Annotated in this window: 103 protein-coding genes, 2 tRNA genes and 3 pseudogenes (1 of these 108 cut by a window edge); 50 read left to right on the top strand and 58 right to left on the bottom strand. The window is 60.1% G+C overall.

Annotation, left to right across the window (positions count from 1 at the left end):
- Positions 1–922, bottom strand: partial view of an NtaA/DmoA family FMN-dependent monooxygenase gene (locus tag SPHS8_RS11255; protein ID WP_201515612.1) — the 5' portion only. Its footprint begins 383 nt before the window's first position; only the first 922 of its 1,305 coding nucleotides appear in the window; the start codon lies at positions 920–922; its stop codon lies beyond the left edge, outside the window.
- A 307-nt stretch (positions 923–1,229) separates the two neighbouring features.
- Here SPHS8_RS11255 and SPHS8_RS11250 point away from each other — a divergent pair, with 307 nt between their 5' ends.
- Positions 1,230–2,081 (top strand): SDR family NAD(P)-dependent oxidoreductase, encoded by an 852-nt coding sequence (locus tag SPHS8_RS11250; protein WP_201515611.1) that lies wholly within the window; start codon positions 1,230–1,232, stop codon positions 2,079–2,081.
- 69 nt (positions 2,082–2,150) lie between these two features.
- Here SPHS8_RS11250 and SPHS8_RS11245 read toward each other — a convergent pair whose 3' ends face one another.
- The 4 genes and pseudogenes from SPHS8_RS11245 to SPHS8_RS11230 all read right to left on the bottom strand — a co-directional run bounded on the left by SPHS8_RS11245 (position 2,151) and on the right by SPHS8_RS11230 (position 7,437).
- The gene (locus SPHS8_RS11245; protein WP_201515610.1) at positions 2,151–3,491 is read right to left on the bottom strand and encodes an HlyD family type I secretion periplasmic adaptor subunit; all 1,341 of its coding nucleotides are present in this window, start codon (positions 3,489–3,491) and stop codon (positions 2,151–2,153) included.
- 1 nt (position 3,492) lies between these two features.
- Positions 3,493–5,250: a type I secretion system permease/ATPase gene (locus SPHS8_RS11240; protein WP_236575103.1), complete on the bottom strand. Its 1,758-nt coding sequence runs from the start codon at positions 5,248–5,250 to the stop codon at positions 3,493–3,495.
- 397 nt (positions 5,251–5,647) lie between these two features.
- Positions 5,648–6,371 (bottom strand): annotated as a pseudogene (locus SPHS8_RS20665) (IS6 family transposase).
- A 124-nt stretch (positions 6,372–6,495) separates the two neighbouring features.
- Entirely contained in the window at positions 6,496–7,437 is a 942-nt protein-coding gene (locus tag SPHS8_RS11230; RefSeq protein WP_201515608.1) for a Coq4 family protein, read from the bottom strand.
- Between the two features lie 275 nt (positions 7,438–7,712).
- Here SPHS8_RS11230 and SPHS8_RS11225 point away from each other — a divergent pair, with 275 nt between their 5' ends.
- On the top strand, positions 7,713–8,636 hold the full coding sequence (locus tag SPHS8_RS11225; protein ID WP_201515607.1) for a LysR family transcriptional regulator: 924 nt from the start codon (positions 7,713–7,715) through the stop codon (positions 8,634–8,636).
- Positions 8,637–8,947: 311 nt separating this feature from the next.
- Here the strand turns inward: SPHS8_RS11225 and SPHS8_RS11220 are convergent, their stop codons facing one another.
- Positions 8,948–9,418, bottom strand: a complete 471-nt coding sequence (locus SPHS8_RS11220) for a VOC family protein (RefSeq protein ID WP_201515606.1) — start codon at positions 9,416–9,418, stop codon at positions 8,948–8,950.
- Positions 9,419–9,482: 64 nt separating this feature from the next.
- Positions 9,483–11,825: a TonB-dependent receptor gene (locus SPHS8_RS11215; protein WP_201515605.1), complete on the bottom strand. Its 2,343-nt coding sequence runs from the start codon at positions 11,823–11,825 to the stop codon at positions 9,483–9,485.
- A 437-nt stretch (positions 11,826–12,262) separates the two neighbouring features.
- On the opposite strand from SPHS8_RS11215, the gene SPHS8_RS11210 reads away from it, so the two are divergent.
- The 3 genes from SPHS8_RS11210 (at position 12,263) to SPHS8_RS11200 (ending at position 16,125) form a co-directional block, all read left to right on the top strand.
- Positions 12,263–14,416, top strand: a complete 2,154-nt coding sequence (locus SPHS8_RS11210) for an acetate--CoA ligase family protein (RefSeq protein ID WP_201515604.1) — start codon at positions 12,263–12,265, stop codon at positions 14,414–14,416.
- Positions 14,417–14,602: 186 nt separating this feature from the next.
- Positions 14,603–14,968, top strand: a complete 366-nt coding sequence (locus tag SPHS8_RS11205; RefSeq protein WP_201515603.1) for a Zn-ribbon domain-containing OB-fold protein — start codon at positions 14,603–14,605, stop codon at positions 14,966–14,968.
- Positions 14,968–16,125: an acetyl-CoA acetyltransferase gene (locus SPHS8_RS11200; protein ID WP_201515602.1), complete on the top strand. Its 1,158-nt coding sequence runs from the start codon at positions 14,968–14,970 to the stop codon at positions 16,123–16,125. Before SPHS8_RS11205 ends, SPHS8_RS11200 begins: the two co-directional genes overlap by 1 nt.
- 29 nt (positions 16,126–16,154) lie before the next feature.
- Here SPHS8_RS11200 and SPHS8_RS11195 read toward each other — a convergent pair whose 3' ends face one another.
- From SPHS8_RS11195 to SPHS8_RS11165, 7 genes are all read right to left on the bottom strand, one after another.
- Positions 16,155–16,892 (bottom strand): TetR/AcrR family transcriptional regulator, encoded by a 738-nt coding sequence (locus SPHS8_RS11195; protein ID WP_201515601.1) that lies wholly within the window; start codon positions 16,890–16,892, stop codon positions 16,155–16,157.
- A gap of 99 nt (positions 16,893–16,991) precedes the next feature.
- Positions 16,992–17,279: a 4a-hydroxytetrahydrobiopterin dehydratase gene (locus tag SPHS8_RS11190; protein ID WP_236575100.1), complete on the bottom strand. Its 288-nt coding sequence runs from the start codon at positions 17,277–17,279 to the stop codon at positions 16,992–16,994.
- A gap of 18 nt (positions 17,280–17,297) precedes the next feature.
- The gene (folE, locus tag SPHS8_RS11185) at positions 17,298–17,891 is read right to left on the bottom strand and encodes a GTP cyclohydrolase I FolE (RefSeq protein ID WP_201515599.1); all 594 of its coding nucleotides are present in this window, start codon (positions 17,889–17,891) and stop codon (positions 17,298–17,300) included.
- Between the two features lie 5 nt (positions 17,892–17,896).
- Positions 17,897–18,889 carry an HpcH/HpaI aldolase/citrate lyase family protein gene (locus SPHS8_RS11180; protein ID WP_201515598.1) on the bottom strand — a complete coding sequence of 331 codons (993 nt, stop codon included), beginning with the start codon at positions 18,887–18,889 and terminating at the stop codon, positions 17,897–17,899.
- 30 nt (positions 18,890–18,919) lie between these two features.
- Entirely contained in the window at positions 18,920–19,969 is a 1,050-nt protein-coding gene (locus SPHS8_RS11175; protein ID WP_201515597.1) for a MaoC family dehydratase, read from the bottom strand.
- A 6-nt stretch (positions 19,970–19,975) separates the two neighbouring features.
- Entirely contained in the window at positions 19,976–21,139 is a 1,164-nt protein-coding gene (locus tag SPHS8_RS11170) for a CoA transferase (RefSeq protein WP_201515596.1), read from the bottom strand.
- Positions 21,140–21,152: 13 nt separating this feature from the next.
- Positions 21,153–22,382, bottom strand: a complete 1,230-nt coding sequence (locus SPHS8_RS11165) for an amidohydrolase family protein (RefSeq protein ID WP_201515595.1) — start codon at positions 22,380–22,382, stop codon at positions 21,153–21,155.
- 387 nt (positions 22,383–22,769) lie between these two features.
- Between SPHS8_RS11165 and SPHS8_RS11160 the strand changes: the two genes are divergently transcribed.
- From SPHS8_RS11160 to SPHS8_RS11140, 5 genes are read left to right on the top strand one after another with little or no spacing between them, the layout of a single operon-like run.
- On the top strand, positions 22,770–24,395 hold the full coding sequence (locus SPHS8_RS11160; RefSeq protein ID WP_236575099.1) for an acyl-CoA dehydrogenase family protein: 1,626 nt from the start codon (positions 22,770–22,772) through the stop codon (positions 24,393–24,395).
- Position 24,396: 1 nt separating this feature from the next.
- Complete coding sequence (locus tag SPHS8_RS11155) at positions 24,397–26,487, top strand: 3-hydroxyacyl-CoA dehydrogenase NAD-binding domain-containing protein (protein ID WP_201515593.1); 2,091 nt, start codon at positions 24,397–24,399, stop codon at positions 26,485–26,487.
- 2 nt (positions 26,488–26,489) lie between these two features.
- Positions 26,490–27,686 (top strand): acetyl-CoA C-acetyltransferase, encoded by a 1,197-nt coding sequence (locus SPHS8_RS11150; RefSeq protein WP_201515592.1) that lies wholly within the window; start codon positions 26,490–26,492, stop codon positions 27,684–27,686.
- Positions 27,687–27,719: 33 nt separating this feature from the next.
- On the top strand, positions 27,720–28,394 hold the full coding sequence (locus tag SPHS8_RS11145; protein ID WP_201515591.1) for an SDR family oxidoreductase: 675 nt from the start codon (positions 27,720–27,722) through the stop codon (positions 28,392–28,394).
- Positions 28,395–28,420: 26 nt separating this feature from the next.
- Complete coding sequence (locus tag SPHS8_RS11140) at positions 28,421–29,650, top strand: serine hydrolase domain-containing protein (RefSeq protein WP_201515590.1); 1,230 nt, start codon at positions 28,421–28,423, stop codon at positions 29,648–29,650.
- Between the two features lie 21 nt (positions 29,651–29,671).
- Here the strand turns inward: SPHS8_RS11140 and SPHS8_RS11135 are convergent, their stop codons facing one another.
- The 4 genes from SPHS8_RS11135 to SPHS8_RS11120 are packed head-to-tail and all read right to left on the bottom strand — an operon-like array spanning position 29,672 to position 34,277.
- Positions 29,672–30,448 (bottom strand): SDR family NAD(P)-dependent oxidoreductase, encoded by a 777-nt coding sequence (locus SPHS8_RS11135; protein ID WP_201515589.1) that lies wholly within the window; start codon positions 30,446–30,448, stop codon positions 29,672–29,674.
- The gene (locus SPHS8_RS11130) at positions 30,445–31,914 is read right to left on the bottom strand and encodes an alpha/beta hydrolase domain-containing protein (RefSeq protein WP_201515588.1); all 1,470 of its coding nucleotides are present in this window, start codon (positions 31,912–31,914) and stop codon (positions 30,445–30,447) included. The genes SPHS8_RS11135 and SPHS8_RS11130 overlap by 4 nt, the downstream gene beginning before the upstream one ends.
- Positions 31,874–33,046: an MFS transporter gene (locus SPHS8_RS11125; RefSeq protein WP_201515587.1), complete on the bottom strand. Its 1,173-nt coding sequence runs from the start codon at positions 33,044–33,046 to the stop codon at positions 31,874–31,876. The genes SPHS8_RS11130 and SPHS8_RS11125 overlap by 41 nt, the downstream gene beginning before the upstream one ends.
- A 10-nt stretch (positions 33,047–33,056) precedes the next feature.
- Positions 33,057–34,277: an MFS transporter gene (locus tag SPHS8_RS11120; RefSeq protein WP_236575098.1), complete on the bottom strand. Its 1,221-nt coding sequence runs from the start codon at positions 34,275–34,277 to the stop codon at positions 33,057–33,059.
- Positions 34,278–34,858: 581 nt separating this feature from the next.
- Between SPHS8_RS11120 and SPHS8_RS11115 the strand changes: the two genes are divergently transcribed.
- From SPHS8_RS11115 to SPHS8_RS20660, 11 genes are all read left to right on the top strand, one after another.
- Positions 34,859–36,049, top strand: coding sequence for a CaiB/BaiF CoA transferase family protein (locus SPHS8_RS11115; RefSeq protein WP_201515585.1), 1,191 nt, complete (start codon positions 34,859–34,861; stop codon positions 36,047–36,049).
- Positions 36,049–37,209, top strand: a complete 1,161-nt coding sequence (locus tag SPHS8_RS11110) for an acyl-CoA dehydrogenase family protein (RefSeq protein ID WP_201515584.1) — start codon at positions 36,049–36,051, stop codon at positions 37,207–37,209. The genes SPHS8_RS11115 and SPHS8_RS11110 overlap by 1 nt, the downstream gene beginning before the upstream one ends.
- A 2-nt stretch (positions 37,210–37,211) precedes the next feature.
- Entirely contained in the window at positions 37,212–38,006 is a 795-nt protein-coding gene (locus SPHS8_RS11105) for an enoyl-CoA hydratase/isomerase family protein (protein WP_201515583.1), read from the top strand.
- Positions 37,994–38,779: an enoyl-CoA hydratase/isomerase family protein gene (locus SPHS8_RS11100; protein WP_201515582.1), complete on the top strand. Its 786-nt coding sequence runs from the start codon at positions 37,994–37,996 to the stop codon at positions 38,777–38,779. Before SPHS8_RS11105 ends, SPHS8_RS11100 begins: the two co-directional genes overlap by 13 nt.
- 5 nt (positions 38,780–38,784) lie before the next feature.
- Positions 38,785–39,666, top strand: a complete 882-nt coding sequence (locus SPHS8_RS11095; protein WP_201515581.1) for a fumarylacetoacetate hydrolase family protein — start codon at positions 38,785–38,787, stop codon at positions 39,664–39,666.
- 155 nt (positions 39,667–39,821) lie between these two features.
- The gene (locus SPHS8_RS11090; RefSeq protein ID WP_201515580.1) at positions 39,822–40,298 is read left to right on the top strand and encodes a VOC family protein; all 477 of its coding nucleotides are present in this window, start codon (positions 39,822–39,824) and stop codon (positions 40,296–40,298) included.
- Complete coding sequence (locus SPHS8_RS11085) at positions 40,295–40,660, top strand: DUF2924 domain-containing protein (RefSeq protein ID WP_236575097.1); 366 nt, start codon at positions 40,295–40,297, stop codon at positions 40,658–40,660. The genes SPHS8_RS11090 and SPHS8_RS11085 overlap by 4 nt, the downstream gene beginning before the upstream one ends.
- Positions 40,661–40,670: 10 nt before the next feature.
- Positions 40,671–42,164 (top strand): amidase, encoded by a 1,494-nt coding sequence (locus tag SPHS8_RS11080; protein ID WP_201515579.1) that lies wholly within the window; start codon positions 40,671–40,673, stop codon positions 42,162–42,164.
- A gap of 704 nt (positions 42,165–42,868) precedes the next feature.
- Positions 42,869–43,141, top strand: a complete 273-nt coding sequence (locus SPHS8_RS11070; protein ID WP_201515577.1) for a hypothetical protein — start codon at positions 42,869–42,871, stop codon at positions 43,139–43,141.
- Positions 43,086–43,928: a DNA-methyltransferase gene (locus SPHS8_RS11065; protein ID WP_236575096.1), complete on the top strand. Its 843-nt coding sequence runs from the start codon at positions 43,086–43,088 to the stop codon at positions 43,926–43,928. The genes SPHS8_RS11070 and SPHS8_RS11065 overlap by 56 nt, the downstream gene beginning before the upstream one ends.
- A complete protein-coding gene (locus SPHS8_RS20660; protein ID WP_443020032.1) occupies positions 43,925–44,092 on the top strand; it encodes a DUF5681 domain-containing protein in 168 nt (55 codons plus the stop codon). The genes SPHS8_RS11065 and SPHS8_RS20660 overlap by 4 nt, the downstream gene beginning before the upstream one ends.
- 531 nt (positions 44,093–44,623) lie before the next feature.
- On the opposite strand, the gene SPHS8_RS11060 is transcribed toward SPHS8_RS20660, so the two are convergent.
- A tRNA-Ser gene (locus SPHS8_RS11060) sits at positions 44,624–44,714 on the bottom strand.
- A gap of 228 nt (positions 44,715–44,942) precedes the next feature.
- Here SPHS8_RS11060 and ald point away from each other — a divergent pair.
- Entirely contained in the window at positions 44,943–46,058 is a 1,116-nt protein-coding gene (gene ald, locus SPHS8_RS11055; RefSeq protein ID WP_201515912.1) for an alanine dehydrogenase, read from the top strand.
- A 202-nt stretch (positions 46,059–46,260) separates the two neighbouring features.
- The gene (locus SPHS8_RS11050; protein ID WP_201515575.1) at positions 46,261–47,091 is read left to right on the top strand and encodes a sulfite exporter TauE/SafE family protein; all 831 of its coding nucleotides are present in this window, start codon (positions 46,261–46,263) and stop codon (positions 47,089–47,091) included.
- 31 nt (positions 47,092–47,122) lie between these two features.
- On the opposite strand, the gene SPHS8_RS11045 is transcribed toward SPHS8_RS11050, so the two are convergent.
- Positions 47,123–48,361: a phospholipase D-like domain-containing protein gene (locus tag SPHS8_RS11045; protein ID WP_201515574.1), complete on the bottom strand. Its 1,239-nt coding sequence runs from the start codon at positions 48,359–48,361 to the stop codon at positions 47,123–47,125.
- Positions 48,362–48,448: 87 nt separating this feature from the next.
- Between SPHS8_RS11045 and rpoZ the strand changes: the two genes are divergently transcribed.
- Entirely contained in the window at positions 48,449–48,793 is a 345-nt protein-coding gene (gene rpoZ / locus SPHS8_RS11040) for a DNA-directed RNA polymerase subunit omega (RefSeq protein ID WP_066526813.1), read from the top strand.
- Positions 48,794–49,155: 362 nt separating this feature from the next.
- Here rpoZ and SPHS8_RS11035 read toward each other — a convergent pair whose 3' ends face one another.
- Positions 49,156–49,602, bottom strand: coding sequence for a hypothetical protein (locus tag SPHS8_RS11035; RefSeq protein WP_201515911.1), 447 nt, complete (start codon positions 49,600–49,602; stop codon positions 49,156–49,158).
- Positions 49,603–49,742: 140 nt separating this feature from the next.
- Here SPHS8_RS11035 and SPHS8_RS11030 point away from each other — a divergent pair, with 140 nt between their 5' ends.
- A complete protein-coding gene (locus SPHS8_RS11030) occupies positions 49,743–50,414 on the top strand; it encodes a spermidine synthase (RefSeq protein WP_201515573.1) in 672 nt (223 codons plus the stop codon).
- 270 nt (positions 50,415–50,684) lie between these two features.
- Here SPHS8_RS11030 and ung read toward each other — a convergent pair whose 3' ends face one another.
- On the bottom strand, positions 50,685–51,377 hold the full coding sequence (gene ung, locus SPHS8_RS11025) for a uracil-DNA glycosylase (RefSeq protein ID WP_097092303.1): 693 nt from the start codon (positions 51,375–51,377) through the stop codon (positions 50,685–50,687).
- Positions 51,378–51,461: 84 nt separating this feature from the next.
- Here ung and SPHS8_RS11020 point away from each other — a divergent pair, with 84 nt between their 5' ends.
- From SPHS8_RS11020 to SPHS8_RS11010, 3 genes are all read left to right on the top strand, one after another.
- Positions 51,462–52,433, top strand: coding sequence for a serine hydrolase (locus SPHS8_RS11020; RefSeq protein WP_201515572.1), 972 nt, complete (start codon positions 51,462–51,464; stop codon positions 52,431–52,433).
- A 62-nt stretch (positions 52,434–52,495) separates the two neighbouring features.
- Positions 52,496–52,882 carry a DUF962 domain-containing protein gene (locus tag SPHS8_RS11015; RefSeq protein WP_201515571.1) on the top strand — a complete coding sequence of 129 codons (387 nt, stop codon included), beginning with the start codon at positions 52,496–52,498 and terminating at the stop codon, positions 52,880–52,882.
- A 36-nt stretch (positions 52,883–52,918) separates the two neighbouring features.
- The gene (locus SPHS8_RS11010) at positions 52,919–53,986 is read left to right on the top strand and encodes a GNAT family N-acetyltransferase (RefSeq protein WP_201515570.1); all 1,068 of its coding nucleotides are present in this window, start codon (positions 52,919–52,921) and stop codon (positions 53,984–53,986) included.
- Here SPHS8_RS11010 and SPHS8_RS11005 read toward each other — a convergent pair.
- On the bottom strand, positions 53,964–54,824 hold the full coding sequence (locus SPHS8_RS11005) for a cupin-like domain-containing protein (protein ID WP_201515569.1): 861 nt from the start codon (positions 54,822–54,824) through the stop codon (positions 53,964–53,966). The genes SPHS8_RS11010 and SPHS8_RS11005 overlap by 23 nt on opposite strands.
- Entirely contained in the window at positions 54,821–55,951 is a 1,131-nt protein-coding gene (locus SPHS8_RS11000; protein ID WP_201515568.1) for a GNAT family N-acetyltransferase, read from the bottom strand. Before SPHS8_RS11000 ends, SPHS8_RS11005 begins: the two co-directional genes overlap by 4 nt.
- A 191-nt stretch (positions 55,952–56,142) precedes the next feature.
- Between SPHS8_RS11000 and SPHS8_RS10995 the strand changes: the two genes are divergently transcribed.
- From SPHS8_RS10995 to SPHS8_RS10980, 4 genes are all read left to right on the top strand, one after another.
- Positions 56,143–57,141 (top strand): NAD-dependent epimerase/dehydratase family protein, encoded by a 999-nt coding sequence (locus SPHS8_RS10995; RefSeq protein ID WP_201515567.1) that lies wholly within the window; start codon positions 56,143–56,145, stop codon positions 57,139–57,141.
- 289 nt (positions 57,142–57,430) lie between these two features.
- Positions 57,431–58,438 (top strand): KpsF/GutQ family sugar-phosphate isomerase, encoded by a 1,008-nt coding sequence (locus tag SPHS8_RS10990; RefSeq protein ID WP_097092889.1) that lies wholly within the window; start codon positions 57,431–57,433, stop codon positions 58,436–58,438.
- An 8-nt stretch (positions 58,439–58,446) separates the two neighbouring features.
- The gene (gene kdsB, locus SPHS8_RS10985; protein ID WP_443018580.1) at positions 58,447–59,241 is read left to right on the top strand and encodes a 3-deoxy-manno-octulosonate cytidylyltransferase; all 795 of its coding nucleotides are present in this window, start codon (positions 58,447–58,449) and stop codon (positions 59,239–59,241) included.
- A 4-nt stretch (positions 59,242–59,245) separates the two neighbouring features.
- On the top strand, positions 59,246–59,836 hold the full coding sequence (locus tag SPHS8_RS10980) for a histidine phosphatase family protein (RefSeq protein WP_201515566.1): 591 nt from the start codon (positions 59,246–59,248) through the stop codon (positions 59,834–59,836).
- Between the two features lie 154 nt (positions 59,837–59,990).
- Here SPHS8_RS10980 and SPHS8_RS10975 read toward each other — a convergent pair whose 3' ends face one another.
- The 4 genes from SPHS8_RS10975 to SPHS8_RS10960 all read right to left on the bottom strand — a co-directional run bounded on the left by SPHS8_RS10975 (position 59,991) and on the right by SPHS8_RS10960 (position 62,776).
- Positions 59,991–60,665 carry a hypothetical protein gene (locus tag SPHS8_RS10975; RefSeq protein WP_236575138.1) on the bottom strand — a complete coding sequence of 225 codons (675 nt, stop codon included), beginning with the start codon at positions 60,663–60,665 and terminating at the stop codon, positions 59,991–59,993.
- Between the two features lie 285 nt (positions 60,666–60,950).
- Complete coding sequence (locus SPHS8_RS10970) at positions 60,951–61,493, bottom strand: LptA/OstA family protein (RefSeq protein ID WP_097092294.1); 543 nt, start codon at positions 61,491–61,493, stop codon at positions 60,951–60,953.
- A gap of 2 nt (positions 61,494–61,495) precedes the next feature.
- A complete protein-coding gene (locus SPHS8_RS10965) occupies positions 61,496–62,140 on the bottom strand; it encodes an LPS export ABC transporter periplasmic protein LptC (RefSeq protein WP_201515564.1) in 645 nt (214 codons plus the stop codon).
- Positions 62,141–62,158: 18 nt separating this feature from the next.
- The gene (locus tag SPHS8_RS10960) at positions 62,159–62,776 is read right to left on the bottom strand and encodes a ribonuclease D (protein ID WP_201515563.1); all 618 of its coding nucleotides are present in this window, start codon (positions 62,774–62,776) and stop codon (positions 62,159–62,161) included.
- Between the two features lie 238 nt (positions 62,777–63,014).
- Between SPHS8_RS10960 and SPHS8_RS20630 the strand changes: the two genes are divergently transcribed.
- Both SPHS8_RS20630 and SPHS8_RS10950 read left to right on the top strand, forming a co-directional pair.
- On the top strand, positions 63,015–63,830 hold the full coding sequence (locus SPHS8_RS20630; RefSeq protein ID WP_201515562.1) for a cold-shock protein: 816 nt from the start codon (positions 63,015–63,017) through the stop codon (positions 63,828–63,830).
- Positions 63,831–64,113: 283 nt separating this feature from the next.
- The gene (locus tag SPHS8_RS10950) at positions 64,114–65,700 is read left to right on the top strand and encodes a DUF262 domain-containing protein (RefSeq protein ID WP_201515561.1); all 1,587 of its coding nucleotides are present in this window, start codon (positions 64,114–64,116) and stop codon (positions 65,698–65,700) included.
- 129 nt (positions 65,701–65,829) lie between these two features.
- Here the strand turns inward: SPHS8_RS10950 and SPHS8_RS10945 are convergent, their stop codons facing one another.
- The 12 genes from SPHS8_RS10945 to hflK all read right to left on the bottom strand — a co-directional run bounded on the left by SPHS8_RS10945 (position 65,830) and on the right by hflK (position 77,213).
- The gene (locus tag SPHS8_RS10945) at positions 65,830–65,985 is read right to left on the bottom strand and encodes a hypothetical protein (RefSeq protein ID WP_201515560.1); all 156 of its coding nucleotides are present in this window, start codon (positions 65,983–65,985) and stop codon (positions 65,830–65,832) included.
- Complete coding sequence (locus tag SPHS8_RS10940) at positions 65,982–66,224, bottom strand: hypothetical protein (RefSeq protein WP_097092289.1); 243 nt, start codon at positions 66,222–66,224, stop codon at positions 65,982–65,984. Before SPHS8_RS10940 ends, SPHS8_RS10945 begins: the two co-directional genes overlap by 4 nt.
- Positions 66,221–66,436: a hypothetical protein gene (locus tag SPHS8_RS10935; RefSeq protein ID WP_201515559.1), complete on the bottom strand. Its 216-nt coding sequence runs from the start codon at positions 66,434–66,436 to the stop codon at positions 66,221–66,223. Before SPHS8_RS10935 ends, SPHS8_RS10940 begins: the two co-directional genes overlap by 4 nt.
- Positions 66,437–66,609: 173 nt before the next feature.
- On the bottom strand, positions 66,610–67,533 hold the full coding sequence (locus SPHS8_RS10930) for a class I SAM-dependent methyltransferase (protein WP_201515558.1): 924 nt from the start codon (positions 67,531–67,533) through the stop codon (positions 66,610–66,612).
- A 190-nt stretch (positions 67,534–67,723) separates the two neighbouring features.
- Positions 67,724–69,043, bottom strand: a complete 1,320-nt coding sequence (locus tag SPHS8_RS10925; RefSeq protein ID WP_201515557.1) for a cell wall hydrolase — start codon at positions 69,041–69,043, stop codon at positions 67,724–67,726.
- 18 nt (positions 69,044–69,061) lie between these two features.
- A complete protein-coding gene (gene cysK, locus SPHS8_RS10920) occupies positions 69,062–69,991 on the bottom strand; it encodes a cysteine synthase A (RefSeq protein WP_201515556.1) in 930 nt (309 codons plus the stop codon).
- A complete protein-coding gene (locus SPHS8_RS10915) occupies positions 69,988–71,292 on the bottom strand; it encodes an MFS transporter (protein ID WP_201515555.1) in 1,305 nt (434 codons plus the stop codon). Before SPHS8_RS10915 ends, cysK begins: the two co-directional genes overlap by 4 nt.
- Positions 71,293–71,395: 103 nt before the next feature.
- Positions 71,396–71,800: a hypothetical protein gene (locus SPHS8_RS10910; RefSeq protein ID WP_236575095.1), complete on the bottom strand. Its 405-nt coding sequence runs from the start codon at positions 71,798–71,800 to the stop codon at positions 71,396–71,398.
- A 26-nt stretch (positions 71,801–71,826) separates the two neighbouring features.
- A complete protein-coding gene (locus SPHS8_RS10905; RefSeq protein WP_201515554.1) occupies positions 71,827–73,458 on the bottom strand; it encodes a helicase HerA-like domain-containing protein in 1,632 nt (543 codons plus the stop codon).
- A gap of 122 nt (positions 73,459–73,580) precedes the next feature.
- Positions 73,581–75,095 carry a Do family serine endopeptidase gene (locus SPHS8_RS10900; protein ID WP_097092282.1) on the bottom strand — a complete coding sequence of 505 codons (1,515 nt, stop codon included), beginning with the start codon at positions 75,093–75,095 and terminating at the stop codon, positions 73,581–73,583.
- 136 nt (positions 75,096–75,231) lie between these two features.
- Positions 75,232–76,083 (bottom strand): protease modulator HflC, encoded by an 852-nt coding sequence (gene hflC / locus SPHS8_RS10895; RefSeq protein ID WP_097092281.1) that lies wholly within the window; start codon positions 76,081–76,083, stop codon positions 75,232–75,234.
- On the bottom strand, positions 76,083–77,213 hold the full coding sequence (hflK, locus tag SPHS8_RS10890) for an FtsH protease activity modulator HflK (RefSeq protein WP_176502227.1): 1,131 nt from the start codon (positions 77,211–77,213) through the stop codon (positions 76,083–76,085). Before hflK ends, hflC begins: the two co-directional genes overlap by 1 nt.
- A 73-nt stretch (positions 77,214–77,286) precedes the next feature.
- Here hflK and SPHS8_RS10885 point away from each other — a divergent pair, with 73 nt between their 5' ends.
- The 9 genes from SPHS8_RS10885 (at position 77,287) to SPHS8_RS10845 (ending at position 87,254) form a co-directional block, all read left to right on the top strand.
- Positions 77,287–78,246, top strand: a complete 960-nt coding sequence (locus tag SPHS8_RS10885; protein WP_201515553.1) for an Mrp/NBP35 family ATP-binding protein — start codon at positions 77,287–77,289, stop codon at positions 78,244–78,246.
- 69 nt (positions 78,247–78,315) lie between these two features.
- A complete protein-coding gene (locus SPHS8_RS10880; protein WP_201515552.1) occupies positions 78,316–78,750 on the top strand; it encodes a CoA-binding protein in 435 nt (144 codons plus the stop codon).
- A gap of 39 nt (positions 78,751–78,789) precedes the next feature.
- On the top strand, positions 78,790–81,066 hold the full coding sequence (locus SPHS8_RS10875) for a xanthine dehydrogenase family protein molybdopterin-binding subunit (RefSeq protein ID WP_201515551.1): 2,277 nt from the start codon (positions 78,790–78,792) through the stop codon (positions 81,064–81,066).
- Positions 81,067–81,074: 8 nt separating this feature from the next.
- Positions 81,075–82,073 carry a ferrochelatase gene (gene hemH, locus SPHS8_RS10870; protein ID WP_201515550.1) on the top strand — a complete coding sequence of 333 codons (999 nt, stop codon included), beginning with the start codon at positions 81,075–81,077 and terminating at the stop codon, positions 82,071–82,073.
- A 1-nt stretch (position 82,074) separates the two neighbouring features.
- Positions 82,075–82,797 carry an acetoacetyl-CoA reductase gene (phbB, locus tag SPHS8_RS10865; RefSeq protein ID WP_201515549.1) on the top strand — a complete coding sequence of 241 codons (723 nt, stop codon included), beginning with the start codon at positions 82,075–82,077 and terminating at the stop codon, positions 82,795–82,797.
- Positions 82,797–83,084 (top strand): ribbon-helix-helix domain-containing protein, encoded by a 288-nt coding sequence (locus tag SPHS8_RS10860; protein WP_201515548.1) that lies wholly within the window; start codon positions 82,797–82,799, stop codon positions 83,082–83,084. The genes phbB and SPHS8_RS10860 overlap by 1 nt, the downstream gene beginning before the upstream one ends.
- A 69-nt stretch (positions 83,085–83,153) precedes the next feature.
- On the top strand, positions 83,154–85,595 hold the full coding sequence (locus tag SPHS8_RS10855; RefSeq protein ID WP_201515547.1) for a TonB-dependent receptor: 2,442 nt from the start codon (positions 83,154–83,156) through the stop codon (positions 85,593–85,595).
- A gap of 178 nt (positions 85,596–85,773) precedes the next feature.
- Positions 85,774–86,541 carry an energy transducer TonB gene (locus tag SPHS8_RS10850; protein WP_201515546.1) on the top strand — a complete coding sequence of 256 codons (768 nt, stop codon included), beginning with the start codon at positions 85,774–85,776 and terminating at the stop codon, positions 86,539–86,541.
- 29 nt (positions 86,542–86,570) lie between these two features.
- The gene (locus tag SPHS8_RS10845; RefSeq protein WP_201515545.1) at positions 86,571–87,254 is read left to right on the top strand and encodes a Fe2+-dependent dioxygenase; all 684 of its coding nucleotides are present in this window, start codon (positions 86,571–86,573) and stop codon (positions 87,252–87,254) included.
- 10 nt (positions 87,255–87,264) lie between these two features.
- Here the strand turns inward: SPHS8_RS10845 and SPHS8_RS10840 are convergent, their stop codons facing one another.
- The 6 genes from SPHS8_RS10840 to SPHS8_RS10815 all read right to left on the bottom strand — a co-directional run bounded on the left by SPHS8_RS10840 (position 87,265) and on the right by SPHS8_RS10815 (position 96,609).
- A complete protein-coding gene (locus SPHS8_RS10840) occupies positions 87,265–88,137 on the bottom strand; it encodes an FAD:protein FMN transferase (protein ID WP_201515544.1) in 873 nt (290 codons plus the stop codon).
- Positions 88,138–88,235: 98 nt separating this feature from the next.
- Positions 88,236–89,072, bottom strand: a complete 837-nt coding sequence (locus SPHS8_RS10835) for a DUF4198 domain-containing protein (RefSeq protein WP_201515543.1) — start codon at positions 89,070–89,072, stop codon at positions 88,236–88,238.
- Between the two features lie 10 nt (positions 89,073–89,082).
- Positions 89,083–89,607 carry a DUF2271 domain-containing protein gene (locus tag SPHS8_RS10830; RefSeq protein ID WP_097092270.1) on the bottom strand — a complete coding sequence of 175 codons (525 nt, stop codon included), beginning with the start codon at positions 89,605–89,607 and terminating at the stop codon, positions 89,083–89,085.
- Between the two features lie 19 nt (positions 89,608–89,626).
- Positions 89,627–90,268, bottom strand: a complete 642-nt coding sequence (locus SPHS8_RS10825) for a PepSY-associated TM helix domain-containing protein (protein WP_201515542.1) — start codon at positions 90,266–90,268, stop codon at positions 89,627–89,629.
- 211 nt (positions 90,269–90,479) lie between these two features.
- Positions 90,480–95,165: an NAD-glutamate dehydrogenase gene (locus SPHS8_RS10820; protein WP_201515541.1), complete on the bottom strand. Its 4,686-nt coding sequence runs from the start codon at positions 95,163–95,165 to the stop codon at positions 90,480–90,482.
- 169 nt (positions 95,166–95,334) lie between these two features.
- On the bottom strand, positions 95,335–96,609 hold the full coding sequence (locus SPHS8_RS10815; protein ID WP_201515540.1) for a PAS domain-containing protein: 1,275 nt from the start codon (positions 96,607–96,609) through the stop codon (positions 95,335–95,337).
- A 187-nt stretch (positions 96,610–96,796) separates the two neighbouring features.
- On the opposite strand from SPHS8_RS10815, the gene SPHS8_RS10810 reads away from it, so the two are divergent.
- Positions 96,797–96,872: transfer RNA gene (locus SPHS8_RS10810), tRNA-Thr, on the top strand.
- A gap of 422 nt (positions 96,873–97,294) precedes the next feature.
- Positions 97,295–97,684: a tyrosine-type recombinase/integrase gene (locus SPHS8_RS10805; protein WP_201515539.1), complete on the top strand. Its 390-nt coding sequence runs from the start codon at positions 97,295–97,297 to the stop codon at positions 97,682–97,684.
- Positions 97,685–98,604: 920 nt separating this feature from the next.
- Here SPHS8_RS10805 and SPHS8_RS10800 read toward each other — a convergent pair.
- From SPHS8_RS10800 to SPHS8_RS10790, 3 genes are read right to left on the bottom strand one after another with little or no spacing between them, the layout of a single operon-like run.
- Positions 98,605–98,913, bottom strand: a complete 309-nt coding sequence (locus SPHS8_RS10800; RefSeq protein WP_201515538.1) for a zinc ribbon domain-containing protein YjdM — start codon at positions 98,911–98,913, stop codon at positions 98,605–98,607.
- Positions 98,914–98,935: 22 nt separating this feature from the next.
- Positions 98,936–100,642 (bottom strand): SulP family inorganic anion transporter, encoded by a 1,707-nt coding sequence (locus SPHS8_RS10795; protein WP_201515537.1) that lies wholly within the window; start codon positions 100,640–100,642, stop codon positions 98,936–98,938.
- Entirely contained in the window at positions 100,632–100,949 is a 318-nt protein-coding gene (locus tag SPHS8_RS10790; RefSeq protein WP_022682345.1) for a helix-turn-helix domain-containing protein, read from the bottom strand. Before SPHS8_RS10790 ends, SPHS8_RS10795 begins: the two co-directional genes overlap by 11 nt.
- Before the next feature lie 213 nt (positions 100,950–101,162).
- Here SPHS8_RS10790 and SPHS8_RS10785 point away from each other — a divergent pair, with 213 nt between their 5' ends.
- Positions 101,163–101,333, top strand: coding sequence for a hypothetical protein (locus SPHS8_RS10785; protein ID WP_201515536.1), 171 nt, complete (start codon positions 101,163–101,165; stop codon positions 101,331–101,333).
- A gap of 222 nt (positions 101,334–101,555) precedes the next feature.
- On the opposite strand, the gene SPHS8_RS10780 is transcribed toward SPHS8_RS10785, so the two are convergent.
- Positions 101,556–101,888 carry an Rrf2 family transcriptional regulator gene (locus tag SPHS8_RS10780; protein WP_443020028.1) on the bottom strand — a complete coding sequence of 111 codons (333 nt, stop codon included), beginning with the start codon at positions 101,886–101,888 and terminating at the stop codon, positions 101,556–101,558.
- Positions 101,889–102,098: 210 nt separating this feature from the next.
- Between SPHS8_RS10780 and SPHS8_RS20655 the strand changes: the two are divergent.
- Both SPHS8_RS20655 and SPHS8_RS20420 read left to right on the top strand, forming a co-directional pair.
- A pseudogene (locus tag SPHS8_RS20655) lies at positions 102,099–102,368 on the top strand (helix-turn-helix domain-containing protein); the annotation flags it as partial.
- A gap of 41 nt (positions 102,369–102,409) precedes the next feature.
- Positions 102,410–102,607 (top strand): annotated as a pseudogene (locus tag SPHS8_RS20420) (tyrosine-type recombinase/integrase); the annotation flags it as partial.
- Between the two features lie 472 nt (positions 102,608–103,079).
- Here SPHS8_RS20420 and SPHS8_RS10770 read toward each other — a convergent pair.
- The 7 genes from SPHS8_RS10770 to SPHS8_RS10740 form a co-directional block, all read right to left on the bottom strand.
- Positions 103,080–104,384 (bottom strand): NtaA/DmoA family FMN-dependent monooxygenase, encoded by a 1,305-nt coding sequence (locus SPHS8_RS10770; RefSeq protein WP_201515534.1) that lies wholly within the window; start codon positions 104,382–104,384, stop codon positions 103,080–103,082.
- Between the two features lie 134 nt (positions 104,385–104,518).
- The gene (locus tag SPHS8_RS10765) at positions 104,519–105,277 is read right to left on the bottom strand and encodes a hypothetical protein (RefSeq protein WP_201515533.1); all 759 of its coding nucleotides are present in this window, start codon (positions 105,275–105,277) and stop codon (positions 104,519–104,521) included.
- Between the two features lie 131 nt (positions 105,278–105,408).
- Positions 105,409–106,338, bottom strand: a complete 930-nt coding sequence (locus SPHS8_RS10760) for a phytanoyl-CoA dioxygenase family protein (protein WP_201515532.1) — start codon at positions 106,336–106,338, stop codon at positions 105,409–105,411.
- A 188-nt stretch (positions 106,339–106,526) separates the two neighbouring features.
- Positions 106,527–107,456, bottom strand: a complete 930-nt coding sequence (locus SPHS8_RS10755) for a phytanoyl-CoA dioxygenase family protein (RefSeq protein WP_201515531.1) — start codon at positions 107,454–107,456, stop codon at positions 106,527–106,529.
- Positions 107,457–107,520: 64 nt separating this feature from the next.
- Complete coding sequence (locus tag SPHS8_RS10750) at positions 107,521–108,381, bottom strand: NAD(P)H-binding protein (RefSeq protein ID WP_201515530.1); 861 nt, start codon at positions 108,379–108,381, stop codon at positions 107,521–107,523.
- Between the two features lie 167 nt (positions 108,382–108,548).
- Positions 108,549–111,047: a TonB-dependent receptor gene (locus tag SPHS8_RS10745; protein ID WP_201515529.1), complete on the bottom strand. Its 2,499-nt coding sequence runs from the start codon at positions 111,045–111,047 to the stop codon at positions 108,549–108,551.
- 267 nt (positions 111,048–111,314) lie between these two features.
- The gene (locus tag SPHS8_RS10740) at positions 111,315–112,109 is read right to left on the bottom strand and encodes a phytanoyl-CoA dioxygenase family protein (protein WP_201515528.1); all 795 of its coding nucleotides are present in this window, start codon (positions 112,107–112,109) and stop codon (positions 111,315–111,317) included.
- Between the two features lie 166 nt (positions 112,110–112,275).
- Here SPHS8_RS10740 and SPHS8_RS10735 point away from each other — a divergent pair, with 166 nt between their 5' ends.
- A complete protein-coding gene (locus tag SPHS8_RS10735) occupies positions 112,276–112,509 on the top strand; it encodes a hypothetical protein (RefSeq protein WP_201515527.1) in 234 nt (77 codons plus the stop codon).
- Positions 112,510–112,630: 121 nt separating this feature from the next.
- On the opposite strand, the gene SPHS8_RS10730 is transcribed toward SPHS8_RS10735, so the two are convergent.
- Entirely contained in the window at positions 112,631–113,332 is a 702-nt protein-coding gene (locus SPHS8_RS10730; RefSeq protein ID WP_236575094.1) for a TetR/AcrR family transcriptional regulator, read from the bottom strand.
- A gap of 230 nt (positions 113,333–113,562) precedes the next feature.
- On the opposite strand from SPHS8_RS10730, the gene SPHS8_RS10725 reads away from it, so the two are divergent.
- On the top strand, positions 113,563–114,534 hold the full coding sequence (locus SPHS8_RS10725; RefSeq protein WP_201515526.1) for an LLM class flavin-dependent oxidoreductase: 972 nt from the start codon (positions 113,563–113,565) through the stop codon (positions 114,532–114,534).
- Positions 114,535–114,880 lie beyond the last annotated feature (346 nt).

The following is a 114,880-nucleotide window of genomic DNA, read 5'->3' as shown; positions in this document are numbered from 1 at the left end:
CCATTACGATATTATGCTCGAACGCCGACTGCTTTTCGGCCTCGGTCATTTCCGGCCGCTCTCCACCTTCGGGGAAAATTTCCACCGGCGTCAGGAAGAAGACCTTGATGTCGTCAGGATTGCGCCCCTGCTTTTCAGCGCGGTCACGGATTTCCTGGCGATATGCCTTCATACCCGGAACGCCGCCTGTCATCATGCCCAGCACGACTTCGGCGTTCTTCGATGAAAACTGCTTTCCGCGTTCGGAAGCGCCCGCTTGCGCGAGAACGGGATAGCCCTGCGGCGATCGCAGCGTGTTCAGCGGACCGCGCGAACGGAAATGCTTGCCCTCGAAATTGACGGTGTGAACCTTTTTGTGGTCGACATAGACGCCTGTCTCAGTATCCGCGACCAGCGCGCCTTCTTCCCAGCTATCCCACAGTTTCTTGCACAATTCGACGAACTCATCGGCAATGTCATAGCGCTCGTTGGGCGGCAGAAGCTTGTCCATGCCAAAGTTCATGGCGGCATTCCGCTCGCTGGACGTGACCATGTTCCACCCGGCGCGTCCTTTGGTCAGGGAGTCGATCGTAGAAAGCAGCCGGGCGAGCAGGTAGGGCGGGTAGAAAGTGGTTGAAGCCGTCGCGATCAGGCCGATGTGCGACGTATCCTGCGCCATCAGAGGCAGCAGCGGCAGCGGATCGAGCTTGGGTGAAAGCGTCGCGTTCTTGAGGTCGAGTTCCATGGAGTTGGCGTAACGATCGCCGACGATCAGGCTGTCCTCGAAGAAGACGAAGTCGAACTTCGCTGCCTCCAGCATCTTGGCCAGCTCTTTATGGTAGGACCCGTCCGCCCATTGCGAGCCGAATTCCTTGCCGTCACCCGGCCATGAGGTGGCGCCGAACTTGGTGAAATAGCCAAGGTGGAATTTCGTGTGGGCCATAGCCTGATACTCTCTCTAAAGGTTTCTCTCATTGCGTCTCAATGGTGCGATGTAGCCGCGACTCCGGCAGCTTCTCCTTCAAAGCCGCGTCCGGGAAGCGCGCGACTGCCGACCCACCGGTCCCTAATAGTTGACAATGATCAACCTTTGTCAAGTGGCAGAAGCGTTTCGGTTCGACAGCGTTACAAAAAGGATCGGGTGAATTGCTCGTGCGTCGGCTGGCCTTGCTTTGGCTTGCCAGGGCACCGATTTGCAGGAACAACGACGGGCAAAATCTGCCCCCCTACGATCATCAGGAGCTTTGGCCATGCGTAAGGTTGCAATGGTGACCGGTGCCACTCGCGGCATTGGCAAGGCGGCCGCACTGGAACTAGCAAGGAGCGGCTTTGCCGTCGCGGTGACCGGCCGCACCCTGCGCGAGGGGGAGGGGCGGCTGGCGAGCCCCGGCGGTTCGGAGGCTATCAAAGTGCCCGGCAGCATCGAAGCAACCGTGCGCGAAATAGAGGCCGCGAGCGGCGAAGCGCTGGGAATACAGATGGATATATTGGACCGAGTATCCATCGATGCTGCGGTAGATGCCGTCCTCGCCAAATGGGGCAGGATCGACGGGCTTTTCAATAACGCGCTCTTTCAATCTCCCGCCATCACGTCGCCCATTTCCGCGATCGATGCGGACATTGCGGAGACGGCCATGCGCGGGCTGATGGTCAATCAAATGCACATCACGCAGCGGGTGCTGGACCCCATGCTGAAACAAGGCGGCGGCCGGATCGTCTTCATCACCAGCGGCGCGGGCAGCATGCTGTGCGAACGAAAACTCAGCGAGGGCGGTTGGGGCATGTTGTACGCCGCGGGAAAAGCGGCATTCAGCAAACTCGCGGAGTTTGTCGATCTGGAATATCGGGACCAGGGCATTGCGAGCTTCCACATACAGCCCGGCCTCACCATCACCGAAGCCATGACTGCGCAATATGGCGAAGCCGCCAAGGGTTTTGGCGGCGGACTGCCGTCTTACACCCCCGCCGACACCGGACGCACGGTCGCCTGGATGATCGCTTCGCCCGACGCGCCAGCCTATGCCGGACCCACGCTGTACCAATCCTCTACCTTCTTTGAAGATAATGGCATCGTTCCGCGCTTCCCGGCCACCGGCATCTGATCTGGTAGCCGCCTCAAACCGTCAGCCTCTGCCATCTATGATGCGCCGCCGAGACCTTCTGGCTTCTGCTCACTCGTCCCGGAATGCCCTTGCGAACTGATCCCGTAGCGGTTTCGTGAGGTAAGAGATCATCGTCCGGTTTCCGGTTTCGATGAACAGCTCCGCAGGCATGCCGGGCTTCAGCTTCAGCTCGGGATATTTCTTCAATTGCGCCTCGTCTATCTCGACCCGCACGGGGTAGAAGCTCACCTGTCCTTGCGGGTCGGTGGCCCGGTCGGCCGCTACGAAGGTCACCTTGCCCCGAATTTCCGGCGACGCTGCATTGTTGAAGGCGGTGAAGCGGATGCGCGCGGCTTGGCCGACATGGACATGATCGATGTCAGCAGGGGAGACCGCTCCTTCGACCAGAGGCTGATCGCTGTCCGGCACGATTTCCATGATGACTTCGGCTGGTTTCACAACCCCGCCGATCGTGTTGAAGGCGAGCTTGTCGACCACGCCGCCATAGGGCGCGCGCACCACGCTGCGGTCCTGCGCGTCCAAGGCCGACACGCTGCGCATTTGCTGCTGGTTCAGCGCGGCGTTCAATTGCGCCAGGTCCGTCCCTGCCTGCGAGCGCCGGGTTGCGCCAAGCTGGATCATCTGCTCTTGCGCTTCGGTGATGCGCGCCTCGGTCTGGGCGATGCTGGCGCGCAAGGCGCCCACGCTACCCTGCAGGTCGACGGCGGTGCGTTCCAGCTGGTTCAATCTGCTGATCGTGACGAGGCCCTTGTCCCACAGCTGCCTTACGCCCTTGCGTTCCGGTTCGATCAGCACGGCCTGCTGCTCCAGCGCGCGGATTTGTGCCTGGTAACCACTTATCTGCTGCCGATGCTGGCGGATGCGCGCCTGTAGCTGGGCCGCTGTGCCAGCTTGCTCAGCCTGTCTGATCTGGAACAGCTTGGTCTCGTCAGCCATGGCTTGCCGCGCAGCAGCGTCACCGGGCGCCAACTCCTTGGGGAAGGTGATGGTGCTTGCGCCCAGCCGTTCTGCTTCCAGCCGGGCGCGCTGCGCCAGCATTTGATCGACGCTGAGGCTCGAATATTGCGCATCCGCTCCTGTCACGCGGTCGTCGAATCGCATCAGCACCTGTCCTTTTTGGACATGGGTGCCGTTGTCGACCAAGATGTCCTCGATCACGCCGCCTGCCGGATGCGCGATCTTCTTGATGTGCGACGCGAGCCCGATATGCCCTGACGCTATGACCGCGCCGCCGATGGGGATCAGCATGGCCGCCATGCCGAAGCCCAGGACGAGCACTGCAATGGCGATCAGGACGGCCTTCACCTTCTTCTGAACATGTTCAGCCGGATCATATGGGATCGCGGGTTGATCCAGGACCATGAGCCCGGCGGGGAGATTGGTTGTCATCCTATGGCTTTCCCACACTGGCGCCCTGCATCGCCACGACATTTTCCTGGCGCAGCTTAGGCTTCTGCCGCAAGCGCGCCATGATTTCGGCGGCCGGGCCAAATGTTTCCATTCGGCCGTTACGCATCAACAGGATGTGGCTGACCCGGCCTAATATATCGGCTCTGTGGGAAACCACGACCAGGATGCCCCCGCGCTCGCGCACCGATGCAATGGCGGCGGCCAGTGCGGCTTCGCCTTCGCTATCGAGGTTGGAATTGGGCTCGTCCAACAGCACGAAGAATGGATCGCCATAGAGCGCGCGCGCAAGGCCGATGCGCTGGCGCTGTCCGCCCGAGAGCGCTTCGCCATCCACCCCAACGCGGGTTTCATATCCCTGCGGAAGACGCGTGATCAGGTCGTGGACAGCCGCCGCTTTGGCCGCCGCCAAGATCGCCTCCGACGTTGCGGCCGGATCGAAGCGCGCGATATTTTCCGCGATGGTGCCATCCAGAAGCTCGACCGATTGCGGCAGGTAGCCCACCCATTCGCCGAAATGCTCGGCATCCCATTGGCCGATCGACGCGCCATCGAAGCGGATGGTCCCCTTGGCGGGGCGCCAGGCGCCGATCAGCGTGCGGCCGAGCGAAGACTTGCCCGCGCCGCTCGGGCCAACCACCGCGCAGGCATCGCCCGCGTTCAGCTGGAATGAGACGCCACTGACGGTCAACTGGCGACTGCCCGGCGGGAAAACGACCAGCTTTTCCACCTCCAGCTTCCGGTCGGGCCTGGGCAGACGCAGCGACACTGGCTGCGGCGCAGGTACACGCTTCAGCATCGCTGTCAGCGTAAGCCACCCAACGCGGGCGCTGATGAACCCCTTCCAATTTGCGATCGCCTGATCGACCGGCGCCAATGCGCGCGCGGACAGGATCGAGGAGGCGAAGATCACCCCGCCGCTTGCCTTGTCATCCAGCACCAGTAATGCGCCTACAGTCAGGATGAGCGACTGGAGCGCAAGCCGCAGCATCTTGGCTAACCCGCCCAATGCCGCGCTGGAACGCGCCAGCTTATTCTGCGCGGCTCCATAGGCGCTGTTCAACTGGGCCCAGCGCTGCTGCATGCGATCCCGCATGCCAAGTGCGGTCAGAAGTTCGACATGACGCAGATTCGTTTCGGCTGCCCCATTGCGGTAAGCCGACAGCTGCGAAAGCTGCTCGGCGGGCTGCTTCATGACGCGGTTGGTGATCAGCGTCAGCGAAAACAGCACGGCCGCTCCGATCAGCGTCGTTACGCCCAGCCACATATGGAGCGCGAACAACACGCCCAGGAAGAAGAGTATCCAGGGCAAATCGATCATCGCGACAGCGCCGCTCGACAAAAAGGCGCGCACATTTTCAAGGTCGCGCATCGGCCCCAGCCCGTCGCCCGGCAACTTCTGACCGGCAAGCGCCATTTGCGAAATCGCGCTCTGCACCCTGCCGGACAGCTGCTGCTCAACGGCATTGGCGACATCGGCCAGCATCCCGGCGCGCATATTCTCGAAGAAGCCCTGGAAGGCGTAGACGATCATCACCAGGATCGCGAGACCGGCTAATGTCGGGACGGATCGGCTCGGCAGAACCGAATCATACACCATCATCATGTACAAGGAGCCGCCAAGCAGCAGCACGTTCAGTATGGCACTGACGCACAGGACAATGATGAACACTTTCTTATAGTTACGGACGGCGTCCCACAACTCACCGTCACGTCCCCCGCCCGACATGAACACTTTCACACCCTCTCAGCGTGTTTCCGAATAGAAGAACTAGGCCATTTAGACATGACCGGGCAGATCCCGCCGTACCCCCCCGCCATGCCCAGCTCACCGCCGCCGCACTCGCCCCCGCGAGCTCAGCCTTACCCTAGTACCAAATGCCTTACGGCTGCTTACTGCATTTACGCAGATATGCCGCGCGGAAAGCGCGCAAGAACCGCCCCATGAATGGCCGATATGCAGGCCATCCCGGGCGCAGCACAATGCCGCTGAGGTGAAGCGTGACAAAATATGGATCAGGCCGCACGTGCGGCCCAGGCCTATCTGCTTTAGCGAAATCTTCCGGGGGCTGGCGGTGCTGTCAGACAAAGGCGAACCGCTCTCCACACGATGCACTTCGATCAGGGAGGGCAGGGGATCAGTTCATGGGAGACTGCCACTGGGCCAGTGCCGCCGAGCGTCTCTCCTTGTGAGTCTGTCGGTCGATGATGTGGCGTTCCAGTGACAAGTGGTTGTGGACGTTGGCGTGAACGGATGCGAACTCCTGTAGCCCTCTGATTTGTCTGAACTGCAGCAGCGCCGCCTCTTGTCGTCGAAAGGAGAGGTGACCGTTCTCGACTCGGCTGCTCGCCCCGACCGACCTCCTGCTTTGCCCAGATGTCCAACTCTCGCATTGCGGCGCAATAAGAGCGGAGGCGCTGAGCGGTGATCGCTTCAGGCGCTCCTTCCCGATTCAGCGCCTTCTTCATGAAGGTCAAGGCGGCGGCCTTATCGCGGGTCTTCGTGACATAGCTCTCCAAGATCTCGCCCATTTTTATTGACGGCGCGCCAGATGTAGACCATCGCGCCAGTCGCCTTCACGTACATTCCATTACGATGCCAGCGCCAGTGGCGAAACGCTCGCATGCGGTTGATCAGCCACCGGCGGATGTCGTCTGCAAACAGTGGGCCGACCTGTTCCGCCAGTAGCGCACCGTCTCGTGGCTGATGTCGATACCGCGCTCGAAGAGCAGATCTTGAAGTTGCGCAGCTGAGCGACAACGGACGTACATCATCACCGCAAGCCGAATCACCTCCGGCGAAGGGTTGAAGTAGCGGAACGGTTTGCCAACTCGGAGCGGCTCATGACACGAGTGTAGCAGCTGCTTCAGTCGCGTACTTTATTCTCACAGCGGCACCGAAGGTCTACGGAGCGCGTATTCGTGTAAAGGCGATAGTCAGGAAAAATGAAAATCGCCCTTACGAATCGATATATGACTTATATTATCATGTTGGACTAGATGACTTTTCCATTTCTCGTGCTCTTGCGCGTCGGTCGAGGGCCATCTGCTCTGTCTTAGTCTGACCTCCCTCCATAACTATGTCAGACCGGCGCTTGTATTCATCGAAATCAAGGTCCTTTGCACCCCGAATTTCTAGAATTTCACGCACTTCTTCAACAGGAAGGTGAAGGTAATCCTCGACTTTTTTGAGAAAATAGGGTCCGGACTGCCGACCCATTTCAACACCTTGCGTCATCAAATCCCAGAGCCAGGGGAACGCCGGTCCATAATGTAACGAGCTCCGCATAAAATAAGGGAACCACATGAACATGTTAGTTGTGCAGAGTTCGCGCGCGAGTTCGGGCTCAAAATACTTATAAAAGCTGCCAAAGTGAATCATATTTGGAATCGCTTCGCCGAGGTAGTCGAAACCCGCTCCTGTTAAAACGTGCATAAAATCATGGATTTCAACCTTGCGACGACGGAAATATTCAAAGTGATTTCTGATTGGAAAGGCGACACTCGCCATGGTATTGTCATACCCATACTTGTCGTAATGCTGGAAAACAACATTTCCAAAGGATCCTTCTGGGCATCCTTTGAGATCTGATGTTGTCCAATATGACATATAACGCTCATCCAAGAACCTCGCGAGTTCCGGCCAGTCGGCTGCCGCCTTTTCTAACTCGTTGCTAAGGAGGTTGGCGTCCTGAAGTTCCTCAGCCGCGCGGTTCAGCTCTGGAATGCCATTTGTGGAAGGCATGTCCAGCCCATTGCGACGGAGAGACTCGCGGACGGTCCATTCTCGAATTCTACTGTCATTCAACCATTTCGATGAACTGGTGAGATCGCTTGTTTGCGATATCGGCGTCTTGTAGCCATCTCTCATATATTCTTCGTAGAGAGCCTTGTTCTTTTCTACATTGATCGTTCGAGACTCAATCACAACCAGTCCTCCATCATGGTGTCGCAGTTACGCTGCGCGGGCTAACACATAGATGGTTGATTCTGGCGCCGGTGTCGAATGCCGTTTTGGCGAACCGATATGCCGCTGCGGCATCAACTTTCGCGTTTTCATACGCAGTTTCCTATTTGAGGCTGAAAGGAGATCCGTCCGATAGAGCTTTACCTACGCATGCTGGAGGCGATATCCTCCATCCTTGTTCGTCTTTCGGCAGGCGATCCTGCGTTGAAAGCCGATATTTGATTGAGGGGAAAAGGTTGGATCTCCGTCGTCTTCGCTATTTTGTCGCAGTGGCTGAACTTGGAAGCTTCCGGATGGCGGCCGAGCGGCTCCATGTTTCCCAGTCTGCGGTTTCGCGCCGGGTGCAAGAATTGGAACAAGAGGTCGGTCATGCTCTCCTCGATCGCAGTGGGCCACGTCCTCGGCTGCTCTTGGCAGGTGAGGTGCTTATGGGGCACGCCTTGGCTATATTCAGGGCCGTTGACGATGCCAGCCAGCATTTGGCCCGGTTTAGCAGTGGCCAAATAGGCCTTCTTCGTTTGGGAATGACACCGCTGACTGGCCAAATTGACTATGTCGTCGATGCAATCGGCCGCTTTCAGCGCGAACGGCCGGACGTACGACTGCAGCTGCAGCTGTTGGAGAGTTCGGACCTCTTGCGCGAAGCGGTCAGAAAGGGAGCGCTCGAGGCCGCAATAATTTATCGTGATGGTGTGGCGCTATCCGGTATGTGCGTCTTGCGGTCCTATGGTGCACTGCTTGCCGTAGGCGCATCTCACCGGCTAGCAAGTCGGTCAGAGGTGTCCCTGGCCGACTTGAAAGATGAAAATATCATCTCCTTTTCTCGTACGCTTGATCCGGCCACCTATGATCAACAAATAGCTGCCTTCCACCGCCATGGAGTGACACCCAATCTCGTGCATGAGCTAGCTTCGGAAGACGTGCGGCTATCGCTGGTTGCGGCGGGCCTTGGTGTTAGCATTGTAGGAGGCGCTGTTGTTGATCGCCCCACGCGCTCCGACGTCGTGTTTATTGGGGTAAACGGATTGGACCTTCGCCGTAAGTTGGCCTTGCTGTCTCAGCCGTCTATGCCTCTTCCTGCAGTCGAGGCATTCGCGAAGATTATTTCAGCGTGTGCAAGCAATGCTCAGCCTGAGCGACGCCGCGTGCGAGAAGCATAGGTGGCGGGCCTGCGTGTATGCCAATCCGTCACTTCCTGAAGTGCGCCGCTAGCGTTAACAGCCGCTCCTCGATCGTCACTCAATGACCATGGAAAATGCCGCGCACATCAGCGAACAGAAGTGGCCAACGCTCTTGCGCGGCGGCGCGTGGTTCAAGGTTCAATTGATATGCGGTGGCGGAAATGAACGGTCCTGCTCCTATTACTCTGCGGATGCTACTTGTGTAAATTCCGGTGTTCCGTGCCTCGGAGATATGGATGTTTTCATGTGCGCGAGGGGGTGATCCGTCCCTCACGCACATTTCAACGCAACTATGCCCCTATGCGAAACGTTCCATCCTCCGTCACTTGTGTTTTTACAGTCCTCGCCAGCTCCCATACATGGCCGTCGGGATCGGCGAAGAATGCCTTAGCCGAACCGTCCGCAAATTCTTCCAGATCGCTGAGTATGGTGGCGCCGTTAGCAACCGCCCGATCGAGCATAGCCCGCAAATCATCTTCGGGGCGCACTACGTATACGAGTATGCTGGATGAAATGGGGGAGGTGACCGGTGACCTGTTCGTCCGGTTCAGATCCTCTCGCTGCAATATTCTGGACGCAAGAGCCTTTCGCTCCGAGAAAGAAATAACCATGCCATGAGCGTTGAACAACGCTACTTGGTCTCGGCTCGCAGAAGCGCGCTCCCATCCAAGTGCCTCGTAGAAAAGAGCTGCTCGTTCGACCTCAGCCACTCCCAATGCGAGGTGACTAAGGCGTTGCTCCCAGCTGCCGACTTTTGACATCGAAACACTCCAAATTTGATCATGAATATACTGATTGGCAAGGTCGGTTGACCTGTTGATCGCACTAGCCTTCTTCCCCAAAACGGAAACGAAGCTGGAAACCGTACATCCGAGGCTCGCTGTAAAGGTAGCGAGCCACACCTTGGCCGTAGCTCGCGCCATTCCGACCGAATGTACTCTGTATCTGCGTCGGGAACGTATTGTTCGTCACATTCGTCATTATGAACGCCAGATCGATCGGGCGTCCCGAAAGATTGTTCCAGTCTACACGTAAGTTCAACAGGTTGCTGGCGGGCAAATAGCCGTAAGGCTCTGTGCCACCAGGTTGGCCGATGGGGATTGTGATTTGCGTGTAATGCCGATCTATATGAGCGAAGCTTGCAGATGCGATCACATTGCCCATCTCCCCGAGACTGAACGCATAACTTGCAGCTATATTATACTGATTCTTGGGCGCAAATGCGAAGGGCACCCCGCTGCGGTCGTCCGTAGTCACTTGACCGTTCAAGAGATACTGAAAGGCAAATTGATCGTACTTCGCGTGCATGCGAGAGTATCCGGCGGAAAGGTTCAAGCCCTTGAAGGGCGATATCGAACCTTCGAGTTCTATGCCCTTGATAGTCGCGCTGCCGGCATTCACTGTGGCGGACCCCGCCGACAAGTTGCCATCTGGCGTAACAGTTGTTGTCGATCCAACGCGCTGAATGTCTTTGTAATCGGTATAATATGCCGCGGAATTCAGCCGGACTGGCATGGTTCCAAGATAAAATTGGGTTTTTAATCCAGCTTCGTATGTTGTGACAACCTCCGGATCAAATGTCAATGCAAATGCATTTGTTCCATTAAAGTTAAAACCCCCAGACTTGAAGCCTCGGCTGATCTTGGCGAATGCCAGCGATCGTTCAGATATCATATAATCTAACCCAGCTGTCCACGTCAGTGCACTGTCACGGATCTGTTCTGATACTCGGCATTCTGGAGGAGTTGCTATTGATAGCAGGCAGTTCCCGTTCACTATAAAACGATAGAAGCTGTTTCGCCTATCCCAGGTGTATCTTGCGCCCCCCGTCAGGCGCAATTTATCAAGAGACGATGAAAGCAGGCCCAAGTCGATCGACCCTTGCGAATATACCCCGGTTGACTTGCGTTCATCACCAGAAAATATATTGGTAATCGAGCCGAGAACCGGAACGAAGGTTCCACGAAACTCGATTCCAAGTGGTTTAACATCCTCGTAATATATGCCAGCTGTATAGTTGAGCATATTATCGAACCCTGTCCCCTGCAGCTGAATTTCCTCAGTAAGCTGGCGCGCATCAGTGCTATTCCAAGGTCCGGATTCAGAGGTTGATATATGCAGGTAAGATCCATCCAGATCGAACACCGTGCTCGTCTTATAGCGCGCATAGCTAGTGATGTTCCGCAGCTTCAATGCGTCGGAAAGATCGATAGAGAGGATGTTGGTTAACATCCACATGCTCCGCTTGTCATAAGGGTTGCCATCAAGTTGGACCCTCCGGGGCCCGCGTCTTCTTTGCTCGTCAACTATTCCGCGTAAAAGGTCCTCTCCGTAGTATCGGGCAACCGGGCTGAGAAATCTTCCAGTGCCATCGCGGGCAGTGTTGAAATCCTGTATAACTGATCCAGTGCCGTTAGTCGAAGATCTAAATGCAGTGGCGAGAAAATAGTTATCGACTCCTTCGGCCGGTCTCCAAGTAACGCCTAGCCGAAAAGCCCAATATTTCCGATCGTCATAATCGCGCCTTGTTATAATATCGCGTGTATACCCTTCCCTGTTAACTGTTCTACCAGCTAAGCGGACAAGCAATTTATCTTCAATGACGGGAACATTCAGCGCGCCTTCCAGCTGCCGATCTAAATAGTTTCCAATCTGCCCCTGCAAATATCCGGAAAATTTGTTTTTTGGTTTCTGCGGCTCGAGAAGCACTGCGCCGCCGGTCGTGTTTCTTCCGAATAGTGTGCCCTGGGGCCCCTTCAAGACCTGAACATTCTGAAGGTCGTAGAACAGCGTATCAGTTCCCAGTTGAGCAACGGTGTCGCTGGCCGATGGAATAGGAACTTCTGCGAAATACGCGGCAACACCGGGACCGCCACCATAGGTCGATCCTTGCCCCCGCAATGTGAAGCTCTGAGTATTTCGCGATCCTGAATTTTGACCAACTACTAGAGATGGAACTTTTCCGGCAAGATCTTGATTGGAAACGATATTGTCTCGGCGGAGCGCTTCGCTGTTCAGTACAGATACTGTAACGGGAACGTTCTGAAGCGACTCTTCTCGGCGATTGGCGGTGACGACGATTTCGTCAAGCGAGTTAACGTCTGAGCCGGGTAACGTATCAGATGGACTTTCCGGTGAACCCTGTCCGGAGGCCGGACTGGTCATCATCGCTACGAGAGCAACTGCTCCCGTTATACCTGCAGCTCTACCCTTCGTTCGGATCATCTACTCGCTCCCTCTAACTTGCTCGTGATACGAGATCGCATTGATAAGTAACGCTGAGCTATGCCGCGGCCGCCCGACAAGCGAGCAGCGCTACCGGCAGCCTTGCCATCCACTCTGCAAGCAAACGGTCGGTTGGTCAATGGGGTTGTATGGTTTTCCGTTGGATCGGTGGGGCGTGCAGGGAAGTTTTCGGCTCTGGCATCTGGTTGGCGGGTCGGCTTCTCACTGGCCTCCGCCGTTACGTTTGCTCGGCACGTTCCACTCCGGGTAGTCAACAATGGCTTTACGGAGAATGAAACATAAGCTACCAATCGTTTGGAAGGCGACTTGTCTATTTAGATGGGTTGCGGTGAGTGCTATCGTCAATCGAAAGGTATTTGATGTACAGGCCTGTCTATGCCCGACAACATCTGGCCCGAGTTCTCTCGCCGCGGAGTATTGCTGTCGTCGGAGTCTCGAACAATCTGTCGTCATTTGGCGCGAGGACCATGGCGAGGCTGGAGCATTTTCAAGGCCAGTTGTTCCAGGTTAACCCTCGCTATGAAAATATTGGGGCGCGCACCTGCTATCCCTCGGTCAGCGTTTTGCCGGAAGTGCCCGATTGTGCCGTCGTGGCGACCGGAAGGGATCAGGTCGTAGAAATAGTTCGGGAATGCGCGGACGCGGGTGTAGGCGGCTGCATCATTTACGCATCGGGCTTCGCTGAAGTGGGCACCGAACGTGGCGTGCAGGAGCAGGATGAACTAACACGGATCGCTCAGGACAGTGGCATGCGGATCATAGGGCCCAACTGTATCGGCCTTGCTAATTTCACGATTGGCGCGAACATCACTTTCTATAGCGAAACGCAACTGGTAACGCCCGCCGCTCAATCTGTGGGCATCGTCAGCCAATCGGGCGCGCTTGGCAATGCGCTCATCCAGTCTATCGAGCGCGGTACGCAAGTCAGCCACATGCTAGCGTCGGGCAATAGCTGCGACGTCGATGTGGCCGACTTCGTATCCTATCTTGTGGATGATTCGGCATGCCGGGCCATCGCATGCCTTTTCGAAGGAATGAACGATCCGAGCCGGATGGTCGAGGCCGCAAGACGGGCGTGGGCAGCGGATAAGCCTCTGATCCTGTACAAGATCGCTGAAAGCGAACAGGGCGCCAGTGCCGCGATGTCGCACACCGGATCGCTTGCCGGATCCCACGCAGCCTACCGAGCCTCGCTCGAACGATATGGTGTGGTCTTCGTGGATCAACTCGAAGCGTTGATGGAAACTGCAGCCTTCTTCGCGAAGACGCGACGGGCAACGGCAAAGGCCGCGGCGGTTATCGCCACGTCCGGCGGAGCAACCGTCATCGCTGCGGACAAGGCGGAGGCGCATGGCATAGCGCTTCTTCAGCCCCAAGCAGCGGCGCAAGCAGTGCTGGATGCAAATGTCCCCGACTTCGGATCGGCGCGTAATCCCTGCGACGTGACGGCTCAGGTGGTGAACAATCCCACCTCGCTCACTGCATGTCTAAATGCGCTGTTCGCCGATCCTACCTACGGCGCCATCGTGCTGGCTAATCCTTACGCGTCCAGCGGGACGGTCGAGCGGATCGACACGTTAGGGCGGGAAGCGGCGCAGGCAGGGAAGGCAGCCTGTTGGGTATCCTTTACCGACTGGCTCGAAGGCCCAGGCCTGATCCATGCCGAGCGGCATCCGCATGTGGGTCTGTTCCGGTCCTTCGACCGTTGTTTCCGTACCTTGTCCGCTTGGCAATGGCGCAGCGCGCTGCGCGATGCGCCGGTGCAGGAGGAGGCTCCCGCCCTGCCCGCATCAAATCGGGATCAAGCCGCAATGCTGCTTGATCAGGCTGGCAGTAACACATTGACCGAGCGGGAGGCGAAAGCGATAATGGCCCTCTATGACGTGCCGGTAGTTCAGGAACGGCTCGTTCAAAGCGCCGACGAAGCAGTGCAGGCCGCGTCAGGAAAGTATCCCGTCGTCATCAAGGTTGAATCTCCCTCCATCCCGCACAAGACAGAGGCGGGCGTGATACGCCTGAACCTTGGCGACGAAGCTGCCCTACGCGATGCCTACAGCGCCATCATGGCAAATGCCCTGCGAGAAACATCGCCTAACGATATCCGGGGCGTATTGGTACAGCCCATGGTCCCGTCAGGCGTGGAACTGATGATTGGGGTACGAAATGATCCGCAGTTCGGGCCGCTGCTTGTCGTCGGGATGGGTGGCATAATGGTCGAATTGTTGCGTGACACCGCTTTGCTGCCAGCTCCCGTGACGGTCGCCGAGGCCGAAAATATGCTGCGAAAACTCAAAGGTTTCGCGCTGCTAAACGGCTTTCGCGGCGCCGATCCGGTAGATTTCGAACAACTCGTCCGCGTTGTTTGCAATGTAGGCTGCTTCGCCGCAGATCACGCAGATCGCATCCTTGAGGTCGACATCAATCCGCTGATTTGCGCTGGCGGAAGGATCACGGCCGTCGATGCCCTTATAGTACGGAAAGATAAACAGGGAGGGCCGCCGCGGTTCGCGTAAGAGAATGCGCATGACGTCTGGTCTCCATGGTTCGACTCTCTTCTTGAAGAACCTGTGAGAGTTTCAGCCTGTTTAATTGGATGGGTACTGACGGACTTCTTCCCGCAGCATGGATCGGGAAGAAGTCTATCGGCGGGTGGATGCGGGCCGCAGTGGCGGTCTCAGGCAACGAGGATATCAGTTTAAATGAGCCCGCAGGAAAGATTTGATGCCTACCTAAGAGAGGGTCGACTCATGATCCAGCGCGCGTTGAGGAGTGGGGCTTGCATATTCTATCCGCGGATTGCTGAACCGGGCTCAGGCGATCCGGACCTGACATGGGTCGAAGCGAGCGGTCGTGCTACAGTTTATGCTACGACCGTTGTCAGACCCCGTCCACCCGAAGAACCATATAATATTGTCTTGGTCACATTAGTAGAAGGACCGCGGATGATGTCGCGGGTAATTGGCATTGATCCGGAAGATGTCTGCATTGACATGGCTGTGCGTGCCGAAATCATTATGGAAGCCGACAAGGCGCTGCTGGTCTTTCGGCCCGAGGAACAAGGCTGATGACCGATGCATCGCTTCGAGGCAAAGCCGCGATCGTAGGCGCAGCGACATTCGGTCTTGGCATTGCGCGAGGCTATGGCGCGATCGACCTGGCCGCGAAGGCAGCGCTAATGGCTCTGACTGACGCCGGGCTTGGTCCGAGAGACGTCGACGCGTTGTTCGTCTGTCTGCCCCAGGATTTCCTCTCCGGACTTTCGATGGCCGAATATCTGGGGATCGATGCCGTCATCAGTGATAACAACCGCACTGGCGGCTCGGCATTTCTCACCCATGTTGAGATGGCCGCCATGGCTTTGAGCGCCGGCCTATGTGACGTCGCGCTCATCGCTTACGGCAGCAATCAGCGCAGCGCATCGGGCAAATTGGTTGGCGCAACGGGAACGACCAACGATCTGGAGACGCGCTACCGCCCGCTCGTACCAGTCAGCGCCTATGCGCTGGCGGCATCGCGGCACATGCATGTCTATGGCACGACCCGCGCGCAGCTTGCGGAGGTTGCCGTTGCGGCACGACGCTGGGCGACGCTCAACCCCGACGCTTTCATGCGCGAACCGCTAACCATAGATGATTGTCTCTCGTCGCGCATGATTTCCGATCCATTGACAGTCCGAGACTGCTGCTTGGTGACAGACGGGGCAGGGGCCCTCGTAATGACGCGCGCGGAACAGGCGAAGTCGATGCCGCGGCTGCCCGTTTACGTGCTAGGGACTGGTTCCGCGACAACCCATCGGGAAATATCCTCCATGCCCGACCTGACTGTCACGGGAGCGGTGGATTCCGGTAAACGCGCCTATATGCAGGCTCGTCTAGGACCTGGCGATGTGGACATGGTGCAACTATATGATGCTTTCACCATCAACCCGATCCTGTTTCTGGAAGACCTGGGATTCTGCCCAAAAGGCGAAGGCGGCCGATTTGTCGAAAAGGGAACTTTGGCCCCCGGCGGCGCCTTGCCTGTAAACACCAACGGAGGCGGACTGTCCTGCGTTCACCCTGGCATGTACGGCATATTCACCTTGATCGAGGCTACGCAGCAAATCCGGCGCGAATGCGGCGCGCGTCAGCTCCACAAAGCCGATGTGGCGCTCTGCCACGGCAATGGCGGGTCATTGTCGCATCAGGCTACCGTAATCCTGGGATCTGAGGCGGCTCTGTAGCCTGTTGCAATCCGGAAACGGGACTGGGCTCAGGAAGCCGCGCCTGCTTTTTCCTGTAATGCCTGAATCTGCGCGATGACCCGATCGGCCAACGCGAAACGGTCCTGACCAGGCGATTGGGGCTGCAGCGACGCGATCACGAAAGCGGCACTGTCCCGCGCAAGATCATGCGGAGTAATCGGGCCACCAGGCTTGTACCAGCGGATATAGGAGGTGATCACGCCCAATATGGTGAAGCTGGAGATCCGCTGATCAATTCCTGCATCGAAAATGTTTGCCGCCATGCCCCGGCTGATGATTGATCGCAGATAGGCTTGATAAGCATCGCGTTCAGCAAATATCTGCTCGCGCTTATCGGGCGCCAGATGCTTGGCATCCTGGATAATGACGATGCCGCGGTGAATGCGATCTGGAACGGCGTTGAGCACGATGTGGCCATAGCAGAACGCGATCAATTGCTCAGCAGGACTGGATGCGAAATGATCGCAGAGGCGCATATTCTCGGCCAGCCCTTCGCTGCCGACCTTGATAACTTCGTAGAGCAAGTCCTCCTTCGAGGAGATATAGTGATAGAGGCTGCCCTTCAACACACCGACCGCGTCGGCGATGTCGTTAAGGCTTGTCCCGTTGAACCCGCGTTCGGAAAACAGTTCGCCCGCAATCAGGACAATGTCTTCGAAACGGCGCTCACCATTGCCGGTCTTGGGCGCTCTGCCTCTGCGCTGCAAAGGCCGTGCCGCCGCCGTCTCGTTCGTCTTGTTCTTCATCCCGCCCATAGTCCCAGAATGCCGTATCGCGGCTTTGCTACACGAGAGCGCCGCCACACGCCAGCACCTGCCATGATTGCGCAGTCAGTCCGAGGAAGCTCAGCTGACTTCATCCATGAAGCGGGCAAGGCTCAGGTCCAGCGTTGTCACTGTCCCCGCGTCATGGGTGGTCAACTCCACCTCTACCCTGTTGTAGACATTGCGCCATTCGGGATGGTGATCCAGCTTTTCCGCCTGCACGCCCACGCAGGTCATGAAACCAAGGGCACGGGCGAAATCGGCAAAGACAAAGTTCTTTCCAATCGCCTTGCCGTCCCGAGTTGCGGTCCAACCCGACAGCTGCGTCACAGCCTGCGAAGCGTCCAGTTTTTCAAATCGCGCCATCATATCCCCTTCAATCGCATATTATAGCCCGATCAGGGCCATGATTTCCCGCCGTGCCTTTTCGTCATCGCGGAAAACGCCCATCATGCGGCTGGTCGTCATCTGGACGCCCGGCGTGTGGACACCGCGCGCCGTCATGCAGGCATGACTTGCCTGAACGACCACCGCGACGCCCAGAGGCTTCAGGTTTTCCCAGATACAATCCGCAATTTCCGCCGTCAGCCGTTCCTGCACCTGAAGCCGTTTGGCGAAACCGTGCAGCACGCGTGCGAGCTTTGAGATGCCGACTACCCGATTGCGGGGCAGGTAAGCGATGTGAGCGGTGCCGATGATTGGTGCCAGGTGATGTTCGCAATGGGACTGAAAGGGGATATCGCGCAACAGCACGATTTCGTCATAGCCTCCCACTTCGTCGAAGGTGCGCAGCAGATGTTGCGAGGGATCTTCATGGTAGCCGCGAAAATATTCGCGCCACGCCTTGGCGACCCGTTCGGGCGTGTCGACGAGCCCCTCCCGTTCCGGATCATCGCCTGCCCACCCGATCAGGGTGCGAACGGCTTGCTTTACTTCCGAAGGAATGACGGGTGCTTCGATGGGTGATTGCGTTACCATCATCGCTCTCAGTTGAAGAATGCTGACAGGGCGGGTGCGGGGATCTCGGCTCCCGTAACCCTGGCGCGCTGAAGGGCGCTCCAGAAATAGCGATAGGTTGCACGATCGTGCAGTTCGCCCTTGTACTGGATTGGCCCCCAGTCGGCCTGCTGCGCAGCGATCAGGATCGCGGCTGCGTCCTCGATTTCGGAATGATCGGGACGCATCGCTTCGACGATGGGCAGGATCTGGGCGGGGTAGATGCTCCACATGCGCAGAAACCCAAAATCGTCGCGGGCGCGGCGCGCGTCAGCATGGATGCGATCGGAATCCTTCAAATCCAGGCAGACATTATGGGCGGGTATCAGGCCCGCTCCCAGCGCTGCGGCAGCCACTTCGGCCTTGGCACGGGCCAGCAGGCGATGTTCGAACTGCCCGGGCGAACGCATGGCCGAGGCGGGGATCGCGCCATTATGCGAACTGACGAAGTCCATGAGGCCAAAGTCCAGCACCTGCATCCAGGGGAGCGCCGCGATCGCCTTGACGTCAGCAAGCGCGCCATGCGTTTCGATCAGCGCATGGATCGGGATCGTCCGCTTGATACCCCTGCTGGCGCAGCCCTGGCGAATATAGTCGATGACCTTGGTCAATTGGGATGCGGACGTAGCTTTGGGGACGGTAATATAGGCGACATCGTTGCCCGCGCCGGACAGGATGATATCGACATCGGCGCGCCAGTGGTCGTGCGAGGGATCGTGAATGCGAATGCCTGCCTGACGATACCGGTTTTGCGGCGATGCGATCATGGCGGCGACCATTTTTGCGTGCTCGGTCTCGGTGCCAGTGGCGGCTCCGTCTTCGCAATCGCAGGTTATGTCAAAGATCGGGCCATGCTGTTCCTGAAGCTGGAAAGCCTTCGCTACCAGCTTCTCGCTGCCGGCAAAATGCTCGCAGCTCGCAATCGTCGGGAATGACTTTTCGCCGTTAAACAGGGCTTGGTCGGGATGAATGGCTTTGGACATGAACTGGCCTTTGTCGTTGAATAGTTTGGATCATCTGCGTGGCAGAAGGACGCTGTAATCGAGATCGAGGACGACATTGGGATGGCCGCGCAATGTCGCCGCATCACCATCCCAATCGAAATCGGAGGGAGGCAGGTCACGCAATCCGATCAAACGGAGCCGCAATACACCGACGTCATGCCGATCTGGCACAGTCATTGTGTCGATCACCTGGGTCACGCTGTAGAGGGTGTCGTCGGCAAAGGTTGGGGCAACATGTGTTCCGCCATTGATCGCTAGAATGGCCAGGATGTTCTCCAACCCGTCAGACGCCAGCGCCCGGCAAAGCGAGATGACATGGCCGCCATAGACCAGCCGTCGGCCATGCCGCGTACCGCGCATCATCAGGCCGTCGAAATGGACCTTGGCGTCATTCTGATAAAGGCGAGTGGCGGACATATGGTCGGCCTCCTCCACCGTCATCCCCGCAGAATGATCCAGCCGCTGGCTCGGGATATAGTCCTCCCAGCAGGACGTCGAACCGGTTGCTCGACTGAGAAGTTCGAGATCGACAGCGCCTGTTGGGACGGCCAGGCGGTCGGCCGGAACGAAGGACGGCAGGTCGGGACGGACATCGGTGCCATCGCCAGACACGGCTGTTCGTTTCCGCACCAGCACCCACCGAACCCATGTCAGAACGGGTTGTCCATTCTGGTTCACTGCTTCGGACCGAACGTAAACGACGCCGCTGTCGCCTCCGCTCGTTTCGCGCAAGCCGATGACGATGGAACTGGCGGCGAGCGTGTCCCCGTCATAGACTGGCGCGAGGAACCGCACATCCGCGTAGCCCAGATTGGCTACGGCATTGAGGGAGATGTCCGTCACCGTCTTGCCAAAGACCATGTTGAAGACGAGCAGGTCGTCGAGAGGCCGCGCCCGATACCCGAGACTTTTCGCGAGCGGGGCGGAGGATGTAACCGGATTGCGGGTGCCGGTGAGGGCGACATAAAGGGTAGCATCAGCATCGGTCACTGTGCGGGGCAGCGGATGCTGGAACCGCTGGCCGATATGAAAATCCTCATAAAAATTGCCGCGTGGCATGGGTGATTACTCCGGTGCCGCCAAGGATGAATCGGCTGGTTGGCGAGAGCGACCTTCCCCGAGCCGGGGGGCGCGCATGACGGGGCGACGCCGCCTGTCGATGGTGAAGGGGCTGGGCACCATCTGCACAACGGCTTCGCCATCGACGATGGGATTGAGCATGCCGTTGGCATGGATTTGTGAGTCCGCTAACACTTCCTCGGGCGATGCGATCTTTTGCCATAGTACGCCCGCCCGGACGAAACGATCTTGCCAGTAGCTCAGGGGTTCTGACGCAAACAACTGGTCGAGCAAAGGGATCAACGCCGAGCGGTTTTGGCGGATGAGGCGTGCCGTCGCGAAGTGGCGATCGCTGACAAGTTCCGGCCGGTCGATGGCCTCACATAGCCGGACGAAGCCGCGCCGGGCGTCGATTTCGGTCAGGAAGAACCAGCGCCCGTCCCCCGCGCGGTAGCTGTTGACAAGAGGTGTGCGACAGTCAGTTCGAGGTTGCTGCGCGCCCATGCCGCCGTGGACCGCCTGCACTGCGAGGTCGCCGCTCATGATATAAGCGCCGGTCTGAAGCAGGGAGGTTTCCACGATGCCGCCCTTGCCGGTCCATTCCCGCCGGAGCAGCGCCGAAACAATCCCGGCATAGGCGGCGAGAGCCATCGCCATATCGCCATAGCCGCCGGTCGGGACCGGTGGTGTCGCTCCAGGGACCAGCAGCTGGTGCATGAGGCCGCTGCGTGCCCAGAAGCCGCCGACGTCAAAAACGCCGGTGTCCTTCTGGGAACCGCGCAGCCCAAGACCCGTGATGGACGCGTAGATGAGCCGCGGGAAGCGTTCTACCACCGCATCGGGGTCTAAGGACAATCTCTGAAGAGAGCCCGGCCGCAAGTTGGTGATGAAGACGTCGGCGTCGGCCAGCAGCCCATCCAAGGCATCTTTTCCATCTGCTGTGCCAAGATCCAGAATGATGCTGTCCTTGCCCCGATTGAGCAGTGAGAAGGTGGGACTGCTCTTGTCGCTGCCCATCGCACCGAGAAAATCACGGCCAGGGTCTCCGGCCACCGGTTCAACCTTGGTGACCTCAGCGGATAAGTCAGCGAGCAGGGCCGCGGCCCCTGGGGCGGCGAGCCAGCTGCCCAGCTCCACCACCTTGAGACGCCGCCCTGTTCCTGGTGCCATAAGTCGCGTTCCTTCAGGCAACCGCTGCCGGTGCGGGCGCGACCAGGCCGAGCGCGCGGCCAGTATTGTCCCGCATGATGAGGCGCAGTTCTTCGTCCGTCAGTTCAGGCAGATGGTCGACCAGATCCGAAGGCATGTGTACGCCTTCGGGGTGAGGCCAGTCCGATCCGCCAAGCACGCAGGGCGCGCCGAGCGTCTGCACCAGCCCCGCGATGTCGTCTTCCGGAAAGGGCGATACCTTGATGTGGCGCTTGAACACCTCGCGCGGCCGTTCGCCGATATTTCCGAAGGCCCAATCCTCCTTGCCGGACATTCGTGCCGCCCGATCCATCTTGCGGATCATCGGCAGCACCCATTCCGAACCATATTCCAGCACAAACACGTTGATGTTGGGGAATCGGCCGAACAGATTATGAGTGATGAGGGCCATCAGCGTGTCGCCGATCGCACGATCCCCAAAACAGGTAGCGCGCATGAAAGGTGTCCAGCGATGCAGCGGGCGTGTGTAACTCTCTCCCCAAAGCGCCCCGTAATACTCGGCTTCACCTGTGTTCGATAGGTGATAGCAAACGGTCACCCCGGCCTCGTTGACGCGCGCCCAGAAAGGATCGAAGCGCGGATCGGCGGGAGACAGATTGCCGCGCACCGGGCCTGCGCGAAGATGAATAAGTTTTGCGCCGCGTTCCAATACGCGGTCGAGCTCGCGACAGGCCCATTCCGGGTTTTCGAGCGCCAGGCAGGGCGCGGCGAACAGACGGCCATCTGCGCCAAAGCCCCAATCTTCCTCCAGCCACATATTATAGGAAGTGAGGTTGACCCCCAGCGCTTCGGGATCGCTGGAGAGCAGCCATTCGGCGCCGATTTCCAGCGAGGGGAGCATGATCGCCGCCTCGATATTGTCATTGTCGAGATATCTGAGGCGCACATCGCGGCTGCGGGATTCGGGTAGATCGTCGGCAGTGATCATGCCTTGGGCGAACCAGCCTTTGCTACCGTGGCCGCCTGACTTATAATATTCCAGCATCGCGCCCGGCTGCCCCGTAGAATGGGTGGGAGCCGCGCCATAATAGGTTACTTTGCGGTCACCGAACATGACCCGACCGGTCGCTTCGCCTTCGCGCCGGACAACTTGGATCGCCCGGCCCTCATCTATCCACTTACGTGGCAGGTGGCGTGTGAAGCAGTCATCGGTTTCATAAAAATGCTGGTCGGCATCAATCATCTTAAAGGGCAGCTTGCTCATCACCCGGGCCTTTTCTCGCATTAAATACCAAACGACCGGTAGATTACATTCATGAGCGACAATGTGCAAGACCCAATTCTCCCAGCTCCTTGCTCAGGATGTTCGACGCGAATTTTCAAAATAATCATGAAACAAGTTACGTTTATTATGTTTCGAACGCTCGGTCTCGGGAGATGGCTGATGCAAATGTAGCTGCATGGTAATCACCAACCAAACGACCGGTTTACAATTTGTCCTGTTGCAGCTAGTTGGGATGCGAAAGCTGATTCAGAGAACAAGATGACCGTGATATCGCCGAACCCGCGCCATTCGCATCAAGCTTCGATCCCCGGAATGCGTCGATCCGATGACCTTGTGGATAGTCTCGTTGGTAATTTTGAGAGGCTGTTGAACACTATAGTCAAGGGGCTGGCCGACCGATGCGCAGCTGCGGGAAGGGTTCAGGCAGATGCGCTCAATCGTGAGCAGTCAGCTTGTTATGAACTGGCCTTCGCCAGCGCCGAAATACTCGCGGCGCGGCAATTTTTCGCGGCTAGCGTGGAAATTAAGACTGGCAGGCATGACGCCGGGTTGGTCGCAATATATGTCGCCGATGTTCTCCTTGGTACGCTCGACCGGCTCGAAAGGATTGCTCGCCATCTTGGTGTAGCCCTCGATGATGTGGCGGATCTGCGCAATGCTGGCGAGTGGCGGGCGATCCTCGAGCATGGAGGTTTTGCGGCCCAGGAACGACTGGGCGCCGCGATCATCGCGGGGGATGGTTTCGGCGACGTTGCCATGTCGGTCGACGCGCATATGAGCTTTGACAGCTTTGCCCGTTTCGCCACCGACGTCGTTCGTCCGCTTGCTGAAGACATTCATCGCCATGACCTGATCGTTCCAGAAGCTCTGCTTGGGCCGATGCGGGAAATGGGCATTTTCGGGTTGGGCGTGTCGGCCCGCTTCGGCGGAACGGCGCCCGATGATGGCGACGATAATCACGTCATGATCGCCATCACGGAAGCGCTGTCGGAAGCATCGCTCGGCGCTGCGGGCAGCCTTATCACGCGGGCGGAGATATTGGCGCGGGCCATGGCGGCTGGTGGGACGGAGGCGCAAAAGGCCCGCTTTCTGCCCGGCATCGCGGCGGGTGCGCCCTTATGCGCGATTTCCATCACTGAGCCTGATTATGGGTCCGATGTCGCGAGCATTTCGCTGCGGGCTACGCGCACGGATGGCGGGTGGCTGCTGAATGGCGCCAAGACCTGGTGCACCTTCGCCGGCAAGGCGGGGCTGCTGATGGTCGTTGCTCGCACCGGCGAGAAAGATGCAGGACATAAGGGCCTTAGCATCATGCTGGTCGAAAAGCCTTCCTTCGAAGGACATGAATTTTCCTACGAACAACCCGGTGGCGGACTACTGATGGGTCGTGCAATCCCGACCATCGGTTATCGCGGGATGCACAGTTTCGATCTGGCGTTCGAGAATGTCTTCGTGCCGGACGATCATCTGCTCGGTGGCGAAGCGGGGCTCGGCAAGGGTTTCTATTACACCATGGCAGGAATGACCGGCGGGCGGATGCAGACCGCCGCCCGAGCCTGCGGCGTGATGCGCGCCGCAATCGGGGCAGCGCGTAGCTATGCGGCGGAGCGCAAGGTCTTCGGCCGCACTCTGGGCGACTATCCGCTGACGCAGGCCAAGATCGCCCGAATGGCGGCGCGCTTCGTTGCATGCCGCCACCTCACCTATGCTGTCGGAACCTGGCTGGACGAGGGGCGGGGGCAGATGGAGGCTAGCCTGGTCAAGCTGCTGGCCTGCCGTTCGGCGGAACTGGTGACGCGGGAGGCGCAGCAGATCCACGGCGGCATGGGCTATGCCGAAGAGATGGCGGTCAGCCGCTATTTTGTCGACGCGCGCGTGCTGTCGATTTTCGAAGGGGCCGAGGAAACGCTGGCGCTCAAGGTGATCGCGAAGGGATTGCTGGAGCGCGCACTCGGTGACCGGCAATCCCAATCATCTGGCGATGCGAGCTGACATGACTGTAGATATGATCACGGACTATATGATCGAGGATGGCGTTGCCGTCATCACGACTGACTATCCCCCGGTCAACGCCTTGTCCCATGCGGTGATGAGCGGAATGGTGTCGGCGCTGGAGCGGGTCTATGCCGATGATGATGTGCGTGCGATCGTTATCGCTTGCGCCGGACGGACTTTCCATGCGGGCGCCGACATCACAGCGATGGGAAAGCCGCGAGAGTGGCCGGAATTGCGCGATCTGCAAGGGGTGGTGGAGCGCTCCCCCAAGCCCGTGGTTGCCGCTATTCATGGCACGACGCTCGGCGGCGGCCTGGAACTGGCACTGGTCGCGCATGCCCGTGTCGCTGCGGAAACCACGCGTGTGGGATTGCCGGAGGTGAAGCTGGGCATTGTGCCGGGCGCTGGGGGGACGCAGCGATTGACCCATATCGCTGGACCAGAACTCGCGCTCGACCTGGTGACAAGCGGGCGGCAAATTGGCGCGGATGAAGCGTTGAAGGCCGGTCTGGTGGATGCCGTAGTGGCGGATAGCGAATTGCGCGCGCAGGCTGTGTCGCTGGCGAAGGACCTAGCGGCACGTGACGGCATGCCAAGATCGGACGGCAAAGCCAGGGATTTTCCGGCGGAAGAGGCCGCAGGGCTGTTCGAGCGCTATCGCCAGATCAACGCCCGCAAATATCGTGGCTTCAAGGCGCCCGAATATGCCGTGCGCTGTGTCGAGGCGGCGATGAGCCTCCCTCTGCGGGAAGGATTGAAGGCAGAGCGCGCCCTTTACGAAGATCTGCGCGACGGGGACCAGGCGCTGGCGCAACGGCATATATTCCTGGCTGAACGGCAGGCGACGAAGCTGCGCCCCGACCTTGCGGGCAGCCGCACGAGGCCGATTGAAACCGTGGCCGTCATTGGCGCGGGCACAATGGGTGGCGGTATCGCCATGAACTTTCTGAGCGCGGGGATTCCGGTCGTTCTGATCGAGCGGGAAAGCGAAGCGCTTGAACGAGGTGTTGCTACGATCCGGCGCAATTATGAAAGAGGCATCTCGAGCGGGCGCGTCACGGCGGAAGGCATCGATGCGGCTATGGCATTGTTACGGGCGACCACGCGGATCGAAGATGTGGCCGTATGCGACCTGATCATCGAAGCAGTTTTTGAAAATATCGCGGTTAAGCGTGAGGTCTTCGAAACACTCGACCGGGTCGCGCGGAACGATGCGATATTGGCGACGAACACATCCTATCTCAACCTCGACGAGATAGCGGGTTTTACTGCCCGGCCGGAAAATGTCGTAGGCATGCACTTCTTTTCGCCCGCCAACATCATGAGGCTGTTGGAAATAGTACGGGGCGCCCGGACTGCGCCTGATGTGCTGGCCACGGTTGTTGGCCTGTCTCGCCGGATTGGCAAGGTCGGGGTAATCGTCGGCAATTGCTTTGGCTTTGTCGGCAACCGCATGCTGGCGCAACGGCAGAAGGAAGCGGAAAAGCTGCTTTTGGAAGGAGCGATGCCATGGGATGTGGATCGCGTCCTCTACGACTTCGGCTTTCCCATGGGGCCGTTCCAGATGCGTGATCTGGCGGGAAATGACGTGGGCTGGAACCGGGAGACAAGCAGTTCCTCCACCGTGCGGGAAATATTGAACGAGCGCGGGCGGCTCGGCCAGAAAGCGGGCAAGGGCTATTACGACTATGACGCGGGAGGAAAGCCCGTCCCATCGGGCGAGGTGAAGGACATCATCCTGAAACTGGCAGAGCGTAAGGGCATCACGCGGCGCGAAATAGGAGAGCGCGAGATATTCGAACGGTGCCTTTATCCAATGGTGAATGAGGGCGCCCGCATTCTCGAAGAAGGGAAGGCGCTAAGAGCCTCCGATGTCGATGTGGTCTGGGTGACGGGCTATGGCTGGCCGGCCTATCGCGGAGGGCCCCTATACTGGGCAGGTCAGGAGGGCATCGGACGGATCGTCGAGCGGCTTCGGGCGCTCGCACCCCTGCTCGGCGATGAATTTATGTTGTCCCCGCTACTGGCCCAGCTTGGTTCTGAGGGTAGCAATTTCTACAGTTTCGACAGCGGGAAGGGGCAGGCATGAGAATGCGGCGGGCAGCTATCGTCGATCCAATCCGGACGCCGGTCGGCAAATATCTGGGTGCGCTGGCTGACATCGGTGCGGGCGACTTGGCGGCCACGGTGCTGCGGGCGCTGGTGGACCGCACTGGCATCGACCCGGAACGTGTGGACGATGTCGTCTTTGCGCAAGGCTATGGCAACGGCGAGGCGCCTGCCATAGGACGATGGGCGGCCCTTGCAGCGGGATTTCCGATATCAGTGCCGGGATATCAGCTCGATCGGCGCTGCGGTTCCGGACTTCAGGCGGTAATCGACGCGGCCATGATGGTGCAGACCGGCGCTGCGGATGTCGTGATAGCCGGTGGCGCCGAAAGCATGAGCCAGGTCGAACATTATACGACGATGATGCGACGAGGTGTGCGCGGCGGTTCCACGGAACTGCACGACCGACTGTCGCGCGGGCGCATCATGTCGCAGCCGATCGCGCGGTTCGGCGTCATCAGCGGTATGATCGAAACGGCTGAAAACGTCGCGCGTGATTTCGGCATCACGCGGGAAGAATGCGACGCGTACGCGGCCATGAGTCACCAGCGGGCGACGGCCGCTTGGGCGGAAGGCCGGTTCGATGACGAACTGGTGCCTGTCGCGGTGCCGCAGCGTCGCGGTGATCCCGTTGTTTTCAACCGGGATGAAGGATTCCGCGCGGATGCGACAGTGGATTCCCTTGGCCTGCTGCGTCCTATCGAAAAGGGGGGGGTCGTTACGGCTGGCAATGCCAGCCAGCAAAATGACGCAGCCGCCGCCTGCATGGTCGTGGCGGAGGATAGGCTCGAGGAATTAGGGCTGGAGCCAATGGCGTGGCTGCATAGCTGGGCAGCGGCGGGGTGCGAACCCTCCCGCATGGGGCTTGGCCCGGTTCCGGCGGTTGACCGGCTGTTCCGGCGGACGGGCCTCGGCTGGGATGACATCGGGCTGGTCGAACTGAACGAGGCCTTCGCGCCGCAGGTGTTGGGTGTGCTCAAAGGCTGGGGCTGGGATGATCGGGACCGGTTGAACGTGAACGGCTCTGGCATCTCGCTCGGCCATCCGATCGGAGCGACTGGCGGACGGATATTGGCCACCCTGTTGCGGGAAATGCAGCGTCGGGACGTGCGCTACGGGCTTGAAACGATGTGCATCGGCGGCGGCCAGGGACTGGCCGCGGTTTTCGAACGTGCCTAGCGTGCGGTCAATCGCAGACATGGAGAGGCTGTCATGGGAGTCATCGTAGTAACAGGAGCGTTCGGGGCGCTGGGCAGGAGCGTGGCGCAAATGCTTGCCGACCGTGGTCATGCAATCGCCGCCATCGATCTGGGCGCGGCGCCGGAGGGCTATCCTTATGGCACGGCTCTGGGGGGCGTCGATCTGACCCAGCCGGATGCCGTCGCCAGAGCCTTCGAACAGATTGCGGAACTGCGTGGGCGGATCGACGGACTGGTCAATATCGCAGGCGGCTTCATGTGGCGGATGGTGGCCGATACCGATCCGGCGGATTGGGACCGGATGTATCGAATGAACCTGCTTTCGTCTGCGCTCTGCTGCCAAGCGGCGATGCGGCATCTGGCGGAAAAGGGTAGCAGCATCGTGAATATCGGCGCGGCGGCGGCTCGTGCACCAGCGGCAGGCATGGCGCCTTATGCCGCGTCCAAGGCGGCCGTGATGGCGCTGACGGAAAGCCTCGCCAATGAGTTAAAGCCGCATACTCGCGTTAACGCCATCTTGCCGACAATCATCGACACGCCTGCAAACCGCGCGGACATGCCGGACGCAGACATAAGCGAATGGGTGGCTCCGGCCGATCTGGCGAAGGTGGTTGCCTTTCTGCTGTCGCCGGAAGCTGCAGCAATCACGGGCGAAGGGATCAAGGTGTCGCTAGGCGCACAGTCGTAAACTAAAGAGATAAGCAGGAGATGCAAATGGAGAGGATCAGCACCCCAGACATGGACGCGGCGATTGCCCGCGCCTTGCAGCTAGGGGAAGTCGGTTTGCAGGTTGCCGCCTATCATCGAGGACGGCTGCTGATCGACACATGGGCGGGCAAGGCCGATGCGGCCACTGGCAGCGCGGTGACGAGGGAGACGCTCTTCCCCATCTTCTCGGTCACCAAGTCGTTCACGGCGATTGCCTGTCATATCCAGGTTGAACGCGGTTTGATCGACTATGATGCGCCTATCGCACGCTACTGGCCTGAGTTCGCGGCGAACGGGAAGGAAGGGATTACGGTTCGCCATGTCCTGTCGCACCGGTCGGGCGTGCCTCAGATGCCGCCGGGGGTCACGGTGGAGACGATGTGCGATTGGGGCTGGATGATCCGCCATATAGAGCAGATGGAACCGCTGTTCCCCGCCGATTCCCAGAGCAGCTATCAAGCTTTCGTCTTTGGCTGGTATATCGGAGAGATCGTGCGGCGCACCGACCCAGCGCGCAGACCGATCAACCAGTTCATCGCCGAGGAAATCTGCGCGCCGCTCGGCATCGCGAATTTCCATCTTGGCCTCGATCCTGCGCTGGAACCGCGCGTTGCAACGCTTACCAATGTTGCCCATGGCGGGCAGGCTCCGGCAGGAGATAGTGGCGCGGTGTCGCTGACGACAGCAGTGGCACCTAGCCATGCGCGGGCAGGGGAGGACGTTGCGCCCTATCTCAGCCTGGCGGTGCCGCCAGCGGTCGCGACCGGCCCCGCCAATTTCAATCGCGCCGACGTTCATGCAGCGGTGCTGCCTGGGGCGGGCGGGATTGCAGATGCGCGGTCGGTTGCGCGGCTCTATGCGATGCTGGCCTGCGGGGGCGAACTGGATGGCGTCCGCATCCTTTCGGAAGCTACTGTGCAGAGCCTTACGAAGCTACGCACAGATCCTTTCCAAACCGACCGCGTCGTCGGGCGAGTCGCAATATTGGGACAGGGCGGCTTCTGGCTTGGTAGCGATCATCCCGGTGTCGAAGCAGCAATCGGAACCGCGCCGTCCATCCTGTGCCATCCGGGCGCGGGAGGATCGATCGGTTGGGCGGACACGGCCACCGGCCTTGCCGTCGCGATTTGCCACAATCGAATGTTCAGCCGGATCGAAGATCCGTCACAGCAGCCCTGGATCGCCATCGGCGATGCCGCGCGGACGCTGGCCGCGCGGCAGGATGCACTCGCCTGATACAAGAAAATGGGCGGCCCCTCACTGGGCCGTCCGTCCTCCATCCACGGCTAAAGATGTGCCATGGATATTGGAGGCTGCGTCCGAACAAAGGAACAATATCGCGCCCGCCACTTCATCGGCCGTTCCATCGCGTCCCGTCGCCGGGTGATAGGATTTGCTGCGCGCTGCCCATTCTTCCGCCGTGTAATTTGACCGCTGATGCGCCCGGATCGGGCTGTCGATCGCGCCGGGACAGACGGCGTTGATCCGCACGCCTCTCATTCCGTATTCCAGCGCTGCCGCCTTCGTCAGGCCAAGTACGGCATGCTTGGTCGCCGCATAGATGCTGACGCCTGCCTGACCTACAAGCCCCGCGGAGGAGGACATGTTGACCACGCAACCGCCGCCGCTGCGTTCGATCGCGGGTATCGAATATTTCATGGCCAGCCACATGCCCTTCAGATTGACGGCGATCAGACGGTCAAACTGCTCTTCTTCCACATCGCATAGATGCTTCATTCCGGTCTGGGTGATGCCGGCATTGTTGATGAGTGCATAAAGTCCCCCGAAATGTAGGCTCGCCTGCTCGACCATGCGTGCGACACCATTGGCATTGGAGATGTCGACCCTGTGCACGATCACTTCCGCGCCCGTCGCGACGAGCGCATCTTTGGCAGCGGCTAGGCCGCGGTCGTCAACGTCGGCGAGCAGCAACCTAGCTCCCTGCTGGGCAAAAGCATGCGCGCTCGCAAGGCCGATGCCTGACGCGCCACCAGTGATGATCACTGTCTTGTCACGCAGTTCCGGCAATATCATGCATTTTGCTCCCTGTGGGTGTGGTTCAGCGGACTTTCTTCTCTCGCGCGCTGAATCGATGTCCGCGCTCCTTCTGGCAGCAAGACGCCGGCTTCAACAGCGGCTTCGGCAGCTTCGCTGAAGCGGCGGAGATAATCTTCAGGGCCGTCATAGAGCGCCGCCAATTGTTCCCATGTCAGCGGTTGGCTTGATCCGCGAAGGAACGCCCAATCGGGTGTATTGAATCCCGTATGCACGGCCGTCGGCACTGCGACCTCCGGAAGGCGAACACCGCCCCGGGCGATCCCGAGTTTGTCGCGGACAATCCGAGGTGGGATGCCGCCGCTTGCCGGTTCGACCTCAATGCGCGGTTGGACAGGGGGCGGAACGCCTTCTTCGATCCAGCGCCGCATCCAATGAAGAGCGGCGTCGCGAAATGGTTGGATGTCAATGTTGTTGGGCGGCAGATCCGTGGCGGTGAAGGCTGCGCTGACTTTGATACCTCCGGCATGGGCGATGCCCGCCGCTTCCCACAACCGAAACCGCTCATTGTCTGGTTGGCGGACGGCGGCAAGGCTGCGGGTTTCGGTTTCGCTGTTGATGATGAAGACCGGCACGTCGATATCCCGGAGGCGGCTGGTGCCGGCTGGGCAGCAGCCATCTATCAGCTCCGACAGGTCGTTCAGGTTGCCGGGACGCTCATCGCTGTTCGTGTCGATCGCCGACGGAGTGCCAAAGTAGACGTCAAGCATGAAGCCGGAAAATGGATGACCCAAGGGAGCGATGGCATTGATATAGGCCGCTAGCCGAGCTGCAGACTGCGACGCCCCACGAGCGATTACTTGTCGTACGGGAAGGTCGCCCAGAGGGTGCAGGAAGCCGGTCCGATGCGGGCCTATCGCTTCGCCGATCTGAGAGAAGATATCGAAAGAGATGTCGTCGGTGGGAATTGAAAGGTCTCGATATCGCTCAGGATCAAAAGCTAACAATCCCTTAGGATTTGGACCGGAAAATCCTTCTATCCCGACGCGCTGAACAGACGCTGCGACGATGACATAGCCGTCCTCGTACATCAGGGGGTGCGTCCGGATATTGTCGAACCCTGCCGACACATTGCTCCACAAAAGGATAACGATCCCATTGAAGTGGGAATCATCTTTAGGACGCCGGACAACAATTCTGGTCCGATACGGAAGGACTTCACCTTTTCTGATCTGCCACTCGCCATCAGGGGAAGGGCCGGTTCCGTGCACGAAATGGAAGCGTGCGGCATCACCGGAGAGGAGATATTCCTCCTGTTTGTAGCCGACGCTGGTGCAATCAAATGGCGGTTGGACGAAGGGATGACCAAGTCCACCAGTGAGGGGCGCGATCATCGTCCGATTTTGCATTGGTAATCCTTTTCTGGGCAGTTTCTGACTGTGGGCTGCCGGTGTTCTTTGCTCGTCACAGATGGCGACGCAGCTGGCGCGCAGTAAATGGGACAAGCAAAACCGCGCCGATCGCCAGCAGGCCGACAAACTGGGTGTTGCCAAGGCGGGGTCCGGGCAGATCGGTCAGGAGACCGCTCGAGACAGCTGCGCCGGCCCCGCTCGCCAGATACTGAAGCGCTCCGAGTAATGCGCCAAAACCTGCCCGCTCGGCTGGATCAGGTGCTTGAAGCGTGAGCGTTGTCATGGATACGCTCAACGTCGATATGCTTATGATTGTGACGCACATCGCCGCCGCGCCCACCGCTAGGCCGACCGGCAGCACATAGCTCAGCAGCACTCCTCCGCTGAAGCTGACAGCCGCAGGCAGTATAAAAGTGAGGGGACCTAGGCGGTCCATCATCCTTCCGACCAGACGGAGCAGCGCGAACGTCACGCTGCCACAGCTCATGTAGAACATCGCCAGCCAGTCCCGCGGCAGATGGAGGTTCAGCATTAGAAGAGACGCATTATTCGCTGTCAGAAGGCCAAAGGCAAAAGTCATGGTGAATATGCCCGCGATCGCCGCTCGGAACACCGGGCGATGGATCGCGTAATTCAACTGGAAACCCGCTGGACGCGAAGGGCTATCTAAATGGGCAGTTATCGGCGGCAGCGCAAAATGCGCTAATGTCATAAGCACCAGGGCTGTTAACCCAAGAAGCAGTAATGGCAAACGCCAGCTCGCTATAGCAGCTAGCTGGATTGCTATCGGCACGCCAATGATTGATACCAGCGGCCCTGTTCCCAGCACCATCGCGAAAGCTCTACCCCGCCTTGAGGGTGAAACGGTATCAGCGACGATTGCGGTCAACAGTGCCGTCCCTATCCCGCTACATCCCCCCGCGATGAAACGCATGAGCATCAACATAGGCAGGTGGTGGGCGTAGCTAGCTCCTATGTTGGCAAGGCCGATCAGGACGAGAGCAAGGGTCAACGGCGAACGGCGATCATAGCGGTCAAGAAGCCCCGCCGAGCAGAGACCCGTCACAAACCCTGCGAGTGCATATGACGAGGTCAACAATCCCAGGCCGGCTATTGGTAGTCCAAGGTCTGTCGCGATGTCTGGGCCGATCGGCAGGATCACTGTGAAGCCTAGCATCAGCAGGAACTGCGTCGCAGTGGCCATCGCGATCGTCCGGGTTTCCATCTGAACATCCTCAGACGGGAGCGGCCACCGCCGGGTCTGGGCGAAAGTGGCCCCGCAACCCAATACACAGTAGCCCCGCCCCCACGAGAGTGGCGGCCGCCAGCAGCGTGAATGAGGTGGAGAAGCCGTATATTCTGTTGACGGGCCCAAAGGCGATTGGGATCAGAAACGGCCCGACGTGGAATGTACTGAATATCGCTCCCATTGCGAAAGCTCGACGACTTGGGTGGATTCTGTCCAGCAGGAAACTGCTCAGCGCAGGTTCAAACAGAATGGTTGCGCTGCCAGTAACGGCTGACGCAATGAGGAATACCATCACATTGCCAGCATGGACGAACAATATCGTGCCGAGGCTGAAAAATGCGAGGGAGAGAGCAATGATGGCCAAGGGATGCATCCAGCGCCTCAGGCGGACGAAACAGAGGCTGATACCAATGGACGCCAGCGGTGCAGGCAGCATTACCGCAGCATAGGTGCGGGGATCCAGAAATCCTTTTTCCCGGAGAAGGAACGGCAACTGTGTATAAAGATTATACTGGGCCAAAGCGAGGAAGACGTTGCCAATCATAGCAAGAATGAAGATCGTATTGATCGTCTCGCGCAACGGTTGCTGCACTACCAACCGTGGTTCCGGAGCTTCTTCCTTTCTACTAGCGACGGGTTTCACGCGCAGCAATGCAAAGATAAACAATGGAACTCCGACGAGATATAACAGCATCGGCGCTGACCATCCATGGCTGTTCGCCAAAAACCCGCCCGCCTGTACGGCAAGCATGGAGAAGAACGTCATGGCACCCCAACGATAGCCCAGCATCTTCGTGCGCGCTTCGCCTGAATAATAGTCCCCAATCATGGAAAGGCTGACTGTCATCAACGCCCCCACGCCCAAGCCCAGAATGAAGCGAAGAATGATCAGCACGGTGAAGTCGGTCGTGAACATACACCCCAGGCCCGCGGCCGTATCTGTAAATAGCGCCGCTAGCAGCACTGGACGTTTACCCCAGCGGTCGGCAAGCCATCCGAGTAAAGGCGACGCGACCATCGCGATGCCAGGAATTGTCATCAGCATCTGAGCATAGGCGATGCCGCGCGACCCACCTCCCAGCTCGGCTGCTAGGATCGGTAGGCCTGGCGAAAGCAGAGTCGTAGTGAAGGTATTGGGCAGTGTCGCAAGAAGCAGAAAGAGGAATATCGGCCATCCAGGCGAAAGAACGGAGCTTGACGTTTTCATCACCGGAACCTCACTCCCATCATCTTTGCTGTCGCATCTGATTTGATGTAAAATATGTTGTCTTATAGACACGGAAACGCGAAGCGATCCCTACTCTAAGTGTGTGCGTTTGCCACTGAATAAAATATTGGATGTTTTTGCGAAAGGCGAAAGAATTGTTGCGTATTCGTCCAGCATTGAAGCGGTCTTAAACAGCCCCATTCCTATACCAATGATTCGGATCGTTGCTACCAGAACTTCAGAGCGAAGATGAGGGACGGGGGAGTTCAGGAAGCGTCCGACCCGCACGGGCGGCCATATCACGGTGATCGGGGATGGCGTTGCCGAACAACTCAGGCTGCTCGCCCTTCCAAGCGGAAGGGCCAGCCGAAAAAGGTCCTGCTTCATGCTCATCTCACAGATATTCCAACCTAAGTTCCTATAGTATACCAACCGAACGGTCAATAGACTTATTGATCGGCGACGGAATTTGCCGTTTTCAATTCGGCATTAAACAGGAATTTGCACGCAGCCTTGACAGAATGAGTCTAAATAAGTTACCAACCGGTTGGTCAAGATCGTGTCCCTAAAGAATGGATTGTATGCAGTCACCAAACAAGGGCAGCCTCAGCGCTTTTCAGGGGCTGCGTGTCATTGAAATCGGTTCCTGGCTCGCGGTACCTAGCGCTACAGCGATGCTAGCAGATTTCGGCGCTGAAGTTGTGAAAATCGAGAGTTCTGACGGCGACCCCGTCCGGCGCTTCCCCCAGTCTATGCGTGGCAACGACGTTCCTTCCGCAGCTTTTGCCATGCTCAATCGCAACAAGAAAAGCGTGGTGCTCAATCTTGATGAGGCAGGCGATCGCGCCCGCTTTGATAAGCTACTTGGTACAGCCGACGTGCTCGTGAACAATCTTCGGCCAGCGCAGATCTGCCGGCTTGGTTTGGATGCCGACGCTCTAGCCTCACGCCATCCTCGCCTGATCATAGCCAGCCTGACGGGTCTTGGTTTGCGCGGGCCAGACGCAGACAATGGCGGCTTCGACGTCGGCGCCTTCTGGGCGCGATCGGGTTTCCTCGCGCAAGTCACGCAGGATGGCAGCGAACCCGCTGCATTAACCGGCGGCTATGGTGACCTTATGACTTCGCTCGCCCTGTACGCAGCCATCGTTTCCGGGTTGCTGGAGCGCGCCAGCACGGGGCGCGGTGGGCTCGTCGAGACCTCACTGCTGCAGACCGCTGCCTTCGCCATCACCGGAGATTTGGTATCGCACCAGGCTTATGGCCGAGTGCCACGTGCCCGGCCTAGGCTAAAATCACGGACACCTTTGAACAATAGTTATCGAACGGCTGACGGACGGTGGTTCTTCCTGACCTGCGTTGATGCCATGCGGCATGTGCGGGGAGTTGCGCGTGCCTTGGGTATGCCAGAACTTTCCGAAGATCCCCGCTTTGCTTCACCGCGCATGATTAGCGAGAATGCAGCTGCGATAATTGCTCTATTGGATGAAGAGTTTGGTTCGCACCCACTATCTCATTGGGCCGAGCGTTTTGCGGCCGAAGGTGTGACTTGGGAACGGGTCGCCTACCCCGATGAGTTGCTGAACGATCCGCAGGTCGCCGCTAATGAAATGACTTGTGACTGGAATTGGGATCCCGTTTCCCTGCGCGGCGTGCCTTCGCCATTCTCGATCTTCCGCAAGAAACAACCCGCCGCGTCTGCTGCGCCAGCATTGGGGGCGGACAATGCCCTGCTGCAGGATGCGCCCCTTGAAACCGCAAAGGCTAGCTAATGTCGCTGATCACAGGAATTCTGGACTTCCCCGACGACGTCGCTGATCTGAAAAGTGCGACCGCGGATTTCGTGAACCGGCGCATCCTCCCGCATGAGGTGGAGATCAGTTCAAGCGGCGAAGTGCCTGATGCGCTCCAGCAGGATTTGCGGGAAGGCGGATATTTCGGGCTCACTATCCCAGAGGAATATGGCGGGGCAGGACTCTCGCACCTGGCCTTCTATGCGATCCATGAGGAACTGACGCGTGCGCCCAAGCCGGTGTGGGTGCAGCTGAACAACACCAACGGCATCGCCGCCCGTTTCCTGGAATTCGGCGGGTCCGAAGCGTTGAAGCGGCAATATTTGCCTGGTATTGCCGCCGGTATGATTCTGCCCGCCATCGCGGTGACGGAGCCCGAAGCGGGATCGGACGTGCAAGGCCTCAAGACCAAGGCTGAGCCAATCGCCGACGGCTGGCTGCTGAACGGCGGTAAGCATTACATCACCTTTGGCGCACGAGCCGATATATTATTCGTGCTCGCTCGCACCGCCGGACGTGAGGCCGGATCCAAGGCTTTTACGCTTTTTCTGGTAGAGAAGGGTGCTCCCGGTCTGAACCTCGCGCGGCTTCAGGAGACGATGGGCGGCCGTCCTCTAGAGCAGGCCGAGCTCGTGTTCGATAATCTGGAACTGCCCGACAGCGCGGTGATCGGGGAGGTCGGTGGCGGCCTGAAGCTGGTGTTCAAGACCTTTGCCGAAGAGCGGCTTACCATGGCCACAACGGCGCTTGGCACGGCCCAGCGGGCGATCGAACTCGGCGTCGAATATGCCAAGACGCGAAAAGCTTTCGGCAGCGTGATTTCGGATTATCAGGCGATCCAGCATTCGCTCGCGGATTGTGCGACCGAATTGTTCGCCGCCCGTTCGATGACGTTCGCCTTGGCGCGGCAATTGGGCGATCGCCAGGTCGCGCCTTATGAGGCTGCGATGGTGAAGCTATATGCTTCGGAAATGGCGGGCCGGGTGGTCGATCGCGTCCTCCAGATATTTGGCGGGGCAGGCTTCATGGCGGAAACGCCGATCTGCCAGATGTACCGCGACGTCCGAGTTCTGCGCCTTGCGGGCGGCACCTCCGAAATCCAGCGCAACATGATTGCGCGACATCTGCTAGGCCAATGACAATGACTGAAGAACGGGTGCCCGGCGTCTACATCGACAAAGTTGATGGCATCGCGACGGTGTTGTTGCACAATCCCAGCGTCGGCAACGCGCTGACGCGGGAAATCTATGAAGGTTTGCGCGATGCATGGGCAATGCTGGATCGCGACAGCGATGTGCGCGTGGTCATCTTCACCGCTTCGGGAAGCCGGCATTTCTGCACCGGCGCCGATGTGAGCGTGCTTACCACGCAGGGGGAACTTCGACGTCCCGGTGAACGCACAGGCGAGGCGTGGCGTCTGACCTGGGTACACGCCGGCTTCACCAAGCCCGTGATAGTGTCGGTAAATGGCACCGCGGCCGGTGGCGGGTTGGGCTTCGTCGTCGATGGCGATATCGTGTTTGCGGCCAGGCACGCCCGGTTTATGGACACCCATGTCAATGTCGGCCAGATTTGCGGCTATGGCGCGCTGCGGTTGGCCGGGATCATTGGTGCGAGCGAGGCGAAACGGATCGCATTGGCAGGCGGAGTCCTGGGCGCGGAGCGAGCTCATGCGCTGGGGCTGGTGAATGAGCTCTATGATACGGCTGAAGATAGTCTGGCTGCGGCAATGACAGCGGCGCGGAAAGTCGCTGAGGCATCACCTGCGGCTGTACGGGAAACCTTCGGCCTTCTGCGTGCGCTGAGCAAGCCGCCGCACGAAAGCGCCGTGATCGCGGCCGCAGATCGGGCGCTTGACGCGCATATGCGGCATCCAGATGCGAGCGAAGGCGCACGCGCCTGGACAGAAAAGCGTGCGCCGCAATGGCAGAGCTGAGCGAAACGGCAGTCGTTCAGGTGGAGCGCCCGAGGTCAGCAGTGGGGCTGATCCGGCTCAACCGACCCACGGCGCGCAACTCGCTCACCTTTGCGTCATGGCGTGGCATAGATGCCGCCCTCCAACAGCTTTGCGGAGAGCCTGACGTGCAGGCGATCATTTTGGCGGGGGCAGGGGATTTCTTTTCGGCAGGGGGTGACGTCAAAACCCTCCCTTCGGAGGGGTTCCGCGCGACGGCTCCGGCAGAGCGGGTCGCGTTGGGACATCGGATCATCACCGCGATCCGCACGGCGCCCGTACCTGTCATCGCCGCGGTTGAAGGCGCGGCGGTCGGCGCAGGATGGAGCCTTGCACTGGCCTGCGACCTGATCGTCGCAAGCCGGACGGCCCGCTTCGCCGCCCCCTTCGTGAAGCTTGGCGTGGTGCCAGACGGCGGCATTGCATGGTTCCTTACGCGCAGAGTGGGGCGGCATCGCGCCGCAGCGCTTTTGCTGGGAGATGCGAGCTTGAATGCGGACGATGCCCTGACAATGGGGCTGGTCAACCAGGTGGCAGAGCCTGGGGAGGCAGAGATGGACGCAATTGCGCTGGTTGATGCGCTGCACGGCGACGTGCCTCAGGCGGTGGAATTTACCAAGGCGCTGATCGACAGCGCAGAAGCCGAAGATTTGAGCAGTTTCATGCGGACCGAGTTGCTGTCGGCCACGCTCACGCAGCTTGGAAGTGAAGCTAAGGCCGCGCGCGCGAAAATAGCGCGAAACAGGAAAGATTGAAGATCATGAAAATTGGCCGGGCATTGTTGCCGGAGGAAAAAACGTCACTGGTGCTGGTCTTGGACGACGGGCGCGTCGCGGAGATCACGGGCGCGGCGCCAGACGATCTGATCGCTGTGGCGATGACTCGGCAGACGCCTGCCCTTGGACGAACCTTCGCTGCTGAAGATGTGCGCTTCCTCGCTCCCATATCACAGCCACGGTCGTTTCGTGATTTCTCCGCGTTCGAGATGCACACGAAGAATTGCGTGGAAGGCATCGGCGGTGCGATGAACCCGCTTTGGTATGAAATTCCGGTTTTCTACTTCAGCAATCCCAGTTGCTTCATCGGTCACGGTGATCCTGTCATCCCCCCACGTAAAGCGAAGTCGATCGATTATGAACTCGAGGTAGCGCTGGTTATCGGATCACCGGTGCGCGATCTCAATGCTGATGATGAGAATTGGACTGATCACGTCGCGGGGTTCATGCTGCTTAATGACTGGTCCGCCCGGGACCTGGGAGCCCAAGAGACGAAATTGTTCATGGGTCCCGCTAAAGCCAAGGACTTTGCTACATCTAGTGGGCCTTGGCTAACGACACCTGATGAATTCGATATCGTTGAGGGCCGCCTCGACCTGAGCCTGCGGGGCTATGTCAACGGAGAATGTTGGACTGACAGCAATCTGAACGAGATGTACTTCACCTGGCCCCGCTTGCTCGCACATGCCTCGGCTGACGCTACGCTCTATCCTGGCGATGTGGTTGGCTCGGGCACCTGCCCAAGCGGCTGCATTATCGAACTGCGCTTCACTAAGGGGCGTGATCGGCATGGTTGGTTGAATGCTGGTGACGAAGTCGTTCTTGAAGCCCCAAAGCTTGGCAGACTGCGTAATCAGTTGGCATAGGACTCCTGAGAGCGCGAGAGAGGCTCCTGAGATGGTCGTGGGCGTCATTATGATATTATCGAGATTAGAACAACTGGTGGATCGACACCAGCCGTTTCGAACTCTTCTAGTCTGATTGATCCCGGGTATAATTTTGCAATGCAAGGAAATGGAAATTGAGTACAGACAACGCAGCAATGGAGCAGCGCATAAGCTGTCTTGTGATTTGTGTGGACGACGTAGGTGTTGTGCGCGCATTCTACGAAGCGATGGGTTGGAAGGTGTCCTCAGTCAGCAGAGAATCTCTGCCACTGTTTAACGTCAACGGGTTTGTTTTCATGCTAAGCGCTCGCAAGCCAGCTGCTGAAGAAGCATTTGGCCACCCGCTACCACCGGAGGTGGCTATAGCGGTGGACAACCCACCGGCCTTCAACGGGGTTGTTTTAAGCTATGTTGTTCGCAACGAAGAGGAACTACGCACCGTCCTTGACGAAGCAGTTTTGCATGGTGGTCGGCTGCTTTCTCCGCCCGCGGAACTGCCATGGGGCAATTTGGCGGGCTTTTTCGCCGATCCAGGTGGGACCGTTTGGGAAGTGTCACTAACTCGGCGCACCCCGCTTCAGGCAAACGGCAATTTCAAGATTGGTGAGTGAACTCACTTCCGATCGAGACAACGCCTTGCTGGGGCGTTTTGTCCGAGAATCAGTCCAGCGATGATGCGCCTTGGCCTTGCTTGGGAACATCAGGCAAGGCGCTGGGCGGGTTGCCGCGTACGAGGCAGCAGAAGCTTGCCCAGCTCGCAGGACGGAAGAGTCGCGCGATCGAGGGTAGGGCGGGCATGCGCTTCATCCGTCAGTGCGAAGGCACCGCCCATGCGGTCACCATTGGGGAAGACTGGATCATCTGCTGGAATGACCGTGAGTGGCGGTCGCTCAGAGAGGTTGCTCGAAGGATCACCGGCACCCGTTGGTCAGGGCCAGCTTTCTTTGGCCTGAAGCAGAGACTAGCAGGATGAAGCCGCTCCGTTGCGCGATCTGCACGAGGAAGACGAGCGACGCATTGAAGGCGTGGCGGTTGTATCATGGCAGGATAACTGCGCTACTCTGGAAATCCGGTCGTTCGGAGGCTTCATCTTGAATACTGAACAAAGCTCGCAGTCTGATCCGCTATGCTTCATGTCAGCGCGCGAGCTTGCCAATGGCTATCGCGCCGGGCGGTTTACGCCTGAGGATGTTATTCAAGCGCATCTGTCGCGGATCGGCACGCTCGAGCCCCAGCTACATGCCTACACCGAAGTATTTTCCGAAGAAGCTAGGGAAGCGGCCGCTCGCTCGGGCAGGCGGCACATCGAAGGACGGGCGCTCGGACCGCTTGATGGTGTACCCGTGGCAATAAAGGACCTTATAGACGTTGAAGGCAAGATCTGCGCTGCCGGCTCGGCAACTTTATCCGGACGCATCGCTCCGCAGACTGCAGAATTGGCAGAACGTCTGTTGGCAAATGGCGCAATCCTGATCGGGAAAACGCATACGGTCGAATTCGCGATGGGAGGCTGGGGAACCAATGCGCATCTGGGTAGTCCACGCAATCCCTGGTTTCCCGATGAGCCTTACATCGCCGGAGGATCATCGAGCGGCTCTGGCGTTGCAGTCGCTGCGCGCACGGCGACACTCGCGGTCGGCACCGATACGGGGGGATCGGTGCGGATCCCGGCCGCGTTCAACGGCATTGTCGGGCTCATGACTACTCCAGGACTGATCAGTCTTGAGGGGGTCATGCCTCTGAGTCCTTCGTTGGACACGGCGGGACCGATGGGCCGCACCGTCTTGGACGTCGCGCTGCTATTTGATGTCCTCCTGGAGGTGCCAAATCCTGGCAGGTTGCAGATAAACGACCTGAACGCGGGTGTAGGCGACCTCCGCCTCGCGGCGATTGCCGCGGCCGAACTGGAAGGCGTGGATGCTGAACTGGTGCAGGCTTACCGGGCGTCACTGCGGCATCTCCAAGCATCAGGCGCGGAAGTCTCGGTCATCGACCTTCCACGCAGCTTGCGCGATTTTCAGCGTCAGTCCGAAATCATGATGGCGGAAGCCTACGCGCTCTACGGAGAAGTTGCAGAGGACCCGGCAATGCAAATGGACCCGGCAGTACGGTCTCGCGTGCTTGCAGGCGACATGCCGTCACGCAGATATATACTTGCACGCGAGCGGAGCCGGCAGAACGCCCAGGAGATGCTGGCAGCGCTGGAAGGCTATGACGCGCTTTTAACTCCCACGACCGCAATGCTTCCCATTCCGCTGGCTAAAGTAGACGAAACAACGAGCCCTTCCCTGTTTACCCGCTTCGTCAACCAGCTAGGTTTTTGTGCACTGGCGCTGCCTAATGGTTTGACCGCAGAAGGTATCCCTACTTCGCTCCAGATCGTCTGCCGTCCTCACGACGAACATTTGGCACTGCGGATAGGACGAGTGTGCGAGGCGAGAGATCCGATGGGAGGGCGCTTGCCCGCAATGTGCTGATCGCCAGAGAGCTCGTTCGCTACCTTCTCGATCTCGTCAAAGCTGAGCTCATTTCTGAACAGGATCGCCTTCTGCCAGGTCAGCTTCCACCACCGCCGCACCGCGACCTTGACTTAGCACAGGTCCTTCTTCACTGCGTGCTCCGGCCCGTCTGCTCGGCTGCGACATCGTGGTCGCCGGGTCGGAAAAGCGTGAAGGACGATGCCGCCATGGCGCGACCAATCCGGCTGGCGTTGGCTCCGATCATTACGGGCTTCACCTGGGATCCATCCCAAGTTCGTCGGCAGGAGCGGCCGTCAGCAAATTGAGGCCGGCATAGTCCTAGGCATCGGTTGGATAGCGGCCATGCTGCCCCAGCTCCAAATCGTTGATGTGCGCTGCATTGCCCTTCCTGAACACAAAGATCAGCTCAAGCTCGGCGCGATAGATTGTACCCATCCCCCCACTGTCCTTGTTCCAGACGACAAGGTTGTGCAATCCCATTTACCGGCCTCAGACGCGCGGCTGTGATCCGACCATCTTTGCAGACGAAGTTCTGTCCGTTGCCACCCAGACCGGCGGCTGGCCGGGCGGACCGCGTGACCTCTGGATAGCGCTGTTCCTTGAGCACCGCCGCTGGCGGTTGGTCAGTCAGCATAAACCGACGCGGCGCAGCGCGCGCTGCTCGATACCCTTGTCCGCCAGCTCCGGGAGGCCCTTGCGTCATGAAGATCCGTATCAGTACCCTTGCTCTTGTCGCGCTCACCATGGCTGGCCCGGCCGTAGCGAAGGGCAGAGCGCCCCAGGCCTGGCAGGCGACCCGCACCACCGACCCGGTGACCGGCGCCACCCGCTGCGTCGTCACTGCACTCGATTATTTCGGCAAGTCCCGCTATTCGCGGACCGGCTTTCTCTATCCGGTGATCGAAAAGCATCCGGACCATGGCCTGCTCGTCGGCGTCAACAGTGGCGCAGGCAGGAGAGCTTTGCAGCGCTGATGGGCGCGCCCGGGCCCGTCTCGTTTTTTCCGACCCACCCTTCAACGTGAAGATCAACGGTCATGTGGGTGGGCTTGGAAAAACGAAGCACGCCGAGTTCGCGATGGCCACGGGCGAGATGAGCAAGGCCGAGTTCACCGGTTTCCTTGAGACCGCATTCCGCAACGCTGCTGACGTCAGCATGGATGGTGCCATCCATTATCAGTGCATGGACTGGCGGCACGTTGAGGAGATGATGAAGGCGGGATCGGCGGTCTATTCCGAACTCAAGAACATCTGCATCTGGTCCAAGGACAATGCCGGCATGGGCAGCTTCTATCGCTCGCAGCATGAGCTGGTGTTTGTATGGAAGGTGGGAAGCGCACCGCATCTCAACACGGTCGAGCTTGGGAAGAACGGCCGCTATCGTACCAATATCTGGAACTATCGGGGGGCCACGAAGACGGGAGCTGATGCCGAGCTTGCGATGCATCCGACGGTCAAACCCGTGCCCATGATCATGGATGCCATCAGGGACACTTCAAAGACGGGCGACATCGTGCTTGATCCGTTCGGCGGGTCAGGCTCCACCCTCATTGCCGCAGAAAAGACGAAGCGTCTGGGCAGGCTCGTAGAATATGAGCCCGGCTATTGCGAGGTGACGATCCGCCGTTGGCAGACGCTGACTAGGAAGCCCCCCGTCCTTGAGGCTACGGGCGAGAGCTTCAATGAGGTCTCAGCCCGGCGCGTTGCCACGATGGAAGATGCGGCGGATGCAGCGCTTACCGCGAGTGCAGCTGATGACTGAGCGGGCTGAGGGGGGGGCGGTTCGCCAAGGGCAGCTCGGGTAATCGGCGTGGCCGGCCCAGGACCGTGATCAGACGGATAGAAACACCACAGGATCTAGAGGAGGAGGTTTTGGACGTCATGAACATGACCACGACTATCTGCCTGTTCCACCGACCATTTTAGTTGATTTGGACACAAATCTGCACCTGTTTTGACCTGTTAATGTCAAAGCGTTCTTTCTGCCGGGTAGCTGAAATTGTCACATGAAATCATCAATATATGCAGTAAGTCTGGGGAAAATCACTGGCGCGGAGGCGCGGTATTTTTTTGTCAGCTAGCAGCGATACACGGTGCATGCATTCGGTAGTGCCCGGGATAGCAGCAGAGAAAGTGGGGCCGATTTCCGTATCTTCGGTTCGCATCCGCCTCTCTGCAGTACCGAACTAAACTGAACGCGCGCGAATTTGCGCCGCTTTACGGCGAATTTCCTAACGTTTCCAATAAGTTGAAACTAGGTGGCGGAGCCAAAAGGATTCGAACCATCGATATGCTTTTGCCCAACAACCGGCGGAAATGTCGGGATAAGATTTTCAGGAGCGTAGCAGGAGAGAATTCCTGCTGCATTTGGAGATGGAGATGGCCGAAAGCGTAGTGAGAAATGGTTCGATCTGTATCGATCGGTTTCTCCGAAACCCTGCAAAATCAAGGACTAGCTGGCGGAGCGGGAGGGATTCGAACCCTCGATACGCTTTTGACGTATACTCACTTTCCAGGCGAGCGCCTTCGACCACTCGGCCACCGCTCCGCATGCACTGGAAGGCGGCTCCCTATCGCGGCGCGCGGCGGGTGGCAAGGGGTGGCGGGACTTTCCTTTGCAATATCGTCCGCCCTCCCAAGACGCCCCGCCATGGTTGCCTTCCAATGGGCTTTCGCGGATAGATTGTAAGGGTCGGCAGCGCATTTTCGGAACAATCGCCGCATGTCGGGCGATGCCATGTCCTCGGCGCGATTGCTTGGGGCGGAAAGGCTGAACATGATCGTAGGCACGGTAAAGGAAATCAAGAACCACGAATATCGCGTCGGCCTGACGCCAGAGAGCGTGCATGAACTGGCAGCGCATGGTCATCGCGTGCTGGTGGAAAGCGGCGCGGGGGAGGGGATTGGCGCGCATGATGCGCTGTACGCCGGCGCAGGCGGCGAGATCGTGGCAAGCGCAGCCGAGGTGTTCAAGGCCGCCGAAATGATCGTGAAAGTGAAGGAGCCGCAGCCTGAGGAACGCGCCATGCTGCGCCCCGGCCAGATACTCTATACCTATCTCCACCTCGCGCCCGACCCGGACCAGACGCGCGACCTCATGGCGTCGGGCGCGGTCTGCATCGCCTATGAAACCGTCACCGACGCAAGCGGCGGCCTGCCGTTGCTCAAGCCCATGAGCCAGGTTGCCGGACGCATGTCCATCCAGGCAGGCGCGACTGCGCTGGAAAAGGCGAATGGCGGCCGGGGCGTGCTGCTGGGCGGCGTCCCAGGCGTGCTTCCGGCCAAGGTCTGCGTCATCGGCGGCGGGGTCGTCGGCTTCAATGCAGCGCAGATGGCGGCGGGCCTTGGCGCGGACGTCACCATCCTCGACCGCAGCCCCGAAGTGCTCGAACGGCTGGGCATCTACTTCGAAGCGCGAGCGAAGACGCGCTTTTCCAACCGCGCCAATCTCGCCGAATGCGTGGCGGAGGCTGACCTTGTCATCGGCGCCGTGCTCATCCCCGGAGCCGCCGCGCCCAAGCTGGTCAGCGCCGACATGCTCAAGAGCATGAAGAAGGGCTCCGTACTGGTGGACGTTGCGATCGATCAGGGCGGCTGTTTCGAAACCAGCCACCCCACCACGCATGCGGAGCCCACCTATGTGGTCGATGGCGTCGTCCATTATTGCGTCGCAAACATGCCGGGCGCCGTCGCGCGCACCAGTACCTATGCGCTCAACAACGTCACCCTGCCGCATGCCCTGCGGATCGCCGATCTTGGGTGGAAGAAGGCGCTGCAGTCCGATCCGCATCTTCTGGCGGGGCTCAATGTCTGGGACGGCAAGGTGACTTATCAGGCCGTCGCCCAGGCGCTGGGCCTGCCATTCAGCCCAGCGGAAGAAGCGCTCGGCTGACGTCGGCTCGCATCCTGTAATCTTGTCCGGACCCCCTGCGGGTTCCCCGGCCTCGTTCGTCTTGTTTGCCGGGGGCAGTTGGTTCCCTGCCCCCAGACAAACACATCCGAAGAGAGGCCCGGGTTCACGTCATGGTCCATCCTATCCGCTTTGCCGCCTTGCTGCCGCGTGTGCTTCATTCCAGCAGCAGGGAGGCGCTGTGATGCATGGCGATCTCATGACCTGGCTCGTGCCCTTGATCGCCATGCTGGGAGCGGGGCTGTTCGCCGGTTTCGCAGCGGGCATTTTCGGCATCGGCGGGGGCTTCGTCGTCGTGCCAGCGCTATTCGTTGTGCTGCCGCTGCTGGGCGGCACGCATGAGGCGATCGCCCATGTCGCCATCGGCACATCGGCCGCGACAATCATCGTGACCTCGATCCGCTCTCTCCTGGCCCATGCCAAGCGCGGCGCGGTGGAATTTGAAGTGCTGCGCGCCTGGGCGCCGTGGATCATCCTGGGCGATGGGGTAGGAGTGTTGCTTGCAGGGCATGTGGATGGCCGGGTGCTGACGATGATCTTTGCGTCGGGCGTGTTCCTCATGTCGCTCAATTTCCTGCTGCCCAAGGTCGGGGGCAAGGTGATCAGCGAGGACATGCCGTCCGGCATCGCGCGTGTCGGCATAGCGGGCGGGCTTGGCACTTTTTCGGCTTTGCTCGGCATTGGCGGTGGTACGATCGCGATCATGGTAATGACCTTGTGCGGCCGATCGATCCATCGGGCGATCGCCACGGCGTCGGGCGTAGGCACGCTGATAGCCATCCCCAGCGCGATCGGTTTCGCCCTGATCGGCCTTAAGGAAACGGGCCTCCCCTGGGGATCGCTGGGCTTCGTCAACATGCCCGCGACGCTGGCGATCGCTTCGATGTCGATCCTCACCGCGCCACTGGGCGTGGCGGCCGCGCACAGCCTGCCCGCGCATCTATTGAAGCGCGTCTTCGGCGTCTATCTGGTCATCATCGCCTTCATCATGTTCCGCAATGCCATCCACATGTGATCGGGATTGGGGCGGACGGATGGCTCGCCGGTCAGTCCGCATCGGGATTGCGGAAGTTCAGCCGCCGGGTCACGGTGTAATCCAGCACCCCGACCAGGAAATAGCTGATCCATTGCTTCACCAGGGTCAGCACGCCGCGCTGGGCCTTGTATCGCTCCAGCGTGATCTGCCGACTTTCCTCGGCTCGGCGGCTGATGAACGCCCTTGCTTCGTCAGCCAGCGCCTTGTCCTCTATCCGCAGCATGATCTCGAGGTTCAGGAAAAGGCTGCGCATGTCGAAATTGGCTGAGCCGATGAAGACGGCGTCATCGATGACGATCAGCTTCATGTGCAGCTTGCACTTCTGATACTCCCATATCTCAACGCCGCGTCGCAGCAGCGGTCCGTACAGCAGCCGCGCTGCCGCCACCGTCGCGCCATTGTCGGACCGGGACGGCAGGATCAGCCGCGCGCCCTCCCGCCGCGCCGCGCGCGCGATGCGCTTCAGCATGCCGCGCCCCGGCGAGAAATAGGCGGCCACCATGTCCACCCGCCGCGCATGTTCCAGGTCATGCTTCACCACCTGCGCCCAGGGGCTTAGCCGCCGGGTCGGCCCGCCGATCAGCCATCGCATCGGCTCATCGGCGCCATGGTTAAGCGGCGGGTGCCAATGGCGCACCATGCGCCGCAATGTGCGGAAACGCTGATGCCTGGTCGATACCCAGCGCCACAATTGCCCATACCAGTTGGTCATCGCCGCGACCTGAGGTCCGTCGATCAGAAGGCCGAGGTCGACCCAGGCATCATCCTCCGGCAATCCGAAATAGGCGTCCTCCACGTTGAAGCCGCCCAGCAGCAGCCGCCGGTCGTCCGCGATGGTCATCTTCTGATGGTTGCGGATCAGATAGCGGGTCGAACGGCGCGCCCCGAATCGGCCAAACCGACCTCCTGCGCTGATCAGGGGAGCAAAGAAGGCGACGGGCGTGTCGGCCGATCCGAACGCGTCGATCATCAGCGTCACCGCGACGCCCCGTCCTCGAGCAGCGATCAGCCGGTCCAGCACCATCCGCCCGCTCTGGTCGTCGGCGAAGATATAATAATAGAGCTTCAGGCTTTCCCGCGCGCCATCGATCAGGGTGATCAGGGCCTCGCGCAAGGCTGGCCCATTCTCTATCACGCCCAGCCGATGGCCCCGGATCGAAAGGTTGATTCCGGCTTCGCCGCTCTTTTCTGGGGGCTGCCGGTTCGTCGCCATATCCCGTTCATGCCCCCAATTGCCGTGACGCGCCATGGATTTATGGGCTTTTCATTGACTCCTCCGCCGCCCACTGATAGGCGCGGACCTCATAATTTCCATCCTTTTGCCAGGAGCGCCCGTTTGGCCCGCGTTACCGTCGAAGATTGCGTCGACAAGGTTACCAACCGTTTTGACCTTGTCCTGCTTGCGGCGCAGCGCGCCCGTGAAATTTCCGGTGGCGCCGAACTGACGCTTGACCGCGACCGCGATAAAAACCCGGTCGTCGCCCTGCGCGAGATCGCTGAAGAAACCGTTCTCCCGGCGGATCTGCATGATTCGCTCGTCGGTTCGCTGCAGAAGGTGCAGATCGACGACGACGATACGCCGGACGAAATCGGATCGATCGCCCAGTCGGCAGAGGCCCTGCGCCTCACCGCCGCAGCCCCGCCGCGCAACCAGAATGTCGGCGGCGACTACGACGGCTGATCCGTCTATCGGTTTGGAGAGGGAATGAGGCTCGGCTTGCGCAAGCAGGACCGGGCCTCGATCCGTTTTGGGGGGCGTCGTGCCAGCGAAAGCTGGCATCTCATGCCATATGCGTGGCCCAACCTCACGAGATCCCAGCTTCCGCTGGGATGACGAGAATTGTTTATCCCCTTTTCCCTTCAGGGGTCGGCCAGAGGCATGTGACTCTGGCGGAGGTGCCAAGCGAAGCAAAGGCGAGAATGCCATCCCCTCTCTCCTTCAGGGGAGAGGGTGCCGAGCGAAGCGACGGCGGGAGAGGGGACCGTAAACAGGCAACCCTTGCTCCCCTCTCCTCTGAAGGCGAGAGGGAACATCTCACTCCCTCAATTCCCCAAACAGAAATCCCGCAAAGCCCGCGCATCATGCAGCGCATTATGCGGAATCCTGCTATTCGCCGCCGCGCTGAATCCCGCTGCATTGACCAACTGCAATTGCAACCCATTCATGTCGACCATCTGCCCCGGCCCAATCACCAGCAGTGCGCAGAAATGGGCCAGGTCCTCCGGCCAGTCGGCGACGATCACCGGGTCGGAATCGCCCGCCAGATAATCCGCCAGATGATGCGCCGCCTCGACGCGGCTCAATTCCATGTCGATACCCGGAGGAACGTGGCGCAGATAGGGGATGACGTTGCGCTGGACCCAGCCATGCGGCTCCTCATCCAAGGGCAGCGAGACGTAAAATTCATCGTCGCCAAATTCCGGCACCAGCGCCACGCTGATCAGCGCGCCTGCAAATCCGTTGAACTCAGTATCGAGGAAATAGCGCATGGACGAACGGACTGCCTGCTGGAAGAGGAGGGGAGGGGGCTGCCCGCGACATAGGGGCAGGGCGTCACTTGCGCCAGCCTTGAAGATTTGCGTCGCGTGGAGCAAGCTGCCATGCGGGGCGCCCATATAAGGACCTGCCAGTGACCCCTCGCATACTCATCGACACCGCCGCCGTGCCGGGCGGACAGGAATTGAAGCTCTATCGGCGGGGCAGCGATCACATGATCGTGCTCGACCGGAACGAGCTGATGAGCAGCCGCATGAGCGGTTCGGAAAAAGCGCTTGCCGTCATGTCGCTTGAGCGGCTGAGGGGGCGAAAGGCGCCGCATCTGCTGATCGGCGGCTACGGCATGGGCTTCACCCTGCGCGCGGCGCTGGCGGGCATGGGGCAGGACGGCCGCGCCACGGTCGTCGAACTGGTGCCCGAGATCATTGCCTGGGCGCGGGGTCCGATGGCGGAACTGGCGGCCGGTTGCCTCGATGACCCGCGCGTCACCCTGATCGAAGGCGATGTCGCGGCGGAGATCGCAGTGAGCCGACAAGCCTACGACGCGATCCTCCTTGACGTGGACAACGGCCCCGACGGCCTTACCGCTCCCGCCAACGACCGGCTCTATTCGTCGGCTGGCCTTGCCACCGCCAAGGCAGCGCTGAAGCCGGGCGGCATCCTTGCCATCTGGTCCGCCGCCCCCGACGCGGCCTTCACCCGCCGCCTGCGCGACGCTGGCTTTCAGGTCGATGAGGTGGCGGTCAAGGCCCGCGACAACGGCAAAGGCCCCCGCCACGTCATCTGGTTCGCCCAGAAGCGGTAATGAATGCCAGCCTCCTTCTCCCGCTGGCGTGAGAAGGAGGCGCAGCCTTGCCAGCTCGCTGGCTAGGCGAAATTGGATGAGGGCGGCCACCCAACCTTGACCCTCCCACCGCTGTCGCGGCGGGCCCCTCCCTCTCCCGTAAACGGGCGAGGGCTAGAAGTGCCCATCTCATCCCGTCATCCCAGCGAAAGCTGGAATCTCATGCCGCCGGGCTGAACGCCATCGACACAGACGCCAGCCTCCGCTGGCATGACGACAAATCGCGCCCGATCAAACTCCACATTCCGGCAAAGCCCAATCAATCCCCCCACGCCCCTTCGCTTCCAGGAACGCGTTCGCCTGCGAGAAATGGCGGCACCCCAAAAACCCATTATGCGCCGACAGCGGCGAAGGATGCGCCGCCTTCAAAACCAGATGCCGCGTCTGATCCACAAAGGCCGCCTTGCGCTGTGCATAGGCGCCCCACAGCAGGAACACGACCGGTTCCTCCTGGCCATTGACCAGCCGGATGATGGCATCGGTAAATTCCTCCCAACCGCGCTTCTGATGTGACGCGGCGCGGCCCATTTCGACCGACAACACGCTGTTCAGCAGCAGCACGCCCTGCCGCGCCCAATGTTCCAGGAACCCATGGCGCGGCGGATCGATGCCAAGGTCGCTCTTAAGCTCCTTGTAGATATTGACCAGCGACGGCGGCGTCCGCACCCCCGGCCGTACGCTGAAGCACAGCCCATGCGCCTGCCCTTCGCCATGATAGGGGTCCTGCCCCAATATGACCGCCTTCACATTGCCGAGCGGCGTCAGGTCGAGCGCGCGGAAATATTCGCTGCCTTTGGGAAAGATGCGCTTTCCCTGCCGCTTTTCCTCTTCCAGGAATGTTTTCAGCGCCTGCATATAGGGGCGGTCGAACTCCTCGCGCAGCGGCGCGCGCCAGCTTTCGTCGAGCTTGATCGTTGCGGTCATGCCCGCGTGATGACCTGCCCGGCAACAGCCTGTCAACCGCACGGCAGTCTTGCTCCGCGTCCGCAAATGAGGGAAAGGGCAATCATGCCGCGCCTTTCCTTCACCACCGCCCTCGTGGCGGGCCTTGGCCTGTTTCTCGCGCCCCTGCCAACCGCTGACGCCTTCGGTCCTCAGCCCAATGTGGTGCATCAAACGGCGCAATCGCGCCTGCTCGGCGAGTTCTCCCGTTTCGCAAGCCTCAGCGACGGCACCGTCGGCATAGCCGTGCGCGATCTGCGCAGCGGCGAGACGCTGGAACTGAATGGCGACACGCTTTTCCCGATGGCCAGCACCTACAAGGTCGCGGTGGCGGGGAAGATCTTGTCGCTCGCCGATGCGGGCATGCTGCGCTTCGATGAGAAGCTGCCACGGCTCGGCACGGCGATGCCGGTCACGGCCTTGCTCGACCTGATGCTCACCCGCAGCGACAATGAAGCGACCGATGCGCTCGTCGCCCGCGCGGGCGGGCCGCAGGCGGTGAATGGCTGGCTCCAGTCGCTCGGCATCCGTGGCCAGCGGGTGGACAGCAACACCGCCCAACTTCTCGCCCGCGCGAAGGTGGGAGCAGGCGGGGCAGGGGATGAGGCCGAAACCCCCATTTCGGCGCGGGCGCGCGATGCGATGGACATGCCCAACATCGCCTTCGCCGCCGATCCGCGCGATACGTCGACGCCCCGCGCGATGAACGACCTCCTATCGACCATCCAGCATGGGAAGGCGTTGAAGAGGGACAGCACGGCCATGCTGCTCGGCATCATGGCGCGTTGCAAGACGGGCAAGGCGCGCCTCGTCGGCATGCTCCCGCCCGGCACGCCGGTCGCGCACAAGACGGGCACGCTCAACGGCCTGGGCAATGACACGGGCATCATCACCCTGCCCGATGGCCGTCCGATCGCCATCTCGGTTTTCGTCATGAAGGATCATCGCGGCCATGCCGTACGCGACCGCATCATGGCTGAAGTGGCCCGTGCGGCTTACGACTATTTCCTCTTTGCCCCTGAATCGCACACGGTCTGACGCATCTCGCTTAACTTGAAGCAACCTTATCTTTAGCTGTCGGCCGCGGAAGGGGCCATGGCATGAGCGATATCGCAATGTTCAGCGAGTTCTGGCCATATTATCTTCAGGAACATGCGCGTCCTGGGACGCGAGCCTTGCATTATGCGGGGACGAGCGCCGTCATCCTGCTGCTGGCCGCCATGCCGCTGACCGGCCGCTGGTGGCTGCTTCCAGCACTGCCCGTTGCGGGCTACGGCTTCGCTTGGGCGGCGCATGCCCTGATCGAGCGCAACAGGCCCGCCACCTTTCGCCATCCGCTCTGGTCCCTGCGCGCCGATTTCCGCATGTGGTTCCGCTTTCTCACAGGACGCATGCGCCGTGATCTCGCCCATGCAGGCGTGCGCCCGGATGGATCGATCGACCCGGCCAAGCGCCTCACCCTTCTAGGCGTCTCTCCGCGCCATTGACTTGACCGCCCTTGCAGCTCTGTCACAAGGGCGGCGATGGCTCTTTCCGCCCACTTCTCCCCCTTGCCCGATCTCGCCGCGCTCGCTCCCCGCTGGCAGGCGCTTGAGGCGGCATCGGACGCCTCCTTCTTCCTCGGCTGGACCTGGACCAGCAGCTGGCTCGAAAGCTACGGCGTCCGCCCCGACCTGCTGTGCGTCACCGATGAGGGGGGCAGGGACATCGCGCTCGCACTCACCGGCCATGCACTGCAGCCGCGCCTGCTCGGCCGCTGCGCCACCCTCTCTCTCAACCAGTCGGGCGATCCGGCCGCCGATCGGCCCTATGTCGAATATAATGGCCTGCTCGCTCGGCGCGGTGCGGAGACGCAGTCGGCCCAAGCGTTCCACGCCGCTCTCCAGCGCCGCACCGACTGGCGCGCCCTTCGCCTCAGCGGCATTGCCCCCGGCTCACCCTTGCTCAGCCTGCCCATTCGCCGCGCCACCCGCGTCGACAGTTCGCCCGTCTACCAGATTGATCTCGCCGCCGTCCGCGCCGCGAATAGCGGCTATCTCTCGCTCCTCAGCGCCAACACCCGCAGCCAGATTCGCCGCGCGATGAAGGATCATGGCGGCCTGCCCACCGTCACCGCCGCCGCCCCAGACGAAGCCGCCACATGGCTGGATGACATGCGCGCCTTGAACGACGGCCGCCACGCGGACAATGCCTGGGCAGACCCAGCCTTCCGTCGCTTCCTCCTGACCCTCACGCAAAAGGGCATTTTAACCGGCGAGGTCGAACTGCTCCGCTTCAGCGACGAAGGCGGCGCCGTCGGCTTCCTGGTCAATTTCATCCATCGCGGCCAGGCGATGAATTATCAGTCCGCCTTTGCCGCCCCGCGCACGGCCAAGGACAAGCCTGGCCTGCTCTGCCACTCCGCCGCCGTCGCCCATTATGCGGGCAAGGGCCTCAGCCTCTATTCGCTCCTCGCAGGCAAGGACCGTTACAAGCAAAGCCTCGCCACCCGCGAAGAGGCGCTGGAATGGTGGATATTGGAACGCTTCTCACCTGCCCTTGAAGCCGAAGCGCTGCTCCGCCGGGTGCTTAAACGCCCAGCTTCCGCATGATCCGATAGGCGATCCGCCGCGCGCCCTGCCGCTCCGGCGCAGTGCCGATCCGCCCCACCGGCAATCCCCGCCGCCGCAGCAGCGCGTTCAGCCCGTGAAGCTCGCTCTCGGCAACGCTCCGCTCAGACCGCCAGGTCACCGACAGGCTGACCGACACGCCTGCGCCATTTTCCACGAAATGCGGCGCCTTCACCGGCACATGGATCGCGTCGCCGGGTAGCAGTCTCACTGCCGTCCCCCGCCCACGAAAATGCTCCTGCCAATGAAGGTTGCGATGCCCGCCCGCATGAAAAGCCTCGCTCTGCATCGCAGGCACCAACTCCTCGTCCCCCGCCGGAAAGACGGTCATGACCTTCTCGCCCATGATCTGGAGCAGGATATTATGCTCCGGGTCCATGTGGAACGGCGTCACGCTGCCCGGCGATGACAGGAATATGAAGGCTTCCCGATTCAGCATCGCCCCCGTCCGCGCATCAACGATCGGCGCGAGCTCCGCCAGCGCCGCGTCCAGCAGAGCGCCATAGGCCGCATCCCGCTCGACATTCTTCAAGACCGCCCAGCTGCCATTGCTTTCGATCGTCCGGATCGTCTCGCCCAGGCTGAGCCCATTGGCAGGCGTATCCTCCGGCCGGACGCCCAGCGGCAGCTTGCCCAGATTATATTCGACCGACGCCGCCGGCATCCGCTCGGCAAGCCCCGCCAGCGCCTCGATCGCCAGCAGCGGATGCCCGGCAAGCCCATGATGCAGCTTCACCGGCGCATCCGGATAGGCTCCCGCGAATATCCGCTGCGCGTCCTCATCGAAAATCTGCGCGCTGATGGCTGAGTGACGGGTCATCCCTGTCCTTTCATATGGCTCGCAATCGCCTCTATGCCATTGGCGATCGCGAAGGCCGCCGCGCGCCCCATCCGGCCGACGCCACGGCCATGCAGCGCCACGCGATATTGCACGATCGTCCGCCGCTCGGCCCACAGGCTGTCGATCATCGGATGGTCGGGCGCAGCGCAGCTGTCCATCCAGCCGATCGCCGGATCGCCTTGCACCGCATGCAGGTTCGCCAGCTCGATCAGCACGCCAGGCGAAAAGCGGCCCATTTCCTCGTCAAAGGCGATCTTGAAGGAAAAGGCGCCATCGCCGTGACGGAAATTCGCCAGCATCGCGATCGGCCGTCCATCAAGGTCGATGCGCAGGAAATGCAGCAGCCCCGCGTCGAAAGCCGCCGCGCAGGCCGCCCGGAAAAAGGCTGCGTCGCGTGGTGAGCAGGCAAGCGCCGACCCTTCGCGCCCCTTCCATCCCGAAGCCTCCAGCGCCAGGAAATCGGCGCACCAGTGCGGCAGTTCGGCCCTGTCCACCAACAGACGCTGCTCCACCGCGCCAACGTCTGCCAGCCGTTTCTGCAGCCGCCTGATCTCCTTGCGCTTCTTCGCGCGCACGTGACTTTCCCAATAGGCGTCTGCATCCAGATCGGACCGGAGCATGGCGCGGTCATAGCGATGCACCTCGCGCCGTCCACGCCGCTGCTCGACGCACAAGGCCTCCAGCGCCGCCGCATTGGCGCCCGCCGCATCCAGTCCCCGAAGGTACAGGAATCCCGCCGCCCAATGTGCATCATCCAACTGCGTGAGCAACCCGCGCCAGGCCGCCATCTCCGCACCCCGCCGGATCAGCGGCGCGCCAAAGAAACAATGCTCATGCATCCAGTTGGTGACGCAGGAAAGCGGCAGGCGGCCGTGGCGGGCAGCCACCGTCACCGGCAACAATCCGATCAGTTCCCCTCCCGCCTGCGCCTCGATGATGCGCACGCCTGGCGTCCCCGCCAGATGATCCAGCGCGGCGCACAGCATGTCGGGCGCGTAAAAGGCGTTGGCTTCCGCCGCCTCCGCCGCCAATGCGGTCCAGCGCGCGCGCTGGGCTGGGCCATAGGCACGGGTGCCGCTGGGCAGGGGATGCGATGCCATGTCCATGACACAAGCGCATAATCTTCAATGATTAGGGAAAGACTAAACTGCCTCATTTGGGGCAGCAGGCCGCCTCTTTGGGGGAAAGCCCTTTACATCGCCCGCCGGATTGTCTGTTTACAGGCGGCTAACCTTCGACGGCTGAAAGACAATCCCATGGCGACCTCCTCAATCCAGTCACGCTCCATGGTGGCCGCATGACCATCCTCGTCACGGGGGCCGCGGGCTTCATCGGCATGGCCGTCGCTGATCAGCTTCTTGCCGCCGGACGGGCGGTGATCGGCATCGACAATATGAACGACTATTATCAGGTCTCGTTGAAGCGCGACCGGATCGCCGCGCTGCAACAGCGGCATGGCAAGCTGTTCACCTTCGCCGAACTCGACTTTGCCGATCTGGATGCGCTGAACCGCGCGCTTGCCGATCAGACGGTGGAGGCGATCATCCATCTGGGCGCGCAGGCGGGGGTTCGCTATTCGCTCATCAACCCGCATGCCTATGTGCGCTCCAACCTTGCCGGTCATGTGAACATGCTGGAACTGGCGCGCGAAAGGCGGGTGCGGCACCTCGTCTATGCGTCCTCCTCGTCCGTCTATGGCGGCAATGACAGCCTGCCCTTCCGCGTCGAGGACCGCGCCGATCATCCCGTATCGCTCTATGCCGCCACCAAGCGCGCCGACGAATTGATGAGCGAGACCTACGCCCACCTCTTCCGCATACCGATGACCGGCCTGCGCTTCTTCACCGTCTATGGCCCCTGGGGGCGGCCTGACATGGCGATGTGGATCTTCACGAAGAAGATCCTCGCGGGCGATCCCATCCCGGTCTTCAATCACGGCCGCATGCAGCGCGACTTTACCTATATCGACGATATCGTCAGCGGCGTGATCGGCTGCCTCGACCATGCCCCGGTCGACGACGGCGCTCCCAAGGCAGGGGGCAGCCGTTCGCCCCATCGGCTCTACAATATCGGCAACAACCGGCCCGAAGAATTGATGCACCTCATCTCGGTGCTGGAACAGGCGATCGGGCGCAAGGCGGAGATCGATTTCCAGCCCATGCAACCCGGCGATGTTGCCGCGACCTTTGCCGACATCAGCGCGATCGCGGAGGATATCGGCTTTGCGCCGACGACCGGCATAGAAGTGGGCGTGCCGCGCTTCGTGTCCTGGTATCGCGACTATCACGCAAGCTGAAGCGGGCGAAAATTCGCCGCAATACGCGCGGCCTGGCGTAAAGTTCCAGCTACCTACAAAGAAGCATCGATTTGTGCCGCATGTGGCAATAAAGGCGCGCAAATTTTCGCACCTGTTGGCAAATTAAATTGCCATTCAGCTGTCAACTATCCTATCTGCTTCGCCGGGCCGGCTTGCAGCCGGATGGGTCGCTAATGAATTGGAGGGCAGTACGCTGATAGGGCGGCTGCTGCCATGCTGCACGGATCAGGAAAACCTGGCTGGACGTCATGGAAAAAAGGGCGAACTTGTGTCGACAGTAACGAAAATTGTGCCTTTTGGTTCTGGCAGCCGGATTGTGGAAACAGCCTGCAGGACCTTGTCTGTCGCGTCCCATGGCTTGAACGCGCTGGAAGCGAAGTTCGCCGACCGGGATTTTTCCGCGATATTCCTCCGCGTCGTCAGCATGATCATGAGCGTGCGGGGCCGCCTGATCGTCACCGGCATGGGCAAGAGCGGGATCGTCGCGCGCAAGATGACCGCGACCTTGACTTCCACGGGCACGCCCGCGCTGTTCATGCACCCGGCCGACGCGGGCCATGGCGACCTTGGCATGGTGACGCCTGACGACATCGTGCTCATGCTGTCTCACTCGGGCGAATCCAGCGAACTCGGCCCCATCATCCAGTACTGCAAGCGCTTCGGCATACCTCTGCTTGGCCTCACCGCACGTGCGCAAAGCACCGTCGCGACGGCATCGGACGTGTGCGTGCTCCTGCCTGCCGTGCGCGAAGCTTGCCCCAACGAACTGGCGCCCACGACCTCCACCACGGTCCAGATGGCGTTCGGTGATGCGCTGGCCATCGCGCTCATGGAAATGCGCGGTTTCTCCGCCGACGACTTCCACAAATTCCATCCTAATGGCCGTCTTGGCGCGCAACTGCTGAAGGTACGGGACCTCATGGCCTCCGGCGACAATGTGCCCCGTGTGCCCGAAGACGCCTCGCTGCTCGACGCCACCATCGAAATGACCCGCGCGCGTCTTGGCGGCACGGCGATCGTCAACAGCAGCGGCGAACTGATCGGCGCTTTCACCGATGGTGATCTGCGGCGCACGCTCACCGGTACGCGGCAACTGACCGAAGCGGTCGGCCAGTTCATGACCGTGCCGCCGCTGTCGGTCGGTCCCGACGAACTGGCATCCGAAGCGCTGCGGCTCATGCACATGCACAACATCACCCTGCTCTTCGTCTGCGAAGGCGGGCGGTTGATGGGTGCGGTCCATATGCACGACTTGTTGCACGCCGGGGTCGCCTGAACAGCCTCATCGTCATTCCGGCGCGGGCGGGATCGTCCCGTTTACCGCGCAAGCCCCTGCGCCTGATCGCCGGTCGCACGCTGCTGCACCGGACCATCGCCATGGCCCGCGCCGCCATCGCGGGCGCTGCGGACGCTGAGCTGGTCGTGGCGACCGACGACAGCGAAATCGCCGATCACGCCAATGCTGTTGGCTGTGCCGCAGCCATGACGGAGAGCGCCATCGCGACCGGCTCCGGCCGAGCGCTCGCCGCCGCGCTCCAGCGTCCGGAATCCCCGCATTTTGTCGTCAATCTGCAGGGCGATTCCCCCTTCCAGCCACAAGGGGCGCTGCGCGCCGTCATCGCCGCCCTTCATTCGGGCGCTGAAGTCGCGACCCCCGTCATCGCCCTCGACTGGAGCGCGCTCGACGCGCTCCGCGATCACAAGCTGCGCTCGCCGTTCAGCGGCACCACCTGCGCCCGCGCTCCCGATGGCCGCGCGCTCTGGTTCTCGAAGACCATCATCCCCGCCATCCGCGATGAGCAGGCGCTGCGCGTCACCCAGCGGCTCTCCCCGGTCTGGCGCCATGTCGGCCTCTATGGCTACACATTGGACGCGCTCACCCGTTTCGAGGCTGCGTCCCCCACCGCGCTTGAGCAGCTGGAGGGGCTGGAGCAGCTTCGCCTCCTAGAACTCGGCATCCCGGTCACCACCGTCGCTATCGATCCGCCGATCTTCGACAGTTCCGGCATCGACACCGAAGCCGACATCCAGCGCGTAGAGGCCCTCATCGCCACCTATGGCGACCCTACGCCACTCTGACCCCATGCGGCGCATCTTCATTATTCGCCATGGCAACACCTTCGAAAGCAGCGCCGCCGCCTGCCGCATCGGCGCGCGCACCGACCTGCCGCTCGTCGAAAGCGGCCGCGCCCAGGCCGACCGCCTCGGCCAATGGTTCGCCGCGCAAGGCCTCGCCTCGTCCCGCATCCAGAGCGGCCCGCTCAGCCGCGCCCGCGAGACCGCAAGCCGCATCGCCGCCGCTCTCGACCAGCCCGTAACCGGCACGCTCTCCTGGCTCGACGAAATCGACCATGGCCCGGACGAAGGCCGCCCGGAAGCTGAAGTCCTTGCCCGCATCGGCGCGCAGGCGCTTGGCGCATGGGACGAGCAGGCCCTTCCGCCCCCTGGATGGATCGTCAACGCGCCCTCCCGCATCGCCGCCTGGCAAAGCTATTTCGCGCAAGGGGGGGAGGGGACGGACCTTCTCGTCACCAGCAACGGCGCGGCCCGCTTCGCCCTGATCGCGCTCGGCCTCTCACCCGCGTCGCTCAAGCTGCGCACGGGGGCCTTCGGCGAACTCACCATCGCTGCGGACGGCAAGGTCATGCTGCGAAATTGGGATCGACGGCCCTGAGGGCTAGAGCATCGTGCGCAAAAGTGGGAACCGGTTTTGCGCCTAAAACGAGGCGATAATAAAAAACTAGAGCGCGCGACCTGCGTCCGATTAAACGCAGCGCGCTCTAGCTGAAAGCGCCTTGGCTTCAGGGGAGGGGACCCCCGATTGCTCCTCATCCCACCGGTGCCGCGCTCGCTGTTATGGGTTGCAGCACGGCCGGCTTCGCCTCGGGCGCCGCGGCAGGCTTGTCCGGCACCGCCTCCGGAGCCGCAGCCTGTGCCTTCAGGCTCGCCGCGGCGTTTTGCAACGCCACTGCCGCCGCCTCCAGCGCCGCCGCTGCGGACCTGGACTGGCCGACCGTCGCCTCTGCGGTGACGGCCATCCCCGCAGCCGTGACTGCCTCATGCGGCGCATTGACCTGTGTCACCCCGCCGATCCCCGTTGCTGGAGCCGTCGTCACCACCGGAGCCGACGCCGCCGGAGCAGCCGCCGTCACCACCGGTTGCGCCTCGCACACCGCGTCGATGCCCATCGCGCTTTCGGAAAAGTTCGTCGCCAGTTGCGGCAGTTCCTTATCCTGCGCCTCGGTCGCCAGCGTCAGCAGCGTCTCGATCGTCTGGCAATAGCTCCCCGCCTGCGCCATTCCAGAATGGCCGTTGCCCAGCTTCGTGTTGAACTGTTCATACACCCGCTGCCCTTCGGCGATGCCATTGACCCGCATGAACCGTGTCTTGAGCACATTATTGTAACTGCTCAGCAGCCCGATTTTCTTGTCGACGAAGGCGGAATATTTCGCCTCGATCTCCTTGTTCACCGCCTTGCATCGCAAAGCCCCCAGCATCAGCATCACGTGCAGATCCCGGACTTTCGCCGCTTCGATTTCATAGGGTTGCCAGCACTGATTTGGACCGGAGGCGGCTAGCTGACCGGAAGAAAGCGCAACAAAACAACAGGCAGCTGTCGCCGCCATCAGCAAGCGTGACATGATGGACCTCGCAGAATCGAGAGACGACCCCGCTACATCCATTGTAGCATTTTGCCTTCAAAATGCCATATTTATTGATGCAGCCGTGCAGCTTCCCGCGCGGAAACCCACGCCTCCAACCCTTCGCAAAGATTTTCGAAAAAAGGCTCAGTTGTTCCGCTGCGGCACGGTAAAGGTGCCCGACACACGGCCTCCCGATCCGCCCGATACACCCGGAGCGCCGCCAGAGGACCGCCCGTCCACGGTCGACCGCCCGCTCGTCAGATCGATCACCAGCCGCCCGCCCGACAAGCGATTGCTGCCCTGCGTCAGCGTCACATTGCCCAGCATCGTGATCAGGCGGCTGTTAAGGTCGTAGATCGCCACATTGCCGCGCGCCGTCTCATTGCCCTTGGTCACGACGACATTGCCCGAAGCATCGATCCGATCGACCTCCACGCCGCTGCCCGCGCCGTTGCGATAGGCCACCGTCATCCGCGCGGCGTTCAGCTTCATGCCCGCCTGCGTCACTTCGACATTGCCGGACACGACCACCCGGTCGGCGCGGTCCTGCACTTCGATCCGGTCTGCGGTGAAGTTGACCGGCGCGTTGCTGTCATGATTCTTCAGCACCTGCGCCCCGGCGCCAGCAAAGACCATCGCCGCGCAAAGGGCGCCAGCGCTCGACAGCAGGATCAGCGATCTCTTCATCACTACCGCCCTTTGATGCCATTTTGTTCGATGCGCAAGCTCGCCCTGCCATTCAGCGTCACCGTGCGAGCGGCCAGGTCCGCTTCCAGATGGTCGCCGCTGAACGTGCCGATCGGTATCCGCCCGTCCACGCGGCCCGCGCTGCGCATGCGCCGGGTCTTGAGGTCGATGCCCACGTCCCGCGTCGTCAGCCTGTATCCGCCCGCCGCTTCGAACTGCACCGGCCCGTCCACCGCGACGCGCTCCTTCTCCATGTCGTAGCGCCCCTTGCGCGCGTTCAGCACGGCGGGCCCTTCGGACAGCAGCACGCGCGCCGACATGTCATTGAGGTCCACGATCGGCTCGCGCGAGCTTTTCTGCACCGCGCTGCCCGCCCGCAGGGAAAAGGGCTGCCCCTTGCTGTCCTCGCCACGATACAGCGCCTCGCTCACCCGCATGCGCTCCTTCGCCACCTCAACCTTGTTCTTGTCGAGCACGAAGCTCACCTTGTCGCCGCCGGTAAAGGGCGCCATCACCAGCAAGGCCGCCAGCACGCCGACGAACACCGGCAACCAGTTCTTCAGCCGCGCGACCAGCCTGTCATGGCTGCCGCCCGGCCGCGCCCAATCGCGCCTGGCATGACGTTGCTGATCGGCCTGTATGGACATGGAAAAGCGTTACGTCCCTCACATATGCGCGAAGATGTCGATCTCCGGCCATCCCGCCAGGTCGAGCTCCGCCCGGTGAGGAAGGAAATCGAAACAGGCCTGCGCCAGTTCCATCCGCCCTTCGCGGATCAGCCGCTTGTCGAGTTCGGCCTTCAGCGCGTGCAGGTAGCGCACGTCCGACGCCGCATAATCTTTCTGCGCGTCGGACAGGGTGGGCGCGCCCCAGTCGCTCGACTGCTGCTGCTTGCTGATTTCCTGCCCCAGCATTTCGCGCACCAGTTCCTTCAATCCGTGCCGGTCCGTATAGGTGCGGATCAGCCGCGACGCGATCTTGGTGCAATAAACGGGCGCTGCCACTACGCCCAGATAGTGGCGGATCGCCGCGATGTCGAACCGCCCGAAATGATAGAGCTTCAACCGCGCCCGGTCCGCCAGCACCGCGCGCAGGTTGGGCGCGGCATAATCGCTGCCGGGCATGAAGCGCACCAGATGCTCGTCGCCCTGTCCATCGCTGATCTGAACGACGCATAAGCGGTCGCGCGGCGTGATGAGGCCCATGGTTTCGGTATCGACGGCGACAGGGCCGGGGGCGAGGACGTCTGCGGGCAGGTCCTCTTCATGAAAGTGAACGGTCATTCGACCCCTCTATGGCGAAAGCGGCGGCAACTCAATCGACCCTTTTGGCCGTGAACGAAAAGCCTCATTACGGGGCAATCCCGAATTGTGGCGGCAATCGGGCTAAAATCATTCGCGCATGGCTGAAAAGTTGATATAGTGATTCTCAAACCCGCATATCTGCGGTGGATTCTTCATGTCATTCGCCCGGCATGTTTATCCGGTATAGTCTGGGCGAAGCGAAAGTGACCAACAGGGCATGAGTTTTGATAGAGGTCGCCGCGGCGGGCGCGGCAAGGATAAGCGCGACGGTTTCGGCGACGACAATTTTTACGGCGGCGGTAATGATCGTGGCGGTTTCGGCGGTGGTTTTGATCGCGGCGGTTTCGGTGGCGATCGCGGTGGTTTCGGCGGCGGTGACCGCTTCGGCGGCGGCGGTGGCGGCGGTGGTTTCCGCAGCGGCGGCGGCGGCTTTGGCGGCGGTGGTGGTGGCGGCTTCGGCGGCGGCCGTGGCGGCGGCATGCCCGCGCAGGTCGTTGGCGAAGGCACCGGCGTAGTCAAATTCTTCAACGGTCAAAAGGGCTTCGGCTTCATCGTCCGTGATGACGGCGGCGAAGACGTGTTCGTCCACATCAGCGCCGTTGAGCAGGCGGGCCTCACGGGCCTTGCCGAAGGTCAGCAGCTGGGCTTCACCCTGGTTGATCGCGGCGGCAAGGTGTCGGCGACCGATCTCAAGATCGAAGGCGAACCGCTCCCCGTTCAGGAACGTGCGCCCCGCGAACCCCGCGCAGGCGGCTTCGGCGGTGATCGTGGCGGCTTCGGCGGCGGCGATCGTGGCCCGCAGCGCCAGCTGACCGGCGAACGCGCCAGCGGCACGGTCAAGTTCTTCAACGCCATGAAGGGCTTCGGCTTCATCCAGCGCGACGACGGCCAGCCCGACGCATTCGTGCACATCAGCGCCGTCGAACGCGCAGGCATGTCCGCCCTCAACGAAGGCGACCGCCTGGACTTCGAACTCGAAGTAGACCGCCGCGGCAAGCACGCAGCCGTCAATCTTCAGCCCAAGGGCGACTGATAAAAAGCCCTGCCCGCATCAGCGGAGAGGATAGAAAGGGGTCGCCTGCCCGGCGGCCCCTTTTTTGTTGGGGAGGTTCAGTTAAGGCTGCCTTGTGCCACGTGTTGGGCACTCATTCGGCAAAATACTTTCAGCGGCCCAGCCATCCGATCAAGCCCATAAAAGGAAACTGCGCGCAGAAGGGGGGGTGTGCCTGTAGCATGGCCGGTTCGCTATGCCTCTTCTCCCTGTGACGCCGCTCAGCTATGACTAGCCCTTTGGAGGCAGGTAAGAATTGCGAGCGATGGCCAAGATAACAAACTTCGTGAATTTGGATGCGCTCATTAAGCGGGCAGACATGGCCGAAACTGGCGAGCCCGGAGAAGATATAACTTCTATGCCTGTTACTGGGCTAGAATTGAGGGGTTGGCTTTATCCCGCGTTACGTAAGCCTGACTTTCAGCGCGAAACATCCAATTGGTCAGCAGAACAGGTTGCTGATCTCATATCGACATTCCTCCGGCGCGAATTGATTCCCTCTGTTATCTTATGGCGGAGTGGGCAGGATGTATTTGTAATCGACGGCGCGCATAGATTGAGTGCTCTGATCGCATGGGTTCATGACGATTACGGTGACGGTGCAGTAAGTCAAAAATTCTTTCAAAACTCTATTCCAGAGCAGCAAGTTGACGCCGCGCAGCGCGCTAGGGAGATTGTCAATGCAACCATTGGATCATACAGAGAACACAAAGATGCAAACGAAAGGCCTGATAGAGCGCGTCCCGAAGTTCTAGAGCGTGCTCAGCGGTTAGGATGGCAGAACATCGACGTTCAGTGGATCAGGAACGCCGACCACGGTAAAGCCGAGAAATCATTCTTCCGTATAAATCAGGGTGGGACTAAAATTGACGCCACTGAGCAACGTATTCTTTTGGCTCGGACAAGTGCTACCGCTCTCGCGTCGAGGTCAATTCTTCGTGGTGGAACCGGCCATAGCTACTGGGCAAAGTTTGGAGCAGACACTCAGCGCCAAATAGAAGATCTTGGTGGTGAGATCCATCGACTTCTATTCGAACCGACCTTGATGCTCCCGATCCGGACTCTTGATCTGCCCATGGCTGGTCATGGTTATGGCTCGCATGTCCTGCCCTTTGTTTTCGATCTTGTGAATATTACCAATAAGGTTCAAGTTTCAGACTCGAGTAACAAGAGGGTAAAAGAATCAGAAGAAGGGTTCTTATTGGATGACGATGGAAGTAGAACTATAACTTATCTAACAGATGTTAGAAGAATCCTATACCGCTTGTGTTCTAACCATGCTTCATCCCTGGGCCTTCATCCTGTTTTATATTTCTATAGTCGAAATGGTACATTCCAGCCATCGGCTCTACTGAGCTTCGTAATTCTTATGAGGGATTGGGACACAAGTGACTTCTTGGGATTTACAGACGTTCGGGCCTCTTTTGAGACCTTTCTGCTCTCGAATCGCAGTATGACAGAAGCGATAAGGCAGCTTGGTACCGGCAACCGGAGTCGTCCGAGGATAATAAGTCTTTATCGGACGATCATTTCTAAACTTAGAGAGGGAAAGTCTCCAGAAGAGATAGCAGATGACTTAAGAAATAACAGAGATTTTGCATTTTTGATTGAACCCTCGGATGAGCCACCAATGCTCGCCTTGGAGGGAGGGTCATTTACGCGAGAAACGAAGGGGGCAGCGTTCCTCGCGGATGCACTTCCATCTGCCCCAAAGTGCCCAACCTGCGCAGGGCTTATGCATCGCAACGGCATGCAGGTTGGGCATAAGCACGCAAAGCGCGACGGCGGCAGCGCCGACCTGTCAAACGCGATGATGCAGCACCCTTTTTGTAATAGCACTGTGAGCAACTAGCTCGAGAGGTGAACGCTTATCTTGCTAGCTGCCGGTCCGAAAGGGCCGAAAGCCAGCCTCCCGCGCGTCGAGGTGATAGTCGACAGTCTGAAAAAGGCGAGCCGAGCCTTTCGCGCCATCTACGATCGTCTAAGCCAACCGCTCCCGCTCAAGCACCCCGATGATCTTCCCATAAGCACGGGCCAGATCATCATGCTTCAGCCGCGCTTCCCTGCACGTCGCAACGGCTGCGCTTTGCAGAGCCAGCAGTTGCTGGCTCCGCAGATGATCGACCCGCTTCCTCATCGCGTCCGGTAGGAAGGCGGCGGCTGCCGGGATACATGGGCGGGGGAGCGTTTGACGTCGCCGGAGATCATCTGCTTCTTCATCAGGACGCGCACCTGATCCGCTTCCCGACCGTCGAGCAGCACCACTCTGGAGCCGCCCGACAGCAGCGGCTCTATCGTCGATATGCGGAAATCATGGGTCCGGCACAGCCGCTCGACCTCGGCCACCGATGCCGTCAGGTTGACGACCCGGCTCATGAATGCCGCCCTTCGCCGCCGAAGGGATAGGGGGCAAAGGCGGCCCCGCTCCTGACCGCGCCCGACCTGTAGGGGTGGTGATGCTCGCGGATGCGGCGGCCATAGCCCCGCGCACGCGCGCGATGCGCGGCCCGTGATGTGGCGCATATCGAATGTTGCTCCTTGAGGAGCTCCATCTGTTCGCATTTCAGCAGATAATTGAGGTCTTCCATAGAGCATGCTCCGGCTGGCAAGCGGGAGCACAAGGGACTCTCGGTCGAGGCGAAGGCTTGCGGGCTGTTTTCGCTCGATGCCGCCTTCTAGCACAGCCCCGTCATTCTGTCGCACGAATTCGGGACGGGCGGGCATCCTGCCGGATCGGCCCGTCGCCGCCCCCGCGCTCCCGCTACTGCGCCCCCCGGTAAAAGCGCACAATATCCCTGGGACCCAAACTCTCCTGGCTCTTGCGCCCAAGAAAATAGGTGCCCGAAGCCGTGTCCAGCGAATCCCGGTCGCCGATCAGCCGGTCGGCATAGTGCAGCCAGAAAAAGGCGAGCTTGGCGATCTTGCCCGCCGTGCGGGACCGGAACAGCGCGCGCACGAAATAGTCGATCGACCATAGCAGCTGGGTGCCGGGCCCGCCTGATGTGCCCGCGTCGATCATCGCAAACCGCCTGAACAGGTAGCGATGGCCGCTGTCGGTGAAGCGGGTGAAGTCATAGGGCCCCTCATGCACCTGTTGCAGGAAGGGGGTTTCGGCATAGACGATGCCGTCATCGGCCAGCACGCGCCAGATCTCTCGGACCACCTGTTCGGGCTGAAGCACATGCTCCAGCACCGCCTGCACCAGCACCGCGTCGACTGACCCGTCGGGTAGCGGGATATTATGCGCGTCCGCGACGAAATCGACCCGGTCGGACAGGTAGATGTCGAACGCGATGATCTCCACATCGGGCGCCGCGTACAGCGCCTCCGTCCCCTGTCCGCGCGTGCCTCCGCCGATTACCAGCACCTTGGGCCGCTTCCGGTCCGCCAGCAGCGCCACCAGCCTTTTGATATTCTCGCGCGTCGATTTCTTTTCCGGCGACACCAGCCGTTTCGCGAAGGCCGTGAGCCCCTGATGGGGGGAGCGTTTGACCGGGCTGCTCGTCTTGCTGTTCTGCGGGTAATGGTCGATCACCGATCGTTCGATGTCGATCAGGAAAGGGGTGCCCTCGATGGTCGGATAGCGGCACGCCCCATCGGGCGAGGCGAGCCATCCGTCCCCCTGCGGCTCCAGCGGCTGCCCCGTCCGGGGGCAACGCAGCAACGGCTGGACTTCCTGTTTCATGGCGCGCCCCTCAAGGTCCAGATGGATAAGCGCGCTATACCAAACTACGCGCTCCTCCTGTGCGGCCCCTCAGGGGATAGCCCGTCAATTGAGGGGCTATCCGAAAGGAGAGGGGGATGGGGGTGAGGGTCATCCGGGCAGCAAAAATAGGAAAAATAGGAAAAATAGGAAATCGCCGGCGGAATCTCTTTTAATTCGCCATTTCATTCATGACCTTATTCGGCGGCGCAATCGTCACCGTCTCAAACCGCTCCTTCTTCCGCACGCCCTCCAGCGGCGCCGGCGGGACTTTCACCTGCTCCACCGGCACCCGCTGCCGCATGCATTCCCCCCGGTTCTCCCGCGGCGTTTGCCCGCAATTCCACAACGCCCGCTGCAATCCAGTCGTCGCATTGTGAATATAGGCAAAGCTCATATTCTCCAGCTGATCGCCCGACAGCGGAAAGCCCGGCGGCGCAATCCCCGCCCGCCACGCCATGATCCGGCATTCCAGCCGCCCCGCGCAAAAAGTCTGCGCCATCACCGGCCAGCTATCGGCGGCCGTCGCCTTGCCCAATTCCACCAGAAAGGCTCTCGCTCCCGGCGCGATGGCGATCAGCCTCACTCCGCCCATGATCTGACCGACCGAACCCGCGCCAATCGCCTCCTGCGGTTTGGCCGTCAAAGCCGCCAGCTCGGATCCGCCCGGCACCAGAATGCCGGGCAGTTCGCTGCCTCCCTCCCGATGCGCGATCGACAGGCGAGCGATCCGCCCGATCACCGGCTCCACGCTATCCCGCCCCAACCGGAAAGCAGGCGGCGTCCCCCACCAGCCCCGCCAGCGGAAGAAGAGGTGCGTTCCCACCGCCGTGATCTTGTCCAGGCTGCTGCTCCAATAGGGCACAACCCAATCGGTATGATAATGGGTTGCATAGCCGACCGGCTTGAACACCTTGCCAGCGAGCGCCGCCCTGGCAATTTCCCGCGCCCGCTCCCAAGCGGCAGGGCTCGGCGTGCGCGCCAGAGCGCCGTCGCAAGTGAAGGTGAACTGACAGCCGGTGGATCGCTCCTGCCCCTGAAAAACGACGCCGCAGACGGTTTTCGGAAAAGCGGGATGGCGCACGCGGTTCAGCACCACCTGCGCCACCGCGCGCTCACCCACGGCATCATCTCCAGCCTCGTAAAGCTGCGCGGCCGCCAGACAGTCGATCGCCCGCGCCAGATCGCTTTCCGATCCATTGAACAGGAAAGGCCGCGCAGCCGGATTTGGCAAATGCGAAAATGGCACGGCCGCGTTGAATGCCTGCGCTTGATCACGATCCAGTTGGTAAAGCTCCACAGGCTGCACCACCGGAGCGGCCGTCGCTGGTTGCTTCAGCCTCGCTCGCTGCACCAGCGCCACCCGCGCGGCTTCGGCCGCAGGCGCGCGCGCCTCCCACCGCGCCACCAGCGCGGGGAGGCCAGCGAACAGCAGAAGCCAGATCAGCCACATCGCCCGATGCGGCTGGCTGCCGGTGGTAGCGTCAATCATCCTGTGTCCAGCGCTGACCTATTCGGGCAGGAAATCAGGCACCGACAGATAGCGCTCGCCGGTGTCATAATTGAAGCCCAGAACGCGGCTGCCGGGGGCAAGTTCCTTCAGCTTCTGCGCGATGGCGGCGAGGGTCGCGCCGGACGAAATGCCTACAAGCATGCCTTCCTCACGCGCGGCACGGCGGGCATATTCCTTGGCATCGGCCGGATCGACCTGAATCACGCCGTCCAGCAATTGCGTGTGCAGGTTCGCGGGGATAAAGCCAGCGCCGATGCCCTGGATCGGATGGGGGCCGGGCTGTCCACCGCTGATGACGGGGGATAGGGTCGGTTCGACCGCATACACCTTCAGACTGGGCCAAAGCTTCTTAAGCACCTCGGCAACGCCGGTGATATGACCGCCTGTGCCGACGCCGGTGATCAATATGTCAAGCGGGCTGTCTGCAAAGTCGGCCGCAATTTCCTGAGCCGTCGTACGAACATGCACGTCGATATTGGCGCTGTTCTCAAATTGCTGCGGCATCCACGATCCGGGTGTCTGCTCGATCAACTCGAGGGCGCGCTCGATCGCGCCCTTCATGCCCTTTTCGCGCGGCGTGAGGTCGAAGGAGGCGCCATAAGCCAGCATCAGCCGGCGCCGCTCCACCGACATGCTTTCCGGCATGACGAGGATCAGTTTGTAGCCCTTAACGGCCGCGACCATGGCCAGGCCCACGCCGGTGTTGCCGGACGTCGGCTCGATAATGGTGCCGCCGGGCTTCAGGTCGCCTGACGCTTCGGCAGCCTCGATCATGGCGAGCGCGATACGGTCCTTGATCGACCCGCCCGGATTCGCACGTTCCGACTTGATCCAGACCTCTACCCTTTCAGGCGCGTCGGCGAACAGGCGGCTTACCCGGATATGCGGCGTGTTGCCGATAGTTTCGAGAATATTGGCAGCTTTCATTTGGCCTTCTCCTGGCTGATGTCGGCCTCCCGTAAGTCGGGTGGGTCAAAGGTACGTGCAAGGCGCAACTCGGGAAAAAGCCGCGCCCAGACGAGGGTGATCACGATCGCGCCGATGCCGCCGCCGATCACCGCGGCGACAGGCCCCACCAGCGCGGCGAGGAAACCGGACTCTGCTTCACCCAATTCATTGGATGCTGAAATGGTAAGTTGGGAAAGGCTGGACACCCGGCCGCGCATGGCATCGGGCGTGTGAAGCTGGATCAGCGACTGGCGGACATAGACGGACACCATGTCCGCAGCGCCCAGCAGCACCAATGCGCCGATGCCGATCTCCATCGCGATGTTACGTGGGATGAAGGCGGTAGCACCGAACAGGATGGTTGAGAGCCCGAATATGATGACGGCCGCGAGCATCTTCAGCCCAACGTCCGATCGCATCGGACGGAAGGAAAAGAAGAGCGCGACGATACCCGCGCCAATGGCTGGCGATGCGGCGAGGTGCCCGAGCCCCGCCGATCCGACTTTCAGGATATCGCGGGCGTAGATTGGCAGCAGAGCCGTTGCTCCTGCCAGAAGGACCGCGAAAAGATCGAGCGTGATGGTAGCAAGGACGAGCCGGTTCGAACGCACATAGGTCAGTCCGTCCAGCATCTGCCGGACAGGATGCCGGCTTGTGTCGCGCGGCGGCTGCTTGACCGGACCGATCAGCAACATGCCGCCTAGTGCGACCGCGAACAGGCCGGACGCCAGAGCATAAGCGCCCCATGCCGTCATCGCATAGACATAGCCCCCCAATGCCGGGCCAATGATCATGCCTGCCTGCCAGGCGACGCTGGACAAGGCGATCGCGTTTGGCAGCACGTCGCGCGGCACCAGATTGGGCGCCAGTGCGCTGTAGGCCGGCCCATTGAACGCCCGCGCGATACCCACAATGGCGGCGATCCCGAAGATCAGCGGCAGGCTTACCCATCCTTCATAGGTCGCAAACGCCAGCAGCGCGGATGCCACCATCAGCATGGCCAATGTCAGCCGAGCGATATTGCGCCGGTCGAAATGATCGGCGACCCAACCCGTCAAGGGAGTGAGAAAGAACAGGGGCACGAACTGCGCCAAACCGATGAGGCCCAGCTGAGCCGCGGCGCCCGACGTGCTCATGCTCTCCCGGGCGACATTGTAAGCTTGCCAGCCCAGGACAGTCATCATGCCATATTGAGCGAGCACGCCCGCAAGCCGCCCCAGCAGATAGCCACGGAAGTCGCCGAAGTGCAGCGGATGGCGGGAGTCGGTTGGCGCCTTCATGAGATTTTCTTACTGCCTGCGCCGTGATACGCAATTGCGCGGGTAGAGAATGGCAACAGCAGTTTTTGCAACGGCAAAACTCCTGCTTGGCCACTCCCTGAACCTAGCGGTCGGGGTCAAGCAGAATGCCGCTGACCGACCCGTTGCGGACGGAGCATATGAAGGGAAGTGACCGCTGGCCACCGGCTGGGCCCACCTCGCCTTCGACTTCCCATCCTGTCGCCATCGACCTTGTGTTCACGCGCCCCACTATGCGCGCGCCCGCACCTGCCTCGTCACGTGCCTTTGCCGCGCAGGCGTTGCGTGCAGCGGTGGCGCTGCGGATGGAACCGTAGACGGGAGAGACATAGGGCTGCCGCTTCGCGTCACGTTCGGCTTGGCGGTCGCGAACGACGTCGCTGACGATCGCAGCGTCGGCTGCGCGGTGCAGATCGCGATAGTCCTGCGCCTCAACAGGCAGGGCAACAATCAAGGCCAGAGCGCAAATGGCAGTGCTTCCGATACGCATCCTGCTTCTCCCTTTGGGGCGATGCCCTATTTGAACAGGCTGCCCAATATGCCGCGCACAAGTTGCCCCGCCAACCCTCCGCTGGAAGAGCGGCGGCTCGATCCTCCGAACACCGCGCGGCCGAGTTCATTGGCGACTTGCCGTCCTACCGATGATGCGGCGGAGCGGGTAGCGGACTGGACCGCCCGGTCGAGGGCAGACGGTTTGGCGGCCTCTCGCGCAGCGGCTGCGTCCCGCTTCGCCTGCTCCTTGAGCTCGGCCTCGCGCTGCTTTGCTTCCAACTTGGTCTGAATGGCGGCCGCCTTGTCGGCCTCAACCTTCGCTTTTGCAGCCTGAGACGCCGCAGCGGCTGCTTGGCCCCGAGCCGCCAATATTTCTTCGGCAGACTCGCGATCGACAAGCGCGTCATATTTACCTTCACACGGAGAGAGGGATTGGATGACTGCCCGTTCCTTGGCGTCGACCGGACCCAGGCGGGAACGGGGCGGGGCGATCAGGGTACGTTGAACAATCCCGGGAGAGCCATCTTCCTGGAGCAGCGAGACCAGGGCCTCGCCTACCTTCAGTTCGGTGATCGCCATTTCCACGTCCAGATCGGGATTCACGCGGAATGTCTCGGCGGCAGCCTTGATGGCCTTCTGGTCGCGCGGCGTGAAGGCGCGCAAGGCGTGCTGAACGCGGTTGCCAAGCTGGCCCGCCACCTCTTCGGGAATGTCTATCGGATTCTGTGTGACGAAATAGATGCCCACGCCCTTGGAACGGATCAGCCGGACGACCTGCTCGATCTTGTCCGTCAGCGCCTTGGGAGCGTCATCAAATAGCAGATGCGCCTCGTCGAAGAAGAACACCAAAACCGGCTTGTCCGGGTCGCCGACCTCAGGAAGCGTTTCGAACAGTTCGCTGAGCAGCCAAAGGAGGAAGGTCGCGTACAGCTTCGGGCTCTGCATCAGCTTGTCTGCGGCCAGGATGTTGACATAGCCGCGTCCCTGATCGTCGACCTTCAGGAAGTCGTGGATATCAAGCGCGGGCTCCCCGAAGAAATGCGCACCGCCCTGGCTATCCAGTTGCAGCAACTGGCGCTGGATCGCTCCGACGCTTGCCTTGGTGACGTTGCCATAGCGGCTGGAAAGTTCTTCCGCATTCTCGGCGCAGTAGGCGAGCATCGATTGCAAATCACCAAGGTCGAGCAGCAGCAGCCCCTCCTCATCGGCATATCGGAACGCGATGGAGAGCACGCCTTCCTGCGTCTCATTGAGGCCCATCAAGCGGGCGAGGAGCAGCGGTCCCATTTCACTGACAGTAGTGCGGATCGGATGACCCTGCTCCCCGTAAAGGTCCCAGAAGATCGCCGGATTATCGGCGTAGCTGTAATCTTCCAGGCCGATCTCCTTTGCGCGGGCGACAAGCTTGTCGGCATTTTTTGCCGTGGGCGATCCCGCCATTGCAATGCCTGATAAATCGCCTTTCACGTCGGCGAGGAAAACCGGAACACCACGGGCGGAGAAGCTCTCCGCGATCCCTTGCAGCGTCACCGTCTTGCCGGTTCCCGTAGCGCCTGCGATCAGCCCATGACGGTTGGCCCGGCGCAAGTTAAGCGTTTGAGGAATGCCGCCGCCCGTGCCAGCTGCGCCAAGGCCGATGAAAATGCCGTCGCTCATGCGTCATGCTCCCCATAAGCATCGGGCCGCGCCTGCCGGACCCTGCTCACCATCTTAGTGGTGAGACAGGCAGTCCGGCAAGCGCGGCCCGATGCGATCTTAAACGCGTTATTCCCGGAAACTTACTTGTCCCGCAGACGCACCGGCAAAAATACCGCGGGTTGCCCGCGACGCAGTACCTGCAAGAGAATGGCACTTCGTCCTTGCGACGACACCTGCCGCACGGCCGCGTCCAAATCTGCCTGGCTGGCGACCGGACGGTTGTTGGCAGTGATGATCACATCGCCGCGACGCAGGCCCTTCGCTCCTGCGTCGGTGGAAGTATCGACAGCGGTGATGACGACGCCGCGCGTGTCGGCGGCGATGCCCAGCTGGCGGACGATGTTAGGCGTCAGCGGGATGGCCGAAATGCCGAGCGACTGCTGCGTCGCTTGCGCGCCACCGGATTGGTCGTCCGGCTGCTGCTGGTTGAAATCATCGTCCTGTTGCTGGGCGAAGCTGTTGAGCTCATCCTCTGATGGACGCTGGCCGACAATGGCGGTTACCGTCTGGCGCTGTCCATTGCGCAAGAGGACGATCGGCACCCGCGATCCGATCGGCTGCGATGCAACGATCGACGACAGGTTCTGGTCGGGCGTCACTTCCTGACCGGCCACGCTGACGATGACGTCGCCCGCCTTGATGCCTGCGCGGTCCGCGCCCTTGCCAGGTTCGACGCCCTGGACGAATTCGCCGCGGTTCTTTGCAAGACCAAGGGAATCTGCAAGGTCTTCGCCAAGCGGGCTGATCTGGATACCCAGATAGCCGCGCTTCACGCTCTGTCCCTTGCGGAGCGTGGCGACGATCGGCGCCGCCTGTTCGGACGGGATCGCAAATCCAATGCCCACATTGCCGCCCGATGGCGAAAGGATCTGGCTGTTGATGCCGATCACATTGCCGCGCATGTCGAACATCGGGCCACCGCTGTTGCCCTGATTGATCGACGCATCGGTCTGGATGAACTTGTCATAGGTCCCGCCCGTGCCGCGATGGACGGCTGAGATGATGCCCGCGGTGACGGTGCCCGACAGAGCGAAGGGGTTGCCGATGGCGATCACCCAATCGCCGACGCGCGCCTTCGTGCTGTCACCGAACTTGACGAACGGCAGCGCCTTCTTCGGCTCGATCTTCAACACTGCGATATCAGTGGCGGGGTCACGCCCGATCAGCTTTGCCGAATATTCCTCTCGGTTAGTGAGGGTCACCGTGATGGCATCGACCGACGCCCCTTCGGCGCCGGCGGACACGACATGGTTGTTGGTGACGATATAGCCGTCAGCCGAGATGATGAACCCTGAGCCAAGAGACTGCGCCTGCCGCGTCTGCGGCTTGGCACCAGGACCCTGGCCGAACAGGTCGCCGAAGGGCGTGCCCGCGAAAGGATTTTGAACCTGCACGCGCTGCTTGGTGGAAATATTGACCACCGCAGGCTGAAGCTTTTCCACCATGTCGGCCAAGCTGGCAGGCGCGCCGGCAGGTGCTGCGGCCTGCATGCCTTCATTTTGCGCGACCTGCGCGCCGACGTTCGGGCTGGATGTTACCGCGATGGCGGTGCCACCGAGAAGCAGGGCACCGGTAAGGGCATAAGCGTAACGCACTCGTGACGGTCCTCTCGTGATCTTGGCGAAGGAAGGGCGGGACTCGGAAGAGAGTCGGATGCGCCGCCCAGCCTTAACCCTCATTGAATGAAGCTGGTTCCGAAATGATCCCTGAACCTCTTCTGCATCTTACAGCTTATCGATCCCTTCCCTGGAATTGCTTCAGGAATTCATTGTCACGCGACAGCACCATAGTGGTGGAACCTGTCCGATCGGGCGCGAACGTGAAGCGGTAGGCCTGCATCGCCCGATAGAAGTCGTAGAATTGCGCGTCCTTGCCGAAGCTTTCCGCATAAATCCGCGCCGCATTCGCATCGGCTTCCGCCCGGATGATCTGCGCCTGCTTCGCGCCTTGCGCCCTGATAGTCAGCGCTTCCTGTTCGCGCGCAGTGCGCATCCGGGTGAAGGCGCTTTCCAGCGGCGCGCCATCCGGCAAGTCGGCGCGCTTGATCCTGACGTCTACGATCTCGGCGCCATATTGCCGCGCCACCCGGTTAAGCCCCGCTTCGATATTGTCCATCACCTGGCCGCGCTCAGGCGAGAGCAGGGCGGCGAATGGGCGCTTGCCAAGCTCGTTGCGAAGGGCCGAACCCAGGATGGGCCGCAGGGCGTCGGACACACGTTCCTCATTGCCTGCTGCGATGTACATGCGCAGCGGATCGACGATGCGATAGCGCGCAAACGCATCGACCTGCAACCGAAGCTGATCGGTCGACAGCACCTGCTGCCTCTCCATCTCGACCGACAAGACGCGCTTGTCGATCCAGACGATCTGATCGATGAACGGCCAGCGCAGGATCACGCCTGCGCCGGTTTTGCCGAAATCCTCATTGGGACGGTAGCGATTGACGATCTTCTTCGGGTCGCCGAAGCGCACGATCACGCCTTGCTTGGTTTCCGGCACGATCGCGATCGTGCTGCCGAGAAGCAGCAGGAGGGCAATGACGGAAAGTGCAAGCGCAACCGGATGGCGGACGAGCGTCGGCATTATTGACCTCCTTCCGCAGCAGCCGCACCGGACGATGCAGCCGCTCCCTGCGCGCGCCGCTTCAATTCCGGCAGCGGCAGGAACGGGGTGACATTGCCACTTTCGATTAGCGTCTTATCGACGTTGGACAGGACGCCCTCCATGGTTTCATAATACATGCGGCGGCGCGTCACGTCCGGCGACAGCTTATATTGTTCATAGACCTTGTCGAACGCAGCGGCTTCACCCTGAGCCTTGGCCGTCACCTGCTGCGCGGCCGCCCTTGCCTCGTTCAGATAGGTTTGGGCGGTCTGCTGAGCGGCCGAAACAGCCTTGAACGCATCGTTGACCGCAGTCGGCGGGTCGGCTTGCTTGATGGCAACGCCCTGCACCCGGATGCCGGACCTGTATCCGTCCAATATCTCCTGCATCCGCTGCTCGACCTGCTGTTCGATTTCCGTACGCCCCGCCCCCAGTGCATCGTCCAGGCTGACGCTGGCGACGACGGACCGCATGGCGCTTTCCGCGACTTCCCTGACAGTTGCGTCGGGATCGGACAGTTGGAACAGGTAAAGCTCAGGGCTGCGAATGTTCCAACGGACCGAATAGGCAAGGTCGATGATATTCTGGTCGCCGGTCAGCACCAGATTTTCGCTTTGCGCACTGGGTGAGCCGATGTCGATTGCGCGGATTTCCTCCACGTCGACGGTCGTCACATTTTCCAGCGGCGCAGGCAGAGTCAGGCTGATCCCAGGCGAGAGCGTGCGGCTATATTTGCCCAGCAACGTCACGACGCCGCGTTCCTGTGGCCCCACGCGGTGGAAGCAGGTGAGCACCAGCCACAACAGGATGAGAATGCCAACCGCAGCGGGCCAAAGCGTTTTTCCGGCAGGGCGCGGCGGCAGGTTGCCGAAGCCACCACCGCCGCCACCTTGGCCGAAGCTTTCGCGGCTGCGGCGCAGCAGTTCCTCTATAGCGGAAGGTCCTTTGCCGCCGGGAGCGCGGCCCGGTTGCGTCCATGGATTGCGTGGGCCGCCGTCGCCGCCCTTGCCCGAACCGTCACTGCCGTCAGGGCCATCGCTCTTGCCGCCCCAGGGGCCTTGGACCATGGCGCTGGCGATGCCTGGCATCCACCCGAAAAATCTCTTCATCCCGTCTCTATAGGAAGGGAGGGCCACGAAAAACAGTGCCCTTCGCAACGATTATTGCCTAGGAGGCGCTGTCATGACCGATCTTGAGAGTTTTGCCGCCCGCCTGAAGACACTGACCGATGGCCGCGCCAGCGCGCCCCGGATCAAGGATGGTGTCATGAGCCTGGCCTTGGATGTGGGCGGGCTTTCTCCCGAGCGGCGGGATGCCGTTGCTGCCGCGATCAAGGAAGGCGGCTTGCTGGTGCCGGGCGTGCAGGACGTGCGCATCGCCATGACGGCCGAAAGAAAAGCGCTCCGGATCATTGCCGTTGCTTCGGGCAAGGGAGGGGTGGGCAAGTCCACCCTTTCGGCAAATCTCGCCGTGGCGCTCAAGCGACTGGGCTTCGCGGTGGGATTGGTCGATGCCGACATTTATGGCCCGTCGCAAGCCAGGTTGATGGCGAGCGAAGATCAGAAGCCGCAGGCGCGGGACAAGCATCTTATCCCAGTGGAGAGCCCGTTCGGCATTCCAATGCTGTCGATGGCACATCTGGTCGAACCCGGCAAAGCACTGGCTTGGCGCGGGCCGATGGCGGGCAACGCCCTTTCGCAACTCATCGATGCCGATTGGGGCGACGTTGAGTTGCTGATCGTGGACATGCCCCCCGGGACCGGGGACGTTCAACTCTCCATGGTGCAAAAGCATAAGCCCGCCGGGGCTGTTATCGTGTCTACGCCGCAGGATTTGGCGCTTATCGACGCCACCCGTGCGGTCGGTCTGTTTGAGCAAACGAACGTGCCGCTGATCGGGCTTGTCGAGAATATGGCGGGCTATAGCTGTCCCCATTGCGGGGAAATCTCCGATCCGTTCGGCGCAGGTGGAGCGGAAGCTGCGGGCACAGCCATGGGCATGGCCTTTTTGGGGCGCATCCCGCTGGCGATAGACATTCGACGCCGGTCGGATGCGGGTGATCCTCCTGCCGCGGGCGATGACGTTTCGGGTCAGGCATTCCACGCCGTGGCAAAGCAAGTGGCCGACTGGCTACGAAGGTGAGCAAGAGCCGTGGGAACGGTTCTGCGGAGTCCGCGTCTTTCACCCCATGGCAAGGAAGGAAACAGAGTCATGCCGCTGACGCAGCCGCAGGATATCGCCGATCTGCTTGATGAGACGCGTACGATTGCCTTGGTCGGCATCTCCGACCGGCCCGGCAGACCGAGCTATGGCGTGATGAAATTCCTGCAGGACCATGGCTATCGCGTATTGCCGGTCAATCCCCAGATCGCCGGGGAGCATGTGCATGGGGAGTTTGTCTGGGCGCGCCTGGCCGACATTGGCGTTCCGATTGATCTGGTCGACATTTTTCGGCGCAGTGAAGCGGCTGGCGAGGCCGTTGATGATGCGATCGCGGCGGGTGCCAAGGCGGTTTGGATGCAACTGGGCGTGATCAACCAAGAGGCGGCGGAGCGCGCGGAAGCTGCTGGATTGAAGGTCGTGATGGACCGCTGCCCGGCCATCGATATCCCGCGGTTCAATATCCCACGGATTAGCGCGGATTAGCGCTTTCCAGTAGCACCAAGCCTCTTTATCACAATCATCATGACGCGCGCACTGCGGAGGCAGGCAAATCGTAACGGCACGGGAAGGGGGCTCGATCGGCGGACGCTGCTCGTCGGCGCCGGCGCGGCAGGAAGCCTGTTGCTTGCTTGGGGCGCATGGCCACGCACCTATCGCCCCAATCTGAACGCAGCTGCGGGCGAAACGGTCTTCAACGCCTTCCTCAAGATCGACAAGGCGGGCAGGATCCTTGTGATCGTGCCGCAAGCAGAGACCGGGCAGGGCGTGACGACCCTGCTGCCACAGATTTTAGCGGACGAACTGGGTGCCGACTGGCGAACCGTTGGCGTCCAAAGCGCGCCTGTCAGTCCGCTCTACGCCAATACGTTGCTGGCCAGAGAGTGGCTGGCTGATGATTGGTCGAGGCTGGCCGGTGGCGCGGGCGAGTGGGCGATCGGACAATATGCGACGCGGCGTGCCTTGATGTTGACCGGTGCTGGCACATCTGTCCCGATGTTCCATACAGCTTACCAAGAGGCAGGCGCCGCCGCCCGCGTGCTCCTGTGCAAAGCCGCTGCGGCACGCTGGGATGTGCCTTGGGAAAGCTGTGATATTCAAAATGGCATCATCACTGATGGGGGGCGGCGCACCCTAAAGATCGGTGAGGTCGCAGCCGAGGCGGCAGAATTGGACTTGCCGGACATTTTGCCCTTCCGGCAAGGTCAGGCTGACGGGCTGTTCGGACAGGATCTGCCGCGTCTCGACACGCCGTCGAAGATCGACGGCAGCCACAACTTTGCCGCCGACGTCCGATTGCCCGACATGCTTTTCGCTTCCATTCGCCAGGGACCGATAGGCAACGCCCTGCTTACGCGCGTGAACGAGCAGGCGGCAAAATCTGTCACCGGCTTTAGCAAGCTGGTGCGCACTGATCGTTGGGTCGCAGCCGTCGCGACAAACTGGTGGGCAGCGAACAAGGCGCTCGACCTGAGTGATCCAGTCTTTGAGCTATCGGGGTCTCCTGTAAGCAGCGCGGGCATCGATGCGGCTCTTGAACAGGCTTTTTCAGGCTCCTCTGGTCAACGGCTTTATTCGCGCGGTGATCTAAAGCCGCTGTTCGACAATGCGACGATCCTTGCCAGCGAGTTCAGCGTTGCGCCGGGCCTGCATCTGACGCTGGAACCCCCCTGCGCAACTGCTCGGGTCGGCGAGGGCGTCGCGGAGATATGGATGCCCGCCCAAGCTCCCGCGCTGGCGCGTACGGCGATAGCGGATGCCCTCGACATGCCGGAGGAGCAGGTGGTGCTTTACCCCCTCCACGCTGGCGGGTCGTTCGGCCGCAAGATGGATTTCGAGGTGGGCGTTCAGGCCGCCTTGATTGCCAGGGAAGTTGGACGCCCTGTCCAACTGCTCTGGTCCAGGCTGGAAGATGTAATCCAGGACCGTCCCGGCGCTCCGGCACATGCTAGGATGGCGGCAAAGCTCGGCCGCAATGGCGCGATCGAAGGATGGCTGGCGAAAGTGGCGGCGCCTTGCGCGATGACACAGACATGGAAGCGGATCGCGGACGGCAAATCCCCTCATGAAGCAAGCCGTGCCGCAGTTGATGCTTCAACGCGGCTCGCTGTGGCAGGCATGGAGCTGCCATATGCCATGCCGAATTGGGCGGTAGATCATTTTCCCGCCGATGTCGGCCTGCCGCTAGGCTTCACCCGGGGCAATGCGCATCTTTACGGCGCCTTCTTCACCGAAAGCTTCATTGACGAACTTGCTCACTTGGCGGGGATGGAAGCGCTCTCCTTTCGTATTCAGATGCTGGGTGGCAATCCGAGACTGGCGCATTGCTTGACCACGGTCGGAGCCATGGGCGGATGGCAGGGGGGCATCGAAGGAAGCGGTCAGGGCCTAGCAGTGCATGCGATCAATGGCGCCTATATCGCTGTCATGGTCGAAGCCGCCATCGATGGAAACAAACTGAACGTCGGCCGGATCATCGCTGCGGTTGATGGCGGTGAACAGGTCAATCCCGACATCGCACGTCAACAGGTCGAAAGCGGCCTCCTGTTCGGCCTGGCAGTGGCCATGGGTGCATCAGTGCCTTATGCAAAGGGAATGCCGACGCGTTCGATCCTCTCCCGCATGGGGTTGCCCCGCTTGCAGGATATTGGCGAGATTACCGTGGAGATGATCCGTAGCACGGCACCTCCTGCTGGTCTTACCGATATTGGGGCTCCCCCGGTTGCTCCAGCTATCGCCAATGCCCTCTTCACAGTCACGGGTCAGCGTTTCCGTCAACTCCCCATCTTGTCGCGGACATGACATCAAACATGGCAAATATCGGCGTTCTTCTGATCAATCTGGGCACGCCCGATGCACCGGATACTGCATCTGTGAGGCGCTATTTGGGTGAGTTTCTGTCTGACCAAAGGGTCGTGGAGATCCCAAAGCTATTGTGGCAACCCATATTGCGCGGACCGATCCTTCTCACCCGTCCAGCCAAATCCGCGAAGGCTTATCGGGAAGTCTGGCTCGATGAAGGCTCTCCGCTCGCGGTCTACACATGTGAGACCGCCGCAAGGCTGCAGGAACTTACAGGGCCTGAGATCAGGGTCGATTGGGCCATGCGCTATGGGAAGCCGTCCATCGCCGACCGGCTGAATGCGATGATTGCAGAGGGATGCAGCAGGATATTGCTGGCGCCGCTCTATCCGCAATATTGCGCGGCGACGACTGCAACGGCGCTCGATGCCTGTTATGCCGCTCTCGCGCGCCTGCGTGTCCAGCCCGCAATCCGCACCTTGCCGCCCTATTATGCTGACCCTTCCTACATTGAAGCGTTGCGCACCTCCACCGAGCGGCAGTTGGCTGCGCTGGATTTCAAACCGGACCTGCTGCTTGCCAGCTTCCACGGTATGCCTGAGCGTACGCGAACCCTGGGCGACCCCTATTATGATCAGTGCCGCGCCAGCGTTAAGCTTCTTCAGGATGCGCTTGGACGGGAAGTGAGGCTGTCGTTTCAGTCGCGGTTCGGGCGTGCGAAATGGCTGGGACCAGCAACGGATGAAACCCTGCGAGAGCTACCGGCTCAGGCTGTTCGATCCGTCGCCGTTCTCACCCCCGGATTTTCGGCGGATTGCCTGGAAACGCTTGAAGAAATCGCGATGCGTGGCCGGGAAGATTTTCTGGCGGCCGGTGGCGAGGCATTCGCTCATTTGCCCTGTCTGAACGCCTCGCCGGAAGCTATGATCCTTTACCGGAATCTGATCGGCCGTGAACTGGCGGGGTGGGTTCAAGATGGGTTTCGTCCAATTCGAGAGGGGAACTGACATGGACAGGGTAGCTATCGTAACGGGCGGAACGCGGGGTATTGGAGAGGCGATCAGCCTGGCGCTCAAGGAATTGGGCTGCAAAGTTGCCGCCAACTACGCTGGAAATGACGAGAAGGCGCGGGCATTTACAGACAGGACAGGGATCGACGCTTTCCGCTGGGACGTCGGCGATCATCAGGCTTGTCTGGACGGTTGCGCTGCGGTTGCCGAAAAACTGGGACCGGTCGATATCGTGGTGAACAATGCGGGCATCACACGCGATGGCGTACTCGCGAAGATGAACTTCGACGATTGGAACGAGGTCATGCGTATCAACCTTGGCGGTTGCTTCAATATGGCCAAGGCTACCTTTGGCGGCATGCGAGAGAGGAACTGGGGACGGATCGTCAATATCGGATCGATCAATGGTCAAGCCGGACAATATGGTCAGGTAAACTATGCTGCCGCCAAGTCCGGCATTCATGGCTTTACCAAGGCTCTTGCGCAGGAGGGGGCCAAGTTTGGCGTCACCGTAAATGCAATCGCGCCCGGCTATATCGACACCGACATGGTGGCTGCAGTGCCTGCCCAGGTCCTGGAGAAGATTGTCGCGAAGATCCCTGTCGGTCGCCTCGGTCAGGCTGAAGAGATCGCACGCGGTGTGGCATTTCTGTGCAGCGAAGAGGCAGGTTTTGTCACGGGCAGCACCATGTCCATCAACGGCGGCCAGCATATGTACTGATGGTCCAAGACGACGGAATAGAGGGGGGGCCGGGCTTAGCGGAAACGCCGTTCGCCCCTCCTGTTAAGCGCAGCGTGACGATCGCCGGACATCAGACCGCAATCAGCCTGGAGCCCATATTCTGGCAAGCCCTTCGTGCGAGCGCCGCGCGCAAGGGGCTGCCGCTTAACGCGCTGATTGCGCAGATCGACCTAGCAAGGCTGGCGGTTTCCGAGCCTCCAAACTTGGCGAGTGCTATCAGATGCTGGCTCTTTGCAGCGCTGAAAAATAATAATTATTCGCAATAGCGTTGACTCTGCGAACAGTTCGCAATAGCTGCCTCCTCAGCAATTAACGAAGAAGGGGGTTTCTGTTCGATGTCCAGCAGTTCCAAGTCGATCCCGTCATTTTTGGCACTTGGTTGCGTGAGCGCGATCGCCTTTGCGTCCACAGCGCATGCGCAGGATGGTGCCCCGGGCCCGAAGCTAGGTGGGATGACGGTAACGGACACAGCGATCGACGCGTCGGAGGTCAAGGTCGAACGAGCGGAGTCCCCCAAATATGTTCGCCCGTTGCTGGACACGCCGCAGACGATCACGGTGATCAACAAGGAAACGATCCAACAACAAAACCTTCTGACCCTGCGCGACGTACTTTCCACAGTGCCGGGCATCACCTTCGGCGCGGGGGAAGGTGGCTTCGGTTACGGCGATCGCATCATCCTGCGTGGTCAAGACGCCAAAAATGATGTCACGATTGATGGAGTGCGCTCAGGAGCATTCCTCAACCGCAATGAAGTCTATAATATCGAGCAGGTTGAAGTCACCAACGGCGCGAACTCCGTTATGAATGGTGGCGGGTCTGTGGCCGGAACCATCAACTTGGTTACAAAGCGCCCGCTAGCTGATGACCAGATCATTTTGAATGCCGGAATAGGCACGGATAATTATTACCGGGCGATTGTTGATGCCAATAAGCGTCTTAACGACCTCATTGCTGTTCGCATCAATGCCGTCTATCACGAAAATGACGTGCCTGGCCGTGATGTTGAATATTACAAGCGTTGGGGTATTGCTCCAGCAATTACCATCGGCATCGATGGTCCTACCAGCCTTACGTTGCAGGGCGAATATCTCGACGACGATGCGATGCCTCAATATGGCCTCCGCTACTATCCTGCGCAGGGCGGCATTCTGGATGAATTCGATCGGTCTGGCTATTATGGCTTTGCCAATGTCGATAAGCAGGACAGCACGACTAAGTCGCTGCAAGCGATTTTTAGCCACGCGTTCAATGATAGCTTGAAGATCCGCAATCTGACGCGTTACGAGAAGATCCATCAAGACACGATTACGAGCCAGCCTACGGGGGATTTTTGCTTCTCCTCGAGCCCGGCTCCCTGCATCTTCACTCCTTCGACGGGCACAGTCACTGTGCCTCCAGGCTTCTTCATGCCCAATCGCGGCAATGGTCGTGGGAACACGCGCTTTATCAATAACGAGACGGCCTACAATCAGATCGATCTTAGCGCTGATTTTGCGACGGGCGGGATAGAGCACACGCTGGTTCTCGGCGCCTCGGCGCTTTGGGAAAAATATAACCAACTCGCGGGCAACAGCCTTCGTGCGGCCGACGGTACAAACCCATTCGCAATTGCCTATCCGCTCGTAAGCATATCCAATCCGGGCGAAGTGGTGCAGGGCCCCGCAGGCTTTGTCTATGGCAGCAACAACTATGTCGGCCCGTTCAATTTTATCCGCGCTACGCGGACGTTGGGAGAGCAAACAAGCTACGCTGCCTACCTGTTCGATGCTATGAAGTTGACCGATTGGCTCGAGTTCAACGGCGGTATTCGCTATGAGAAGGTGAAAGGCACCAGCAGGACGGTCAGCTTCAATACGACGGCTGGCTCAGCTACTCTGGGTGATCCAACTGGCGTCACTACGCCGGCCAGGGTTGATGATAACCTCTTCTCCTACCGCGCCGGTTTGGTCGTCAAACCGACACCGAACACCAGCCTCTATGTCGCCTATGGCAATTCTAAACTGCCCTCGAAGGCTTCAGTGGACGGTTCGTGTGCCATTGACACAGGCACGGGCGGCGGAAATTGCAATGTGAAGCCTGAAACTACCAAAAATTACGAAATTGGTGTTAAGGCTGATCTGTTCGATGCCAAGCTCCTGCTAACTGCGGCGGCATTCCGTAATGATCGCAATCAGATCAAGGTGCTTTCGGGTGACCCACTGCTGCCGGATCAGGCGACCGATGGTAATCAGCGAGTCGAAGGTATTTCTCTCGGCGCATCGGGCAATATCACCAGTAACTGGACGATCTCTGCGAACTACATGTACCTGAAGAGCAAGATTCGGCAGGGTGTATCGGACTACTGTCTCGATAATCCCGGGTCGACCAGCACGACTGCTGGCAATTGCGCGAACAGCTTGGCTTTTCCTGATCCTACCCGCGGGTATGCGCTCACCAATACCCCCAAGCACTCTGGCAGCCTTTTCACAACCTATCGCTTCGACTTCGGCTTGGAACTGGGCTACGGCATCACTTACCAGGGTAAGTTCCTGCTGAACCAACCTACTCTCGCGCAACTTACTGCTGGCACCTATGTCGGCTACTATGTGCCGAGCTATACGATCCACCGGTTCATGGCGAATTACCCCATCACCGAAAATCTCAAGGCGCAGCTCAACGTCCAGAATTTCACCAATGAAAAATATGTGACGACGGTGCGCAACAATGTGAACGGTAGCTGGGCGCAGCCTGCTCCGACCCGTTCGGCGGTGTTCAGCCTAAACTATACTTTCTAACCCTGCGAAAATCCCCGGCGCTTGTCCCTTGCCGCGGGAAAGGGCGGGTGGCGATGCACTCCTCTCCTCGGGTCGCCACCCGCCTGACCTTAAGAAAAGAGAGGGGTGCGATTGATTCGCATTAGAACCCGCGCTATGTGCTTCGTCCGCAGGCAGTAGCCATAAAAGGGGAATGGGCATGCTTGGTGCGGCCGAACGGTTCATTGCAGATGATATCGCACCCGCCACTTTCCCGTCGGATGCTCCCCATCTTCTCCCACGTACCAGGCTAGATGAGGTTACGGCGACTGCGGGACCTCGCTATGGCGAGCGGCGGTCGATCAATCTTCCTGCTGTTTTGCTCATCATTCTTGTTCATGGCATTCTGATTTTCGTCCTGATGCAGGCGCGGCAACATGCTCAGCGCGTGCGGGAGACCCGCCTTTCCGTCGTTAACCTGATGCCGCCTCCGCCCCCGCCCGCCGATGACACTCCACCACCACCACCTTCAGCACCGCAAGTGGTAGCGCCGCCGCCTCTGGTGCACGTCCCGATGCCGCCGGTGCCGATCGCCACGACACCTGAGCCGACACCCGTCCGGGCTCCCGTGGTCCCTGTCATCGGCCCCGCTCCGGCTACCGTCGTCTCATCTGCTCCGGCTGCGCCCAGCACCGTGCAAGGTGGGGATCTCGCGACGCAGATGGTGTCTGGCAAGCCACCTCGCTATCCGATCGAGAGCCGCCGTAAGCGCGAGCAGGGGACGGTGTTGTTGGCATTGACCTTGGGGATCGATGGCGCAGTCGAGAGCCTGACCATTGCCCAGAGTAGCGGCTTTTCACGCCTGGATGCGGCTGCGCGTGACGCAGTTCGGACATGGCGCTGGAAACCGGCAATCCGCGATGGGCAGCCCGTCAAAGTAAAGGGCGTGGTGGAAATTCCCTTCGTCCTGCGCACCGAAGGCGCCTGACCCCAGAGCTGTTCAACAGAGTTTTCGATATGCTCACCGTCATTCCCGACCTGCTCGATGCTGCACATGTGGAGCGCATCCGCGTGCTGATTGGGCAAGCGCAGTGGGTCGACGGCAATGTGACGTCCGGCCATCAATCGGCGCTCGCCAAGCGCAACATGCAATTGCCCGACGACGCGCCTGAAGCTCAGCAGGCGGGGCAGATCGTCTTGGAGGCATTGGGGCGTTCGCCGCTTTTCATCGCTGCTGCATTGCCACTCAAGATATTCCCCCCGCTGTTCAACAGCTATGAAGGCGGGCAGGCATTTGGCGTTCATGTGGATAACGCCGTCCGGGTGCAGGCGGGGACCGGCTTCAGGGTCAGGTCGGACCTATCGATCACGGTCTTCCTGGAAGACCCGCAAAGCTATGACGGCGGCGAATTGACTATCGAAACGAATTTCGGCGTGCAGCAGGTGAAGCTCCCGGCAGGGCATGCGGTTTTGTACCCTTCGTCGTCGCTTCATCGCGTGGAGCCGGTTACGCGCGGGCGGCGAACCGCCAGCTTCTTCTGGATCCAGTCGATGGTCCGGGACGACGCTGCGCGTCAGATGATGTTTGACTTGGACAGCAGCATACAGGCTCTGGCCGTCGATCTTGGCCATGACAATGCCCAGGTGATCCGGTTGACGGGCGTCTATCACAATCTGCTGCGGCGATGGGCAGACGCCTGAAGCGGCTCGGCTAATCAAGCATCGAAGCCAGGGCAGGCGTCATATACTCCATGACGCCATCGCCCGCGCGGAGAATGAGGCGGGCGGCGACATCATGACGCGTCGCCAATGCCATGCCATGCTCATGCCCCAAAATCGTGATCGCAGTTGCCCAAGCGTCAGCCAGCATAGCGCTTTCGTGCAAGGCCGTGACAGACGCGACATTATTGCCGATCGGCCTACCAGTTGACGGGTCGATACTGTGGGCCAAATGCGTCCCGTTTTCTGTGCGGAAACGAACATAGTCGCCTGATGTAGCTACAGAGAGGCCGCTCAGGGCGATGCGCAGGGTGGGCACTGAGAGATGCGGCGGCGCCTCGACATCGACCCACCAGGGCTGGCGATCGGGCTTAAATCCTTCGCCGCGCAGTTCCCCCCCGATCTCGACCAGAAAATGCCGGGCGCCTAGATCGCGGAGGGCTTCTGACACCGCGTCGACTGCAAAACCCTTGGCTATTCCAGAGAAGTCCAGCTTCACGTCAGCAAGGCGGCGAGCGCTCTGATCCGCGATCTCGATCATGGTCCATGGTGCGGGATGAGCAGGCACTATCTCAGGGCCTGTCATGCCTGAGGGGCCGAAACCCCACCGTTCAACAATCTGTCCGATTGCCGGGTCGAATGCACCACCCGACAATCGCGCCATAGCCAATCCGGCCGTGAGAACCGTCATCATGTCTGACGGCAGCGTCGTCCAAGCCCCGATCGGCAATGCGTTGAAGCGGCTGATGTCGGAATCTGCTTCCCAGTTGCTCATCTGCGCTATGATGCGCGCGAGAACGTCTTCGATCGCGCTTAGGCAGCCCGGCGGAGCATCGACAATCCGGGCCGACCAGCTTGTGCCCATGGTCGGCCCGGAAAGCTCTGTAATGTACCCCGTTCCATCCCGCTGAGCCGAAGGAGGCTGTGGAGGCGGAATGTCAGGGATGGCGACGCGAATGCCGGTCAGGGGGCCAGCACTTCCAAGGTGGTGACATAGGAGGCGCGGCGCGGTGCCGGAGTGGCGGGCGATGCCGCCTGTGCGCCTTCGCCACCTTCGCGATTTCCGCCTACTGAGGCATTCAACCAGTACATGCCGGGCTGTGGCCAGTTGATGGAAACTTTTCCGTCCTTGCCGGTGACCAGATCCTGCTGGCCAAGCGTGTCACGGTAGCGGATGCCGCCAGGAATCACTGTTACCTTAAGGTCTGCAGCGGGCTTTCCGTCGACGAGAAACTGGAAGGTCGCTGCCTCGCCTGCGACCAAATCGTTCGGATGGGTGACGGGCACCATTTCTATGCCAACGCCGGTCGGCTTGAATATCGTAGTGGTAGGCGCTCCCAGCGTGAGGAAAATCTCGTTGCGGTTGGAAGCCTCGACTGTCTGGACATTGGTGGCTCCCGCCGGGATGGCCGCCGACAGCTTGTCCTTGGTTGTGCCGCGGGGCAGGCGCTTCACCTCACCGTTCAAGGTGTAGCTGCCCATGATGCCCGTCGAGACACTGGCGACGCGATACGTGCCGGGCTGCGTCAGGTGAACATCGAAGGTGGAGCGATATTTGCCAGTCGCGGCGTTTTCGATCTTGCCAGCCGATCCATCGGGCTGCGTCACTGCGACGGCATCGGTGCGCATCGGCATATGTTCGAAGTAAAAGAGGTCGTTCGATACCGCAGCGTCGACAGTGACCCAGCTGTCCGTGCCGGACAAGGTGGTCGAAGACGGCAACATCCACTGGCGGTGCGCCTCAGCGCTTGTGGCCATCAACGCAGTGAGGGTCGCTGCGATCAGATATTTGGCTTTCATCGGAATCCCCTTATTTGCTGACGCTGAGGCTGACCTGCCCCAATTCGTTATTGCCCTTTGCGCGGACCACAGTGCCGGGCTTTGCCGGCCAGCTGAACGGCAGGCGGAGCAGTTCGCGGCCGCCGACTTCGCGCGCGGCCTCTACGACGAGCGTGTAGTTGCCCGGTGTGAGTTGGCCGAGCGGGCCTTTGCCCGTGGTGAAGGCGACCTTTTGATCACCCGGAGCGCGTGTGGCGCCGGTGATGCCGTCGGCGGGAACTTTGAGCGAACGTCCGGAGACGCGCCACCATTGGCGGATGTCGCGCAGCCATTTGGTGCCTTCGCCCTTCGCCTTGTCGACATCATACCAGACCGACAGGGTGCGCGGGGTGGCGCCTTCCTTTTCCAGCCAGATGGCGACGTAGGGGCGGTGATATTCGGCGACGGAGAGGCGCGGGATGGCGACGTTGACGTTCAGCGTCTGGGCGGTGGCGGGGATGGCGGCTGCGCCGAAGGCGGCGCTGCTGCCCAGAATGAGTTTGTAGCGGCTTTGCATTGGCTGCTGGTCCCCTGAATTAATGAAGGAAGAGAAGAATTAAAAGCGTTGGGATAATGAGGCCTGCCCCTACCAGGGGCCAGGTGCTGGGGCGCTTGGCGGCGTGGAGTTGGAGGAGGAGAAGGCCGGTCATTGCGAAGACGAAACAAGCGACGGCGAAGATGTCGATGAACCATTTCCAGGCAGTGCCGGTGTTGCGGCCCTTGTGGAGGTCATTGAGATAGCTGATCCAGCCGCGGCTGGTGCTTTCGCTGGTCACAGCGCCGCTTTGCCGGTCGATCGAGACCCAGCCGTCGCCGCCGGGGCGGGGAAGGGCAAGGTAGATCTCGTCGGCGGACCATTCCGCATCGCCCGAAGCGCGCGCGCCAATTTCCTTTTCGACCCAGGCGGCGACAGGCGCGGGGAGAGGCTTTTTGCTGTCGGCCTGGTTGTCCGGAGCCACCTGCTTCAGGAGCGGGGCGGGCAGGGTCGCGGACTTTTCCACGGTCTGCGGCGATCCTTCGACGTCGGCGGCGTGGTTGAGCGTGATGCCGGTGAATGCGAAGAGCAGGAGGCCGATGAGGCTGATCGCGGAACTGATCCAATGCCAGCTGTGCAGCTGCTTCAGCCAGAAGGTCTTCTTCTTTTTCTTCTGCTGCTGAAGGTGAACGGGGGCATGCATGGGATGGATCGGTCCTGATGATGAGGTGGACCGGATAACGCGAACGACTCGCAATTGCAAACGGGGAGAGAGGGTAAATTGTATTAAAGTGTATGGGTTGGTGCGAGCTTTTGGGTGCGTTTGGCGGAAAGCGCATTGAGACACGAGATCCCAGCTTTCGCTGGGATGCCGAGGTAAGGCGGGAGAGAGGGCGAAGATGGGTGAACGAGGTTTAGCGGCCCAGCAGCCCCCGTGCCTGGCCCGCTATTTCGGCCAGCATGGCGACGTTGGGAGCGGCTGCGGCCTTGGCGCGTTGGACGAGGGCGCGGAACTGGGTGATGCGGGGCTGCTTTTCGGCGAGCCATGCATCGACACGGGCGATGATGTCCTTGCCGCCGGACTTGCCATCGCTGAGCTTGCCACCCTGTTCGAGGAAGTCGAGCCGGACCTGCTGCATGTCGCGGGCGACGCCGGAAATGAGCAGCCTTTCCCACGGGTCGCTGGGCGACATGCGGGCGGCGGTGGATTGGACCCAGTCGATGCCGACCGCTTCGCCCAAATGGGTGAAGGCGCGGGTGAGCGCGACTTCGTCGACCTTCAACTGCCCGGCAAGGGCGGCGATGCCGACCGCGCCATCGAGTTTGAAGAGACCGGCGGTGCGGCGCACGAGATCCTCCGGCGCGCCGAGGGTGGCCAAGCGATCGACAACGGCATTGGTGCGGCGCAAGGCTTCGCTGGTGAGGAGGCCGTCAACCTCCCGCGCGAGCTTTTCGACGCCCTTGGCAAGCAGCGCGTGACCAGCCCCGGGGAGTGTTCCTGCGGGCAGACTGCGCAATATGTCGGCGATCTGGGTGCGCACGCCGATGGCGACATCCGCGAACAGGGCGAGGCGAGCGGTTTCCGACATGGCTGTAGCGTCGATGTCGGCCCAGAGGGTGCCGATGTCATAGAGCCGCTCTGCGATCAGGAAGGCGCTGGCGAGGTCGGCCAGCGAGCAGCCTTCCTCTTCGGCCAGTTCAAAGGGGTGGATGAGGCCGAGCCGGTTGACGATGCGGTTCGCGACCTTTGTCGCGACAATCTCCCTGGCGAGCGTATGGGCCGCGATCGCATCCCCTTCCTTCTTCTGCATGGCAGGGGGGAAGGCGGCGGCAAGTTCAGGCCCCATGCTGGGATCAAGGGCGAGTTGCCCCTGTTCGATCGAATCCTGAAGCGCGAGCTTGGCGGTGGACAGGAGCACGGCGAGTTCGGGGCGGGTAAGGCCTAGGCCGTCCTGACCACGCCGGAGCAGCACATCGTTCGCTGCGAGCCCTTCGACCTGCCGGTCGAGGCGGCCGCTTTCCTCGAATGTTTCGATCAACCGGACATAACTGGCAAGGTCGGCCGCGCCCCCGCTTTCAGCGATGGAAAGGCCAAGCACCTGGAGCCGGTTATCTTCCAGCACGATGTCGGCGACGGCATCCGTCATGCTTTCCAGCAGCTTGTTGCGCGCGTCGAACGTCAGGCGGCCTTCGGCCATCTCCTTGTTCAGCGCGATCTTGATGTTCACTTCATTATCCGAGCAATCGACGCCCGCCGAATTGTCGATGAAGTCTGTGTTGATGCGCCCGGCACGCAGCGAGAAGGCGATGCGGGCCGCCTGGGTGACGCCGAGATTGGCCCCTTCACCGACGACCTTGACGCGCAATTCCTCTGCATTGACGCGCAGGCGATCATTGGCGGGATCGCCGACTTCGCCATGGCTCTGCGCCGCCGCCTTCACATAGGTGCCGATGCCGCCAAACCATAGAAGGTCCGCAGGGCTTTTGAGGATCGCGCCAATGAGGGCGGTTGGCTCCATCTCCGTATCCGTGACGCCGAGGATCGCCTGAACCTGAGGCGTCAGAGTAATGCTTTTCAGGGTGCGCGGGAAGACGCCGCCGCCCTTTGAGATCAGCGACTTGTCATAATCGTCCCAACTCGACCGGGGCAGTCGGAACAGGCGGTTGCGTTCCTCCCAGCTTTTCGCCGGGTCGGGATCAGGATCGAGGAAGATGTGGCGATGGTCGAAAGCGGCGAGCAGCCGGATCGACTTCGACAGCAGCATGCCGTTGCCGAACACGTCACCCGACATGTCGCCACAGCCGACGACGGTGACGGGCTCGCTTTGCACATCGATGCCCATTTCGGCAAAGTGCCGCCGGACGCTGATCCAGGCGCCGCGCGCGGTGATGCCCATCGCCTTGTGATCATAGCCGTGCGATCCGCCGCTGGCGAAAGCATCGCCCAGCCAGAAATCATGGTCGAGCGCGATGGCGTTGGCGACGTCGCTGAAGGTCGCCGTGCCCTTGTCCGCCGCGACGACGAAATAGGGATCGTCCCCGTCATGGATGACGACCCGGGCAGGATGGCGGACCTTGCCCTTCACAATATTGTCGGTCACGGACAGCAGCGCGCGGATGAAGATGCGATAGCTCTCGGTGCCTTCCGCCATCCAGGCGTCGCGATCGACTTGCGGATTGGGAAGCTGCTTGGGATAGAAGCCGCCCTTTGCGCCGGTGGGCACGATGACGGCATTCTTCACCCGCTGCGCCTTCATGAGACCAAGGATTTCCGTACGGAAATCGTCGCGTCGGTCCGACCAGCGCAGGCCGCCACGGGCGATCGGCCCCGCGCGCAGGTGAATGCCCTCAACGCGGGGGGAGTAGACCCAGATTTCGCGCCAGGGAAGGGGAGCGGGAAGGCCAGGCACTTGCGCACAGTCGAGCTTGAAGGCGAGCGCTTCGGCGGCGGCTTCGCTGAAGAAATTGGTGCGCAGCGTCGCGGTGATGACGGCGCGCAGCAGGCGCAATACCCGGTCCTCGTCGATGGCGCTGACCTTTTCAAGGCCAGCGGTGATCGCCGCCTGCGCCTGTTCGGCGCGGGCGGGACCATCCTTCATGGCCGGATCATGCAGTGCCTCGAACAGGATAACGAGTTGGCGGGCGATGTCCTGTTCCCGCCGCAGCGTTTCGGCAAAGGTCGCCATGCCATAGGCCATGCCGGTCTGGCGGAGGTAGCGGAACAGCGCGCGGAAGAGCACGACGGCGTGAGGCGCGAGGCCCGCCGTCACAATCAGCTCATTGAAGCGGTCATTTTCAGCCCGGCCCTCCAGCACCTGGGCGATGGCTTCCGTGACGACCGAGGCGCGGGCGACGACCGCGTCGCCGCTGCCGCCCGGCGGGAGTTCCAGAACGAAGCGCTGCACATGGCCCTGCGCGCCGCCATCGACCGCCGTCGTCATTTCGTCGATCACGCGGAAGCCGAAATTCTCGAAAGCGGGGACGACTTCGGACAGCGCGATGACATCGTGGCTGTAAAGCTTCAGGCGCAGTTGTTCGGGCGTGTCTTCGCCATTGCGGTAGATGCGGATCGACTTGTCACCGGGGCCGCCCAGGCCATGGAGCAGGCGAATGTCGATTGCCGCTTCGGAAGGGCCAGCGCCATTGCGGTAGGCCATGGGAAAGCCGGGCGCATAGCGTTGGGCGAGCGCGGCGGCGCGGCCCGGCTCCTCGGTTTCCGCTAGGGCTTCCTCGACGGCGGGCAGCCAGCCGCGCACCATCTGCTTCAATTGCCGGTCGAGCGGCGCTTCGTCGGGCACCACGCCGCCATCGCGCAGGTCGAGGGTGATGCGTAAGAGCGCGAGTCCGCTTTCTTCAAGCGCGATCGACCAGCTGAGCACCGGCGCGTTGGCGGCCTGCGAAAGCATGTCCTGTACCGCGAGGCGGCGGGCGGTGCTTAGTTCGTCGCGTGGCAGCCAGGCGAAGGCATAGAGGTGCCGGGCGAGCGCGCTGGTGCCGAGCGCCAGTTTCGGACGCGGACGATCCGTCAGCGACATGAAGGTGAGCGCCAGCCGTTCCAGCGTTTCATGATCAAAGCCGATCAATATGTCATGCGGCAGGGCGGTGAGCGCGTGGACCAGCACCTTGCCCGCATGGCCGCCCGGATCGAAGCCGAACTTGTCCATCAGCGCCGACAGGGCGGAGCGGAGCAGCGGCACCTTGTCGGGGCTGGCGGACAGCGCCGCGCTGGTCCACATGCCGGCATGGATGGACAGGGCGACGACCTGTTTCCCTTCGCGCATCGGCACGATGATGAGGTCGAGCAGAACGGCGCGGTGGACGCGCGACAAGATGTTGGATTTGATGATGAGCGGGTTGCGGCGGCCTTCCTCGAACCAGGTGAAGGCTGCTTCAAGCGAGGCGGGCGACAGCAGCGGCGCGTCGCCGAGCGAACATATGCCAAGCCGATCTTCCGCCCGGCCGTCACGATGGCGGACTTCATGTCCGGTCTGGGTGAAATGGCGGGCAAGGAACCAGCGGAGCAGCGCCGCGCCTTCGCCATCGGGGATCGCGTCTGCATCCCGGCTCATGGCTTCGCGCATCCGCGGCCAGTCGGCGACGGCGATGCGGACATCGGCCAGCGTGTCGCGCAGCGCCTTTTCCAGTGCGCGGCGGCCCTTCGCATCGGCGCGGTCCGCTTCGATATAGATCATGGATTCGCGACGGGCGCCGGGGGCTTCGTCGTCCAGGATGGCGCCGAGCCTGCCGCCGTCCGCGCGATCGACCGACAGGACCGGGTGCAGCAGGCGGTAGATGGTAATGTCATGGGCGGCGAGCGCGTTGGCGATCGAATCCACCAGGAACGGCATGTCGTCATTGACGATGGCGATGCGCATGTAGCGCCCGGTCGCCCCTTCGCCGAGCGTTTCGATGGCGATGGCGAGCTGGCCGGGCCTGCGGACGTCAGCGGTGCGGGCGAGGAAGGTGGCGGCGGCGGTCGCCGCGTCATGACCGAAATCGTCGCTCTCGCCGGGGAGCGCGCCCCGTTCCAGCGCGGCCTCAAGCGCCTTGCGGATCGATGCGTCTACTTGGCCAGACTTCGGCTCGGACAATGCCGTCATGCGTAACCCTCTTCCCGCTGCGGCTGTTGCCGCTTTGCCTGAACGGAGAAGGCGCTGGAACGTTGCCGCGCGACTCTCCGGCTGGCCTTAGGTTATGCGCCAGGGTTTGGAGCGGCTCAACCGGAATGGTAAGAAAATTACATTTGGCCGAAATAAAATGATCCGGCCTTTATGCTGCCGCGGCGACGATTACCCGCTGGCCAAGGTCCAATCCGTCGGGCAGTGCGCCAACGATGGCGAGGCTGCCGTCCGCTTCCCGCCGGGCGACGACGACGGCAAGGCCGTCTTCATCAGTTGGGATCGCGATGGGATCGAGGGGCGCAGCCGCCTTCATCGCGGCGCGGGCGGTCTGGCGCGGGTCCTTCGCGGCGGGCAGGGCGGCGCGGCGCTGGGCGCGTTCGTCGCGGACCAAGGCCTTTAAGCCGCCGGGATATGCGCCGAGATAGTCGCCAAGCGCGCCGAGGCCGAGCCCGGCGCTCTTCGCATGCTCAAGCGCGGTCGCATATTCGGTGATGCGCGTCTTGTCATAGGTGGAGCCGAAGACCAGCTTCACCACGGCGGTAAGCGGGCTGCGGGCCTGGGCCTTGATACCGGCGTCGGCCAGCATCTCCGCATAATCTGCCGGCGATGCCTCGCTCATCAGCGCAAAGTCATAGGCAAGGCCGATGGCGCGGTAGAGGGCGCCATGGGTGCGGACTTCGCTGGTGCGGGCCTGCTCCGCCCCATCGCGGGCGAGGGCGAGCCAGTCGGCAAGCGGCGCGTCCTCGGCCGGGCTTTCCATGCCGGACAGGTCGAGCGTGTCTTCATCCTCGCCCGCCGCAGGACCATCGGCCCAGATCGGCGCGACCGCATGGGGCGCGGCGCTGCTGCGCAAGGCGGCGTCCACTTCGCGGCCCAGTTCGTCGGCGAAGGCCTGGCTCGCCAGTTCCTTCCAGCTGATGACGCCGAACACGAAATCGATCGTCTCGCCATCCGAGGAGAAGGGCATGAGGATGCCGCGATAGAGTATCTCGGCGCCCCGCTGGTTGACGAACCCTGCCTCGAACCCGATCGGCGCGGCGTTGGCGATGATCTGCAGATAATGATCCGTCAGGCGTGACAGCAGTGAGCGCGAGGGGACATCGTTGATGAACTGGATCGACCCGGTGACCTCGCACTCCCGGCGGAGCGCGGTGCCGAGATAGACGACGGCGGGATTGTCGAGCCCCGTGCTGAAATCGAGAAGCACGCTGTTCGGGCCGAAATCTTCCAACTGATCGGGCGAGAGATCCTCGATCGAAGGAAGTGCGCGGTCGCCAAGCAGGGACGCCCAATAATTATAGGCACGCACCTGCATGCGCCGCTCGTCGGAGCCGACCTCGCTCGGCGGTTCGATCGCGCCATTGTCGGCATAGTCGAAATCATCCTGATCGCTGGAGATTTCCTGCCCCCGCAGAGTGTCCATCCGGCTGGTCCTAACCCAGAAGAAAAGCTTTCCTGAGACTCGACATTGCCATGGGATGGTAAACATGCCGTGAAGAAGGCGGCGGCCGATGAGGGGGCGGCGAAGGAGCATGCCTGCAAAGATGATGCGCGAAGATGCAATGCCCGCTTGTCCTGCGCACCAACCGCTGTTATCTGGCCCACCCAACGCCGCTTTAGCTCAGTTGGTAGAGCACATCATTCGTAATGATGGGGTCACGTGTTCGAGTCACGTAAGCGGCACCATTCCCCCCTCCGCCAGCATCCACATCAGGTTGAAAAAAAACGGCGGAAATCTGCTAAAAATTCACTCTTTCTGGTCAGGTGCGTTTGTCGCGTCCATGCCTGTCCGTTCCCCATTGGGGGTGTCGGGAAGGGGTATGAGGTTAAAGCGTGAAACGCGATACCCCCAGGAAGCGGACGAGGCAGATGGGATGGTCGACGGATGGCGCTTTCAGGCACGAGAATCAGGGGGTTGAAGTCTCAGGACATGCCTTGCAAGGTCGCTGATGAGCGCGCCTTGTTTCTCCTGATCAGCCCGAATGGCTGTCGGCTCGGAAGATGAAATTTCGGATCGGTGGGCTTGATGCTTAAGGACGGTTCAAGAAGGTCGAAACGTTACTCTCCCTTGGCGCCTATCCGGATGTGTCTCTCAAGAGAGCCGCATCTTGCGGGACGAGGCGCGGGAGGTCCATGCTGCTGGCTTGGACCCCGCTCTCGAAAAACAGAAGGCGAAGGCGGCTGCCAGGATCAGCGCGGAGAACAGCTTTTCCAAGGTGGCCGAAATGTTTATGGAAAAGCAGGAGCGCGAAGGGCTAGCGGAAGCGACGATCAAAAAGAGGCGCTGGTTCCTCAAGCTCGTCTTTCCTGTTCTGGGGAAGCGGCCCGTCTCTGAAATCCAGCCGATGGAGGTGCTGCTGGCCTTGCGGCCAATTGAGAAGAAGGGGCGGCATGAGAGCGCGAAACGTGCGCTGAACTTTATCGGGCAGGTATTTCGTTACGCAGTGCATCTCAATTGGCGCCCGGTGATCCCACGCGCGATCTTCGTGGCGCGCTGACGATACCCAAGGTCAAGCATCACGCGGCCATTCTCGATCCCGAACGGGCGGGCGAGATGCTACGTGCCGTAGATGGATATGAGGGGCAGCCGCTGACGCGCTGGGCCCTGTAGTTGTCGGCGCATCTTTTTGTTCGGCCGGGTGAGCTCCGAAAAGCGGAATGGGCAGAGATCGACGCGGTGAAGTCCGTATGGCGCATTCCGCCCGCAAAGATGCCCGAGCGAGGATGCCACTCGCGACCTGCTCGAAGATGAAGCCCCCACCCATGCCGTGCTGGATTTCAATCTCGGTGGGGGCGGCCCACGCTTCGAAATTGCCCACTTACTAAAGGCGCGCGGCGTCCCGTTCGTCTTCCTGAGCGGATACGATCCTGACGTTATTGTAGCCGACCTCGAGAACGTCTCACGGCTGCAGAAGCCCGTGCCGTTCCGCAACATTGTCGATGCTATCAGCCGACTTTAGGCTAGCACCGAACTTCTAATGCCGAGAGCCGATTGGCGGATCTATAAGCTTGTGCGGTCCTCCGCTCATGAGGCTAGTACCCGCTTTCGGCTGAAGCAGCGGTTGGTAGCAGAGTTGCCGAACGACCGAAGTTAGTCGCGAACTGCCCAAACCGGACTGTCTGCAGCTGCACATCGGGATTTGTCGTCTGAACGACAACAAAGGGTCGGCGCCTGCCGGCAGTCGAATGTCGCATCGTGGGACTTTCGCGAATGTCGGCTTCAGGATCAGAAATCAGGGTAAGCCGACGTTCACAGCGCCTACATTCGAAAAATTGTGGTGACAGCAATGCGCCACTTTTTGCCGCTCACGAGGTTGGTCAGTGTTCCCGGAAACTGTCATTCAACGCAGACCACGACTATCCCTGCCGCCCGTACCCCGCCGAAAATCTCACGCGACGGCGCAGCAACTGGCCTCGATCAGTGCTTGCGAACGAACTCGGCCCTGAGCACGAGTCCTTTGATACCTTCATAGCGGCAGTCAATTTCCTGCGGGTCGCCAGTGAGCCGGATCGATTTGATCACGGTCCCCTTGCGCAGCGTCTGCCCAGCGCCCTTGACCTTCAGATCCTTGATCGTGATGACGCTGTCGCCGTCCGCCAGGAGGTTGCCGGCGGCATCGCGTACTTCGACCCGGTCAGCCTCCGATGCCATCGCCGCGGCCGCTTCTGTGGAGATCCACTCACCTGAAGCTTCGTCATAGACATAATCATCATTCGCATCGTTCATTTCGGGTTCCATCTGTTGCTGATCAGTTGAGCCGTTCGGCTGCCGTCGCGGGTGCAGCGGCGATTGCCCTTGCAACGCGTATGGCGTCGGAAAAATCATCACTGAAGATCATATGCCGGTCCGCTGGCCCCAATGAAACCCGCTGGAGCATTGCCATGGGCTGCGGCTGGATGCCTGAGACGATGATCTGTGTGCCGGCTGACGCGGCTTGCCGCACGATTTCCTCGATCGTTGTCACGCCGCTGGCATCGAGCAGCGGCACACGCCGCATGCGAAGAATGATGATCTTCGGCGGCGGCCCGAGGCGCCGCAGCGTATCGAGCAATTCATTTGCAACGCCGAAGAAGAGAGGGCCATCGATACGGAAGACTTCGACGCCTGGCGGAAGTGCGTCACGCTGATGGATGTCCTCCCCTTCCTCCTCTGACGGCAGTGCAAATTCGCTGCTGTCGTTTGCAATCTCCACCGTTCGGCTCATGCGCATCATGAAGAGGAGCGAAGCGAGCGTCACGCCGACCCCGATCGCGACCGTGAGATCGACGAGCACCGTGAGGCCGAAAGTCAGCAGGAGGAGGGTGCGGTCGCCATTGGGCATGCGCAGCAACTGTATGAAGCGATGATGTTCGCTCATGCCCCAGGCGACCATGAACAATATGGCCGCGAGCGCCGCCAAGGGCACATAGGCCATGAGATCCGAAGCGAACAGGATGAACAGGAGCAGGAACAGCGCATGCATCATGCCGGCAATGGGCGTGATCGCGCCGGCCTTGATGTTGGTCGCAGTGCGAGCGATGGCGCCCGTCGCGGGCAAGCCGCCAAACAGTGCCGAGGCGATGTTCGCCACGCCCTGACCCACCAACTCCTGATTGGATCGATGTCGTGAGCCGATCATGCCATCGGCAACGACCGCCGAGAGGAGTGCCTCGATCCCGGCGAGAAAGGCGATGGTGAAAGCCGACGGTATAACCGCCTGAAGCTTGGCAAGGGAAAAGTTTGGAAACGCAGGGGCGGGGAGCCCGGTCGGCAGGTCCGGAAAGCGCGACCCGATCGTCTCGACCGGAAGATGAAGAAGCGCCACGGCCGCCGCGGACAATATGACGGCGATCAGGAATCCGGGTAAGCGTGGCGCCCATTTGCGGAGGGCTATGATCAGCGCCAGCGACCCCGCACCTATCGTCAGGGTGACGAGTCGGATGCTGTCCAGCTCGGCAAAATAGGTTCCCCATTTCCGCAGGAAATCGGCGGGAACGCTTTCCATCGGCAGGCCAAGAAAATCCTTCACTTGGCTCGACGCGATAATAACCGCGATGCCAGCGGTGAAGCCCGTGACCACCGGCTGCGGAATGAAGCGCACGAGGCTGCCCAGGCCGGAATAGCCGACGATGATGAGCATCACCCCCGCCATCAGTGTCGCAAGCAGCAGGCCATCATAGCCATGCTGCGCGATGACGCCGAAAACGACAACGACGAAGGCGCCGGTTGGTCCTCCGACCTGAACCCGCGAGCCACCCAGCGCCGAGATCAGGAAGCCGGCAATAACAGCCGTGACGAGCCCCTTGTCGGGCGATGCGCCACTGGCGATCGCCAGCGCCATGGCCAGGGGGAGGGCGACTATCGCAACGGTAAGGCCGGCAACGCAGTCGCGGCGCAGTCGGTCGACCGAATAGCCCTCTTGCAAGACCGTGATCAGCTTCGGTGTGAAAGCGATCAGGCGCCCGTCAGCATTCATCGTCTTGCGCCGATTGATCGAACAAGACCGATGGTATGCGCCTGCTTTGTCCGCCACCAAGGGTGTCCTTGAGGCGCACGCCGCGCCCTGCGCCGCTGCTCGGCGCATTCTCTCCTATGATCTCGATCCCTGCGGACTCAATCGCGTTGATCACCTTAACCAAGGTATCGACCACGCTTCGTACCTGCCCGTCGGACGCTTCCATCCGCTGGATCGTCGGCAGGGAGACACCCGCCAAGGCGGCGAGTTGGCGTTGATCGATGCCGAGCAACGCTCGCGCAGCCCGCATTTGCTGAGACGTGATCATAGGGTACTCAATGATATATTAAACATCAAATTGCAATCTTTCACAGCATATATGCTATGTGATAGATAAATTATAGATCATCCTTCATCTGCGTGCAGCTTGAGGGGGAACACGCGGTGGACCGGATTGGTAAAGACTTGAGCCGCCGAGGGCTCTTCATCGTGAACCAAAGGATCGATCAGGAAAACGGGCAAGAATGTGTGCGAGGAAAGCATGACAGAAAATGTGCGCATACTCGCCAACGTCGCCGTCCGCGACATGGGACGGCGGATTCCGCAATGGTTGCGCGGCGACCTGAACGCGATTGACCCCATGCTTCGGGAGCGGGCCCAGGACGAATTGGCGGCAATGATCGCTGCGCTTCAGGAAAAGGGTCGGAGATGAGAGTTCATCCCCGTGTCAAATATCTTGAACTACAGCTGTGCCAGTTTGATGAATTCTGCTCTCGAAAGACGGTTCGTCAATCGTTTACCCGGGAGGAGAGGATGCTTCTCCATTGTATAAGCCGAGCCAATCATTTGAATATAGCCGCATGGCGGGACACGTTAGCCGGACGATAGATGCATCGATCTGGCCTTGCACGTAAAGTCGGGTGGAGCTGGATGCTCATGCTCGTACATCATCAGCCGGCTTCTGGCTGAAGGCTGTTTCGGCCAACAAGAGCCCCATATCCTGCCGTTTGTCCATGAGGTCCGCGAGCGAGTAGCGATCCAGCACGGCAAGGAACGCGCAGAGAGCTTCCTTCAGCACACTAGTCAGGCTGCACGCAGGCGCGATCACACAGCTTGCGCAACCGACGAGATCAAATCCACCCTCGGTATGGCGGACAAGCGTGCCGATGTTGATCTCCTCAGGAGCCCTGCCAAGACGGATACCGCCGCCACGTCCGCGGACGTTTTCAATATATCGCGACCGCGCCAGATCATTCACGACCTTCATAAGGTGATTCTGCGAGATGCGATAGGCCTTGGCGACTCCGTGATGGACTACAGGTGATCAGGCCGTGCGGCGAGATAGAGCAGCACGCGCATTGAACAATCCGTAAACAGCGTCAGCTTCATGACCGTTCCGAAAGCCCCGACCGGCCTGCGCGAAGCATTACGGCCATAACTGATTGCGAGGTGGGTTACGTAAGAAAGGCTGCCATTGATGCGATCACTCGCTCGACACCAGCACTTACCCGCGCATTTGGAAGCCACGTTAGTTGATGAGGCGATCTTGCGGCAGTGGCTAGTGAATGTAGGTCGAAAGGAGGCCTATGCTGCCGTCGCGCACCTTCTATGTGAGTTGCATCAGAGGCTGCAAATCGTCGGCCTGGCTGAAGGCGATTCCTTCGAATTACCGCTAACCCAGCAGGACCTGGCGGACGCCACCGGAATAACAAATGTTCACATCAATCGGGTGCTGAGGCGGCTTCTGGAAAACGGCCTAGTAGAGCAGAAGCGAGGCATGCTACGGATACAGGAATTGGCCTGCCCAGTGAAGATTATGGTACCCATTCGCTGCGGCGGACCAAGGCATCGATCATCTACAAGGCGACGGGAAATCTTCGTGCGGTCTAGATACTGCTGGGGCACACAAAGATTGAAAGCACGGTCAGATATCTTGGGGTGGATGTGGAAGACGCACTGACATTGGCGGAGGGCACGGAAATCTGAGGTTGCCTGGCTCCTCGCCGATGCGAGGAGCCAGGACCTAGTTTGCGGCTGCAACGCGCCACTTTTTGCCGTTCGACTGCGATTTCCCTGTAATCGAAAACGGCCAGTCAAATAATGACTGTGCTTGAACTTTCGGGACAGCCCCCTTCGGAGCGCAGATCCCAACAAGCGGACATTCCCCGCTTTCGGCGCCGATATCATCTGTAGCCAACATGTCGAACGGACCATAGCACTAAGGCAGAACTACCTTTGTAGATAGAAAGCTATCCGCAGGCGAAGTGGATCTTACCTCATGTGCCCGCCTATCCTATATGCTGCTCTCGTATGCAAATTCACGAAACGTAGCTGAAGCACGCCAAGGCAGTTTAGGCTTGGCGTGCTTCCACCCATTAGGCTAGGTCTAAGGCAGCGGTTCCGGTTTACATTTTGGCGAAGAACCGAATTTTGTCAAAAGGCACCGCTCCGATATTTCTTAGAACTCGCGCAGGATTTCCCGCAGCGTGGTCCCCTCATATTCTGTGCGGACGGCGCCTGCCTGCTGGAGAGTGGGTATGACGCCGTTAACTAGGTCGGCCAATTGGCGATTGTAGCCCGTTCCCTCGATCAGGAATCCATCGCCACCAACTTCATCCATCACTGCCATCATCTTCTCGGCGACCTGCTCGACCGTGCCGCTGAAGTCCATGCCGCTGGCACCCTTGCCTACGGAGAACAGGTCGCGGATCGATTTGCCCTCCTCGCGACCTGCCCGCTTCATGAAGTCAAGCGCGCTGGTGTGGCCGCCTGCGACAATGTCCTGCGGCACGGGGACGTCGAGGTCATATTGCGAGAAGTCGACGTCGAGCGAAGAGGACGCCATGACGATGTTATGCTCAAACGAAGCCTGCTTCTCAGCTTCTGTCATTTCGGGCGGTTCTCCGCCTTCGGGATAGATGTTAACCGGCGTCAGGAAGAACACCTTGATGTCGTCCGGATTGCGCCCCTGCTGTTCAGCGCGGTCACGGATGTCCTGACGATAGGCTTTCATCCCCGGCACGCCACCAGTCATCATACCCAGCACGACTTCGGCATTTTTGGATGAAAATTGGCGGCCACGCTCGGATGCGCCAGCCTGCGCCAGAACCGGATAGCCTTGGGGAGAACGCAGCGTGTTCAGCGGACCGCGCGAACGGAAATGTTTGCCCTCGAAATTGATAGTGTGGACCTTGGTGTGATCGACATAGACACCCGTTTCCGTATTCTCGACCAGCGCGCCCTCTTCCCAAGAATCCCAAAGTTTCTTTACGAGTTCGACGAACTCATCGGCAATGTCGTACCGTTCGTTCGGCGGCAGCAGCTTATCCATGCCGAAGTTCATCGCTGCGTTCTTCTCACTCGACGTCACCATGTTCCATCCAGCCCGACCCCCCGTTAGCGAGTCGATCGTTGAAAGCAGTCGGGCGAGAATATAGGGAGGATAGAAGGTGGTCGAAGCCGTCGCGATCAGGCCGATGTGGGTGGTTTCCTGCGCCATGAGCGGCAACAGGGGCATCGGATCGAGCTTGGGCGAGAGCGTCGCATTTTTGAGGTCGAGTTCCATGGAGCCACCGTAACGATCGCCCACGATAAGGCTGTCTTCGAAGAAGACGAAGTCGAACTTCGCGGCCTCCAACATCCTGGCCAGCTCCTTATGGTAGGAGCCATCCACCCATTGTGAGCCAAACTCCTTGCCATCGCCTGGCCAGGAGGTTGGACCGAACTTGGTGAAATAGCCGAGGTGGAATTTTGTGCGGGCCATTATTATCTCCAATATGGGTAAGTTGTTATTTGAATCACAGACTATAGTTCAGCATATGTGCTGTTGAAATCACGAGATAATTTCCGGTAGAACGATCATCATCAATGATTTTATGAAATCCTTCAGAGCGCGTTCTACAGTCTATCCAGTGCCTCATTGACACTGATCGTCCGAAACGTTTGACGGAAGACACCCCCTTGAAACATCGACATATACCGCGCTCTGGCAGTCATTTTGTCATTCTGGCTTACCTCTTCCAATCGTCTTCGAACGCGCTGCGCTAGCCTGGTCGAATAAAGCTGAACGTCGGCGTCGCCTGCATCCATATAACGTTCGATATTCTCAGCCAGCCTGACCGTTTCCAGCGCCAGTTCCACATCGTGGTGCAGTTCAGCGTCCTGGGAAGAAATCGTCACATCCGCTTTGTTGGCCCGCCCATCCGCAGAATAGGCAAAGCAGTGCCGGATGCGATCACGTGCGGCATCTGCCTCCGTCCACGGAAAAGCAAGCGGCCGACTAGGCCCGTCCGGGACCGCGAGGTGCGTAATAGCGCGGTCGTTGATCGCCTCCAGCAAGGCAGATGCGTCAGCTGGAAGGAAGACTTCGCGGCGGGGCACTATATCGAAGCTTGAAAAATCCCCATAGCGTCCACCCACGTGAAACAGGTAGATTTCGGCATAATGAGGTGCCTCTCGCCGGCCAGGGCGCAGGTCATAGTAAGCGGTGGTCACGAGTTGCATGAGCATGCTGGCGCCCAATGCGCAGAGAGGCGAATCAAGAATCACGCCCAGCCTGTCACCAGATCGCCAATCCAGCAGCGCCTCTCGATCAGCAGGTTGCCCGTTGAGCTCGATCTCGAACGCTGAGCCTCTCAAGGAAAATGCGGTATGCATGTGCTGTATCCCGAACACGCCATTCATTAGGTCGTTTGAGGTGCCCAAGTGGAGAGGAGCATCGGGGCGGCATGCCGGGAACATCTTCACCCGCCCCGATCTTGAACCAATCCGTCGAAGGCGCGGATCGATCAATATTCGATAGTGGGTGGGACGGTCAGCGATCGCAGCCGTTCCGGAGCCGAATTCCAGGGTGAGTCAAATCCGTTCACTACGGACCCATAGCCGAGCAATTGGCGGATCGTAGAAGACGAACCTTCCACAGTGTGGGGATCAAGCACCAGCGGGAAGTTGATCAAAGGCCGACACCATGGCGGGCAGTAGCCGAAGTTGATCGATGCCCGCTGCCGGTCCCTCGAAACATTCGCGCCCGTCCCGTGAAGCAGCATGTCGGTGTAAATGAGCAGCGATCCTGCCGGCGCGACCGCTGGGACAGATTCGTAGAATGTCGCCCCCGACATATCTATCCGATCGTTCCAGCGGTGGCTGCCCGGGACTACCCGGGTTGCACCATTTTCCTCGTCGAACGGATCAAGGCACCAGATGAACCGTGCTTGATATGGAACAGCCTGATCTCGGGTATCCCGTGCGGCATCGAGATGGATGAATTGTGCGCCGCTACCTGGGTGCGTGACATTGGCATCAAGGCTTTGGACGAGATAGCTCTCGTTGAGTACAGTAGGACCAAGAATATGCTTGACCAGATCCAGCAGCACCGGCTGCTCCAGAAGCTCCAGGAACACCGGATGGCGGTCCGGCAAGCGGTCCAGGCGCCGGTTCTTGGCGTCCGGATCGACAAAGAACTGACTGACGCGGTTTATGTCCGCCGCTTCCTCTTTCGCGATTTCGGTAGCCAGCACCTGCCGGGCGAGCTCGACCTTGTCTGGAAGAACCGATCCAGTCAGGATCGCGTATCCTGCCCGCGCGAGGTCAGCCTTCGCAGTATCTAAGTCCGGTGTAGGCTGCGGGAGAGGCTCCTTGAAATCCAGCGGAACCACCACCGCAGCATCCTTCTTGCCGGTTTGATAGTCGTCTATCGACAGTGTGTTTCCAACAGCCATGTGTCATTCCTCCAACGTCGGTAATGTTTCCCTTCCCCACTGCCGTTGCCAGCCTTGGTGGAGGAAAGGACAGGGGCGGCCAAGGACCACCCCTGTTAGTTTGACTGGGCAGGAGAGAGACAGCCCAGTCCTGGTACGCAAATCTTCAAGCGTCATTCGCCTTCCGGTACCTGCTTTTAGTCCGGGCCTCACTGTCGCCGCTTTTGATATTCGAAACGCTGTTCTCCAAAGAGTACGGTATATGGATCCCGCATCTGTAGCCGGTGACTGAACACCGGCATGTCCACACCATACACGTGGTAGCCAGCGAAGCTGCAGAGCTCCCGGATACGCCGCGGAAGCTTATGCAGCCGCTCCGGCGTAACCGACAATGTGTGCGCCTCTTCCGGCTTCAACCATCCAAGCGTGAAGGAGATGGCAATCGCACGCCGATAGAAGTCGTCCGTCTGGTTCGCGCCTCCGCCATGGATCGTCTTGCCGGTAAAATATAAGGCGTCACCCGCCTTCATCAGCGCAGGAACGGAGGCAGTTGCAGGATCAAGAGCATAGGGATCGATCGACAGATCCTTATGACTTCCAACAACCACCCTCGTTGCGCCGACTTCTTCAGTGAAATCGGAAAGCGCCAACAGGCAATTGACCACCAGCTGTTGATCACCGCCCGCCAGCTCGGGCCATGTGCCCTCATCACGGTGCAAGACCTGCGCAGCCTCGCCAGGGCCGATCTCGATCAGTTGCGCCGCGTTGAGTTGGATTTCACCACACCACGGTAGGCTCCTTTCAGCCCAGGCGAGATATCTTTCATCGAGGATGGCTTCGACCACAGCGTCGCTCTTCTCGACAAGGCCTTCCAGCCTCTTGGTATTGGGCAGGAACGCGCCATAGGCATCCCCATCATAGTCGGTTGCGGGGTTAATACCGGCTAGGTGCGGCTCAAGATCGGCAATGATCCGAGCGAGCAGGTCAGGCGAGAGCACCTGCTGCACCACGACCGCGCCATCCCGGTCGGTGACATTCTCGATATCATCTACTGTCGCACTGGGCGACAAGGTGCTCAGGCCCGCTCCTGGTATCTCCGTCACAGGAGCAGAATTGGGGGAGGTCGTGCCGATATTCATATTTCGTCTCCAGCGGACACTGAATTTCTGAACATTCCGAGCAGTTACTGTCCGAAAATGCGGCTCAAACAGTCATATCCGCGACATGACTTGTTAATACTTCGCTCAGGCACTTTGGGGGGTGACCAGTCAACATTTCCACATCACCAGTCACGATGTCATATCCGGATTCTGCAGTCTTCACCTTTATGTCGAGAACAAGGCCAATATACTCAGGCGGATACCCAGCCAACTCAAGCTCTTGCCTAATATCCTCGACAGAGGTTTCTACAATTTCGACCCTTTTTCCTGTTATCCTGGATACGAGGGCAGCGCGGTCGGCCACCGAAAGCGACTCAGGGCCGGTGGCGTTATAGATGGCTCCTGAATGCCCCTCCCCAACCAGGATGGCCGCTGCCGATGCCGCCACGTCGTCGCGACTAACAAATCCGATCCGATTTTCACTTAGCTCCGCCAAGCGCCCGATAGTCTGCCACTTCAGCACCTCTTGTGCGAAGGATTCCATGAAATAGCCGGCACGGAGGATCGTCCAGACCGCCGCACGCTTCATAAGATGCTGCTCTCCCACCCAGCTAGCAGCGCCAAAATGAGGTTCAGCTTCCTTGCGCGTTCCGACATCGGAAATTAGGACGACGTACCCGACTTCAGCTGCGCATGCCGCATCGATCGCCTGACGCAGATGCCGGGCTCGAGCGCCGTAAGAGACATCAAGCGTCGGGATGATGAGCAAGCGATCGAGACCAGTATAGGCTTCTTTCAGGCGATCCGGAGCATCATAGTCCCCAAGCCGCGCCTCAAGTCCATGTTCGACGGTCTCCGGAGAACGAGATATCGCGACTATCTCATGGTCGCCCGACAACTCCATCAGCTGCTCCAGGACAGTTCTGCCAAGATGCCCGCTGGCACCGCTTACACCGATTTTCATCCTAAACCTCGTTTCCGAATGCGATGTCCGCATTACTGAAAGCACGCCCCTCCTGCGTCCTGGCCGATGTTAGTCTCACCATCCTGGTCATGTGGTGGTCCGCGCCCGGTTTCCTGCTCCGATCTTCGAAGACCATCCGGTCGCGGCCACATAACCGATTCCATTGATCAGAATGCGTAACGTGCTCGCACCCCGTACATTCTCGGTTCCCCGAACAAAGAGTTTGAGAAAAGCAGTGTCTCGTGAAGATTGCTGTTCCCCACCCGATAGAGCTTGTTCGTAAGATTGGTCGCATAAAGGCCGAGATCGAGCCCGCTGCCCCCAACTTTTCGCCAATCCACCGACAAATTGAGTATGCCATAGGGCTCCAGCACGGCATCAGGCTGGCCGGGCAGGACCAAAGCCGTAGACGTATGCTGTGCGGAGGTGTGCGAATAGTTCAGGAACAAGGCCAGCGTTCCAAGATTACCATTGAGCGGCTGCTCGGCAGATACATGGAAACTATAGATGTAAGGCGCCACGAACTGGAAGGGTAAGCATTTCAGGCTCGCGGTTTCGCCGGGCTGGATTATGCCGCCGCTACAATCAGCCGTCGCGACGTTTGCCGTGAATTCATACTCCTTGTACTTGGCGTCGGTATAGCTGAACGTGCCGCCGACCTCGACCCCCCTGATCGGGCGGATCGACGCTTCCACTTCCACGCCTTGTATCCTGGCTTTCGCCCCGATAACCCTGGCGCCTATGCCATTTGTCGCGGGATTGAAGTCGCCGCCTGCACGCTGGATGTTAGAATAATTGAGATAATAATAGGCCGCATTGAGCCGGGTAGGAATCCCTGCCAACTTAATATCCGACTTGAAACCGCCTTCGTAAGAAGTGACTGTTTCTGGAGAGAAGGTCGCAGTGTTCGAAAATACTGCGTTACTGTTAAATCCACCTGCCTTGTAGCCATGGCTGACCTTTGCATACATCATGATTTCGGACGACAAGCGATAATCAGCACCGATCGTCCATGTGGGTTTACTAGTCTTTAGCGTAGCGCTGAACGCACAGTCTTGGGCCGGATTGGTCACAGCGATAGCCGGTTTAAGGGTGCATCGGATCGTACCGGGCAGATCTGCGGGGTCGGAACTCGGACCATAGGCATATGCGGCACCCGTGACCTTGTCCCATGTGTTACGGATGCCTCCAGTCAGCCTCAGACGATCCAGCGCCGGTGTCAGCACACCTAGGTTTAAGGTCGCTTGCGCATAAATGGCCTTTGAGTTGTTCTTTACGGAATATCCCTGGACACTGGCGGGACAAAAGCCGGTGAAGACGGCCGGACAAAAGCCGATATAACTGACTTCCTGCGAGCTGATTGGTCGCTGATCGAAGAAGAAGGCACCTACCGTAACTTCAAGACGCTTGTCCAAAAAGCTCCCTTGCAGCTGGATTTCTTCTGTGATCTGCCTGAAATCATCCAGCGGGCGAACATCGGCAGTATTCGCGTAAAAGAGCGGTGTACCGTCTCCGGGCAGTGTCACCTGGCCAGGTGCGGGAAGCCTGGCAGTGTTGTCATCTTCAGCCTGAAGCACGGTAGCGTCTGGGTCCGAGCCATAGATGGTGCGATATTGCTGGTAGCTGGCGATATTACGCAGGGTGAGCTCGTCACTGACGTTGAAGGTGGTCGTATTAGTGGCGCCCCATGTTCTGGTGCGGGAGAATGCGTCATTACTGAACGCCGTCCGACGGGGGCCTAATGCTTCTGCATTGGCCGTAGCGGCACGATATACATCGCAAGAGGCAATCACGCCCGGAACCGTAGGCCCTTCGTAGCAAAGGCCGAAAGCCGTCAGCCCCTCAATGTTAAATCCGCGATGAATGAGGCCGGTGCCATTATTCTTCGACTTTGAACCATATAGCATCGTATAGTTTTCAAACTGTTCGTTAGGACGAAGTGTTAATCCTATGCGGCCCGAATACCAATTCAGGTTGTCTCTATCCTTGTCCCAAGCGACATCGCGAGTATATCCATCACGGTCCTGATAGGCTCCTGCAACGCGGAGCAAAACTTTGTCATCGACGATAGGGATGTTCACCGCGCCTTCAAACTGACGGTTGTCATAGTTGCCGATCTTGGCGTCGATATAGCCTTCAAATTCATTCGTAGGCTTGTGCGGCACGAGGAGCACGGCACCGCCAGTAGTGTTGCGGCCAAACAGGGTTCCCTGCGGACCATTTAGGACTTGCAGATTTTCAAGATCTACAAAGTTGCCAGGTCCGCCTTGCTGATTGGCTGAAATCGCCGCTGGCAGCGGAACCTCGTTAAGATAGACCACGACGCCAGGCGAGGCCTGGTATGTCGAACCTTGACCGCGGATTGTGAAAACCTGCGCTTCGCGATTGGACGCGCCATTATTGCCCACGACCAGAGATGGAACCGACGCTTGCAGGTCTTGTGCCTGGGTGATGTTCTGCTGCTGCAGGCGCTGCGGTGAAAAGGCAGTCAGAGAGATGGGTACGTCTTGTGCCCGCTCTTCGCGGCGTTGCGCGGTCACGACAATCTCTTGGCCCTGCTCGGCGTACGCGCCTTGAGCTGAAGCTTCAACGCTCCAAAAAGGAATTAGAATGGCGGTTGCGCAAAGGAGCTTCGGACGCATCTGGTTCCTGATCTTTCGGCTCATTTTCTTCCCCTCAAACAGCTTGCTCGATGATGTTTCACCAACGGCTCAGTCGCTTTTATTTTGTTGATGAGTCTCAACAATCGGCAATGTTGATATTATTCAACTTCGAGTCAAGTGCTTTTCTGAGCCACGAGCTAGCTTGCCAAATTTATGAATTAGGTTCGATCAGGCGCCGAAATGCTGCGCTATACTGCTGACCTTATAAGCACTTGCTATGATGCCGGTCACACGCACGGCTGGGCGTCGTAAACAGCCGCCCTACTTAGCTCAAACCTGCTTCAACGCTTCTAGCGGATCTTTCTGCGCACCGGCATGCCCATATCCAAAGCCAATCTGATATCCCATCAGTCTGAGCAGATCATCCGGCAGCGTTCGGGCGACGTCCTGGGGACAGGCTAAGAATTGATTTTCTTCCTGCCGGACCCAACCAACGCAATAGTTGATTGACTGAGCACGACGAACCTCGGTTGACCGGTTGCTCCCGCCAGCATGCCATAATTTGCTCGTGAATATCATCACGGACCCGCGTGCCATTTCCGCCGGCAACGTGTCTTCCATTTGATACTCTTGTCGGGCGCGAGCATGGCTGCCGGGAACAACCCGGGTCGCACCATTTTCTTCCGTGAAATCGGTTAGAGCCCACAGTGTATTGCATGAGACAATATAATCGTCGGGGAAGGGGAAGCTGTCGAAAGTGAGCTCGTCCTGGTGAATATATTGCGCTGGGCAACCCGGCTGCAGCGAAATCATTTCCGTTGCGCCAAGTTGAACGACGGAAGCATGGTTAAGCACATTCCTGACGGTCCCTAGCACGAGTTGATTCATGACGAGGTCACGGCCGGCGGGTGAACGCGCTATCAGATTCCCGATACGTTGCGAACCGTTGCCGAACCATTCATTTTCGCTGAACGGGGTCGTGTCGGTATAGGGCCGCATATCGGCCAGAATCTGGTCAATAAGGGAATTAGGGGCTAATTCGTCTATGATGACATGGCCATGTTCCCGGATCACCTCCGCCGCTTGCTCAACAGTCGCACTATTGGGTAAATGTTGAAGATTCATCCAGACACTCCTCAAAATATAACTCGTTGAGCGGCCCACTGGTGGGTTCAAATCGCGAATGCCTTCGTGAGGCGATGAGATCTCACTGCTGCGTTCACCAGATCACCTAATTTAATGGCCCGGAGCGGGGAACTGACGAGGCGAATTCTTTGCCCGTGCCAAACCAATGCTCGATGTTGATGTTTCTCAACATTCGCTCATGTTGAATCATTTCAACTATCTGTCAAGCTGTTTTGGCGTGGGGCGGCATTGCGGCGTCGCGCGAAACCTGCGCATGTGCCTAACCGGTCGCAGCGAAGCTGACGGGCAAACCTTTAAAAAGCACCGCTTCGGTGATTTCGGAGCAGCCACCGGTATGGTCGTGATCGCTAAGGTGACAAAAACGCTAACGCAGCTTTGAGCTTTATAGGAGCACTGAGGGGAATAGCAGTCGCGGCTGGCAATTCTCTGGCTTGGATGCAGATATCAGGATTAGCGATCGCAGCTAAGGGGATAGCAGCGGGTCGCCGAACGGCTTGTGTTCACTGAGGCCGATTGGACGTGCGGACAGAAGCCTGCAGCCGCTGTATGTCCTCTGAAGTGATTGTCTTCACCATATTGATGAGGGAATGGGCCGCAATCGCCTTCATGAGAGGCAATTTCGCTCTCCAAGGTTTGCCATAGCCAGCAAGTACGGTCGTTCCCTCCATCGCCGCATTGATAAAGAGCGAAACGGCTTCCACTTCATCTTCTTTCAACGACGGATTGAGCTGCGCCACAAACGAGCCGATTAATGTGTGGACGTATCCATAGAGCGCCTCCATTCGCTCGGCCACGAATTCGTTATGATTGCTCATGGCCCAGAGTTCAGTCAGCAGATGGGTGGTGCCTTTGGTCTTCGCACCTTCCATTGTGCCCGTAATCACAAGCGCAAGCGCTTCTTCCGCTGGCATATTAGCTTCATATACCTTGAACTTTAGAAGCTCTTCACCGGTATCCAGGATTTCATGAAGAAGCAGTTGGACAAGCATTTCCTTGCGAGGAAAATGGCGCGTCACATTGCCGATCTGTAAATTGCATTCTTCCGCAATCCGCTTCAACGTGAATGCCGCAGATCCCTCTTCGATCAAGACGTGAACGGCCGCTCGGAGGATCATGTCAACGGTCTTCGAACCTCGTGAAGACTTACCCGGCCGCACAATACCGAGGTCCATAGAGAGGTCGTTGTCTGCAATCTCGTTCATGGTTCTTCCTAGTCCGTCGCCCTGCCTTCAATCAAGGATGTCAGGAATAATTCTGTGAGGCGAAGCTGTTGTTCCTCTTCAGCCCTTGGCTAAATTCCTCAGTCATGTGTGAGACGAGAAATACGCAGCCGATTCAGGCTGGGAGCAGTGGCTGGCGCAGGCTTGATAGCTAACGAAAGGGTGCGTATCGAAGTGACTGAAGGCTAGTACCCTCATCTTCCTTGACAAATATGTTATACGTCTTCAACATTTGCGCTCTCGCAGATGTTCAAATCTGGTCGGACGGCTACCAACAGGCCGCGTACCATCTGAAAGTGTTGCGCATGCATATAACGATGTCGATGCCCGCTTGCTCGCCACGCGATCGCAGTTCTGAAATCGCTTGGTATCGTGGGATTGATGAAGGTCCATGGGATGGCTTGGCAACGTTTGATCGAGTTGTTCATCCAGCAACTTGGGCGCTCACCGTGCAACTTGCAGCGGCGGCAGCCATGACGGAACGAGTTCGGTTGTGGTCGTGCATCGCCATTCTTCCCATCCGGAATGCGGCACTGTTCGCCAAAGAGGCTGCGACAATCGACGTTCTGAGTGGCGGCCGACTTACGCTGGGCCTGGGAATAGGCGCTCATGACGTCGAGTATCTTGCAACAGGAGCTCCCCTTGAGAAGCGACGCCAGCGGATGGATGCGCAGGTGGAAGAGATGCAGAAGATATGGGCTGAGGTGCCTCCTGTGGAGGAACATTACCCTGTCGGCCCAAAGCCGGTGCAAAGCGGCGGCATACCGCTCATTGCCGGCGTCGAAGGTCCCAAAGCGATCGCTCGCGCGGCAAAATGGGCCAATGGTGTTATGGATGGAAGCCATGCCATGCATTTTGACCCTGAGCGCGTAAGTGAGCAGCGCCAGCGTGTAGTTCAGGGATGGAAGCAATCCGGCAGAACCGATGTTCCGCATTTCTCGTCGTGCCTGTTCTTTTCATTGGGTGATGATCCGAGGGTGCAACTCGGCGAGTTTCTTGTCGACTTTCTGAAGCCCTATGGAGTCGATGCGAGCTTCATCGCATCATCGACCAGCCATGGCGCCGACAATCTGCGCGCGGCCGTCTCGGGCGCCCGCGACGCTGGTGTCGACGATCTGCTACTCCTTCCGACTACGGCCGATCTGAACGAGCTTCCTCGGGCACGTGAGGCTCTGGGGATTTAAGGATGCTCAGGCGCTGGAGGCGCCGCACGACCAATTCCAGAGACACTTCCAAAGCAGAAATGATACGCGGGTCCCCGCCGCCTCAATCGCGTGCCTTTGGGGATTAAGACTTGATCTCTGAGGGTCTTATAAGGGGCGGCCGTGCACACGGCTGCAATGCGCCACTTTTTGCCTTACCTGGCGAAATTGGCGTTCCTATAAGCGGACATTCAGAGTGCGGTGAGTTCACTCCCTCGCAGACGTTGGCGGCCGTCATGAGCCGTGCTCAAAAATGTACCTTGATCATTTGCTGCACCGGACGTTTGACGCGTTTTCTCGCGAACCAAAATGACCAGAGGGTCAACGT

The sequence above is a fragment of the Sphingobium sp. S6 genome (genome assembly GCF_905120495.1).
GTDB lineage: Bacteria > Pseudomonadota > Alphaproteobacteria > Sphingomonadales > Sphingomonadaceae > Sphingobium > Sphingobium agri.
This window is presented reverse-complemented; position numbering and strand designations above follow the sequence as displayed.

Excerpts from the sequence above, each read along its gene's own strand:
- SPHS8_RS10825 (WP_201515542.1), bottom strand. The coding sequence starts at position 90,268 with ATGCATGCCCCCGTTCACCTTCAGCAGCAGAAGAAAAAGAAGAAGACC.
- SPHS8_RS11045 (WP_201515574.1), bottom strand. The coding sequence starts at position 48,361 with ATGGCGCGTCACGGCAATTGGGGGCATGAACGGGATATGGCGACGAAC.
- SPHS8_RS11250 (WP_201515611.1), top strand. The coding sequence starts at position 1,230 with ATGCGTAAGGTTGCAATGGTGACCGGTGCCACTCGCGGCATTGGCAAG.
- SPHS8_RS10815 (WP_201515540.1), bottom strand. The coding sequence starts at position 96,609 with ATGGACACTCTGCGGGGGCAGGAAATCTCCAGCGATCAGGATGATTTC.
- SPHS8_RS11105 (WP_201515583.1), top strand. The coding sequence starts at position 37,212 with ATGACTGAAGAACGGGTGCCCGGCGTCTACATCGACAAAGTTGATGGC.
- phbB (WP_201515549.1), top strand. The coding sequence starts at position 82,075 with ATGGACAGGGTAGCTATCGTAACGGGCGGAACGCGGGGTATTGGAGAG.
- SPHS8_RS10770 (WP_201515534.1), bottom strand. The coding sequence starts at position 104,384 with ATGGCCCGCACAAAATTCCACCTCGGCTATTTCACCAAGTTCGGTCCA.
- SPHS8_RS11095 (WP_201515581.1), top strand. The coding sequence starts at position 38,785 with ATGAAAATTGGCCGGGCATTGTTGCCGGAGGAAAAAACGTCACTGGTG.
- SPHS8_RS10840 (WP_201515544.1), bottom strand. The coding sequence starts at position 88,137 with ATGGGCACAAGCTGGTCGGCCCGGATTGTCGATGCTCCGCCGGGCTGC.
- SPHS8_RS11140 (WP_201515590.1), top strand. The coding sequence starts at position 28,421 with ATGGAGAGGATCAGCACCCCAGACATGGACGCGGCGATTGCCCGCGCC.
- SPHS8_RS11005 (WP_201515569.1), bottom strand. The coding sequence starts at position 54,824 with ATGACCCGTCACTCAGCCATCAGCGCGCAGATTTTCGATGAGGACGCG.
- SPHS8_RS10820 (WP_201515541.1), bottom strand. The coding sequence starts at position 95,165 with ATGACGGCATTGTCCGAGCCGAAGTCTGGCCAAGTAGACGCATCGATC.
- SPHS8_RS11125 (WP_201515587.1), bottom strand. The coding sequence starts at position 33,046 with ATGGAAACCCGGACGATCGCGATGGCCACTGCGACGCAGTTCCTGCTG.
- SPHS8_RS10755 (WP_201515531.1), bottom strand. The coding sequence starts at position 107,456 with ATGAATATCGGCACGACCTCCCCCAATTCTGCTCCTGTGACGGAGATA.
- ald (WP_201515912.1), top strand. The coding sequence starts at position 44,943 with ATGATCGTAGGCACGGTAAAGGAAATCAAGAACCACGAATATCGCGTC.
- SPHS8_RS10905 (WP_201515554.1), bottom strand. The coding sequence starts at position 73,458 with ATGAGCGACGGCATTTTCATCGGCCTTGGCGCAGCTGGCACGGGCGGC.
- SPHS8_RS11180 (WP_201515598.1), bottom strand. The coding sequence starts at position 18,889 with ATGTCCAAAGCCATTCATCCCGACCAAGCCCTGTTTAACGGCGAAAAG.
- SPHS8_RS10960 (WP_201515563.1), bottom strand. The coding sequence starts at position 62,776 with ATGACCGTTCACTTTCATGAAGAGGACCTGCCCGCAGACGTCCTCGCC.
- SPHS8_RS11210 (WP_201515604.1), top strand. The coding sequence starts at position 12,263 with ATGTACAGGCCTGTCTATGCCCGACAACATCTGGCCCGAGTTCTCTCG.
- ung (WP_097092303.1), bottom strand. The coding sequence starts at position 51,377 with ATGACCGCAACGATCAAGCTCGACGAAAGCTGGCGCGCGCCGCTGCGC.
- SPHS8_RS11010 (WP_201515570.1), top strand. The coding sequence starts at position 52,919 with ATGGCTCTTTCCGCCCACTTCTCCCCCTTGCCCGATCTCGCCGCGCTC.
- SPHS8_RS11110 (WP_201515584.1), top strand. The coding sequence starts at position 36,049 with ATGTCGCTGATCACAGGAATTCTGGACTTCCCCGACGACGTCGCTGAT.
- SPHS8_RS10930 (WP_201515558.1), bottom strand. The coding sequence starts at position 67,533 with ATGAAACAGGAAGTCCAGCCGTTGCTGCGTTGCCCCCGGACGGGGCAG.
- SPHS8_RS10740 (WP_201515528.1), bottom strand. The coding sequence starts at position 112,109 with ATGAATCTTCAACATTTACCCAATAGTGCGACTGTTGAGCAAGCGGCG.
- SPHS8_RS20630 (WP_201515562.1), top strand. The coding sequence starts at position 63,015 with ATGAGTTTTGATAGAGGTCGCCGCGGCGGGCGCGGCAAGGATAAGCGC.
- cysK (WP_201515556.1), bottom strand. The coding sequence starts at position 69,991 with ATGAAAGCTGCCAATATTCTCGAAACTATCGGCAACACGCCGCATATC.
- SPHS8_RS11200 (WP_201515602.1), top strand. The coding sequence starts at position 14,968 with ATGACCGATGCATCGCTTCGAGGCAAAGCCGCGATCGTAGGCGCAGCG.
- SPHS8_RS10745 (WP_201515529.1), bottom strand. The coding sequence starts at position 111,047 with ATGAGCCGAAAGATCAGGAACCAGATGCGTCCGAAGCTCCTTTGCGCA.
- SPHS8_RS10945 (WP_201515560.1), bottom strand. The coding sequence starts at position 65,985 with ATGAGGAAGCGGGTCGATCATCTGCGGAGCCAGCAACTGCTGGCTCTG.
- SPHS8_RS10760 (WP_201515532.1), bottom strand. The coding sequence starts at position 106,338 with ATGGCTGTTGGAAACACACTGTCGATAGACGACTATCAAACCGGCAAG.
- SPHS8_RS11120 (WP_236575098.1), bottom strand. The coding sequence starts at position 34,277 with ATGAAAACGTCAAGCTCCGTTCTTTCGCCTGGATGGCCGATATTCCTC.
- SPHS8_RS11100 (WP_201515582.1), top strand. The coding sequence starts at position 37,994 with ATGGCAGAGCTGAGCGAAACGGCAGTCGTTCAGGTGGAGCGCCCGAGG.
- SPHS8_RS10830 (WP_097092270.1), bottom strand. The coding sequence starts at position 89,607 with ATGCAAAGCCGCTACAAACTCATTCTGGGCAGCAGCGCCGCCTTCGGC.
- SPHS8_RS10995 (WP_201515567.1), top strand. The coding sequence starts at position 56,143 with ATGACCATCCTCGTCACGGGGGCCGCGGGCTTCATCGGCATGGCCGTC.
- SPHS8_RS11065 (WP_236575096.1), top strand. The coding sequence starts at position 43,086 with ATGGCCTGCTCGTCGGCGTCAACAGTGGCGCAGGCAGGAGAGCTTTGC.
- SPHS8_RS10735 (WP_201515527.1), top strand. The coding sequence starts at position 112,276 with ATGCTCGATGTTGATGTTTCTCAACATTCGCTCATGTTGAATCATTTC.
- SPHS8_RS10730 (WP_236575094.1), bottom strand. The coding sequence starts at position 113,332 with ATGAACGAGATTGCAGACAACGACCTCTCTATGGACCTCGGTATTGTG.
- SPHS8_RS10925 (WP_201515557.1), bottom strand. The coding sequence starts at position 69,043 with ATGATTGACGCTACCACCGGCAGCCAGCCGCATCGGGCGATGTGGCTG.
- SPHS8_RS10750 (WP_201515530.1), bottom strand. The coding sequence starts at position 108,381 with ATGAAAATCGGTGTAAGCGGTGCCAGCGGGCATCTTGGCAGAACTGTC.
- SPHS8_RS10950 (WP_201515561.1), top strand. The coding sequence starts at position 64,114 with ATGGCCAAGATAACAAACTTCGTGAATTTGGATGCGCTCATTAAGCGG.
- SPHS8_RS10765 (WP_201515533.1), bottom strand. The coding sequence starts at position 105,277 with ATGCATACCGCATTTTCCTTGAGAGGCTCAGCGTTCGAGATCGAGCTC.
- hemH (WP_201515550.1), top strand. The coding sequence starts at position 81,075 with ATGGCAAATATCGGCGTTCTTCTGATCAATCTGGGCACGCCCGATGCA.
- SPHS8_RS10725 (WP_201515526.1), top strand. The coding sequence starts at position 113,563 with ATGTTATACGTCTTCAACATTTGCGCTCTCGCAGATGTTCAAATCTGG.
- SPHS8_RS10780 (WP_443020028.1), bottom strand. The coding sequence starts at position 101,888 with ATGAAGGTCGTGAATGATCTGGCGCGGTCGCGATATATTGAAAACGTC.
- SPHS8_RS11015 (WP_201515571.1), top strand. The coding sequence starts at position 52,496 with ATGAGCGATATCGCAATGTTCAGCGAGTTCTGGCCATATTATCTTCAG.
- SPHS8_RS10965 (WP_201515564.1), bottom strand. The coding sequence starts at position 62,140 with ATGTCCATACAGGCCGATCAGCAACGTCATGCCAGGCGCGATTGGGCG.
- SPHS8_RS10885 (WP_201515553.1), top strand. The coding sequence starts at position 77,287 with ATGACCGATCTTGAGAGTTTTGCCGCCCGCCTGAAGACACTGACCGAT.
- SPHS8_RS11215 (WP_201515605.1), bottom strand. The coding sequence starts at position 11,825 with ATGATGACCAGTCCGGCCTCCGGACAGGGTTCACCGGAAAGTCCATCT.
- SPHS8_RS11175 (WP_201515597.1), bottom strand. The coding sequence starts at position 19,969 with ATGCCACGCGGCAATTTTTATGAGGATTTTCATATCGGCCAGCGGTTC.
- SPHS8_RS11205 (WP_201515603.1), top strand. The coding sequence starts at position 14,603 with ATGAGCCCGCAGGAAAGATTTGATGCCTACCTAAGAGAGGGTCGACTC.
- SPHS8_RS11135 (WP_201515589.1), bottom strand. The coding sequence starts at position 30,448 with ATGATATTGCCGGAACTGCGTGACAAGACAGTGATCATCACTGGTGGC.
- SPHS8_RS11155 (WP_201515593.1), top strand. The coding sequence starts at position 24,397 with ATGACTGTAGATATGATCACGGACTATATGATCGAGGATGGCGTTGCC.
- SPHS8_RS11070 (WP_201515577.1), top strand. The coding sequence starts at position 42,869 with ATGAAGATCCGTATCAGTACCCTTGCTCTTGTCGCGCTCACCATGGCT.
- SPHS8_RS10800 (WP_201515538.1), bottom strand. The coding sequence starts at position 98,913 with ATGAACGATGCGAATGATGATTATGTCTATGACGAAGCTTCAGGTGAG.
- SPHS8_RS11190 (WP_236575100.1), bottom strand. The coding sequence starts at position 17,279 with ATGATGGCGCGATTTGAAAAACTGGACGCTTCGCAGGCTGTGACGCAG.
- SPHS8_RS10860 (WP_201515548.1), top strand. The coding sequence starts at position 82,797 with ATGGTCCAAGACGACGGAATAGAGGGGGGGCCGGGCTTAGCGGAAACG.
- SPHS8_RS11000 (WP_201515568.1), bottom strand. The coding sequence starts at position 55,951 with ATGGACATGGCATCGCATCCCCTGCCCAGCGGCACCCGTGCCTATGGC.
- SPHS8_RS11035 (WP_201515911.1), bottom strand. The coding sequence starts at position 49,602 with ATGCGCTATTTCCTCGATACTGAGTTCAACGGATTTGCAGGCGCGCTG.
- SPHS8_RS11170 (WP_201515596.1), bottom strand. The coding sequence starts at position 21,139 with ATGGCACCAGGAACAGGGCGGCGTCTCAAGGTGGTGGAGCTGGGCAGC.
- SPHS8_RS10835 (WP_201515543.1), bottom strand. The coding sequence starts at position 89,072 with ATGAAAGCCAAATATCTGATCGCAGCGACCCTCACTGCGTTGATGGCC.
- SPHS8_RS10790 (WP_022682345.1), bottom strand. The coding sequence starts at position 100,949 with ATGATCACGTCTCAGCAAATGCGGGCTGCGCGAGCGTTGCTCGGCATC.
- SPHS8_RS10875 (WP_201515551.1), top strand. The coding sequence starts at position 78,790 with ATGACGCGCGCACTGCGGAGGCAGGCAAATCGTAACGGCACGGGAAGG.
- SPHS8_RS10910 (WP_236575095.1), bottom strand. The coding sequence starts at position 71,800 with ATGCGTATCGGAAGCACTGCCATTTGCGCTCTGGCCTTGATTGTTGCC.
- SPHS8_RS10845 (WP_201515545.1), top strand. The coding sequence starts at position 86,571 with ATGCTCACCGTCATTCCCGACCTGCTCGATGCTGCACATGTGGAGCGC.
- hflC (WP_097092281.1), bottom strand. The coding sequence starts at position 76,083 with ATGCCGACGCTCGTCCGCCATCCGGTTGCGCTTGCACTTTCCGTCATT.
- SPHS8_RS11145 (WP_201515591.1), top strand. The coding sequence starts at position 27,720 with ATGGGAGTCATCGTAGTAACAGGAGCGTTCGGGGCGCTGGGCAGGAGC.
- SPHS8_RS11220 (WP_201515606.1), bottom strand. The coding sequence starts at position 9,418 with ATGTCAAAAGTCGGCAGCTGGGAGCAACGCCTTAGTCACCTCGCATTG.
- SPHS8_RS10975 (WP_236575138.1), bottom strand. The coding sequence starts at position 60,665 with ATGCTGATGCTGGGGGCTTTGCGATGCAAGGCGGTGAACAAGGAGATC.
- SPHS8_RS11020 (WP_201515572.1), top strand. The coding sequence starts at position 51,462 with ATGCCGCGCCTTTCCTTCACCACCGCCCTCGTGGCGGGCCTTGGCCTG.
- SPHS8_RS10795 (WP_201515537.1), bottom strand. The coding sequence starts at position 100,642 with ATGAATGCTGACGGGCGCCTGATCGCTTTCACACCGAAGCTGATCACG.
- SPHS8_RS10785 (WP_201515536.1), top strand. The coding sequence starts at position 101,163 with ATGACAGAAAATGTGCGCATACTCGCCAACGTCGCCGTCCGCGACATG.
- SPHS8_RS10880 (WP_201515552.1), top strand. The coding sequence starts at position 78,316 with ATGCCGCTGACGCAGCCGCAGGATATCGCCGATCTGCTTGATGAGACG.
- SPHS8_RS11245 (WP_201515610.1), bottom strand. The coding sequence starts at position 3,491 with ATGACAACCAATCTCCCCGCCGGGCTCATGGTCCTGGATCAACCCGCG.
- SPHS8_RS10915 (WP_201515555.1), bottom strand. The coding sequence starts at position 71,292 with ATGAAGGCGCCAACCGACTCCCGCCATCCGCTGCACTTCGGCGACTTC.
- SPHS8_RS10940 (WP_097092289.1), bottom strand. The coding sequence starts at position 66,224 with ATGAGCCGGGTCGTCAACCTGACGGCATCGGTGGCCGAGGTCGAGCGG.
- SPHS8_RS11165 (WP_201515595.1), bottom strand. The coding sequence starts at position 22,382 with ATGAGCAAGCTGCCCTTTAAGATGATTGATGCCGACCAGCATTTTTAT.
- folE (WP_201515599.1), bottom strand. The coding sequence starts at position 17,891 with ATGATGGTAACGCAATCACCCATCGAAGCACCCGTCATTCCTTCGGAA.
- SPHS8_RS11195 (WP_201515601.1), bottom strand. The coding sequence starts at position 16,892 with ATGAAGAACAAGACGAACGAGACGGCGGCGGCACGGCCTTTGCAGCGC.
- SPHS8_RS11150 (WP_201515592.1), top strand. The coding sequence starts at position 26,490 with ATGCGGCGGGCAGCTATCGTCGATCCAATCCGGACGCCGGTCGGCAAA.
- SPHS8_RS11115 (WP_201515585.1), top strand. The coding sequence starts at position 34,859 with ATGCAGTCACCAAACAAGGGCAGCCTCAGCGCTTTTCAGGGGCTGCGT.
- SPHS8_RS10850 (WP_201515546.1), top strand. The coding sequence starts at position 85,774 with ATGCTTGGTGCGGCCGAACGGTTCATTGCAGATGATATCGCACCCGCC.
- hflK (WP_176502227.1), bottom strand. The coding sequence starts at position 77,213 with ATGAAGAGATTTTTCGGGTGGATGCCAGGCATCGCCAGCGCCATGGTC.
- SPHS8_RS10855 (WP_201515547.1), top strand. The coding sequence starts at position 83,154 with ATGTCCAGCAGTTCCAAGTCGATCCCGTCATTTTTGGCACTTGGTTGC.
- SPHS8_RS11050 (WP_201515575.1), top strand. The coding sequence starts at position 46,261 with ATGCATGGCGATCTCATGACCTGGCTCGTGCCCTTGATCGCCATGCTG.
- SPHS8_RS10935 (WP_201515559.1), bottom strand. The coding sequence starts at position 66,436 with ATGGAAGACCTCAATTATCTGCTGAAATGCGAACAGATGGAGCTCCTC.
- SPHS8_RS10980 (WP_201515566.1), top strand. The coding sequence starts at position 59,246 with ATGCGGCGCATCTTCATTATTCGCCATGGCAACACCTTCGAAAGCAGC.
- SPHS8_RS10970 (WP_097092294.1), bottom strand. The coding sequence starts at position 61,493 with ATGAAGAGATCGCTGATCCTGCTGTCGAGCGCTGGCGCCCTTTGCGCG.